We start from the raw sequence: 90,683 nt of genomic DNA, 5'->3' as shown, positions 1-90,683 counted from the left end.
AGGGATAGTTTGATCTATATGCTTCTTGTGCCATGAGCGCAGGGTTTCAGGCGTGCAGCCAATCTTAGGGGCAATGGCTTGAATGGCTGCCCATGTGGAGGGATAGTCGTTTGCTGCTTCGATCAGCATACGGACGGCGCGTTCTTTAATCTCAGGAGTGTAGGTTTGTCTTTTCATTGTCGTATTCTCTCAGAATGTTAAGTCTCCGACAATACCGGGGCGGTTCAAACCTTACTCCCAATTTTTTATTTACGAGGAACCTTGACAATTTGGAACAACCAAACTTAATAGGTAAGAATATTGCCCTACTAGGATGCGGAGCGATTGGTGGTTATTTAGGATTATCTTTAGCACGCCTGGGCGCTGGTGCGAGTGGTGGAAAACTCACGTTGATAGACAGCGACATCTTCCAAGAGGAGAATATTGGTAGACATGCACTTGGTAAAGCGTATCTTCATAGAATGAAAGCTAGCGCGTTAAAGCAAGAAATAGCTCAGCAGATACCTGACCTAAATATCGAGGTACATAATATCAACGCTTGTAATAGGAGTATTTTAAAAAATATTTCAAACTATGATCTTATTATCGATGCTACTGCCAAAATAGAAGCATCTGAAACAATCAATAAGTTTTTCTTTGATTCAGACGGCAAGACACCCCCATTGATTCATAGTTGGATTAGAGGCAATGGAGAGTGTGTTCAAGCTTTGTATAATGATAAAGATACAAATTATGCCTGTCGGTCCTGTATAAATAAAAGTGGTAATTCGATACGTGAAGAATATGACGCCCTAAAAGGTATGACTGCTGCAAGGTCTTTCATGGCATGTGCCGATTTTACACCTTTTGCTGTATCAGCAAGTATGTCAGCTGCTGCTTTAACAATTGATATGATTTTGGACTGGCTACAAGGAGATGTTAGTCCAAGATATCGAACTCGTTATACTGAGAAATGGATGGGGGAGAAAATAGAAAGTAAAGATTACGCTCCTTCTCTTGAATGCCATATATGTAAAATTAACTGATTTGGTTCCATATGTTTAATAATTCTTGGGAATTTTCTAGTACTTCTCCCGTAAATGCTGTTTTGATGCAGCCTTCGGTACTTGAAAAAATAGATCAATGGAGACAAAAGGGTTTTCTGAGTCAGGCGGAAGCTTGTGGTATCTTACTTGGTGAGCGAAAAGGTTTTAAGGGAAAAGAACAATATCTGAATATCACAGATATAACGTTACCTTATAACACTGATATTAGAAAACCAACAGCGTACATAAGGAATACTGAAGGTCATCAAGCTTATCTAGATGAGTTACATAAACAAAGTAAAGGTAGAATACAGTATTTAGGCGAGTGGCATAGTCACCCTCAAAACGTAGCAACTCCCTCTTCGATTGACTATAGAGAATGGCATAAAACCTGCTTAAATTTTCCCAATCTACCTTTAGTGTTCTATATAGCAGGAGTAACAGAAGACTGGATGGGTATCCAAGCTGATCAATCAATATATCTGCCTAAAACTTTGTAGTAATAATTTCTGATGTTGTTACCATCACTAAGACCTATTTGCTATTTTTAATTTATTAGGGTGTGTTGACATATATAGAATAATTGATAATCATAGTGTTATGACTAGATTAACACTAAGTGATGCCCAGTGGGCAAAGATAGCACCGTATTGTGCAGGTAAAGAGACCGATGTTGGTAGAACAGCGGTAAATAATCGACTATTTATCGAAGCTGTTCTATGGATTGTCCGAACAGGTAGTCCGTGGCGAGACTTACCCCCTGAATTTGGTAACTGGAACAGTGTTTATAAGCGCTACCGTCGATGGGTAAAAAGCGATAGATTCAGCAAGCTATTTAATGCTCTGAATGACTCAGATTTAGAGTATGCCATGATTGATGGCACTATTGTTAAGGTACATCGTCATGGACAAGGCGCAAAAGGGGGGCTTGTCATCAGGCAATTGGCAAATCAAGAGGCGGTATGACCACTAAAATCATGGCAATGGTTGATGCATTAGGCAACCTTGTTGATTTTACTTTATTGAAAGGACAACAGCATGACATGGCTGGCGTTAAACCTTTAATTAAAGACAAAGAGTTTGGTGCATTGCTTGCTGATAGAGCCTTTGACACGGATTGGCTACTGCTAGACTTAGAAGAGCGTGGTAGCAAAGCGGTCATACCCCCTAAACGCTCTCGTTTAAAGCAACGAGATTTCGATAAAGAAATGTACAAGTGGCGTCACTTAATCGAGAACTTCTTCTGACGGTAATTGTCAACACACCCTAGTTTGCATCAATATTTATTTTACTCTCTTATACTTCATAAATTTATTTCTATTATTTGTAATTAACTCTGTATCATTGTTTTGGAGTATTTATAGTGAATCGCACAGGGATAGTCGCTCGCTGCTTCAATTAGCATGTGAACGGTGCGTTCTTTAATCTCAGGAGTGTAGGTTTGTCTTTTAATTGTCGTAATCTCTCAGAAGTTGAGTCTCCGACAATCCCGGTGAGGTTCATTCTACCTTAAATAATAATATCAGAGCTCTTATCACGCGCACCTACGAAAGTTTATCAAAGCTATTGAACTGGCAAAATATCACTCTATCTTTTGGGTGATCATCGAAAAATTCTTGATAAGTAGACTCAAGTCTTCGAATACTTATCTACTTTCATATACACTCTATAATAAATGAGAATTGTGGTACACAGTCTAAGTCAGATATTAAGGTTCATGAACCATTTATTTTCCTCCTCACTATAGAGCATTGTTTTTACTAGCTAATCATCTCTGTTAACTCGTGAACCTGACTTTAGGTACGCATAAGTTAAATAAGACATCTCGAGTAATTTATTTATGGAACCCATGATACTATCACAGCATAAATAAACTCTTATTTGATTAAGTTGTTAGCTATTAGAATTTAAAGATATTCTATCTAGCACTGCTCAATAGAATACTTTCTTGCTCCACATAAACAATCACCGTATAGAAAGACAGACACTATCCTTAATATCTGTCTTTCTATACGATGATACGAATCACAAAATAAAGCCAATCATAGTTATAATCGTTATCAGTTTTCTAACGACAGCATATTCATAATTAGCTTGATCAAAGTTTCTTTTTGACTGGGGTCAGACTCAGCAACCAATAAGGTTAACGCGGCAAGTCCAGTATCATTAATCACTGTATCGCCTTTACTGTCAAGTAGGCGCTGATTGCGATGCAAAAAGTCGATAAATAAAAATGCGCCGCTACGCTTATTACCATCAGTAAAGACGTGATTTTTGACCATAAAATAGAGTAAATGCGCCGCCTTGCTCTCAATTGTCGGATAAGCTGGCTCACCAAACACCGTTTGCTCTAATGTCGCCAAGATACTGTCCAAGCCATCGCCGCGCGGTTTGGCAAACAATACTGTCGCCTCACCTCGTGCTATCAGCTGCGCCTTTAGATGCGTGAGCGCTGCCATGGCCTCAACTGTACTGGGCAGAATACCGCCTGCCTGTCCTACTGGCGCATTGAGCAAGCCTTCGTCATAACGCTGTAACCACAAAAACGTCTGTGTGTAGCGGCTGATAATCTCAATGAGTCCGCGCCCTTCATCGGTGTGTAGCTCGGGGCTTTGGGCAGTTTTTTTGATGAGGGCTAGGGCTTGCTGTAGCTCGGCGGCGTTTTTGTCAAAGCGTTGTTCATTGATGGCATAGCCTTGTAGTAAGTACTCACGCAAACGCTGAGTCGCCCATATCCGAAACTGCGTGCCTTTTTTGGAATTGACCCGATAACCCACCGAGATAATGGCATCTAGATTATAAAAACGAATCTTACGGCGTACTTGGCGCGACCCTTCTTGGCGAACTACCGAGGATTCCTCGGTAGTTGCTGTTTGATCTAATTCGCCTTCTTTGTAAATGTTTTTTAGATGTAGTCCTATGGTATCTGAATCTTTGTCAAACAAGGTTGCCATTTGCGCTTGCGACAGCCACAGCGTCTCCTGCTCTAGGCGAATCTCAATCTGCGTTTGCCCATCATCGGTGGTGTATATTTCAAACTGATTGTCAGTGTTGGTGATGTCCAATTATGCCTCCTTTACCATGGCGACAGCATCTGTTCTAATACCGATACTACCAGCCAATACCTAAGACAAGCTATTTTATTAATTCTATAAAAAGCTCATTATTCAGTGGCAGTGGTTTTTTGATCGGTTTGCGCTGTCACAATAAGGCCTTCACCCCATACAAATAAAGTATCGGCTTTCTGCTGAGGGTGATGAGCGCCTACTCGCTCAAACTGAGCAAATAACCATTGTCTAACCTCCCTTTTGTGTTGATTGGCGATTTGATGCGGCATAGACTCAGCAGCTTAATATTCGGCGCACGCATTGATAAACATACATCCGTGAAAACCCTCTGATGAGCTCCAGTCGGTCAAAAATCCCAAACAGCTCCTAGCAACGTCTTCTGCTGGTTTGACATCCCATTTCTCACAATAACCTTTTAATTGCATCATAAACATCTGGTGATGATAGTGGCTTGGTGGCACACTTGCTACTGCATCCTTGCAGTGGTACGCAATAGTTTAGCACTGATGATGTTTCTAGGATCATTCGGTGCCAGCTATTTACTTATCTTTGCCTATTCTGCCAGCCCCTTTGCATGGCCAAGAAATGTCATCGGTGGACATGTTATCGCAACCTTTACAGGGCTTGTATTTATGACACTATTTGGTATTCAATGGTGGAGTATGGCAATGGCGGTCGGTACGGCCATTGCCATAACAACCTAGGTAAGAATAGCCAGTATCCAACCTATTGGTGGTAAATATTCACTGTAAGTAAAGACATCGTAGGCTGAACAGACATAGCAGGCAGGCTGGTATTGTCAATGATTCAAATAATCGCCCAGCCAAGCCAAAAATGCATCACTGCTCGTCGATACGTTCAGGCGCAGATAGGTTGAGGCACTGGCATCTGGATGAAATAAATGCCCCGGTGCCACTAGCCAGCCATCGCTATAGGCATCTAGTGCCAGCTGGCTGGTGTCTTGATGCGTATCCACCCACACAAAGAGGCCTGCCTGCGTATGCTCAGGATAGACAAGTCCGATCTTAGGCAATGCTATGCGCATCCGCTCATGCGCACGATATAACTGCTGCTGGCCTTTTTTGATTTGCCTGCGGTATTCACCATGCGTCCATAAGTGGTGAATCACGCGCTCACCAAACTCTGGCGTACTCATATTACTCAAGGTTTTGATACGCAGCACATCATCAATGAAATGATCGGGACAGACCAGTAAGCCAACGCGCCAGCCTGATGACATCGACTTTGAAAATCCTGTCGCATAAAACACGCGCTCGAACTGGTCAAGACTAGCATAACGCAGGACTTGACCACTCGGCAAAAACGCGGCGTATAAGTCATCCTCAAAAATATACGCGTCGTATTGATGAATAAGATTAAGCACTTGATGCGCCCGCGCAGGATGCAGATTATAAGAGGTGGGATTGTGTAGCACGCTGTTGGTCAAATACAGCTTTGGATGATACGTTTCAAACAGCTGTTGCATCTGCTCAATATCGGGGCCTTGGTGATCGCGCTCGACCGCGACAACATTGAGTCCCTGCTGTTGTAGACAGCTCGATAACCAAAACCAGCCCGGCCCATCGACCATCACCGTATCACCGACCTCAGTCAATAGTTGGGCAATCATAGTAATGGCGTGTGATATGCCTGCGGTGGTCATGACATTGTCTGTATAGGTCTGCATACCTAGCACATTCAGCTGCTGCACCAGTTGCTGACGCAGCGGCAAATAGCCTTGCACCGCGCTATAGTCATAGATGAAGCCGTCTGCTTGCTGGGTGACCTGCCGTATCGCCCACTCCATCTTGTCATTACGTATCCAGTCTCTAGGTAGCGTGCCCACGCCTGGGGATCGGTGATGCGGAATATCGCTCGACACTTGCTGTACCAGCCAGCGAGTATCTATGACTGGCTGCTTGGGGGCAACTTTTTTGTCACGGTTGGGCGGTACTAGTCTTGTCTGCTCATTCACATAATAGCCTGAGCTTGGCTTGGCGACCAAGACATTGGTTGCCACCAGTTGCTCATAAGCTTGCACAACGGTGAAGCTCGATATACCCATGAGTTTGGATAGTTTTCGCACCGATGGCACACGCTGGTTGGGCAAGTAAATTTGCCAATCAATGCGCTGCTTTAGCCATTCAGCGACGGCAGCAGTCTTTGTTAAGTTAGGATTGAGCTTGTAGTTTTCGACCATGATAAAAGTACTTATCGTTGATAATAAAAATCTAAAAAATTGTCACGCTAAGAGCGACTATACACTTTGTTCATCATAAGTGAAACTGTATCGGGTTTGTTGTGGTCATATAAACTATAGTTGAGACATTCCATATGGATCGTCATTATTTAGGATGACACTATGAACCCGATATACACTGCACTGGCTGTACTGGTTACCTTTATTTGGGGTGTGAACTTCACCTTTATTGCATGGGGATTAGAGAGCTTCCCGCCACTAATGCTCACTGCCCTACGCTTTTTCTTTACCGCAGTGCCCTTGGTGTTTTTTCTTAAACCGCCTACCTTTAACCGTACCTTACTCATCTATGCTATCGGTACCTTTGTCATGCAATATGCCTTTGTATTTACGGCCATGCATCTAGGTGCGTCACCGGGTTTGACGGCGTTGTTGCTACAAATGCAAATTTTTATCACTGTGTTGTTGGCGTACTTTATCTTGGGTGAAGCAGTCAGTCGCATGCAAGTCATCGGTATGATGGTTGGGGTATTGGGCCTTGGTGTGATTGCGCTCAATCTCGGCGGAGATATGCCTGTGGCTGGATTTGTCTGCATTTTGATTGCCGCAGTGGGCTGGAGCTTTGGCAACATTGCATCCAAGCAAGCCTCAGCACAAGCGACCTTAAAAGCGGCACAACAAAAAACAGCAACAGCACCTACCACCGTTAAAAACAAAACCTCTGCTTTGTCTGCTCTTGCACTGGTCGCATGGGGCGCTCTGATCGCTTGCGTGTTTTTGACGTTATCTTCGCTTATATTTGAGACCGATGCATGGCAGCTGGCAACCTTTACCGAAGCGTCGATGAAGTCGTGGCTGTCGCTTGGGTTTATCGTGTATATCTCAACCCTAGTCGGCTTCGGACTCTGGGCACATCTACTCAGTCAAAATACTGCCTCCAAGGTTATGCCATTTGCTCTATTAGTGCCGGTATTCGGTATGACAACGTCCGTAGTGCTTACGGGCGAAGTTGTAACGTGGTGGAAAATGCTGGCAATGATATTGATATTGTCGGGGTTATTACTAGCAAATGTGAAATTTGGGATAAGGAAAAAACCTGCTCATAAGTACGGAGTCTAATAGTTCACTCTTAGATAAATGGATAAACGATAGTTAGTGATCTTTAAACTAAACGGACTCAGCGGAAAGCTCAGCTTATTGCCAGATTTACTGGATAACTCCAAAACATGCTTAAAACCGTATTTTTTACGAATGACTTGATGCATATCATTGGTAGATTTTTTCTTTTGTCTGGTCGCAAATCCCACATGGCGTTCAAATCTGACCATGTCTGTTTTTACTAGATTGTCGCTGTTGACTCTCGGCATAAAGACAGGCTTATGCTCTACCCCATTTTGTCTGTGTGCCATAGGGTGATTTTTTTTGCTCCATAATAGGCTGCCTTATATCCATCGTCTTTTATAAATTTTCAGTTATCTTTTCGGTCATCGCTACTTGGTTTATAGATGCTAAATCCAAACGCCGCGCGCACAACGAGAACGAGGCAGTTTATCTTATTATGCATCATTTATCTGCCCTATTTTAAATTTACCAATAGACTTGCTGAGTTTTGTTTTTATGAATACTTAGAAAATTGGCTTTTAGTCGTTTTACGTGCCTGCACTGATATTAGACCTTAAAACAGTACCTTCCAGATTTGCACAGAATAGTACTATGACCCTGATTTTTATATTCTGTGCGTGTACGCGACCGTGTTTTTTTTAATAAATCCGCGCTATCGTTTACCAAATGGACGATTCGCCTTATAAATCCCTCCAAGTATGTGCCGAAATGATGAGCAAAAAAACGGTGCTCAACCCAATAAGCGCGCGGTCTACTCCTTATTTCCTCAATATGCTACAATTATCCCCAAGTGAGCCTTGGGGATAAATTAACATTGTATGCCTTTAGAATAAGGACTTATTTTGTGTATTAATAAATATCAGTGTCCATCGCGGTGTCCAAGTATTATGTAGATAATTGCCCCACTAAACAAAGCAGTTATCACTGATTATATTTTTATCGTATCTCTCTCATTTTTTATTATAGTAATTACGGATAAGAACATGGCTGTCGACAACATAAATGATATCAATAAACTTGAATGTCGAGATAAGGATTACTCGGTCAGTGTTTCAGGTATCGCGGGTCTAAGTCTACGTGTCTATCCAAACGGTAAAAAAGAATACTATCTGCGCTACTCTCATCCACATATCGATGGCAAGCGGCCCAGAATGATGCTCGGCAAGGTTGAGGACATCAGTCTATATGAGGTCAAGTACAAAGCAGAGACCATACTTAATACAGTCGCAAACGGCTCTGACCCTAAAGCCATACAGCAAAAAGAGCAAGTGAATAAGTATGCTCACCTAAAGAACGCCACGTTCGCTGACATTGCGCAAGCATGGCGAGATCACAAAACATCCAGTCGTCAGCAAAGCAAATCAAAAAAACCTGCGTTTAGTGAGTCGACACTCAAATTTTGGGATTTGTGCTTGGGATACATGTGCCGTGATATTGGCGATTTAAGGATGAATGATATCACCAGTGAGATGATATTAAGTGTGTGTGAAGCAATCCAACATAACGACAATCAAGCGACCTTCGTTGGCGCCAGTACTCGGCTGTATACGGAAAAAGTATTTTCATTCGCTGTCGCACGAGGATTATGCGATAAAAATGTAGCGATTGACACCCGTGGCGAGTTGGCACCTGCCAATTCAGGCAATCACTTGCCAGCTATTACCAAGCCCGATCAGTTTGCGACGCTGTTACATGATATGTCCAATTTTAAAGGGGCAAACAAGCTTACATTAGAAGCCATGAATTTATTGCCTTATGTGTTTGTCCGTAGTATTGATTTGCGCTCTATGCGCTGGCAGGATATCGACTGGGATAATGATACATGGGCATTCTCCCCGACCAAAGGCGAAGGTCGCGACGACATGGTATCGCACTTAGTCGTGCCATTAGCGACGCAAGTGATTGCGCGATTACGAAACATTCAATCTATCACAGGACATAAAGAGTATGTCTTTGCCTCAATGCGCGGTTCAAGCAATGCTTATATCAGCAAAGCCACAATGGTACAGATATTTCACCGGCTTGGATACAAAGACGTGCAATGCGCGCATGGCTTTCGGGCCTCGGCCAAAACCTTGCTTATGGAACAGCCAGAGTTACGCTACTCAGACATCGTTACAGAATTACAGCTGGGTCACAGGATAAAAGACACGCACGGCGGGGCTTACAACAGACTTGATGAAATCGATACCAGGGTACAGATGATGCAAGATTGGGCGGATTATATAGATAAGCTGCGAGATTACGCTAAGACGTAAGCCAAGTGAACTTGCGCTAAGAATCGTTTGAAAAATAGACGGAGCGTTAAATACACTATAATATGACGAACATCAATTGATAAAAAATTGCTTTGAGCGTCAGACATAACTACCCATTCATGTTAAATTGTAAAAAACGGTAAGGATGTCTGTAGAGATAAAAAATCTATGATAGCCCTAATATTATACTCGTTAACACTGTACTCACTCATTTAATAAGAAGGTTGTTAAGGATGACTTTAGATAATAACGTACTACGTAAACGCACCAGCTTATTGGGTTCATTGCTAGGCGATGCCATTTCTCGCCAATCTGGAGAGCAGACAATAGAGACCATTGAGACCCTGCGTAAAGGTTTCATTCAACAGCGCCGTGAGCCAAATGAGGCACATAAACAGCAGCTTATCGACTTTATTGCGTCTTTGGACAATCAAACTTTAAAAAACGTCATACGTGGATTTTCTATCTATTTTTTCCTAGCCAATCTAAGCGAAGAAAACTACTTGCGTGAGCAGCGTCATGAGCTGCGTATGCAATCGGAGCAAAGCTGGGAGGGGTCATTTCGCCGTACTTTACTTGAATGTCGTGAACGCAATATCGAGCCGGCTCAAATGCAAGAGCTTATTGATCAGCTCAAATTTATACCTGTATTTACGGCGCATCCTACCGAAGCGCGTCGCCGTACCACAATGAATATCTTACAAAGTCTATTCACGCACAGCGAAGCTTTAAACAATGTGTCTGAAAACAGTTTCGCCTACGAACAAGCCAAAGAGCAAACCGCACAGACGATTGATCTACTATGGTCATCAGATGAGGTGCGCACCCGCAAGCCGCTGGTCTATGACGAGATTAACAACGGCCTGCATTACTTTAACGCCAGCTTATTTAATGCCATTCCCAAAGTATATCGCAATATCAAAAAAGCCATTGTCGATATCTATCCAGAGCTCACCGACTATCCACTGCCTGCCTTTATGAGCTTTGGTTCATGGATTGGCGGTGATAGAGATGGCAATCCTTTTGTGACGTTTGAGACCACAGAGCTTGCCGTCTTAATGCATGCGGATACCGTACTGCGTCACTATCAAGTACTACTCAAAAAACTGCGCCGCCAGCTCATTCATAGTGACACTATTGTCACCGTGTCTCCCGACGTATATGCCAAGATCAAAAGTTATGATGAGCTCGATCAGCGTGTATTTGATTACAACCTCGATGATTACGGCAACGAGCCATACCGCCGTCTGCTTTCTTTAATACTCACTAAGGTCAATGCCACCAATCGCCGCATTCAAAGCAAAGGGACTGACATCGAGGCTGAAAAAGACGCATACGCCAATCCAGAAGAGCTGCTAGAGGACTTACGTATTATCCGCCAAAGTGTCGCTACTCACGACAAGGCGCATGCAGATGGGTTGTTGCTCGATGTGATTCGCCTGGTAAAAACTTGCGGCTTTCATTTGGCGGCGCTCGATATCCGTCAAGAGTCGTCTTATCATGGTGAAGTGATTGCAGATATCTTTGCGAGTGCTTCCAACCTGCCTGATTATCAAACGCTAAGCGAAACCGAACGTCAAGAGTGGCTCACACGCTTGTTAGAAAAACCGGGTACGCCGCTCATCTATACTGATAACCTAACAGACAAAACGCGTGAGCAATTGTCATTGATGAATTCGGTCGCCACCTTACGCAAATTGGTGGGACAGGCGACTTTTGGCAGCTATGTTATCTCAATGACGAACAATGCCAGCCAGCTACTAGAAGTGTTGCTGTTAATGCGATTTGCAGGCTTATGTACGATTGATGCTGACGGTCAATTGTCTGCTGATCTACCTGTCGCACCGTTGTTCGAAACCATCGAAGATCTTAAAAACATCGATAAAATCTTGCCTGCTGTGTTAGACAATCCACTATATCGCGGATTGCTACAGAATACAGATAATACGCAAGAGATCATGCTAGGTTATTCGGACTCATCAAAAGATGGCGGTATCATCACCTCGGCTTGGCAGCTGTATAGTGCGCAGCAAACCATTAATAGTATTGCTGAGCAATATGGTATAAAAACACGGTTATTCCATGGTCGCGGCGGTTCGGTGAGTCGCGGCGGCGGATCAACGCACAAAGCCATTGCGGCACAGCCGGCTGGCACGTTACATGGTCAGATTAAAGTGACCGAACAAGGCGAAGTGCTTTATGCCAAATATGCCAATACGGATACTGCCGTGTTTGAGCTGACCATGGCAATCACGGGTACACTCAAAGCCTGCTCGACAAGATTTGTCGTGCAACCGACTGAGTTACCAGAGTATGAAGCCTTGTTTGCACGGTTAGCAGAAGCAGGCGAACAACGTTATCGAGAGCTGACCGATCATACGGAAGGGTTTTATAAATTCTACTCACAAGTGACCCCAGTACAAGAAATCTCCTTACTGAACATTGGCTCACGTCCTGCCCATCGCAAAAAAGGCTTGCCAAGTAAAACCACATTGCGAGCGATTCCTTGGGTATTTGGCTGGTCGTTAGCACGCTTTACCCTACCTGCTTGGTATGGCGTTGGTAGTGCTCTGCATAGTGTCAGAGACAACGAGATTTTGATGAAAGAGATGAATGCGCGCTGGCCATTTTTTAGTGTCTTTATCAGTAATATCGAGATGGCTTTTACCAAATCTGAGATGAATATTGCACAAGCATATAGCCAGTTGTGTGATGACGAGGCGCTACGCGAACAGATCATGAGTGAGGTGCTCGATGAGCATGAGCTGACTTCTTCCGGTCTGAATTCTTTGCTAGATCAAGAAACGCTTTTATCTGGTCAGCGAAACCTTGCGGCATCTCTGCAGTGGCGAGATGCTTATTTGGATCCTATCAACTATATCCAAATCGAGCTGTTGAAGCGTGCTAGACAACAAAATGAAGATACGACAGATAACCACAAAGATGGCGATCTCAATGTAGAAGACCCATTAATCCGTAGTATTAACGCACTGGCAGCGGGTTTACGTAATACGGGGTAAGAGACGATACGACTGACCAACGAGAATATTCTGATAGATTGCTACTGTCATAGTTATTTTCAGTGTGCTTGCCAGCACGATGGTGATAAAAAAATGTACCGTCGCCCATTATTTTTCCGTGGCACGGTACAAGGTACTATATGCCTCTGCTGTAATTAAAATGCGCCTAAACCTAACTATTCTAATCGTTAGTCTCACGATATAACGTGGTTTGTGACTCTTGCCTAAAGTCTTCATAGGTAATGGCAGCATCACTCTCTGGAGCTGGAGAGGGTTCTATAGGCTCAACTTCAGCTGCGGGCACGTTTTGTTCGCTATTGTCTGCATTAATCGATTGTGCTGACACTAACGGCTCCTCGACCGTATTGGCGTCATTAGGTAATGGATCGTCATCGCTATTTACTACAGGTTCGGCGCCGACCACTGGCGTGCTAGTGGTAGCCGCAGGCGCTGTCCCATTTAAGCCACTATCATTGCTAACAGTAGTATCAGAAATAGAAGTCGATAAAAATCCTGTAAAAATAAGGATAAGTACGACAATAGCAATAAGTAGTGAACCAAAAATCATACCAATAATGAGAGGTTTTTTACTACTGACCACTTTCTTTTGTGGTTTTATAGCATCCCTATGATCTGGTTCCAATGGGTTGGATTTAGTATCTAAAGGATCATCGATCGTTGTGTTAGATAAAGGCATCGCTTGATCGAGAACGACAGAAGATGGCTTTTTTTCTTCATTATTCTTACTTAAATCACTATTTAAGTTATGGTCAACACCAGCATAATTATCCATTCGTGTATCTGACACCTTGTTTTGTGTCGATGCATTTTGACCTAAAAAATCAAAAGTAGCGTTTGTTGTGCCGATGTCGACAAACTCTAATCTTGGCTCTTTATCGTTATTTTCATCTTCGAATAGTTGCAACTCTTCTACGCTTAGAGGCTCAAAAGCAGGTAACTTACTTGCCGTTTTTAAGGATGTTGAATCATCACTGTCATTATGGGTGTCATTTTGGGTATCATTTTCAGCGCTTTGGACTCGACTGATAAAACGTTCGTAAATATTGTTTTTGACACGCTTACGCGATTTTTTATGAACGAGTTGAGACAACTCTTCGTCAAAATCAGTACCGATGTCTTTTTTTTCGTCGTTCATAAAATAAAACCAAGCCAGTTTATGCTACTGACAGTAAATGACTGATAAAATGAAGTTGTGATTTTTATTGCTAAAATGTAACAGCATCACTAGTCCCCAATATAGTTGCTCACACCCCTATCTTCAAGCACAATTTATTTTAGGTCTTAGATTAACACATGAAGTGCAATACCAAATGCAAGGTGAAAAAAAGACCTAGATGCGCTAGCATCAAAGTTTTTATCCACCGACCAAAGTGAGATTGCAACCATGAGCTATACACATCTAAGCCTAGGTGAACGATACCAGATTTATGCCCTTAAAGGGGCAAAACATAGTATTAATTTTATAGCGAGGGTGTTAAACAGAAGTCCCAGTACCATATCAAGAGAGCTTAGGCGTAATAAAAGCCTACGAGGTTACCGAGCAAAGCATGCTAATAACAAGGCTTGTGACAGACGGGCTAACAACGCCACAACTATTGTGACTGACCTCTGGGCATGGGTGACAGACAAGCTTAAAGAGAACTGGAGTCCTGAGCAAATATCTGGCGTTCATGCTGGTATCAGTCATATGAGCATTTATCGCTATATTTGGCGTGATAAGAGGCAGGGCGGTACATTGTGGCAGTGTCTCAGACGTAAAGGAAAACCATACCGGCAGCGTCTAACCGCTGAGACTCGAGGCCGTATCAATGACAGAGTCTCGATTCATGAGCGCCCTTGTATTGTTGAAGAACGCTCACGTATTGGAGATTGGGAAGCGGATACCGTTATCGGTCAGCATCACAAGCAAGCGATTGTCACGCTCGTTGAACGTAAAACGGGGCTGCTGAAGATGAAGCGTGTGGGTCATAAAACAGCACAGCAAGTATCAGAGGCAATGATAGAACTCTTAGCGCCAGTGAGGTTGCAGGTTAAGACCATTACCTCTGACAATGGTAAAGAGTTTGCTCAGCATAAGAAGGTGAAACAAAAGCTCTTTAGCCCTTTCTTCTTTGCCGATGCTTATGCGTCATGGCAGCGAGGAACCAACGAGAATACCAATGGCCTTATCAGAGAGTACTTGCCTAAGGGTTGTGACTTTAGACAAGTCTCTGATAATGAAATACAGGACATTGAGAACAAACTAAACAACAGACCAAGAAAACGATTAGGGTTTAAAACGCCTATGCAGGCGTTCTATAATATTAATTAGCGTTGCACTTGGTGTGTTAATCTAAGGGTCGCTAATATTTGCACAGCTCGTCTTAAGTAATGAGGTAGAAGCTTATTAAAAAAGGTTTGTATAGAGACAACATATACCATAACAGGCTTAATAACATGGATTTAAAACAGCTCAATGCATTTATTGCTGTCGCGAATTTGCGCAGCTTTAGTGCAGCCGCAGAAAAGACAGGACTGTCACAGCCAAGTTTGAGCCGCCTGCTGAAACAGCTTGAGACCGATATGGATGTCGTGCTTATCGATCGTTACCACAGGCCATTACATCTGACTGAAGCGGGCGAATTTTTTTACGATAAGATAAGCACCATACTGACAGAAATCGAGACCGTCACGAGTATGACCCAGCGTTTATCAGCGCCAAGTAGTGCGCTAAACATCGGCTTTGTGCCGTCAGTATTATATGGGTTACTCCCTGAAATCATCGCCATGCTCAAGCAGTCCAATTCTGATATAGAGGTCAACCTCAAAGATATCAGCTCTTATCAGCAAATGGAGGCACTCAAATCTGGTGAGATTGATATCGGTTTTGGGCGTTTTGCCCATCAAGATCCATGGATTCAACAAATATTACTGCGTCATGAGCGCTACGTGGTGGCCTTACCAAAGTCGCATCCTCTTGCCCATGTAAAGGAGCAGCGTTTGATAGATTTGGCAAATAATCGCTTGATTTTATACCATCAAACGCATTTGCCGATTGCCACCACACTACCAACATCAGAGTCCATCAAAGCAAAGCAGGAAGCCAATACAAAAACCAGACGTGTCATCAATGAAAAATCTGCACTTAGCGAGCCGATTACGGAGCCGTTGTTACATTTGTTTGCACAATACGGTATCTCACCCTTTGTGACCACCACGGTGAGTGACTTGCAAGTAGCTCTAGGCTTAGTCGCTGCGGGCGAAGGTATCACGCTTGTACCTGCCAGCTTAACCACCGTACGTACAGAACAAATCAGCTATCAGCGTTTGGTACACGAAAACGTCACCTCTCCTATTTATTTGCATACTCTCAAAGACTTTGTGCATCCAAGTATCTCTGAGTTATTGAATGCTATCTATCAGGTCTATGAAGAACGAGGCATCACCTACCGGCGACAAAAATTTGTGTAACGTCCTTAAATGACCAGATATTGCGTGGATATTGTGTTATAAAGAAACGCCAAAAATAATCTGCCCTAATACTTGATATTATCAGATTAATATGCCAACCAAAAAGAATGGCAATGCAAACAAATAGTAATAACTATCACTGTTAATAAATAGAATAATCATTCTCCTGAATCGTATTGGTGTGCTAAAGTCGATACAAGATTAATCGTTTTATAAAAAAGCACGTATAAACATGTCTAAAGCGGTTGTCTAGTGATCACTGGCAAACTGACACAGGTAAGTGATGTTTTGCCGTTTTAACCATTTCGAGGTATTCATGTCCACACAACCACTCAACAACCCAAGTACCACTGACGATATCGTTACTGAGCAACAAGAAGGCTTTAGTTGGCGTATCTTTGGCCCCGGTATTTTGATGGCGACCGCTGCAATCGGTGGCTCGCATCTGATTTCATCGACGCAGGCTGGTGCTATATATGGCTGGCAGTTGGCGATTATGATTGTTTTAGCCAACGTATTTAAATATCCGTTTTTTCGCTTTGCAACCGATTATGTTTACGATACGGGCGAGAGCTTGATTGCAGGCTACGCCAAGCGCTCAAAAGTGTATCTTTGGGTATATTTTATCCTCTCTATCTTATCAGCGGTCATCAGTACGGGTGCGGTCTCGCTAATTGCAGCGGTGATTTTAGGCTTTATGCTACCCGCCTCTCTTGAGTTATCGACGATGGTGCTGTCTATGATCATCGTAGCCGTCTCTTGGTTCTTTTTGATAGCCGGTCATTATAAATTGCTCGATGGCGTGACTAAATGGATTATGATTGCTTTGACGGCAGCTACCGTTGCCGCAGTCATGATTGCCGCTGGCAAGCCCACGGTTATGGCAGCAGATTTTATTGCTGTGTCTCCTTGGAACCTAGCGACACTCGGTTTCATCGTCGCACTCATGGGCTGGATGCCAGCACCGCTTGAGTTTGCCGCGATTACTTCTATGTGGACCTCTGCCAAAGTCAAAACCGATCACACCACGCACAAGCAAGGCTTGCTCGACTTTAATGTCGGTTATGCCGTTTCAGCGATTCTAGCCTTGTTTTTCTTATCGCTTGGTGTGTTTGTCCAGTATGGTTCAGGACAAGAGATTGAGTTGGTCGGCGGCGCTTATATCAACCAGTTAATCAATATGTATACGGCAACTATCGGTGAATGGTCACGATTGCTGGTAGCGTTCGTCGCCTTCATGTGTATGTTTGGCACCACGATTACTTGTGCCGACGGCTACGGCCGTGCCAATGCTGAGTGCTGGCGTTTGCTAAAAGGCGAAAGCGAAATCAATAAAAAGCAAATCGCTTTTTGGACGACATACGCTATCGGTGGCGGGCTTGTGATTATTACGTTCTTCACGGGACAATTGGGTGCAATGCTTAAGTTTGCCATGATATCGGCGTTTGTCTCTGCGCCTATCTTTGGCTGGCTCAACTACTCATTGGTTAAGAAACATAAAAAACTGTCCGCCGGTATGAACGCTCTGTCTATCGCAGGCTTGATATTCTTGGCAGGATTTGCCTTATTGTTCTTAGCCAATTTGGCAGGTTTATTTGCTTAAACTTAGTCTTTTTTTAAGCTCATGATAAATAAAGCCCTAATAGCTCAGCTGTTAGGGCTTTTTGGTAGGAACAGGACAATTTGTAGAGCAATATGCCCGTTATAATTGTAACTAAATGTAAATTATAAAGCCTCTTAATATTTGAATATTTGGCTAATATGAATACTTATGATAGCGAAGTATTGAAAAATACATAATGCTATTTGTTTTATGAATAATATTAAATTAACTACAATTAATCATTAAATATAATAAACAATAATCTACAAGCTAACCTTTGCAGACGTGGATAATTGGGTATAATCAGTGACAACAACGAGATTATTTTATATCCATACAAGCTCATGAAAGGATACTCACATGACCTCACTCTCAGCAGGTGCACGCTTTCGCAGTGCGCTTAAACAAAAAAATGATAATAACCAGCCACTACAAATTGCAGGCGCGATCAATGCCTACACCGCGATGATGGCGACCCAAGTCGGTCACCAAGCGCTGTATCTCTCTGGTGGCGGTGTGGCAAACGCGTCATTTGGTTTACCTGACTTGGGTATGACCAGCCTTGATAACGTGCTAGAAGACGCTCGCCGTATTACGGATGCAGTCGATACCCCGCTACTTGTCGATATTGATACCGGCTTTGGCGGTGCGTTCAACATTGCTCAAACCATCAAAAAAATGGAAAAGGCAGGCGTGGCAGCCGTCCATATCGAAGACCAAGTCGCGCAAAAGCGCTGTGGTCACCGTCCTAACAAAGAAATCGTCAGTATCTCAGAAATGGTTGATCGCCTAAAGGCGGCATTGGATGCGAAAACGGATTCTGATTTTGTGGTGATGGCTCGTACTGATGCGTTATCAGTCGAGGGCTTAGACGCTGCTGTTGAACGTGCCGTTGCCTTTGCCGAAGCAGGTGCAGACATGATCTTTGCAGAAGCGCTGACCGATATCGAGATGTATCGTAAATTTACCGATGTACTCGACATTCCCGTCCTCGCCAATATGACCGAGTTTGGTCAAACCGATCTGTATACCACTGACCAGCTGTACGGTGTGGGCGTCGATATGGTGCTGTACCCACTATCCGCTTTCCGCGCCATGAATAAAGCGGCATTGAATGTCTATCAGCACTTGCTCGATGACGGTACGCAAGAAAAAGTCGTCGATACCATGCAGACGCGCATGGAGCTTTATGATTTCTTAAACTATCACGAGTTTGAGCAAACCTTAGACAAGCTGTTTGCGGACAATAAATAATCATAATAAGCAGTATTTTCACTTAACAATATAAAAAGCTACCCACAAAAGGAATGTAGACATGGCAGCACAGAAAGAACTTTCAGGTGCAGGACTTCGCGGACAAGTCGCTGGCAAGACAGCATTATCGACCGTTGGCAAATCGGGCTCTGGTCTGACCTATCGCGGCTATGACGTATCAGAGCTGGCGGATAAATGTATTTTTGAAGAAGTCGCGTATTTACTGCTATACGGTAATTTACCTACGCAAAGCGAGCTTGAGAATTATCAAGCTAAGCTCAAAAGCCTGCGCGGCCTACCACAAGCATTAAAAGACGTGCTTGAACGTATTCCAAGCGATGCGCATCCAATGGATGTGCTACGTACTGGTTGCTCAATGCTGGGCAACCTTGAGAGCGAAACGGATTTCGCTCAGCAAAACGATAAAACTGATCGTATGCTTGCCGCATTCCCCTCAATCATCAACTACTGGTACCGCTTTAGCCATGATAACGTGCGTATCGAGACTGAGACGGATGATGCGACCATCGGCGGTCATTTTTTGCATCTGCTCAAAGGTGAAAAACCAAACGAGCTGCACGAAAAGGTCATGAACGTGTCGCTTATCTTGTATGCAGAGCACGAGTTCAACGCCTCGACCTTTACTGCGCGTGTCTGTGCGTCTACTTTATCTGATATCCATTCTTGTATCACTGGCGCAATCGGTTCACTACGTGGTCCATTGCATGGCGGCGCGAATGAAGCGGCGATGGATATGATTGAGGGCTTTAGCTCAGCTGATGAAGCCGAGACAGAGATGATGGCCATGCTAGCACGTAAAGACAAAATCATGGGCTTTGGTCATGCCATCTATAGCGAATCAGATCCACGTAACGTCGTCATCAAACAATGGTCTGAAAAACTGGCCGCTGATGTTGGTGACGAGGTGCTCTACCCTGTGTCTGTGCGTGTTGAAGACGTGATGTGGCGCGAGAAAAAATTGTTTGCCAATGCTGACTTTTTCCATGCATCAGCCTATCACTTTATGGGTATCCCAACCAAACTCTTCACGCCAATATTTGTCTGTTCACGCTTGACTGGCTGGGCCGCTCACGTATTTGAGCAACGTGCCAACAACCGTATCATTCGCCCAAGTGCCGAATATACGGGTGAAGAGCTGCGTCCTGTACCAGATATGAGTGCGCGTTAAGTTGATTTCTTTTAAGTAGCTATTGTTACGTACTTATTATCAGCTAGCGGCAGTGCTAGCTGATACAGGTATGTCGATTGAGCCTAGCTATGATATTTTTAGGTTTGATCGTCATACGCTATTTTTTTATAGATCATGCCATCTTAACTTTCAATATCGATTCTTTAGCAAAGCCTGCAATAACGAACGATGATTTTGCTAAAGGAATGAATTTTTATCTAATATCGACGTTTAACTACTTATCAAAATTAGCCAACAGCCAAAGGTGACTTATGGACAACGCCCTCGTACAACCCATGAACGATGAGTTCAAAAAACCACTTCCTGATACTGACCTTTACTACTTTGACACTCGCGAAGCGGTCGAGCGCATCGAAGCAGGTGCTTATGACAAGCTACCGTTCTGCTCAAAAGTATTGTGTGAGAACCTAGTGCGCCGTTGCCCACCAGAGGATTTAACGGCAGCGTTAAAGCAGCATATCGAGGGTAAGCAAGATTTAGATTTTCCTTGGTACCCTGCCCGCGTCGTTTGTCATGATATCTTGGGTCAGACGGCCTTTGTTGATTTAGCAGGCTTGCGTGATGCCATCGCTGAGCAAGGCGGTGATCCGTCTAAGGTAAACCCTATCGTGCCCACTCAGCTGATCGTTGACCATTCATTGGCCGTTGAGCACGCAGGCTTTGAAGAAGACGCCTTTGAGAAAAACCGTGCGATTGAAGAGCGCCGTAACGATGACCGTTTTCACTTCATCAACTGGTGCCAGTATGCCTTTGACAATGTCAACGTCGTACCACCGGGTAACGGCATCATGCACCAGATCAACCTAGAGAAAATGTCACCTGTTGTACAAATCGTACACAATAAAGCGGGTGAAAAAGTCGCATTCGCTGATACGTTGGTCGGTACGGATAGCCACACGCCGATGGTCGATGCCCTAGGTGTGATCTCAATCGGTGTGGGCGGTCTAGAAGCCGAAAGCGTCATGCTAGGTAACCCCTCTTATATGCGCCTGCCTGATTATGTGGGTGTTAAATTAACAGGCAAGCTGCAAAAAGGCATTACTGGTACGGATCTCGTACTGGCGATGACGGAGTTCTTGCGTGATGCAGGTGTGGTCTCTACCTATATTGAGTTCTTTGGTGACGGTGCACGCCAGCTAAGTGTCGGTGACCGCGCCTCTATCTCCAACATGACGCCTGAATATGGCGCCACTGCTGCGATGTTCTATATCGATGAGCAAACCATTGACTATCTACGTCTGACGGGTCGTTCTGAGGAACAGATTAAACTGGTTGAGCAGTATGCTAAGCAAACGGGTCTATGGGCTGATGGCATGGAAAAAGCCGAATACGCACGCGTCCTTGAGTTTGATTTGTCATCAGTCGGTCGTAACATGGCAGGCCCGTCGCGTCCCCATGCCCGTGTATCTACTGATGATTTGGTAGCCAAAGGCATCGCCCACGCGCCTGATCAAAAACTCCCTGAACCAAAAGATGGTCTCATGCCAGATGGCGCAGTGATTATCGCGGCGATTACCAGCTGTACCAATACCTCAAATCCACGAAACATGGTGGCCGCAGGTCTTGTCGCTCGTAACGCGAATGCCAAAGGACTATTGCGTAAACCGTGGGTTAAGTCCTCACTCGCACCCGGCTCAAAAACGGTCAAAATGTATTTAGAAGAAGCAGGTCTAATGCCAGAGCTACAAGAAATCGGTTTTGATGTAGTAGGCTTTGCCTGTACGACGTGTAACGGTATGAGCGGTGCACTTGACCCTGACATCGAGCAAGAAATCATCGACAATGATTTGTTCACCACGGCAGTGCTATCTGGTAACCGTAACTTTGACGGTCGTATCCATCCGTATGCCAAGCAAGCATTTTTAGCATCGCCGCCACTGGTTATCGCTTATGCCATCGCTGGTAACATCCGTTTTGATATTGAAAAAGACTCGTTGGGTAAAGACCAAGACGGCAATGATGTCTATCTAAAAGACATCTGGTTTGATGACGAAGAAGTGGATGCCATTGTTGCTTCTGCTGTTAAGCCTGTGCAGTTTAATGCCGTATATATCCCCATGTTTGATGAGGCCAAAAAAGATACGGGCAAAGCGTTAAGCCCATTGTACGACTGGCGTGAAATGACCACGTATATTCGCCGTCCGCCGTATTGGGAAGGTCAAATGGCAGCGATGAACAAACTAAAAGGTATGCGTCCGCTTGCCGTATTAGGTGATAACATCACAACCGATCATATGTCGCCATCAAATGCTATTCTTGGTACGTCCGCAGCTGGCGAGTATTTGGACACTATGGGCTTGCCTGCCGAAGACTATAACTCATACGCGACCCATCGCGGCGACCATTTAACCGCGCAACGTGCCACCTTTGCCAACCCTAAACTATTGAACGAAATGGTACGCGATGAAGATGGTGAAGTTATCCAAGGCTCACTGGCGCGTGTTGAGCCAGAAGGTCAAGTCATGCGCATGTGGGAGGCGATTGAAACCTACATGAACCGTGAGCAGCCGCTGATCATCATCGCAGGTGATGGCTATGGTCAAGGCTCAAGCCGTGACTGGGCGGCCAAAGGCGTCCGTCTCGCTGGTGTGGAAGCGGTTGTCGCTGAAGACTTTGAGCGTATTCATCGTCAAAACCTCGTTGGTATGGGCGCACTACCCGTGCAGTTTGCGCCTGGTATCAACCGTGAGACGCTCAACATCGATGGTACAGAAATCTTCGATATCGAAGGAGATGTCTCTGCTGGCGGCGATATGACACTGGTCATTCATCGCAAAGACGGCAGTGTTGATAAAGCGCCTGTTATCTGCCGATTAGATACGGCTGATGAAGTAAAAATGTACAACGCTGGCGGTATGCTACAACGCTTTGCTAAAGAGTTCTTAGCGGGTGAAGTGGCCTAAGCGTTTTGAGCGTTTAAGATTTAGCTTGTAAGTAATACAGAGCCGATGTTGTATAGAGTGTCTATATGGCATCGGTTTTTTTAAGCTTATACTCTCTAACTATTTGAGTTTGGCGTAGGCTGGGTTTTTAACCCAGCATCACAATTTTGCAGAGTTACTATAGATTGTATTTTATTAAAATTTTATATTAAGAAAAATATTATGAAAGTTATCAGCTTTACAGACGCTAATAAAGACTTTAAAGCCGTTTTAGATACGGTGAATGATGGTACCGATGCAGTAGTCATAAATCGTCAAAACGATAATGATGCGGTTGTTATGTCGAGTGCTCATTACAATGGTTTGATGGAGACACTGTATTTATTAAAGTCATCTGCTAATGCTGCCCATTTGGCTAAATCTATTGAGCAATATCGGTCTAAAAGTCGCATCACTGACTAATGTAATAATAAAAATTCGTCAACGGAAAGTACTTTAGTTTTAGAGCCAACGAAAGCGTAACAGGCTTTCGTTTTTTGCCTAAATTTGTAATCCTCTGAAATTATATAGTCAAAGTGCCAAGCAGTTCCAGCATGAGCTGCATCACGCATAGAGGCAGCGTGGAAACCTTTTTTATTAGTATCGTTTTGGAACTTATCAGAATAATAACCGATCCAATTAAGGAAGTTAAAAAAGAATTCAATCTTAGTTTCTATATTATTTGCATCAAATTGAAATATATTTATGAAGTGAGGGTCATAATCACACAAAGCTTTAATGATAACGAACATAGCTTGTTCAGGTTCTATTGACTTAATTTCAGTATCTATTTTGATACATTCTCTAAAATTAACTGGATCAAAATCTGGCAGCTCATTGCTCATGCTAGAAAAATAATTGATTGTAAATTCGACTGCTTTTTTTGAAAAATATTTATTTGCTTTCCTCAGAATGGGTATTTTATTATCTAAGTATGAGAAAGGTATACTGACAGCTTCGCCAAGCATACTATTAAAACTATCTTTGGTAGTTATTCCAATATCTATACCATTGATTCTTTTAATAAATTTTTCCTTACTAGTGTGAAGACTTCTAGAAAACTTACCTTCATGCACTTTGACAAAATTTTTATATATAACATTCACATTGTGTTCATTGGGTGTGAACAGCCTGTCCCAATAAATTGCGTTTAGTAGCTTGAGAGCTTTTAGGTGTTCATCTATATAAATATCGTTATCTATATTATAGATTTCCATTAAAGTTACACGTGAGTAAACTACGGTGTATTTATTAGAAGTCAATAGTTTTAATATTTGGATATACTTCAAATCATTTGTATAAAGCTTATCAACTCTTAACTCTGTTAAAACATTTTGATCTAAATAGATTGTTTTCTTAGTTTCAACCATAGTTAAATCACTTCAATATAATTAAATAATTAATATCACTATTGTAACATCATTAAAAGGACTCTCAAAAATGACCAAATCAAAATTTGCCCCGCAAATCCCCGTCCCTGCCACCTATATGCGCGGCGGTACCTCAAAGGGTACGTTTTTTAAATTATCTGATTTACCTGAGCGATGCCAAGTTGCTGGCGAGTCACGTGATAAGTTTTTGCTGCGCGTCGTCGGTAGCCCAGATCCTTACGGTAAGCAGATCGATGGCTTAGGCAATGGCAGCTCTAGTACCTCAAAGACCGTTATCTTATCGGCCTCAGACAGACCAGATCATGACGTGAATTATCTGTTTGGACAAGTTAATATCGCAAAGCCCATGATTGATTGGGCGGGTAACTGTGGTAACTTAACTGCAGCCGTCGGTGCCTGTGCCATTAATATGGGTCTAGTTGATGCCGACAAAATTGCTAATAGTATCGATGACAATGCTGAAAGTGGAATTTGTGAAGTGCGTATCTGGCAAGAAAATATTGGTAAAACCATTATTGCCCATGTGCCAGTCTATAAAGATGCAAATGACAAAGTACAGGTTCAAGAGACGGGCGATTTTGAATTAGACGGTGTCACCTTCCCAGCAGCTGAAGTCAAAATTGAGTTTATCGATCCGGTTGATGCCACCAGCGACATGTTCCCGACGGGCAATTTGGTCGATGATTTCGATGTATCAGGCTGCGGTCTAAATGCTGATAGCATCAAAGCGACCTTCATTAGTGCAGGTATCCCAACCATCTTTATAAACGCAGAAGATTTGGGCTTTACGGGTACTGAGCTACAAGGCGACATTAATAGTGATAGTGAGCTACTTACCAAGCTTGAAAAAATCCGTGCCACAGGCGGCGTGGCGATGGGATTATTTAAAGATGTGAGCGAGGCGCAAACCAGCCAACACATTCCTAAAATCGCATGGGTTGGTAACGCACAGAGCTATAGCGCCTCTAGTGGTAAATCGGTCGATGCAGACGAGATTGATCTAGTCGTCCGTGCCATGAGTATGGGTCAACTGCATCACGCCATGATGGGGACAGCAGCAGTCGCTATTGCTGCAGCAGCAACCACGCAAGGCACGCTTGTTAACAAAGCTGCTGGTGGTGGCGACTTGTCAGAGGTACGTTTTGGTCATCCATCAGGGACATTGCTCGTTGGCGGAAAAACCGAACTGGTCGATGGGCGCTGGCAAGCCAAAAAAGTGTCGATGAGTCGTTCAGCAAGGCGTATCATGGTTGGTGAAGTTTTTGTGCCTGCGGATGCATTTTAAGCGTCGTCATGGCTTATTTCAATTTGTGATAGAGTTTTATGCCGACATCTCCCCAACCTCGCCGCGCACAGTTAGACAAAAAACCGCCAGTCGAGAAAAAAGAACGGCGGGCGCTGCTGTGGGATATCCTCAAAAAACTGGCGGTATTTGCTAAGCCTTATCGCTTACTTATTATCGCCACCTTAGCGCTGACTGCTCTAGGCTCCTTTACCGCGCAGGTCAATGCTTTTGTGTTGCGTTATGCTGTCGATACTTTGACTGAGATTGCCACGCTTGCCGAGCCATGGCAGGCAGGTCTGCGTATGCTGACCATTATCAGTGCGGTACTCTTAACCAAAGAGATATTATCGATATTCATCTCGTTTGGGCAAAGCTTCTTCGGCGAAAAGATTCGTATCAATCTATCACGTGATTTATCGCAAAAAATCATTGAGCGCATCTTGACCTATCGGATGGCATTTTATACCAGTAGCGAAAACGACAGCGGCAAGTTGCAAACCCGTATTGATTATGGCGTCAGCAGCTTAACCAGTTTAGTGCAAAACTTCTTTATCGATATGCTACCGCTGTTTGCCAATGCAATCGTGGCGCTTATCATCATGTTTTCGACCAATTTTTGGATAGGCTTGGTCGGTCTTATTATCATTCCCATTTACTTTTTCATCAGCCAAAAACAAGCCAAGCGCCTACAAGGGTTTCGTCGGCAAATGCGCGGGTTTCGCGAAGCCAAAAGCGGACTGGTTATCTCGCTTATCAACTCAATTAGTGTGGTGAAATCCTTTGTCCGTGAGTCGATAGAAGCAGAAAAGCACTTAGCCATTCAAAAGGAAATGACCGATAATCAGCTGCGTATTCGCAGTATTGGTTTTGTTTATGATGCCATCAAAACCTTTATCGAGCAGATTGGTGTGGTGGTTATTATCTTGCTCACCGCGTATTTTGTCCTACAAGGTGAGATGACCATTGGTATGATTTTGTTTCATGTCATGCTGTTTCAAAATGTCGCCGCCCCTATCCGTCAATTACACCGCATCTACGACCAGATAAATAATGCATTGACCTATGCCGAAGGTTTTTTTGATATTTTAGAAGATGACAGCCAAGTCGAGAGCATCGCTGGTATCAGTAGCGACAACCTAAAAGGTCATATCGAGCTTAAACATGTCGACTTTACTTATCCGAATGGGACGCAAGCGCTCAAAGACGTCAGCTTCACTATTAGGCCCAACCGTATCACGGCGCTGGTTGGCCTCTCTGGCGCTGGCAAGAGCACGATTATCAATCTATTGGTCAAATTCTACGCCCCAGACGCTGGCACGATCTGCCTAGACGGGCATGATTTGGCTGACTGTGATACTCATGAGCTGCGTCAAAACATTGGTCTGGTGCTACAAAGCAATCATATATTTTCGGGCACGATCAGTGAAAATATCCGCTATGGCGATATGAACGCTAGCATTGATGACATCATTGCAGCGGCAAAAAAAGCTTCGATACACGATCAAATTATGGGGTTAGCTGATGGCTACGAGAGTACTGCCAAGTCGTTATCAGGTGGGCAGCAGCAGCGTATCGCGCTGGCAAGGATGTTTTTAAAAGATCCACCGATTGTGTTTTTGGACGAGCCGACCGCCAGTCTCGATGCTATCGCCAGTCAGCAAGTCAAAAAAAGCCTTGATCTGATCAAAAAAGATCGTACCGTTATTATGGTTTCGCACAATATTGCTCAGATTATCGACGCCGATGATCTGGTAGTCATAGAGAATGGCGAAGTGGTTGAGACAGGTACCCATGAGGTACTTTATGCCCAACGCGGCAAATACTTTGAGATATTTAGTGCCATGTCTGATAGCTTAAATTTAGACAAAATCAGTCAGACCCTACAGGGTTAGGAATGGTTAATGACTGCCTAAATCGTTATAATGCCCCTATTTTACCGCCTATTGCCAGAAGCTTGCCCATTATGAATTGTGAATTTTCTATCAAAACCTTTGATGAGCTGACCTCAGTTGACCTTTACCATATCCTAAAAGCACGCTCGCAAGTGTTCGTCGTCGAACAAAACTGTGCTTATCAAGATATGGATGAGGTCGATTTTGATTGCTTGCATTTGATTGCTCATCAAAACGCTGCATTGGTCGGATATTGCCGTATCATTCCACCTGAATTCAATAAACTAAAATCCAATCTATCGGTCGCCGACCCAGCCGCGAAGACCAACCACACTGCCATGCCTGCCATCGGTAGAGTGCTTGTGTTATCAGAGCACAGAGGTGATGGCCTAGCGCGGCAAATAATGACGCAAGCTATTGCTCATTGCCGCAAAAAATACGGTAAAAAGCGTCCGATTATTATCTCGGCACAGGCCTACCTGCTCAGTTTTTATGAGTCTTTGGGTTTTGTACCTGAAGGTGAGCATTATCTTGAAGATAATATTGAGCACGTGAAGATGGTGCTATACGTTGCTAAGAAAAACAAAGTAAGAAAAGAAAGTGTGGATACTGCGTCAACCACAACCAAAGTTTTAAGCTTCCTGCTGTTTATTATAGCAGCGCTGTTTATTTTAGGTCTGCTCTATTTGATGATTTAAACGGCCTACAAAGTTTTACTTCTTAACACGATTCAGTCTGGTTGTTCCATATTGAGTATGCTACTTTTGAATGATAACCGCTTTAAAAGGATGACTGCGAGCATGGGTCAACAAAGCGAAAAGTTAGCACACTCAAGGAAGAGGAAACAACCATGTCAAATACCCATTCAGATACAGCCCATTCAAATACAAATGAGGCAACGGTAGAGAGCAATATCCGTCCAGAATATGACGATGAAATCCAAAAAATCGCCGATTATGTGCTCAATTATTCCATAGATAACGAGTCACCAAGCCCCACTGATGCATGGCGTACTGCTCGCCACTGTCTCATGGATACCATCGGCTGCGGACTACTGGCACTGCGCTTCCCTGAGTGTACCAAGCACTTGGGGCCTGATTGCCCTGATCAAATAACGCCGCATGGCGCTCGCGTCCCTGGCACATCCTATAGACTAGACCCCATCAAAGCCGCTTTTGACATCGGCTGTATGGTACGCTGGCTTGACTATAATGATACGTGGCTCGCTGCTGAGTGGGGTCATCCGTCTGATAACTTGGGCGGCATCTTGGCGGTCACCGACTATATCAGTCAAAAAAACATCAGCCAAGGGCAAGCACCTCTGACCATGAAAGCCGTGCTCGAGGCGATGATCATGGCGCATGAAATTCAAGGCGTCATGGCACTCGAAAACTCATTCAACCGCGTGGGTCTTGATCATGTGTTTTTGGTAAAATTAGCCTCAACTGCGGTCGTCGCCAAACTATATCAGCTGCCACGCGAGCGCATCATGGCCGCCATCTCACAAGCCATTGTCGATGGTCAGGCACTGCGCACCTATCGTCATGCACCCAACGCGGGCAGCCGAAAATCATGGGCGGCAGGTGATGCAACCAGCCGCGCGGTTCGGCTGGTAGATATCACTGCACGTGGTGAAATGGGTATCCCTGGCGCACTAACCGCACCGCAATGGGGGTTTTATGATGTGCTGTTTAGCCATACCAATAAGGATCTTGCGACCAAACCCGAAGACGAGCGTCGATTTACCTTTCAACGTGACTTTGGCAGTTATGTGATGGAGAATATCTTATTTAAAATCAGCTTTCCCGCTGAATTTCATGCGCAGACTGCTTGTGAAGCGGCGGTTATTTTGCACCCACATGTGAGAGGTCGAATTGATGAGATCGAAAAAATTGTTCTAACCACGCATGATTCAGCAATTCGCATCATCTCAAAAGAGGGCGCGCTTGCTAACCCAGCTGATCGGGATCACTGCTTACAATATATGGTGGCTGTTCCCTTATTGACAGGCGATCTGATGGCGGAGAACTATGAAGATGACTATCATGAAGAGCATTTATCAATCGATGAGCTACGCGAAAAAATGGTGGTAGAAGAAGACGCACAGTATTCAAAAGATTACCATGACCCCAGTAAGCGCTCTATTGCCAATGCCATTCAAATATTCTTCAAAGATGGTAGTAGCACAGAAAAAGTCGCCATCGAGTATCCTATCGGTCATAAACGCCGCCGTGCCGAGGGCATTCCTATACTTGAGGCAAAGTTCCGAGCCAGTCTGGCCACCCGCTTTATCGACAGTCGTTGTCAGCAAATCATTGAGCTGTGTAACGATCAAGAAAAATTGGAGCAAACGCCAGTGAATGAGTTTATGGACTTATTTATGGCTTACTAATGACTCAGTGACTAATATCTCATTCTGTTGACGTATTGACTACCAAGGTATCGACTCTCCTGCCCAATCGACAAAACTGCCTGATTGGGCAGCCTTCATCCCTGATAGCACTTCCAATAAACACTCGGCGCTATACGCTGGCGAGAATAGATGTCCTTCAGCGACATTGCCTTGAAACGGCGCGGACAGTTGAGTATTCACGGTTCCCGGTTGCATAACGACTACGCACACCTCTTTGAGTGATCGGCCCCATTCGATACTCAAGTTTTTCATCCCCATATTGAGCGCCGCCTTGCTCATTCTATAACTATACCAGCCGCCTAGCTGATTGTCCGTGATACTACCGACACGAGCTGATATGGTCGCAAAAATAGCTGGATGCTCAGCGCTGCGTTCAGCTTTGGCGAGCAACGGTTTGATATGCTTGGCTATCAGCAAGCTTGCTAGTGCATTGATTTGCATGTTCTGTAAAAAGAACTCCGTTTCAATCTGCCTCAAGGCCTTTTCTGGCTGCGCCGTCTTGGTATGGAGTAATCCCACGCAGTTGATTACCCAATCGACATGACCCATTGTCTGCTTGATGGTGTCGGCCGCTTTTTGGATGCTGTCTTCGTCACTGATATTCATGGGTATCCAGTGTAGATTTTCTGCTTCAAAGTTCGGCTCACTGCGATGATAAGTGGCGAATACTTGTGTACTATGTCTTTTAGCAGATGCGCCGTCAGTTTGATCGGCAGCTGACTCTTGTACCAGCTGCTTGACCATGGCCTGACCAATACCGCCCGTTCCGCCGATGATAAGATAGGTTTTATTATTCATATGCTACCCTCACTCTTTTTATACAGCTCTTAGCACGTGTTGGTTTGTTTATTCATTTTGGCTGATTTTACGAGTGTTTACTATGATAAAAATCATAGACATTATTCTCATTCTATATACGCTACAATACTTTTTAGCGATTAAACCCGCATTTTTTGCTTTCCATTATTTATATTGACGTTCTTATACGGATATCAGCGCCTTATGCTATCACCCCAAGACCAACTGACCGAGCTAGTACGTGCCTTAGAGACTGATCAGCACGTCTTTGCCACTGACCCGTTACTGATCACGGAAAAGCTACAGAGTGAGGATGGCACACCTATCCAAAAGCTGCATCGACGGGCCTCACGCATCGATAGCAATGGCGCGCTTGCGCGGGTACTGGGCAAAATAGATGGCCGCATAAAAGGCATCATGATCGTCATGAGTGTGGTGTGGTGCATCTCGGGATTTTTGGGACTGTTCACGCTATTGCAGTCCAATGTGGTGAACTTCTTTTATGTCTTGGTTTGCTTGCTTGGTTTTCATACTATTATGCTTGGTGGCTGGCTGGTGATGACACTCATCAATCGAGACCAGCGAGACCAGCAAGCGCCCAGTTGGTTTGCCAGCTTTGTCAGTCCCAGCTATCTCATACGCGGCAAAGACGATGTGACCAAAGCGGCCGTCGATCTGTATGAGCGCCAATTACAGCATAGCGGTATGCGCTGGTATTTGGGCCGGTTTAGCCATCAGTTATGGCTTGCGACGTTGACTGGCATGCTGCTTGCGATTATATTTTTATTGATTGTGCGTCAGTATAGCTTTAGCTGGGAGTCGACCCTACTCTCTGATCAGGCGCTGGTGAGCTTAACGCAAATACTCGGCTGGCTACCAGGCATGGTTGGTTTTGATGTGCCAGATAGTACAGCGATTGCGCAAAGCAGGTTGGTCACAGAAGCGATGCCATTGTCTGTGGCGCGGCAGTGGGCAGGATTGCTAGTCGGTAGCTTGCTGATGTACGGTATTGTCCCGCGTGCGATAGCGTGGGTATTTTGTGCTTTGATGTTCCGCCGCAAAAAAATGCGCTTGGATATCAAGCAACCGTATTATCAAAAGATCATAAATTTTTGGCAGCGTCAGGTGGTTGATGCAGATGACTTTACGGAAGCACCCGCACCTGTCGCGCCCAAAGCGGCGGTAAGTGCAGGCAAGAAACTGGTCGCCTTGCTTGAATATCCTTCAAATCAGGATAAATGGTGGCAGTCAGGGTTGACTAATGACCGTCATGATTTTTCAGAATCAAGTGAGATTGAGAATTTTGGTATCGTTGATGATCGTGAGGATATGGCACGGCTAAAAAACTACTTAGACGAGCACCCTGTGCAAGTCCTATTAGGTATCCATAGCAAAGCGCTGCCTGACCGCGGTACGCTACGCAAACTTGATCAAATCGCCGCTCATGCAAAAGATGGTCTTATTGTACAGCTGCTTAGTGATGCTGATTTGACACATGAGGATGAACCAGTGGATAAGCAAGCTGTACGCTATCAGCAGTGGCAAACAGCGCTCTCTGCGCGAAAAATTGGCTTGGTAGATATTGATTCTTAAAGTTTTTGAATGCGATACTTAATAAAAATTATTTTTATAAAAAGGACAAAATAAATCAGTAATATAGAAAATAGTTATCTCTTGGGTAACAAGGATGTTTTATAGTGGCTAGGAGCCAAATATGTCAACAGACAACACCCTCTTAACATCAGGTGAGTATGGTCAGATATTGGATAATTACAAAGAGGCGTTAAACCAAAGTATCTTAACCGCTGCACCAGAGTCATGGCAGCCAATGCTGGCAAGTATCTTACCTGCTCACTGGCAAGAATGGCTGTTACCGCTAGCTGGTGGCCCATTTTTCTTATTGTTTTTGGCAGAGTGGTTTTATCAGTCTAAGCGTGGGAAAAATGAAAGCTTTAGCTGGCGCCGTGCGATGACCAATTTTAGCTTGGGCGGCTCTTATCTCGGATTTGAATTGATTGTCCAAGCACTTATTGTGCTGCCTATTTGCCTGTGGCTATATCAATACCGACTGTTCACTATTGAGGTGAAATGGCTGACAGCCATACCCATATTTGTCGCGGTTGAGTTCAGCTATTACTGGTTTCACCGTGCCTCACACCGCATGAATTGGTTTTGGTCAGCGCATGTCGTGCACCATTCAGATGATAAGATGAACCTATCCACTGCCATGCGTCAAAGCTTGCTGTACTCGGTGACAGGCTGGTGGTTATTTTTCGTCCCGCTGATGTTGTTGGGTGTGCATCCTATCTGGGTATTTTTCTTTTATGCGTTAGATTTGATTTATCAGTTCTTTATCCATACCGAGACGGTGGGAAAATTTCCAAAATGGGTTGAGTATATTTTTGACACCCCATCCAACCACCGCGCCCATCATGGTACTAATGACGAATATATTGACCAAAATTATGGCGGCGTTCTTATTATTTTTGATCGCTGGTTTGGCACTTATGTAGAAGAAGACGCCGTCAATAATCCCGTCAAATATGGGGCTGTTGGTGAGACCAGTCACGATAATATTATTGGTCTGATATTTGGGGTGTTTTACCGAATGTGGCAGCGGTTTTTTCGTGCCAAGGGCATTAAGAAAAAAATTAAGGTACTGCTGCGCCCACCTACAGCAATCTCATAGCGTATCATGGATACATAAAATACAGTTTACGATATGGACACTACGCATCCAGAACCAACATACCACCAAATTTGTATTACAATAAATGGCTAAATTTCGATCTTCAATAACAATAAGACGCGACTATGAATAATGACAATAAAAAAGAAAATTACGAGCATCACACGCCTACAGGTCTTTTTGCAGACAAGGCGTTGCCCAGCGACTCAAATAATAACGCCAAGACCTCGCATTCGACAGTGTCAAAAACGGCCGCCCAGTCTAGGGTAACTCATGATAATCAATCCATATCAACTGAATCAGTACCGCCAGCTACAACCACAAAAAACCAAAATGTGACAAAAAAAACCATCGCCAGTGGTGAGGCGCTAAAATTGGCGGTCGTGGGACACACCAATACCGGTAAGACCTCCATATTGCGCACGTTACTGCGTGATGTCTATTTTGGTGAAGTCAAAAATGAAGCGGCGACCACGCGTCACGTCGAGCAAGCCAAACTCACAGATAGCCAAACCGGTGAAGACTTGGTCATACTATATGATACCCCTGGCCTAGAGGACGCTTCAGGGCTGATGGATTGGCTAGAATACAATACGGCCAGTCGCCGTGATGGTATTGAGCGTTTGAAGCAGTTTTTGGCATCAGATATCGCTCAAGGTGCAGATAGCAGTGTTCTAGACAGCTATGATTATAGCCAAGAAGCAAAAGTGATTCGTCAGCTGCTGGCAAGTGATATGGCCATCTATGTGGTAGATGCTCGTGAGCCAGTATTGGGCAAGTATAAAGATGAGCTGGCGATTTTATCGTGGGCAGCCATTCCGGTGATGCCTGTCTTTAACTTTACCGACAGTCAGAATGCCAATATTGATGATTGGCAAACCATGCTGGCTAGACGCAATCTACATATCTCCACACGTTTTGATTCCGTTGCTTTTGAATTTGAAGATGAGATGCATCTTTGGCAAAACCTCGCCACCATGCTCACTCATTCTGAGATGCTCGAGCAATTGATGCAGCGCCGGACTGAAGATTGGGCGCAGTTGTATGATGAGGCCAATATTATTATTGCTGACTTTTTATTGAATGTCGCTTCTTTTGTACGCGAGATCAATGAAGATGACGATCCGATGCCTGTCTTAGCGCAAATGCAAGAAGCGGTGAGGCAAAGTGAGCGTGCGATGCAGCACAATTTACTTAACCTCTATAAGTTTTATGACAATGCCGTTGCAGCAACCCCGCTTGAATTGCAAGCCTATCAGCAAGACCCATTCGACCCTGAGTTACTCAAGAGCTATGGTATCCGTACCACTTCTGGCGCAGCAGCGGGTGCGCTGTTAGGGTTGGGTATTGATGCAGCAGCGCTAGGTACGACATTGGGCTTGGGTGCAGCGATAGGTGGTATCGCAGGCGGGTTACTATCTAACACCAGTAGTATTGCCGATAGGATCACTGGGGTAAAACGCTTATATATCGATCCTGCGACGTTGACATTGCTAGCAACGCGAGCGATCGACTTGCTCACTGCCCTACGCCATCGCGGCCATGCTGCGACTGATGCCACCCAGCTATTATATAAAGGCGAGAAAAGCAGCCTTGAGACATCGTCAGATGATGGTAGTTACCACAATGATAGCAACAGCAATACTGATGAAGATAGCAACCCGATTACCGTATGGCCTGCGAATAAATTACCTAGTGAGCTAAAAAAGGCTCGCGGCAAACCGCAATGGTCATCGCTTAGCAGTGGTAAGTCTGAACAGGCGCAGCTGCTGCGCGCAGATATGGCATGGTCGCTATCGGGTAAGCTGCAATCGTACAAGCGTGAGTCGTAGTTATTTACCGTTCTATCGTTTGCTGCATCTAGCCTAGCAATGTACTCAATGCCTCTGTGCCACGTACGTCTGTTTGCTGCAGATAAATTGGATACAGCGGATATTTAGAAAAATTGTTTTCAATATCCTGCAGCAAATCCTGCTGACGCTCAGCACGGCGGCGCCAAAACTCATCCGACTGCGTTGTTGATATCAACTGATTGACTACTATTGCTGCGGGCGTGAGCTTGCTGTCCTCTAGCTGTTCGATAGCCCGTTTGGTCTCAGCCAACGGCAACACGTCAGCCGTCATAACCAACATAATTGCTGTTTGTGTACGATCATGCAGCAGCAGTCCTGCTTGACGAAACAACTGCTTGCGCTTTTCTAGCACGGATACCGCTTGCTCCCAGCGATCAGGCTTTTTTGCGGCAAACGGATTGGCCACATGGTTCTTTTGAGCGCTATCCGTTTGACTGCTTTTTTGATTGTGACTGTCCAAATGCGTCGCTACTGAGCGCAGCTTGGCTTGCCGTCGTTGCTGAGCAAGCAGTCCATCTGTCCATGCACCCATCATCTCTGGTAGTACTAGCAACCGTAGCGTATGCCCTGTCGGTGCAGTATCAAAGATAATATGCTCATAGCCTGCATCTGCCGCTTCGACTAAATGCTGGCACATGGATTCGAGCATCGCTGCTTCTTGGGCACCGGGTGCTGATTTTGATAGTCTCAGATGCTCACGAATTTTGGGCATCATATCTGGATTGGCATAGGAATTAATCGTACGCTCAACTTGAGAAAAGTGCTCGTCAACGATTACATCAGGATTTAACTCAATGGCATCTAAATAAGGTGATATTGCTGTTTTTGCGTTATTAAGCTGTGTATCCAACACGTCGCCCAAGCTGTGTGCTGGATCGGTTGAGACAATCAGCGTCTTTTGCTGCTGGCTTGCGTAATAACTGGCAAGTGCGGCGGCAGTCGTGGTTTTTCCCACACCGCCCTTACCGCCAATAAATATAATCGGTTGTGCTTTTAGTTGTTCTACTAATGTATGTAGAGGATGTAATGCCATATTTTTATCTCATTTCTTATATTATTTTTATTTTTCAATCATAAATAAACGATTAGCAGCAGCCAACATGGTCAAATGGGCATCTATCCATACCCATGCGCGTGTGCCACTCGTGAAAGTTTTCTAAAAATAACGGCTGTAACTCTAAGGTATAAAAGCTGGCAGGATTATCAATGCCTAAGCTTTCAGCAAACATCAGCAGCATAAAGAAATCTTCTTCATCACGGGCAGCACGTGCCATCGTTTGGCGATAAGGTGCATGATAAAACTCATTGAGTCCTGCCACAAATCGTTGCCACCATGGTTGAGTACTCTCTGGTGGTTGGGCGTTTTCTATATCATTTGATGTGTTTTTATTTTCCATAATTCGCTTATACCCTACTTATTTCTTATTACCTATCATGCCTATGTGATACAAAAAACGCCAGCAATTGCTGCTAGCGTTTTTAAGTTGATAAATATTTAGTATGGTTTAGCGTTTAAATGTCACCGCTTTTGCCTTTGTGTATCGACCATTCTTTGCGTAATACAGACAGACTCTCAAACGTTACTAAGATGGTTGCTATCAAGATAATGATATCCATAATGATAAGCAGCCAATTGCCATCAGTGAAGAAAGTTTTGAGCTGAATAAGTAGTGCAAATACCGTCATGACTAGCAAGAACGACAATGGCGCTAAAGTGTACCAAACTGTTCTGCCTTTACGTAACAAGATAACCGTTACGATCATTAGTGTTAACGCCGCCATTAGCTGATTAGTCGTACCAAATAGTGGCCAGATAATCATACCACCAGCACCATCAATACCGCCCGCGCCGAATGCTAATAGCAAGCAGCTGCCGACAGCAAGCAATGTTGCGACCACGCTTTTATTGAGGACTGGCAGGTTATAAAACTCACCGAACTCTTGGAAAATATAGCGTTGCAGGCGTACACCAGTATCCATAGTGGTACCTGCAAACAAGGCAGCCATGACCGTAAGCATCGTCTGTGATAGTACCATGTCAATGCCAACACCCGCATTTAATATGGTCGCACCACCATCAATGAAGGCACCGATAGAACCGTCGCCAAATTTTTGATAGACCGCTTGCCAATCACCAAGGGTAGCAAAACCTGCGGTTGCTGCTAGAATTGCGCCGAGTGCCAGCATACCTTCACCTAGCGCACCAAAATAACCAACGAAACGCGTGTCTTCTTCTTTATCAATCTGCTTAGACGTCGTCCCTGTCGCAACCAATCCGTGGAATCCTGATATCGCCCCACAAGCAATCGTCACAAACAACAGCGGCATTATTGATGGCGTGCCAACTGGCAGTGCTGTGTTTATTGCTGGCGCGACAATATTTGGCGTGCCGATAAAGATAGCTGCATACAATAAAATCAAACCAACGAACAGCTGCAAACCATTAATATAATCACGAGGTTGCAGCAGCATCCATACGGGCAACAACGAAGCAATCGCCGCATAGGCGAATAAAATAAGAATCCATACAGCGTTATCAGGTAAGCCCATTACGGTCTCAGGTAACACAATCGGGAACATAGGGCCAAGATAGATCAGCCCATATAAAGCGCTTACCCCGAGAATAGATACCCAAACCAAATTCATCTTGTAGCGATAAATACACTGACCGATGATAAAGGCAACCACTAAGGCGCCCCAAACAGGCAGTACAGCAGATGGCGTTTTGATCATCATATTAGCGATAGCAACACCAAACACCGCGTTGACCATCAATAGTAATAAGAAAATCACAACCATCATCAAACTGCGGACACGTGTGCCCATGACTGTACCCGCAATAGAGCCAATTGACTGTCCCCTATTGCGCATACTTGCCCAAATGGCCGACATATCATGTACACCAGCCATAAAAATCGTACCGAGCACCACCCAAATGATGGCAGGTACCCAGCCCCAAATAACCGCAATTGCGGGACCGATAATCGGTGCAGCGCCTGCCACCGAGGTAAAATGGTGCCCCCATAGTACATATTTATTGGTAGGAACATAATCGACCCCATCTTTCATCGTATGCGCTGGCGTGGGGCGACTGTTATCCAATGCTAAAACTTTAGTAGCAATGAATTTTGAGTAAAACACGTAGCCACAAAGCATAGCAGCAACGCCGAATATCAGTACAATAGCACTATTCATCTTATCTCTCCCTAGACAAGTAGTAGGTAGTCTTATAAGTTCAAGCTTTTTAAATCAAAATATAAAAAATATGCTAAATTAGTGTGCAGCGAGTCATTCATATAAACCGACCCGTCACCGAATAAATTGTAAAAATCATGTGTGATAAATATTAGCCAACAAATTTTCACATTGTACAATTAAGGTGCGTCACTAAGTAGCATATAGCGTGGTGAGTCTTTGTTTCAAATTCCGGTTAAATGGTAACCGATTTCACGGCAAATGTAACGCAAGTAAGACATGAAAAACAACAAATAAAGGAAGCATAATGGCACATTATTTTGGTTTCGTACCTTCAGATAAATTAAAAGTATTAATCAGCGAGGCCGAACAAGTCGTTGCTTCAAATGAGCAAGTAGAATATTACCCTTACCGAGACGCGCTCACTCATCAGACTGCACGAGATCTAACGGACAATTTGTTAGTCGGTTTGGTTGAGATTATTCCAAATCCTGAGCGTCAAGCGGCCATGCGCAAGATTGTTGCCACCATTGAACGTGCCACAGATACCCTACTCAATATCTTGTTAGGTAAAGAAAATAACGAAGATGTGCTGCCAAGCTTTCACTTTCTAAAAGATCAGGCAACTTTTATTGATAATGAAGGCGTAAAACGTATTGGCTTTAAGTTGTCAGAAGCAGATGCTAGAACTATCGTTGAAGGCTTTGCTGCTATCACACCAGAGCACGTAGATAGAGCCAAGTTTAAAACAGCGCTCGAAACCATGAATGACGCGACATTAACCCACTTCGTCAGCCGCTACGCTGAAACGTTAAAATTAGGTATGATCAAACGCAAATCAGTGCCAGTTGCCAAATCTGCGATTGATAAAGGAATGAATATGGCGCTTAACAAGCTACTACCTGATCTACCAAATGACTCTCTCAATCGTTTGGCGAATTATTACCGTCCATTTATCATTGAAAAACCAGAGTAATTGCTAAATTTTGATCAAATGGTCATATAACATTGGGAAAATTTACCAAAACTTGTTAAAATACTTGGCATTTTTCACCAAAGGTGCGCCCGATGACCCAAATCAGCAATCAAGAAATCGAAAAAACATTACGTAACTCAGAGTGCCTGATCAGCAGCATTGAAGTTGCTGCCGCTTATGAGCGCTTGGCCGCTCAGCTTAACCTACACTACGCTGGTTTGAACCCAATTGTGATGGTTGTTATGAACGGTGGATTAATTCCCGCTGGTCAATTATTGACGCATCTGACATTCTATCATCGTATGCATTATATCCATGCGACACGCTATCGTGACAACGAAGGTACTGACGATCTTGATTGGAAATTCAAGCCTGATGTGAGTATCGAAGGCGAGCATGTCTTGTTGATTGATGATATTTTTGATGAAGGCATTACTCTAAAGGCTGTTGTCGAAGAGCTAAATAAAGAAAAACCATTATCTCTCGAGTCTTGTGTGCTGCTAAACAAGCAGCATGACCGCAAAGTTGCCGATTTTGATGTTGATTTCGTTGGTATTAATGTCGCAGATCGTTATGTCTATGGCTGTGGTATGGACTTCCATGGTTACTTGCGTCACCTGCCAGGTATCTATGCTATCAAAGAAGATAAGGTTTAAGTCTTACCTCTAAGTGACTAACAATATCTAAGTTCAAAAAAAGCATCCAATTTGGATGCTTTTTTTGAACTTAGAATGATAATCATAAGTACTCAAACTGTAGGGACAAACCGGTATGTCTTTCGGTCGGTGTTTGGACAGCTTTCTCAAAAGCGTGTTTCGTACTGTATATCGTCACTTGTTTTTTGGCACGAGTCACCGCTGTATAAATAAGCTCCTTGCTTAATAATCTTGCATGACTATCATCAAACGTAATTGCGACATGATCAAATTCAGATCCCTGCGACTTATGAATCGTCATAGCGTATGCAGTAGCAACTACCTCCTCGTTGAGTAGATTGACCGCAATCCCTTGGGTCTTATTTTCAAAAAATACTTCCAATTGATTTCGTTCATCTGATGTCTGTAAGCAAAAACCAATATCACCATTAAATAACCCTAATTCATAGTTATTCTGCAAAATCATAATAGGGCGACCGTGGAACCATGCGTTTTGACCCAGTGGGAGCTTTAGTTCAGTGAGATGCCATTGGGTGAGATAATTATTGATGTAATGATCGCCCCACTCACCATTGTGACCAGCAGTTAATATTCTGAACTCACTAAATATTTCCATCAATGATGCAATAGTGTTTTTTATTGATTCTGGCATAGATTTTTCTATTGGATTTCTTAGTAAATTTTTAACTATTTCTATATATGGTTGATAAATTTGGGAGATCTTTAAGATATTTTTTTCATTGCTTAGGCTATTTTTTATTTGATTGCTTGGTACAGAGTCTACTTGCAACGTATTCACGTATTGGAAACTCAAGGCATCGTCTTGCCTTAATAATTGCCAAATAGTTTGAAGATTTGTCTCTGCTCTATTGATTTGGATAGCCAGCTTGCCAATACCTGAGTCCGCGCCAAATCGGCGACTCTCAGTCAGCTCTGCATGAATGGATTGTAGCAATGGTATGCAGCATAAATCCGCCAATACCGCCCCTGCATCGACTGCTGCCAACTGGTTAGCATCACCTAACAGTATGAGCCTTGCGCCTGGTTTCACTGCACTCACCAAGTAATTAGCCAACTCAACCCCTAGCATCGACGCTTCATCAACAATGATAATATCTTCGCCAAGTGGATTATCGGCATTGTAACGAGGTCTGCCCGTCCGCCCAATACCTAGCAAACGGTGAATGGTTTTGGCTTCTTGCAGCTGCAAATTAATGCCCGCTGTATCCAAAGCAGCTTGTAAAGACTCTTGCATACGCTGTGCAGCCTTACCAGTAGGCGCTGCTAGTGCGAGACTCGCACTATCCGTACTAAATCTAATATTTTCAGAACCCTCTCCTCCACTCTCTGTCGCTTGTTGCAGTGCAATAACTAACTGAGCAACGGTGTATGTTTTACCTGTCCCTGGACCACCGGTAATGATACTAAACGCGTTGTTATTAGCGACATTAATTGCTTTTATTTGATTTTCGTGAAGGCTTTCAGGTATTGTTATTGGTAAAGGCTTTACTTTTTGATTCAAGATATTGTTAATATTTTTTGCCAAATTAAATTCGGCCTGCCATGCGCGATGTAGCCAAAAAGTAATAGATTCTTTTGAATTTTGGCTGTTAGTTATGTCGTAAATGATAGGTTGGTTATTATTGCTTAGGCTATTTTCTTCATTGTTACTATTAGTGTTAGCCTTAACCTCAGCAAACAAAGCATGCTTATTAACTAGATTTATGAAAAAATTAAAGTCGGTATTTTTTAGTAGCTGAAATACCTTGGCAATTGTATCAAAACGCTTGGTTAGCATGTCCTTTTCATGATTACTCAGCGCCAACTGTATCCATAGCTGATTCCGCTTATCAAATAATGTGCTTAGCAATGTAAATATCGACGTTTCGGCGGTAGATTGATCTTCTGGTTGAGTATTTGATTTGGTATCTATGAGCGCAAAGATTGGCATTGCTAGCACCTCTAATAACTGTTGCTGCCAAGTGTATAATGTGACTGACTCATTATTGATTTCACCTTGCAATACCTCTTCATGCTCAGAGGACTTAATGGTCAGTACGGTATGGCCCTCTTCTAAATGCGTCGCTAACATCATGAACAATGCGTTAAATAAATAATCGTCTTCTTTCTTATCAGCTTGTTTGCTCTCATTATTCGCTTTTGCATACGTTGCGTCGTACGCTATACGCGTTTGCTCACGGCGTAGCAAAATATAATCACTGATATTACTGGCCCAGCTTTCTTGTAAGCCCATTGCTGCACTGCTTTTATTATTATTGCTCATGATATATTTGTCTCTATTTTGACCTGTTTGATCTTTTTAGAATCTTTGATTAATGATAGTCGTTAGGTATGATCTACTAATCAGGTACACCAAATAGCGCATCTAAACCTTTGATAAAATCGATTGGTATATCCCACGTCACAAGTCCATAACGGCCGTTATGTGGTGATTCGCTCGTCTTAATAGCCTCTTGTGATACGGTAGCAGTTGCTTGAGCGTCGGGGCTATATACCCCTCTTAGAAAGACATATTCTACCGCCCCTAAATACCTAGACTCATTGCCTACATAATCAGCAATTCTCATCGAAAGGAATCGATGCAAAGCTACTTGATAAATTGCTGCTTGTAGCCAGTAGCCTGCTTTTGTCATAGCCTTTCTGAGTGTATTTTCATTGTAATCGCTTAGGCTATTTCCTAAAAAATTACTCTTATAATCGACCACATAGTACTTGCCAGCATACTCATAAACCAAATCAATCTCACCACGCAAGTAACGATACAAGTGCGTTCTATTTTGCGGTACAAGATTGACATGCTTGTCTGTCTCATCAGGTAGATACTGTTGAAATAACTGACTGATATCCTCTGCTTTAAAGCGCTCTGACAGCCCCATATTGAACTCTAATTCAGCAAAGCGTTGCTCTTCGTTGAGAGAATAAAGTGGCTGATTGGACGCTAGCAGCGGAGTACGCAGCACTTCTTCAATCCAAGCAATCAAGGCCTCATGCTTTGTCGTATCTATTGCATCAGCGTTAAATGAGACAGAACTCTCTTCTCGGTTACCTTGTGCTCTACGGCTTTGGTGTTCAGCACTGCTATACATCAGCGGTAATTGATAACTACTGACCGCTCTATCGATCACCCCAGACCACTGGGATTTATTAGTGAAATCGATTTTTTCAAATATCTCATGTAAAAACGTACCTGCATTAGCACCTTTTACAAAGGTAAAGCGAATATCCTCTTCTGACTTGAGACTTAGCTCATCAATTTTTTCGAGAGACGTATTACTATCAAGGCTACTATTAGGATAAGGCTCTAACGACATTGCAGCGTCTGCCATATCAATGTCTATCGCATCATCAATACGCTCATCAACAACAGCCATTGCTTGTGTTGATTCGTCTAGCTGACGAGCCAAAGCTGTAAAGCTGGTCTTAGCCCAACCATAAAAATAACTCGTTTTCATGACCTCAGCAAAAGGAACATACTCAATCGCTTGTGTCGTGGGTTCGATGGTAAGTTTGGTATCTGTTGACGTTACTGTCTTAGTATAGTGACTATTATAGAACTCATTAATATTATGACCTCTAAGCATACCTATCGTGCCTTTTAGCCTATCAGGTAATTCAAACTTTGCGTCTGGAGAATCAAACCAATAAAATACCGGTTTTAGCTCAAATCCTGTTTTGTTGCTTGGATCTCGCAGCACGATATAAAGCTGCTCGCTAGCCCGCGTAAATGCCACATAACCAAGTCGGCGCAGCTCATCAAAGCCTTCTTTTGTTTCGATATCAGTATAATAGTCCTCTACCGTAGCAGAGCCTTGCAATGGTGAGAAGCGGCGCTGATTACCTATAAATTGATCCTTTGCTGATTGCTGCACTAACGCTGAAGGTGCTTGCTGAGCATTATATAGATACAGACCATACTTCTCATTATTACCTGATTTCCTACTGGCATCTCCCATACCCAGTACATAGACTATCGGAAACTCAAGCCCTTTTGATTTATGAATGGTCATGAGCTGCACGCCAGACTCTGTGGGTAGCGGATACTGCTTCGCCCAATCGCTGTTGGGTGCAGCCTCTATGTGCTGCCTAAACCAAGCTAATAGCTCATGCTCACCCATGCCTAGGCCATACTGCGCCAACACATCCATGATATGACGCAAATCCATGATATGTCGATCGCCATCTGGATGAGCGGCTAGTGCTTGCCAAACGCCTTGTGTCTGTATGGGGCTTTTATCTAGTAAGTAATGTAGCGCCGACAAAACACCAAAATGCTGCCAGCGCTGTGCCCCTTCCTTTAGATACGTAATAAAATCTTGATAGCTCTTTTTATGTTCTGTATTTTGAACATCGCTACTATTTAGATTGATACTATTAAGTCTATCGTCACTCTCAGCCACGCCTGACTCATGATCCGTCATCATGGCTTTGATATCGTTGATACTTAGGCCATATAGATGACTGGTTAAGACCCGATTAATCATGTCATGACGATACGGATAGAGCATGGCGCTCAGTAGCGCTGCGACATCTTCTGCCATAATCGTCTCGAAGATACTGACGTCACTGGTGGTCAGGGTTGGGACGCCTAGTTTGACCAACTCGTCTTCAACCTGCTTTAAATCTTTTTTGGTACGTGCCAACACTCCAATATCACTAGGCTGAATCGGCCTATCTTTTAATGTCTGACCACTACTGAGCAAGCTAGCAATATGACGAGCGGTGATTTCATACTCATCATAATCAAGCTCACCATCTTTACCATTAGGCAGGTGCAAGATGCTCACCGGCTGAGCAGAAAGCACTTCCGTCACCAAGCTACTATCTTTTGCGTCTGAATCCCTAAACCAAGATAGTTTACTCTTGGCTTCCTCACCTTCTTTTTCTTTCCTAGCTTTCGTATGCTGGTAATAAATATCACTGCCCAACTGTGCCAGCTTGTTGTCAGCAGTCGTTGCTGTCGGCATACCAAACCAGCAGTTTAGTGCATGAATCACCCCTGCATTTGAGCGACGGTTGGTGTTGAGCGTCCAAATGGTACTTTTGTCAAACTGCCCTTTCATATAATTATAGTTGGTCACGTCACCGCCACGGAACCCATAGATCGCCTGCTTTGGGTCACCAACCAGTAGCAAAAACTCATGGCTGGATTTTTTGGTAGTGGATTGCTTGTCATTATCCGACTGTTTACGTTTACGCTTTGGCAAATAGATACTTTCGATCATAATGGCTTGCTCGCCATTGATATCTTGCGACTCATCAATTAATGCAATGGGGTAATGGTGACGTATATAACGTGCTAGCTTATCGCCTTGCCGACCTGTTAGTGCTTGGTTTAAGCGCACCATCTGCAGACTAAAGGTGGTCTCCCCTCGCTCCTCTAAAATCACTGGCAGTCTATTGCGTACCGCAAGCACGATATGACGGTTGAGGTTGGCTAAAATCAATAAAATATACTGATTTAACCTTTCGATCATATCCAAGAGCGCCATTAATGTACTAATGGTCTCTAACTCAAAAAGGGTCTGGTGCTCTTTCTCCCTATTCTTATTAAAGTTTTTAATTTTGCCATCTTCATTTGGATATCTGGCATCCTGCAAAGACGTCAATATCTTGTTTTCACGCTCATTCAAGTAGCTGCTAAATGTCAGCTGATATTGGACTACTTTTTGATGAACATCGACAAGAGCATCAAAATGATTGGTTAAATTAGAGTTTCCACGAAACCCTTGAGATTTTCTATAATCGGGGTTTAGATAGGGCTGAATATCTGCCAAATCTAACTGGGCAAACTCATCAATCAATTTCTCATACGCATCAAAATCAAATCCTTGCTCTAGTTTTATCTCATCAATCGGCGCAGAAATAAAATTCAGCGAGCGAGAAACAAAATTTTTATGATCACCTACTGCTGTCAGCTTACCTTGCTGATCCATAAGCGCATACAGTTTGGGCTGCTCATGATACAAACGGCTTTGAAACTGACGCAGCTCATCATGGATAATACTATCGGTAACCTGCTCGATACTACTGTCTTCTATAATCGCCATGCCTTGCTGATGACCGGTTTCACTACTGTACTCGGTCAGCCACTTTTGCGCCAAGCTATCGAGCGTCCCGACAAACAGCTTATCCAACGTGGTTAACACTAATGCAGTACGCCGGATCGCCTCCGCCATCGGATAGCTATACACATGATCTAATAGATAACCGACTAAATGTAGGTTAATGGGATCGTCCATAATAGCGTTTAAGCGTGCATGTTTGGCTTGCTCTTTTAACCAATCTTCACGCGCTTTTTTGACTTGCGCGCGCTTTTCTCGAGCCACCTGCTGAGCATGTTTATGGTCATGGTCAATATCTTGATTAAACTCATCAGCCTCTGTTTTAGCATTTGATTCGATACTTGAGTCGTTGCTTGTTGGCTTATCCTTGTTATTCTTGTTATCGCCCCTATCAGGCAGTACCTGCAATATATTGGGATATAAGTTATCTTTGTTCTTGGTATCTGCACTCAGGTTATTGACCCATTGTAATAGCTGATAAAACTCTACCAAACGATCATGGATACGCTGACGCATCTCGGCAGCGGCGGCTCGAGTAAAGGTGGTGGCAATGATTTGCTCTGGCGCACGCCTCGCTTCAATCAGGAGACGCAGCACAATGCCTGTCAGCGTCCACGTTTTGCCTGTACCTGCTGAGGCTTCGATAAGATGCCTTCCCGTTAATGCAACAGCAACCGCCGGTGTTACTTCTTCTTTTTCCTCAACTATAGCCCCTGAGTCACCCGAAACATCTGGATGATCGTCAGATAAATTTGGTTGTACAGTAGGTTCGATAATGTCGGTTGTGTCAGTAAAATCTGTCATATAAGCGCATACTTTTAATTATTATCTATAAAATCTAGAGGATAAAAAGAAAACTAAAAACAACTGCTATATAGTCAATCAATATTAAAAGTGGTACAAGGCAGACGAGTACAAGCACTACAGTAGTAGGCTAAACGAGTCTAACGCTGTAACACTTTAATAGTGGTTCGACTATAGCTAATTGTCTAACCCATCTAATGCGGTAAACATCGGCCTATACAGTGGTTGCGCCAAGGTGGTCAACGCTGCTGATAAGGCTCTAAAGGCATCTTGGTCACGCAGTACATATTGCCAAATAGCATGCTGAGAGCAAGTATCGTATACCGTGTCTGAGTTATAATTAGGTCTTAGCCAATCTGAGAAGTCTGCCCGTTTTGGCCAATAATTGCTATTTTCATTATCATCTGCTTGCGATTTTGAGCACTTAGCCAGATAATTGAGCGCATACTCAGGCAGTAATGTGATGGGGGTTTGACCCGATAGATTGCCAAAAATCGCCCATTTCATCAGTTCTATCACTGCATCTTCATAGACGATTGGGCTTAGCTTAAATGCGATGACATTTTTGTAGGCATCTACTTTTGAGCTGGATTTATTAAAGCGCCAAATACTCACGCCATCATTTGCTGCCACTTGCTCAGCCGTGGTGCATCTGGCTACTTGCCAGTATAGATGGGACAACCAAAACTTAAGGAGATGTTTTGGACTGGCAGAATTAGGCAGTATATTTAACCATTGCTTAGGTGATTGCTCGGCATAGGTCATGCCTGCCTGAATATGAGCGTTTTTATCATCGTTATCTGATGATACTGATATTGGTGATAGCCTTGGCGTTAACAGCGGCACTAGGCCTTTTATTTTGATAGATTTGGGTAGGATTTTTAGCCATGCGTCTGTGTCTATTTGACTGTTTGCGTCGCTATTTACACGATTAAGTATAGCTGCCAGCTCTATCTGAACGGGGTGCTCTGCGGTGGGTGTCAGTAAATGCAAAGCTGGCATGTCCTCTGTTCTACCTGCATTAGGTACGACACATTCACCAAAACCATTAGTGATCAACTGCTCTTCAAACTCTAGGCACTGCTGCTGTAATTGTTGTTGCTGATTGGGCAACGTGGTTTGGCGTGCTACCCCTGCTGGTATGATTTTTTGATACATCAACGTTGAGCTATCTTGCTGGACCGTATTGTCAGTACGCTTATCGGCGGCCAGCCCTTTAATCAAATGATCTTTAATCTGATAAGTTGTCAGGTGATCCAAAAACAATGGCTCTTGATGCGTCATCGCTTCCTCACCTTGTACCACATGCACTTTTTGAGACCGTAAAAACGCTTTGGCAGGATGGCGCACTTGATACACCAGCATACCCTCAATATCTATCTCGCCAATATTAAATACGGTATCACGCACCATTCGGGTGAGCGCCTGAGTCCTATCGTTCATATCATTAGCAGCAGTAGTATCGAGTCCCAGCATATTGGCTAATGTAGACACGATTTGATGATTTATGTTCCCCAGTCCACCCAAGCGATGACCCAGCATTTGAGCAATGGCTTCGTACTGTGTTTTTGTGGGTAAGTCAATCAGTTGTGGAAGCTCGCTAGCTCTTCTTTTCTGTAGTGTCTCAAAAACAGCCTGCCATAGCGGCGCCGGAGGAAATTGTTTTTTCTGAGCCAGCTTGGTTTTGCGCATGGCTTTATTTAGCAACCTATCTAGCTCATCGGCTACAGCAGTATCAGGGTTACTATCGCTAACATCATCAGACGTATTGCTAGGATCAACATTGATATTGGACGTATCAGCCTTTTGCTCAGAAGCTCCTTCAATATCTGCTTCAAACAAGCTCTTGTGAAAAGGTAGTGCTGGATGCTCAGTGACCAGCCATTGCTTTATGAGCTTTGGTAAATAACGCTTAAGGCTTTCTGCCGTTGAATCAATACTTTCAGGCAAAGTATCAAGCGAGTTGACCTGCCACTGCACCTCACCTTGCAAAAACTGTAATAATTCACTCACAGGATTCGCTGGCAGATGCTCGTGAGTGTCAGTCAAGCTTTGACCATTGTAGAATATCCAGCATGCACTACGCGCACATAGTAGCGCATCCAAAAATGCCCCATTATCATCGTCCTCGCTGACTCTATCACCGCGCCGTGAATTGGTCGCTTTCATCAAATCATATCGGTTGTCTCGGTCGCGTCCAGGAAACTCAGAGAGATCCATATTGAGCATGACCACCAGCTCAAAAGGGACGTTCCGTAGTGCACCAAATCGACCAAAAGTAATCACGCCTGTCGGCTCAGCACTGACTTGCTGGCTTTCAAGCTCAGCTTCGATACTGTCTAGCATAAAGCTCAGCTTGAGCGGTAATTGCTCGACCCCTGCCAGCCTTTGCTCCACCTCTACCCTACTGCTATCACCACTAGAATATTGTCTATAATGACGATTGGCACGTAAGCTTGATTTAAAGCCATTCATCGCATTATAAATAGCGCGCATCGTACGCGTTTGATCGACATCGCCAAAGTATCGATGAATCACTTGGGTCTCAATCTGATCTAGCCAATCTTCCGCTTTCATTTTTTGTGTATGGTCATCACGTCGTGCCACCAGACCAGTATAAATACGGCAAAGCGCTTCTACAATCATGGCGTCATTTAGACTCACTTGCGCGAGTGGTAAGCTCATCTCAGGTACAGCTGTACTTGGCCATTCATCTTCATGCAAAGGGTATAAACAATCACTCAGACCCGCCTCTGGCATAATTAATCCCAAAGTCAGTCTGTCTAACGCTTGTGCGAAGCTAAAGCGATAATCATAGTCGTTGACGTCTAGGGTCTGCTTTAGATGCAGCTCATCAAACCCGCGGATAAATCCAGCTTCCACCAACAAATCACAACCACGGCTCATTTGCTCATGGGTCAACCCAAAACTCTCAAATAAGGGTGGCAGCATCAGCCAGTCCAACACCTCAGCCGCTTCAAAACGAGCGCTATGACTGCCAAGCAGCTTATAAAACCCAATAATCGCTTCCCATAACTGGCGAATATCAGCATCGACAACACCAGTCACCTTCGCAGGCAAGGTCAGGCCATCTTGTCCCCTACCATTGACGAAAATAGAGCTAATTAGCGCATGATGACGCTCAACATCAGGTAGCAACACCACAATGTCTGATATATGGCGTTTTTTCTCACCAGATTTGATGGGCTCATTGAGCCAGCGTCCAATCATAATGCGCAGTACTTCAAGTTGGCGCTGTAAATTATGACAAGAATGAATGCTTAGGCTATTATCTTGAGAAGAGATAGCCCAAAAACGGTCTTTTTCAAAGCGCTTATTCTCTAGTACCTCATCGTCGTACCATGACGTTTCTTGCTCAAAGTCCAATGCTATCTGATTGCTAACAGCTTCTGAAACTTTTGCGGCTGTTGCTTGTTGGGTTGATTGCTCGTCAAGCATCAACACATCGTTTTGCAAACGGTGCAATAAACTTGGGCCGTTTTCTACTGCTTGCAACCTATCATCATCACTGTTACTGGCACTGCCATCGATGACGCTACCAGTTTCATCATCAAACCTATCACTAAAGTTATCTTGCCACTCCACCAGCGCCTCTTGGTATTGCTCATTACCTGACAAATTGGCCAACATGGCAAAAGTATCACGAGACTGCTTGCCTAAACGCGACAGCAAACTGTGCCCGTAATCACGTAAAAACACGCTTTGGGGATTAATAATCTGCTGACGCTGTAGCCACGCTTTATCAACAATATCTGCCCAAAATAACTTTGAGGGATTGTAGTGTAGTAACGTGATGTCCATATATTTTGACAAGCGCTGCAAAAAATCAAGCTCAGTCTGTGGCAATTGCTGAATGGTAAAAATACGCAATACTTTGGGCAACTGCTCACGTTCATTTGCTTTGTTATCTTTTAAGGCTGACCAAAAAGTATTCTCAATGGCCACGCGGTGCTGATGTACATCCGCAAATAGATGCGACCACAAAAAGCGCTGCGCAATCTCAAGCTCTACATAGTGCGCCACTAACCATTCAGGCGTACCGCGTGCATACTGATCAAACCGTAGGGACAACGCATCTTTATCTGCGATCAGCTTGTCTACATCAAGTGGCTTGTTATCCGACCATAGCGCCAGCCAGTCCTCACGATGAGTCAAGTAACGGTTAAACACCCTTGCCAAGTCACTTGCCAGCTGCCAAATGCGCGCGTCTTGTTGCGCCTTATCTTGCTCGACCCCTTCTTGCGGCTCGTCAATCAAAGATGCCAACAATGGGTTCACAGGATGCGTGTCATCATTGACAATCAACGCTTGATAGTAAGTTAGGTAGCCGAACAGGCGCCACTGCATCACCGTTGGCGACAGCACGGCAACTTCAGGTACATTCAAGGTTGCTGCTTCAGGATTAACCTCTAACAAATAGGCATTATGGCGAGTTAGCACATCCTGCATGAGTGTCCACTGATACTGACCCCAAAATTTGGTACGTACCAATGTACTGATACCAGCACGGCTAGCAATGGTTTTATCCAACCAGTCGCCCAATACCATTGACGGTACAATAACAATAAAAGGTTCAAAAATGTTCTGACTCTTTGACTGATATTGCACCAGTAGCTGGTCAACGAGATTTTCGGTACGATGTGACTGAATGATAGTAAACATAGACAATAATCTGATTAGAATAAGCGTAAGCGTAAGCGCTGAGGGCTACTGTTGGTTACAGCTAACCTGTCAATCACTACGCTTGTAATAAAAGTGCCACAGAAAGTAGCAATGAAGCCTGAATTGATACTCATCAATACATCTTTGGCAGTCGTCACTGTAATGCATTTCTGCTAGCATTATATGATGTACAATACGCTTTTATAAGCCACGTATATGCTCTGTCAGTGTGCCACTGATATTCGATGTTTACCAGTATAGATATCAGCATTATACTATCTTGCGACATCTAATGTCGTTTTGTGGCACTGCTTATAATTATGATAATAAAATATACATTGCCGCTCTTTTAAGTTATTTTCTATACCTTATCTAGACCTAATATCCATTATCACGAGATGATTTAACATTATGCCTTTGCGTCCTATTGATGCCGTCTTTGTTCATCCGAAACAACGTTTATACGTTGTTTACTATCGTGGTGAGCTATGGCAATTACCGCGTATGAAAATCGATGATAAATCATGGCAAAACAGACGTCCTTATACTGACGATAGTAGCTCCCTTTATCTGAGCATTCACCAAGCCATCAGCGATCCTGTATTGGCACAAAAATTACGTACATTAGATTTGCCTATTGCAGTGCGTGGTAGCACCTTATCGCGTTTTGAAGCGTGGTGGGAGGCGCATGGGTTTAAATGGCTAAAAGACAAGCTTATGATCGGTCAGTCGCCATTGGCTGCACATCAAGCGACAGCTTATACAAAAGCGATTGATAGCCAGCCTGCATCGCCCGGTCATAACCGTACTGAGAATAAAACCCCAGCGTCTATGTCTTCTTTTGTGAATACAGATGTGTTTGCAGAGATGCTGACTGAGTTAACCAATGAAGTACTCGATCAAAAGCTTTGACGCAAGCCATATATCACCTATAGTGTCTTATGTAAATTTTGAACTGAATCCATTAATAAAAGAGCGGTAATATATGAAAGACTACAAGCTGCTACTGGCTGGGCTAATTTTATTGCTGCTAGCAATTTTTATCGCTCTGATTGCATGGTTGTGGACCCACAATCGTAAAAGTATAGATCCGCTACCTATCATGGCAAGTGAGAATGAATCTGCCGCTGCCAAAGGCGATGAGACTGCCAAAACTGTGCCTGATAGCATCCTGTATGTCCGTGCAGCAAAAAGCCTGCAAGTGCCATTGGACGATATCATTGTCAGTTTTGAATCTCGTTATCCTCATATTCAAGTGTTAGCAAGCTATGTGGCACCAAACACACTTTTAACCTTATTAGATAATGATATCAATGCTAACAATGACAGCGACGCCGCTTTTAATACAGACATCATTATCGCAAATGATAGGCTATCGGCAGAACGTCTCGCGCAACTACAAGCAAAGCTGACAGCGTCTCAACACCAAGATAACCAGAGTAAGGCAAACGCCAATACAGTTATTACAGAGGATGAAACCGATAGCGAAAATACTGATAGTGAAAATGCTAATAGTGAACAGGCAGCTACCGAGAACGATAATAAAGAGGCACGTACACTAACCTCCTTTAATTATGCCTTGAAAGATAAGCAAGAACTCGAAGGCGTTATTTTGACAGACCGTACGGTTGCCGTTAGTTTTCGCAACTTCTTACTCTCAAGTACGGGCCAAGGTATTTTAGAGAAATACGATTATTATAATATTAATGGTTATGAGAATAGCGTAAACGACTTGTTTCAACCAACATCACGGGCAAAAAAAGCATCAGGCGATAATCCAGTAGATGTCGCTGATGCTCTTAGCAATGGAGATAAATGACAAATTGCCTCTATTTGTCTTTTGTTGATTGCTTTTATGACTGCTTTTTCCTACAATGTCACCCCATAATGCGCCTATAGCTCAACAGGATAGAGCAGTTGCCTCCTAAGCGATCGATCGGGGTTCGAGTCCCTGTGGGCGCACCACATGAATATACTAAAATACCCCTTAACGCCCCTCCAACAAGGCTTTTAGGGGTTTTTTATTGTCCAAACCTTGCTTTATATACCCATAATTACCCCCTGCTTACTGTAAAAATGGTAAAAAACTGTCAAGCCCCTTACCAATACTCAAGTCGATAAGGCTAAGCCTTTGGATAAACCCTATACCTTAAACGATGGCGGTGGTCTTTATTTACATATCAGTAAGGCCGGCACAAAAGCATGGCGCATTGACTATACGACACCTATCACAAGAAAGCGTGTCACAGTAACACTAGGTCAATACCCAGAGATCACTTTAGCAACTGCAAGACAGATGCGGACTGATATTAAGTATCATCTTGCTAACGGTGATGATCCACGCGATATCAAAAGAGATGAAGAGCGCAAGCAATTGCTTGAGTCTAAAAATACATTCGCTATGGTTGCTGAAGAGTACATGAGCCGCAAGACTCATATCGCCCCCCTCTACTATCAAAAATAACTATAGGCAGATGAAACGGCTAAATGCATACCTTGGCACCATGCCTATAACTGATATCAAGCCAATGGATGTATTAGAAGTTTGCAGATCAGCTGAGGCGTAAGGATATATTGAGACAGCGGTAAAGATGCGCTTAAAAGTTTATTATGAGCTATGCTGAAGAAACCGTAGAGATAAACCTGGTAAACTAAGCGTATTAACCGGAGTTTATCATGACCAAGAAAGTAAGAACCTACAGTGACGAATTTAAAGCCGAAGCTGTTAAAAAGATAGCAGACAACAACGGCAATATCTCAGCCACTGCAAAGCAGCTCGGCATCGCCATGCAGACCTTAACTAATTGGCATAATAAAGCTAATAAAGGCAAGCTAATCGGTACTAAAGAATATGATCCTGAGCTTATGGCTATACTAGAAGAGAATAAACGTCTTAAACGTGATCTCAAAGTTGCTCAAGAAGAGCGAGACATTCTAAATGAGAAGGGATAAAGCGAAGCACCGCTTCGCCCTGACGCAAGATGAGAGCTATGCTCGAATGAGGCGACGGCGTACTTCGCCAATGAGGAACGTTAAGAAACAGTCTGGGAGACTGTTTTAGTGACGCAAGGCGAAGGGCTATGTCCGCAGTGACAGCTAGTCAAGTACGCCTTTATCAAAGACAACCAACAAGTCTTTAGCATTAGTAGCATGTGCCGCGTACTACAGGTTAAACCCTCAAGCTACTATGACTGGCTGGGTCGTCATATCAGCTGTCAGCAGGTACATCGCAATCAGTGCGAGTTACTGGTTAAAGCCGCTCAATGTGTAAAGGTTCAAACAGCGATATCAATACCCTTTATTCCAGCTCATCAATCAACTGCTTCATTTCATCAATTTCACGCTTTTGTGCTTTTATAATATCGTCAGCAAGCTGCTGCACACGCGGATCTTCAATATCAGCACGACTACTGGTGAGAATAGCAATCGAGTGATGCGGTATCATGGCCTGCATCCAATCGACTTGATTAACCGTTGCTTGCGATCTCACGCCCCAAATGCCGACAGCAAACATCAATACGCTCAGACCGTAAATCATCAAGTTAATCTTGGTCTTCTTATACATATTAGTCATAAATGCCAACATGACGACTGCCATACCGGCACCCATGTAGAGCGCCATATAAGCCCTGGTTTCACTAAAGTAAATGTGATCCCACTGGTAGGTATTGAAGTACATCATGATATACATCACAATCGTAGACGTCACAATCATCAGAGTGAACTTTACATAAGGGTTCATGCCCTGTTGATGATTCATGTTGTTTTGATCTGAAGCATTCATAGTATATCTCCTATTATTTTAATAATATTAAAACCAGAATTTAACCCCCGTTGTCAAACTACTGCTATCAACCGGTTCATTATGTTGACGTCGTTGACCACGAGCCTTGCCAAGCGCTGTCTCATAACTCATACCGATGTAAGGCGCGAGTTGGCGACTGAATGTCTCATAAGTAAGCCTGACCTCAGTTTCCATCTCATTAAAGCCCTTGGTAATGTCATTATCATGGTCATCTTTACTAAAGGCAGTCAACCCCACCTCCGGTATAACTACCCAATGCTGATCCAAACGCTACTCGTATTCTGCGCCCAAATCAAGACGAATCTGACCATCGGTATATAAGTACGCCCTAGCGTCCGTTTCGATAAAATATGGCGCGGTACCGACAATACCTGCCATCACTGCAGATTTGTCGTTTTCAGTATCGTAAGCGACACCGGCCTCACCGTTCCAAAAGATACTCAGTGGTTTCCAATAAGCGAGCGAGCTCAAGCTATCGATTTCTTTATCATCTTTGGTCTGAGCACTACCTTCGGTACGTAGCCTTATACGATTACTATCCGTACCGTACCAACCCGTCGCTTCGAAGTTGATTTGATCGTCATCAAACTGATAGCCCAAGTCGTCTACTGACACTCCCCATAACGGCATGCTGCCCATCATCATTGGCTTACCATACTGCCCGTAGGGAACCCCATTTGAATAGTCTGGACTACGAGCATCGGCTGGTGGTTCACCACCCTGCATGCCAGACATGTTCATACTGCTATGATCCATGCCAGACATATCCATACTGCTGTGATCCATGCCAGACATGTCCATACCGCTGTGATCCATACCAGACATATCCATACCGCTGTGATCCATATCAGACATGTCCATACCGCTGTGATCCATATCAGACATGTCCATACCGCTGTGATCCATGCTCGGCATCTCAGCAGCATTTGCTAACGGTGACATTAATAACATCAAAGACGACATGCCAATAAACGGTAGACCTACTTTATATATTCTCATAATAAGGCTCATATTCGAAGGTTTATTAAACAACGGCAACTTCTCTGAACATGCCGGCTTCCATGTGATAAAGCAGATGGCAATGCCAAGCCCATCGTCCAACTTCACCCGTCACATCAAAGCTAATCTTTTGCGCTGGTTGAACCACAATCGTGTGTTTACGTACCTGAAAGTCTCCGGATGGCGTTCGTAAGTCACTCCACATTCCATGCAAATGCATAGGATGATTCATCATCGTATCATTCACTAAAGTAATGCGTACACGCTCATTAGGCTTAATATTTACAGGCGTTGCATCTTTAAACATAACCCCATCTAATGCCCAGATATAACGCTCCATGTTACCCGTTAAATGTAGCTCGATCTCTCGGGTAGGCTTGCGCTGCTCCGCAAATATTGCCTCATCGACAGAGCGCAGCTGACTGTAATTCAAAACCTCTCTGTCAATATTACGCAGGTTGATACCTGGGTCATCAAGGTTCATACGTGGACTGTCGACACGCATATCAGATTTAAAGTCATATTCGGTCTTGGCATGCTTTGCTTTGTAGCCTTTGTCACCCATCGCACCCATCATATCAGCCATGGTCAGCCATTCAACCTTGTCCATCGCAGGTATCGCAGGACGAGCGCCTTTCTTGGTCGCAAGCGTGGTCGCGACATAGCCTGAACGATCGATATTTTGGGCAAATATCGTATGTGCATCTTGAGTAGGCGTGACGATGACATCATAGGTCTCAGCCACGCCAATGCGGAAATCATCAATTGCAACGGGTGCGACATCAATACCATCGGTTGCCACTACAGTCATTTTGAGACCTGGTATGCGCACATCAAAGATGGTTTGTGCTGAGGCATTGATAAAGCGCAGTTTAACAGGCTGTCCTGCTTTCACTAACTGCGTCCAATTGGCGGCTGTCGTCTTACCATTCATCAGGTACGTAAAGGTCTTTTCACCAGATAGATCGGTAAAATCTGTGGGCATCATGCGCATCTGATTCCACATTTTGCGCTTATCATAAGCCGCTTCTAGGTCTGTAGCTGCAATATCAGACAATAGCTTCTTAAAATCTGGTAAATGATAATTGTCAAAATCTGCACGTTGTTTTAATAGCTTGAGTAAATTATGTGGGTCACGGTGTGTCCAATCACTTAATAAGATAACATGGTCTTCTGCGACTGGGTGACGCTCACGGCCTTTTGGCTCAATGACAATAGCACCACGCATACCAGTTTGTTCTTGAAAGCCACTGTGTGAGTGATACCAATAGGTGCCTGATTGTTTAAGTTTGAATTTATAAGTAAAGGTACTGTTCGCGGGAATACCATCGAAGCTGATGCCTGGTACGCCATCCATCTCAAAAGGTACGAGCAGACCATGCCAGTGAATAGAGGTCGACTCATTCATCTGATTATGGACACGGATGGTGACAGTCTCGCCCTCTTGCATCTTTAGCGTTGGCGCTGGTAGCGAGTCATTAATCAGTGTCGCTATACTCGACTTGCCATTGACGGTAATCGGCTTTTTACTGACATAAAGGTCAAACTCATTACCGGTTAAGATGGGTACGATATGGTCGGCTTTGTCACTATTGACGGCGACGTTTTGTTGACCTTTACCGAGCGCACTATTGGCAATAGACGGCAGTGTGGACAACATGGATGCCCCTAACAAGGTAGAAGATCCTGTCAAAAAACGCCTGCGGTTAAGCATAGTTTTATTCATAATTATTCACCTGATTTATATCCATAAAGTGAGAGTTGAGTCTATATTTATCAGCGAAGTCTATGCCTTTGGCCGCTTATTAATAGAGCTTTATAAGCTATTTAAACGATAACCAAGCTAGATTTGCTGCTGCGGTGTGTCAATAGTTGCATAAATAGCTGTTGAGCCATCTTTGTTAAGCTGCATCACTTTATAGGGCATAAATTTATCTTGGTATTCCATACCTGGGCTACCGACTGGCATGCTCGGTACAGCAAGTCCGATCGCATCACTTGGCGGGTTTTTTAGGAACTGCGCCATATACTTAGCAGGCACATGACCTTCGAAAACGTAGCCATCAGTAGTGACGGTGGTATGGCATGAGCGCATTTGCTGGGGTACGCTATAACGGTCTTTAAATAACGATACATCTTCAACATTTTGAGCAGTTGCATTTAAGCCATAGCCTTCAGCATGACTAACCCACTCTTTGCAACAACCACAATTGGCATCTTTATAAACAGTGGCTGAAACATTGTGCAAAACCGCTGATTGAGTGTTTGAATGAACGTTAGCGGGTGCTGTTTTGCTTTCTAGCTTCACCTCTGATGTACTTTGCGTAGCACTGGCTGATTCATTTGCAGGCTTTGATTCAGCTGCAATATTAGGCTGACTGCAAGCAGCTATCGTTAATGATAATGGTAAAACAGCCATTTTTGTAAGTATATGACTTGATATAAGACTATTTGTATTTATATATCTATTGATATAGCCTCTCATAAAATCACTCCTAAGCGCCTATCTAGCGATCAATCTATAAGCATTGAAGCCGTAATATTGACCAAGTTATACCGATAAATTTTAAAACTTAAATCATAAGAACAGCACTATGCAGCACTGTATACTCACGAATACTCAATGCTGCATATCAGACTCATTACCTGACATGCCCATATCACTATCAAACGACATATTTAGCGTTTCATCATCTAGCCGAGTCGTTAACATCGTGTACTGGTTTTTGTTCAAATCCGGTAGCGATCTGATAAAAGCCATCATTGCCCACATCCTATCATCATCATGAGAAGCACCCCATGCGGGCATACCTGATGCCATAATGCCGTGTTTTATTGCCCAAAAACCTTTTTTGGCACCGTCTTCACTTTGGTATCGTTTAACGACATCTGCGTCAGTAAAATTTGGTGGTTGTGGATACAGTCCTTTACTCAGGTCTGTACCCGCGACTCCCGGCGACAAGTGACAACCAGCACACATCTCTTTGTAATCTGCGCCACCTGAACTGATCATTTCTGCCTTTTGTAAGTCTGGCACCAAAATATCTTTACTGGCATGTTCAATTGAACGACTACGTGCTGTCTCTAAAAAGTTATAGACTAAGGGGCTATGGGCTTGATCAGCACCGATATTTATCACGCCGCTAGTTATTACAATAAAAATACCTATCATGATGATACAGACGGTAAAAAGTATTCCTAGTAAAAACTTCATAGGTCTGTCCTAAAAATCCATTTTTATTCATATCCGCTTATTGCTCGACCACCTTGTCCAACAACATCAACACGCTATAAACATCTTTAAGAATCATTTTTGCTAGGGATACAATGTTTTTGGTACATCTGCTTCATTTTGCTCATATTGGTCATCATAGCTTTCATGGCCGGATCGTTCATATCCATTTTGCTATGATCCATTTCCTTCATCATTTGCATGTGCTTTGCTATTTTTTCGCAATTCATTTGGTCTTTTTCGGCATGCATTTTTGGATCGTGTGCCAGTGCAGAGGTTGAAACGACCAAGGCTACAGCAGCTGCTACGATTGATTGAGACAGTGGCATTGATTTAAAAAGTGACATAACTCATCCTTGATTGGCTATGAAGTCAGTAGGACTTCAGAATATTAAGTTGCCTTAGAGCATACTGTAGCGATTCTGACAGAGACATGACGACAACATTACAATTCTGTCATCTTGGAAATTTAGATATCTAAAAAGCATTATGCTTTACTATGTTAAATAAGCTGGACAGGAGTAAGAGAAGCTACTATGAAAATATTGCTAATAGAAGATGAGCTAAAACTTGGTGAGTATATAAAAAAAGGCTTAACCGAAGCTGGGTTTATTGTAGATCATCAGCTCACAGGCTTAGATGGCTATCACGCATTGATGACAGAAGAGTTTAGCGTGATATTGATGGATGTCATGCTACCAGACGTTATGAACCGCCCCGACTATATCGGAGAGTGATTTACTTGAGTCAGGCAGCGATGCCTGACAGGGTTAAATTATCGTAATACCGCTTTTCAAACTCAAAAGGTGACACATAACCAATCGTGCTATGCAGAGGATAGTCGTTTGCTGCTTCGATCAGCATACGGACGGCGCGTTCTTTAATCTCAGGAGTGTAGGTTTGTCTTTTCATTGTCGTATTCTCTCAGAATGTTAAGTCTCCGACAATACCGGGGCGGTTCATTAGCGGCTTTGAGCTGGTACGTAACTACCGAGCAGCAGGTAAGCATACACCCGTATTGTTCTTAACCGCAAAAGATGACTTGAGCGATAAGGTAAAAGGAATTGAAATTGGCGGCGATGATTATCTGACCAAACCTTTTGCTTTTGCAGAACTAATAGTGAGAATAAAAAGTCTATTAAGACGTGCCAATCAAATCGACTACCAAAGTACAACTATGCAAATAGCAGACCTCAAGATGGATATTGCCAAGCGTACGGTATATAGAGGAAATAAGGCAATTAGACTAACAGCGAAAGAGTTCGCTTTATTACAGTTTCTATTAGAACGCCAAGGTGAAGTCCTACCACGCTCAGTTATTGCTTCTCAAGTATGGGATATGAACTTTGATAATGATACGAACGTCATTGATGTGGCGATAAGACGCCTTCGCATAAAAATAGATGACGACCATGATATAAAACTTATTCATACTGTACGCGGTATGGGCTACCGGCTAGAGGCTATCGATACAGCGCTTGATAGCAATCAATCTGACGACACTGGCACTATTTAATATGAAACATCGATTAGATAATCGACGATTGCCTCTACTGTGGCGCACCGTTTTTCTACTCACTGTATTCGTGATTATCTCTCAAGTGATTATTTATGCGTGGGTGCAACGTTCTGTTAGTGGGCACTTTGAACAAATGGACTCTGAGATTCTCACGCATGCAGCTTTTAACCTGCGCAGAAGCATCAATAATGTTGATGCTCAGACAAAGTCAGCAGCAGCTTCAAAATCTCAGTCATTAACTGGCACCAATCATCTACATTCTTCTCAGCGTGATTATGACTTAAAGACTGTCATCGCAAATAAAAACGGTGCGCTATTATCTAGCGATCCAACCAGCTTTGCCAACGACCTACCTTCAGATTTCAGCTTGCCACAATTGTGGCAAGTCTATCGTGATCAACAATTCACGGTTGAGATAAAAAATAGAAATTACAGAGCCATCATCATCGAACACCAAGAGTTGTTGGCACTTATTGCCCTCCCCATCGATGTCCATCACCACTATCTCATGCACTTTAATCGTCAGCTTAGTATGATTTTATTCGCGATCACCTTACTACTGGTGTCAGTAGCTGCATTCAGTGTGTACTGGGGGTTTGCACCTTTAGCCACTATCGTACAAAAAATGAAAAGAATTAACCCTGAAAGACTGGATGAAAGAATAACCGTCAGTGATATGCCTTTAGAGCTACGATCACTAGCACAGTCTTATAACTCAATGATGGTCAAACTTGAGAGTAACTTTGAATCTTTATCTCGGTTTTCAGACAACATTGCTCACGAACTCCGTACTCCCATTGCAACGCTCAGTATGCAAACACAAGTCATGTTGAATAAACCAAGAGATGGTGATGAATATATTGAGCAACTACATCATCAACATGACACATTAGAGCAGCTATCAGCAATGATTAACAATATGTTGCTTTTAGCAAAAACTCAAAAAGGATTAAGCGACACGCAAATTAGTAATGTGGATACCGAGAGTCTCATCACAAAGTTGATAGACTATTATGAAATGATTGCCGAGGATCGTAATATAGTTTTTAAGAAATCAGGCGATTTTAAAACAGTACTAGGGGATGAGGGTTTATTACAGCGCCTCTTCGCTAATCTGATGTCAAATGCCATCTATTACGCTGCGAGTGCCAGTACTATCACAGTATCAGCTACCATCATTACCTCAGGCATCGGCCTTGATGGTTCAAAAAAAGAGGCTCTAGCCGCAAAACAACGATTGTTAAAAATCGTCCTAACTAATCGCTTAGACAAACCACTAGAGCAGAGTGAAGCTGAAAAGCTGTTTGAACGATTCTATCGTCATGATAAGACAAGCAGTCAACATTCAGGGACAGGACTAGGATTGTCTATTGTTCGGGCTATCGCTCATGCCCATAAAGGCAAAGTAAATATTGCTATCAAAGATGAGTATTATTTTGAGGTCACTGTAGAGTTATTGCTGGCCTAGTATTGACTATCTTCTATGACGCTTGGATTTTATGAACTTTAAAGATCGATAAATTAATAGAATGTTAAGATAGTAATAACAGTACCCTAGTGAGGACTTGAATATTGAACCGCCCCGGGATTGTCGGAGACTCAACGCTCCAAGAAAATACGACAATGAAAACATGAAACTATACCCCTGAAATGAAAGAGCGCGCCGTCTGTATACTAATTGAAACTAAAGACGACTACCCATCCACTTGGTCAGCCATCAAAGCCATAGCGCCAAAGATAGGTTGCACGCCTGAGACCCTACGATGAGGCAAGTGGGCACAGCAAGCTTTTGCGGTTTGTCTCGCTTAATACGGCGTTTAGGCTTTATTCTAAGGTTTAATTCAAGCTCACGGTAGATGCGATAAACACGTTTATGGTTATAAGGCAGTCCGAGTACATTTCTTAGATATAAGAAGCACAGCTTAACGTCAACAATTTATTCAACCAAAAATATCTTGCTGGCGAAAATTTTTTTGGATTAACGTATGGCGAGCCTTTAAATGTAGTCGGTAGAGTGACGTATCGCTTTTAGTCTAAATATTAGAGTGTGTTGAGTTTGAAAGTTAACATCTAACAAATTGACATTCAGGGTCGGCTTATAATACCATTGATAATTACTTTCATTCATCTCAACGATGGTCCTATAATAACTTTTTGGAGCAATCCCATGCAGTGGACTAAACCCGCTTTTCAAGACATCCGTATCGGTTTCGAAATCACTATGTATTTTGAATCACGCTAAAAACTCATAGACCTGAATACATTAAAAGCCCTAGATGATTAGGGCTTTTACTTTTTTTGACATTTGGAAATATTGCGCTATGTATATTCACGTTTTAGGCTCAGCAGCGGGCGGCGGTTTTCCGCAGTGGAACTGTAACTGCGAAAACTGCCACGGCGTACGTCAAGGCACCATCGAAGCAAAGACCCGTACCCAGTCCTCGATCGCCATATCAGAAAATGGTGTTGACTGGATTTTGTTTAACGCTTCACCAGACATTCGCCAGCAGCTATATGACTTTAAAGCGGCTCAGCCAGCGCGTCAATTACGAGACACAGGCATCACCGATGTGGTATTGATGGACAGTCAGCTTGACCACACCACGGGATTGTTGACCCTACGTGAAGGCTGCCCCATCTCTGTTTGGTGTACGGACATGGTGCATGACGATCTCAGCACAGGATTTCCGCTGTTCAACATGCTAAAGCACTGGAATGGCGGCCTACAGTACAATCAAATCGACCCAAAGCAAAGCTTTCAAATTGACGGCTATAGCAATTTAGAACTGACACCTTTGGTGATTAGAAGCTCAGCGCCGCCGTATTCGCCGCATCGCAATGACCCTCATGATGGCGATAATATCGCGCTGATTGTGAAAGATTTAAAAACACAAAAGCAGCTGTTCTACGCGCCAGGCTTGGGCAAAATTGATGACGACGTGATGCAAATCATGAAAGCGTCTGATTGCGTGATGATTGACGGTACACTATGGACAGACAACGAGATGCAAGAACGCGGCGTTGGCATCAAAACAGGCCAAGACATGGGGCATTTGCACATCAGTGGTGACGATGGCTCACTGCATTATCTCGATCAGCTCGACAATGCTCGCAAAGTGCTCATTCATATTAATAACACCAACCCGATATTAAACGAGCAATCAGAACAAGCCGCGACATTAAAACAGCACGGCGTTGAAGTGGCGTTCGATGGCATGCAGATAGAACTGTAAGACACACGGTAAGGCAATCCTATGACAACAATAACAGAAGACAATATCGCCTTAAGTCCAGAAGCGTTTGAACAAGCGATTATGGCAAAAGGTCAGTATTATCATATCCACCATCCTTTTCATATCATGATGCACGAAGGGCGCGCCACGCAGCAGCAAATCCAAGCGTGGGTCGCCAATCGGTTTTATTACCAAATCAATATCCCGCTAAAAGATGCGGCGATTATGGCGAACTGTCCCGATCAGCGCGTGCGGCAAGAGTGGATTCAGCGCATGATTGACCAAGACGGCGTGTATCCTGATGGTGGAGGACGTGAGGCGTGGCTCGGTCTGGCAGAAGCGGTCGGTCTGACGCGTGAGCAGGTGATTTCGGAAGAATTGGTATTACCCGGTGTGCGTTTTGCTGTTGATGCTTATGTGAACTTTGCACGCCGTACCTCATGGCGTGAGGCCGCTAGTAGCTCATTGACCGAGCTGTTTGCCCCGCAGATTCACCAATCACGCTTAGAGTCTTGGCCCAAGCACTATCCTTGGATCAAAGAAGAAGGCTATACCTATTTTCGCTCGCGCCTCAGCCAAGCGCGCCGTGATGTTGAGCATGGCCTGACCATTACCCTCGACTCATTCAAAACGGCAGAGCAGCAAGAACGCATGCTTGAGATATTACAATTTAAACTCGATATTTTGTGGACGATATTGGATGCCTTGAGCCTCGCTTATGTCCATGACCAAGCGCCTTATCAAAGCGTCACCACAGATAATGTCTGGCATAAAGGATTGTTCAAATGAGTATCCCTACTAGTTTACCTAAGCTGGATCAATCTCTGGTTCCCACATGGCGTCATGGCTATCGCTTTCAGTTTGAGCCAGCGCAAGACGCGTATGTCCTGCTCTACCCCGAGGGGATGATAAAACTCAATGACAGCGCCAGTATCATTGGACAACATATCGATGGCACCGCATCGGTTGCTGATATTATCCAAAAGGTGCAAGCCATGTTTGGCGACGTGCCTGAAATCGAGCAAGACATTATCGAATATATGCTGGTCGCCCAGCGTGAACATTGGATTGATTTAGTATGACTGCACCCGTCGGACTGCCGCTATGGTTACTCGCTGAGTTGACCTATCGCTGCCCCTTACAATGCCCGTATTGCTCAAACCCCATTGATTATGCTCAGTATAAAGACGAGCTGACGACACAGGAGTGGTTTGATGTGTTTGATCAAGCGCGGCAAATGGGCGCGGTGCAGCTGGGGTTTTCTGGCGGTGAACCACTGGTGCGTCAAGACCTAGAAGAGCTGGTCGCTTATGCGCATAAGCAAGGTTTTTATACCAATCTCATTACTTCAGGTATGGGACTGACTGAAGCACGCATTGCCAGTCTAAAAGAAGCAGGCCTACAGCACATTCAGATCAGCTTCCAAGCCAGTGATCCATCGGTGAACAATGCCTTGGCAGGTTCAAAACATGCTTTTGAGCAAAAGTATGAGATGTCACGTCTGGTCAAACAATACGACTATCCGATGGTACTTAACTTTGTGATTCATCGGCAAAATATCGATCAGATTGACCAGATTATTGATCTGTGTTTAGAGCTGGAAGCGGATACGGTTGAATTGGCTATCTGCCAGTTTTATGGTTGGGCGTTTGAAAACATCGAAGGCCTACTACCGACCAAAGAACAAGTCGTGCGCGCCGAGCGTATCACCAACGAGTACCGCAAAAAAATCGCCGAGCTGGGCATTAAGTGCAAATTGATTTTTGTCGTCCCTGATTATTACGAAGAGCGCCCAAAAGCGTGTATGGATGGTTGGGGCAAGATTTTCTTGACCGTCGCGCCCGATGGCACCGCGCTTCCCTGTCATGCGGCAAGACAGCTGCCGATAGCATTTCCGAACGTCAAGCAAACACCGCTAAAAGACATCTGGTATGACTCGGCGAGCTTTAATCAGTATCGCGGTGATGAATGGATGCCTGACATGTGCCAAAGCTGCCCCGATAAAGAACGCGATTATGGCGGCTGCCGTTGCCAAGCGTTTATGCTGACGGGCGATGCCAAAAACGCCGATCCTGTGTGCGGCAAATCACCTTATCATTATTTAATTGAAGAGGCGCGCATCAATAGTGAAACGCCCGTCGCCTTTGAAGACTTACGCTTTAGGAACCCCAAAAACTCTAAGCTACTCAGCAAAGAGGCGCGCATCCCAACGCAGACGGTGACAGAATGAATAAAGCGACCATGACCCAGCCTATAGTCTTTGATGGACACAATGATTTATTAACCCGCCTTTGGCTCAGCTCAGCGGCTGACCCTGTGCATGATTTTATTTATGGCACACTACCGGGACATTTAGATTTAAAGCGTTGCCGACGAGCAAGATGGATGGGCGGCTTGTTTTCTATTTTCTTACCGCCCTACGCTTATGTAAAAAACAACCATCCTGATAAGTTATCCAACCCGTCAAACTCAGACTTCACCGCGCAAGAAATCGTTGATATTTGCTGTGCGCAACTAGAACTTGCCCAGCAATTGCAGGCGCGATCAGACGGTCAGATTCAGATCTGTACGTCTGTTGCACAAATAAAAGCCTGTCAGCAGAACCAGCAACTGGCCATCGTTTTGCATCTTGAAGGCGCTGAGTTTTTAGCTATTGAGCCTGACTTGCTGGATGTGTTTTATGAGGCAGGACTCAGAAGCATTGGCCCACTGTGGAATAGAAAAAGCCTGTTCGGTGATGGCTTAAATGCGTCTTTTCCGCATTCGCCAGACACAGGCTCTGGACTCACCGAGGCAGGTAAAGACCTTATTTTAGCGTGCCGTGATAAGCATATGCTGATTGATGTGTCGCATATGAATGAGCGGGCGTTTTGGGATACGTTAGAGATTGCCGATCAGCCGATTGTCGCAACGCATTCCAATGCGCACGCCTTATGCGCGCAAGCAAGAAACCTGACTGATCGACAACTGGCTGCCATTAAACAAAATGGTGGTCTGGTTGGGGTGAACTTCGACGTGGCGTTTCTACGTGCGGATGGGCAGCGAGATACGCATACCTCACTTGATGTGATCGTCGATCATCTTGCTTATCTGATTGACCATTTGGGCGAAGATCACGTTGGCTTTGGCTCTGATTTCGATGGTTGTCTATTACCTGATGAATTGTCTGATATCAGTCAAATCTCTAAGCTGATTGAGCGGATGCAACAACGTCACTTCTCTGATGCGCTTATTGAAAAGATCACGTCAAAGAATTGGTTTAGGGTGTTGGATGAGATATGGGAGTGATGGTTTATATCTTTGGATACCACGAAATAAAATATCTATATCGATGCGTATTGCTCTAAGAGTTGGATATAGTCGAACCACTATTAAAGTGTTACAGCGTTAGACTCGTTTAGCCTACTACTGTAGTACTTGCACTCGTCTGCCTTGTACCACTTTTAATATTGGTTGACTATAACGGGTATGAATTTTTCCTGACTCCCAAGGTGCTTTTTCATACTATTTACTATTAAAAATATAAAGCCTAACTGATTACCTTAGGCTCTATGATAAAAATCATCGAGCGTTAAGCCTCATTTTCATCGGTCAAGTACCACTCCATAAACTCATAGAAGCTATCCCAATGCGGTAATGTACCGTCCGCTAGTTGCTGTAGCTGTCCCATCTGAAAATCCCATACACTGTCATCTTCTATATTGTACAGATATCCCCCTTCACCTTCGCCTGTACTAAATAAAATGTAAGGGGCTGTCCTAGATAACTAGTTCAAACCCTGTTTAATCCATTGTTTTAATTGTAGTAATTGCGACTTTGGGTCACTGTGATTAAAACGCCACTCACATTCCTTTAAATAGAGGTGAAAATGCTCTTTTGGAACCCCGTTAAACTTGCGTAGATGCCGTTTAGCTTGGTTCCAGAAGTTCTCTATACCATTAATATGATTCTTGTCATTAACAAAGGTTTTGGAGTGGTTGATGAGATAATGAGTAAACTCACTGACATCTAATGCGTTATAGCTTTTAAATGAGTCAGTATAAACAATGCTATCAGGCTTCACTTACGCTTTAATAGGCCAAACACGGGCACTTTGCTACCAGCACCTCGCCCTCGCTTGCCTTTACGAGTGCCACCAAAGTATGATTCATCTACTTCGATTTCGCCTTCAAATAGACCAGGGTCTTGACTATTCTCGTAAATAAGCACTCGTAGCCTATGAAAGTAATAACTGGCTGTGGTTTTATTAACACCAATTAGGCTTGCTGCTGTTCTCGCGGTAGAACCGGCAACAAATAGCTCGATGAGTCTGTTTTGTTTATACCAACTTAGTTTACTCTTTCTCATAGTACTATCCTAAATAATTTTACTTATCTAGGACAGCCCCTATTTTTAATATAACGACTGTAACACCTGCTGTGTTTGGCTTTCTAGCTCTGCAATGGCTTCTTTGTCTAACGCATCGGCATGCGGTTGACCAAATTCGCCCCTAGCATCGCCATGTGTACCATCTTTGATATCGTTGTCAAAGTATTTACCCGTGTCGTCCGCGAACTCGTCCGAGACCGCCAATGCCGTTAAGATATTTGCGCCTTTATCTGCTGATGACCAGTGATGACCGTAGGCTTCATCAACCATCTTGGTGTTCAGCAGTGAGCCTGGGTTAACAGCGATCACATTGATACCATCGCTAGCGACTCTGTCTGCCAAATCCATACTCCACATCGTGAGCGCCAGCTTACTTTGCGCATAGGCAGCTTTGTCATCGAGACGCTCTTGTCCTACAAATGCCTTATATGATATTGGTGCTTGAGCAGCCGAGCTCAGATTCACAATACGCGCTTTACTAGATTGCTTGAGTAAAGGTAATAAAGCATTGGTCAGCTCATAAGGCGCTAGGTAATTGACCACAAAGCGTACGTCCAAACCATCTTTAGTCATCGCTGATGCCGTGGTATAAATCCCTGCGTTGTTTATCAATACATCCAGCTTTGGTAGCTTTTTATTGACGTCTGTGGCCATCTTGAGTACAGCCGTTAAGTCAGAGAAATCAGCGACAAATCCATCAATATGATCTACCGCGTCGCCTGTTGCCACTGCTTGAACTTCTGCAATGACGCTGGCAAGTTTGTCAGCATCGCGGCCATGCAGGTACACTTGATGCCCAGCCTCTGCTAGCTTTAAAGCAGCCAACTTACCAATGCCATCTGTGCTACCGGTAATTAAAATTGTTTTAGTTTTACTCATGATTGCAACCATCCTGATTATTTAACTTATGGTTATATTATTAGGTACACGCTACATTTTATCCGCCGTCATGGTATCCATTGTTATGAAAGTGTTGTACTTCATACAGCCACTATTGATCATTTTTCAGTATTATTTTAAAAGTGGCGAACGCTTTATATAATTGTTTACTATAGGAAAATCATAACTATACACATAAATATCTGATAAATAAAAAACGCTAGTAAGTGAGTACTTACTAGCGTTTGAACAACGACTGTCTATCTAAATCTTCAGTTAGCGTCAATTAACGTAAATCGTCAACGACGGCTAGCATAGCGATAAGCGATGCTTCCCCTAACTGAATAGAACGCTCTGGTGACCAGCCCATCTCTGTATCAGGTAGATTATCGTTGTCTTTAAATGGCATCTCTAACGTATTGGCAAGACAATCAAAACGCTCAGCGACCCAATGGGTTGCAAGCGTCATGTTCGCCTCACCTGGCGCATCAATCTCATAGCCGACCTCGGTCTGAAAATCGGCATTGGCTAATTTCAATGCGTCTGAAAACCGATCACGTAGATGTGCGAGGCGCTCATTATAACTCGGCGTGCCTTGAGAGCCCGCAAGGAATGCATACGGCAATGCTTCATCGCCATGCACATCATAAAACAGATCAACGCCCGTCTCTTCCATCTTCTTAATCACATAAAACACTTCAGGGCTTTTGTCCAAGCTTGGACTTGCCCACTCACGGTTTAGATTCGTACCTGCGGCGTTCGTACGTAGATGCCCGCGTACACTGCCATCAGGATTCATATTGGGCACAATATAGAAATTGGCTTTATCTAATAACAGCCTGCTATTGGCATTGTCGCTGTCTAACAAGCTATAGAGCAAACCTTCGACCAGCCATTCCGCCATCGTTTCACCCGGATGCTGACGCGCAGTGATCCAAATATTGCGTTTATTAGTATCGCCATCACCAATTTTGACCAAAGTCAAATCACGCTTATCCAGCGTGTCACCCAAATGCTCTAGCGTCACTAGCGGATGTGTCTGTACAGCGGCTAATAAATCTTGATGACGCTCATAGCTATAAGGGGCAAAATAAGCAATTTGAATGGTCTCGCACGCCAGCTCTGCCACGATGGTTAATTTGCCATCTTGGTAAGAAGTAGGCAAACGAAACCAATGCTGACGATCGTAGGAAGCGACTGCTTGATAATTCTCCCACCCTTCGAGATAGGAAGCCTCACCTGCATTCATAATATTGAGAACGTACTTCCCTCCAACCTCGCCAGAGAGACGGAAGTTAAACCATTGAAAAAATTCTTCGCCAACGTCTGGACGAATGGCGAGCTGAATATTATTTTTATCTTCTATATTAAGTACGTCAATATTACCTGCGTCAAAATTGGCAGTGATACGCATGATCGCTCCTTGATGGGTTGTGATGAGTGGATTTGATAAGCTCAATTGAGGCATAAAGACATATGATAGTCTGTTTTATGCTAGATATGGGCCAATCTAATACAGTAGAACCTCAATAAAATTGATACAGCATAGGAAACGCGCTCGATTAAACGCTACTTTTCTTGCTTGCTGTGACTGCGTCTCCAGAGGCTGCGAAAAATAGCGTTTAATCTTGCTATACCATTTTTATAATGGTTTCACTATACAGTAGCGTATTATTTTATTGGTCATCACGCCCTCTTTTTCAAGTGATCAGCTGAATGGCGCTCTCTACTTGGACTTTATCCAAACTGAAAAGCAGATAGCTGCGTTTTTAGCACTTGCTCAGAGTAAATTTTATCCCCTTTATCATTGCCTGCTGCACCTGCTGCCACCATCAGCGGTAGCAAATGCTCCTCTGCGCCTAATGGATGTGAGGCTGTTGCATAAGGGGCTTTTGACCAGTTAGCCAGTGCTGACCATCGCGTCTCCCAATCCGCTGCGACAGTATCGGTCAGCCAGTCGTCAAAAACTTCAGACGGTGCGGTGAAGTTTGCATCACCATAGCCGCGCATATTATGAAAACTCATACCGCTACCGATGATCAACACCCCTTCTTGGCGTAATGATTGCAGGGCTTGACCTGCTGCCAGATGCGCTTCTGGGTCGAGATCATTACGTAGTGACATCTGTACCACGGGAATATCTGCCTCAGGGAACATTACCTTTAACGGTATAAAGACGCCGTGATCAAATCCACGCGCCGCATCTTGCTCATTTGGAATGCCTGCCGCTGTCAGCAGATTACTGACTCGCTCAGACAACGCGGGCGCACCTGATGCCGGGTAAGCCAAATCATAAGTATGCTCAGGAAAGCCATAATAATCGTAAATCAGATCAGGTTTTGCGCCAGAGGTGATACGAAATTCAGGCGTCTGCCAATGGCCGCTAATGATCAAGATAGCTTTTGGTCGCTCAGGTAATCGAGTGGTAATGCTCGCTAAAAAACTTGCCATACCGTCCCATGTATCCGCAGGTTGCCAATCCATAAAAAAACAAGGTCCTGCGCCATGCGGTATAAAGAATACAGGCAGGCTTACTGCCTCGTTAGATGTGTATATGCTCATCACTTTCTCCTTGTCACTTTTATAAGATGGTTTTATTGGTTGATATAAAGCGGTTAACGTGAGTCATGACGATCTTGAAGGTGACACTTTTTTAGTGTTACTGATAGCCATTAAAGGTAACTATTACACAATCCGCTTAAGCTCGCCCTAGATTTTTTGATAATACCTTATCCATACTTATCGCACCGCCACCTTGTACCACCAGTGCCAGCAGCGCCACCATCAAGGTCAATGCATATTCGTAGCCGCCATTGGCAATGAATAAGCCACTACCGATATGGACAGAAAAAATAGCAACTAACATCGTAAAAGCGGCGATCAATGCTGCAGGTCTCGTTAATAATCCTAATACTAACGCAAGACCACCAAAAAACTCAGCACCGCCTGCTAAGATAGCCATCAGGTAGCCGGGCTCCATACCCATACTGCTCAACCAGCCTGCCGTACCTGCCAGCCCATTGCCGCCAAACCAGCCAAATAGCTTTTGCGCGCCATGTGCCATCAAAATTAGGCCCACAGGTACACGAAGGATTAAGGCAGCTGTGCCAGCTTTCGATGTTAAAACTCTATTGAATAATGAGGATTGCATTGATGAGTACTCCATAACGTAATAGTAAGATAAAGTGTTTAGATATTGGTATAAACATACTTTACTATCATCGTTATGGAAGAGTAAGCCAAGTTATATTGAATAATTATCAACGTAGTGTTGTTAATTGGTTGGACACCAAGACTATCAAACATAGTAAGGGTCTGAAGAAAAGAGTCTGGTCAGTCATCTCATCAATGGGGTTTTTCTGCATTGACACACCGTAAACAAAAGCAGACAGCAATCATCAATAGGTCTGCTACAGTAGCAGCCGCTTCTGATTTAGTATCTGGTATTTGATATTCGGCATTTATTATTTGGCGCGTTGCCAAGCCACCTCCATCTGTCCCATTTTTATGACGCACGACACAAAGGCTTCTCTGTTCATGATCGCATTTATACAAGAAAACCAGCAGTTATTCAGTTTGGCGATGGCGCTATTGTGCATCGTTGTTTTCTTGTGGGTGCTACAATATGTATTGATTCATTATGGCAAGCCCGCGCTCAGTCTGATCTCACGCGGTGAGCTGTGGCTGCGTGGACATATCGCCCGCCTACCCTTGATCACACGTTTACAGGACAAATACCCTGTATTGTTTGGCTTTATCACCAAGCGCTTTGCCCGCGGTCATTTTTCTGGTCTGATACTCACGGTTTTAACGCTGCTCAATGTATATATTTTGGCAGTGTTTGCAGGCTTGGTTGAGGATGTGGTGGAAGCCGACTCTATCGTGACCACTGATTTGTTTGTATCGCAGCATATGAGCGTACTGCGCGAGTCTGGGATCATAGATATCTTTGTGTTGATCACCAGTTTGGGCTCTACGCCCGTCACTTGTCTGATTATCGTACTGACTGCCATTTTGTGTATGGTGGCGCGCCAGCCTTATATCATTATAGGGCTACTGGTCTCGACCATCGGCAGCACAGCCTTTACCTTTGTGAACAAAATGGTGTTTCAACGCGCACGCCCTGTCGATATTTTGTTGCATGAACATACCTACTCATTCCCAAGTGGTCATGCGACAGTCAGCATCGCGCTCTATGGGTTTTTGGGTTATATGGCGATTCGTTTTAGCAGTCGCTTTGTTCGTCAAGTCCGGCTGCTCTCACTGGCTGTTTTGCTGTGTGTGCTGATTGGACTGAGTAGAATTGTGTTAAACGAGCACTATCTGAGTGATGTGCTGGGCGGGTTTTTGGTAGGGTCACTGTGGCTGATCATTGCGATCAGTGTGACGGAGTGGCTGACCGCAAAGGGCAAGATTAATTGGCGCATGTCATGGTCAAAAGGACAAATCTCACTGGTATGGCTGGGCGTCATCATGGTGTTTGTCGCCACACTGATTTATGCCGATATGTATCAGTTTCCACTGCTTGGGTAGTGGTGGAAACTAAATTGGCTTGGAAGGTATAAAACGCTCAGCGCTTATAACTGGCTAAATGTACTCTTTGATGTCATCATGAAATAAGTTAGGCAATGATCAGAGTTATACCCACGGATCATTAAGAAAATCAAATAGCTCCTGAAATAAAAAGTTAAAAAAACAGCCATTTTTTGTATATTTTAATGGCTTATTATAACGATTAGTTGAAGCCTTGATGAACACTCCCAGTAACTTCAAATTGATTTTGCTGAAACTCTACCGATGGAATATCAATATGGTCTTTTAACCAAGGCCACACTTCATTAGTTTTACCATTAGCCTGATGAGCTACGTAGAAAAATGATATTACGGGCTCTATAGTCAATCAATATTAAAAGTGGTACAAGGCAGACGAGTGCAGGTACTACAGTAGTAGGCTAAACGAGTCTAACGCTGTAACACTTTAATAGTGGTTCGACTATATGCAGTTGATAATATTAAAAATAGAGTCTTTGAAATATGCTTTATAAAACTCAGTTGCATCGATAGATTTCTGGTGGATTATCTCATTTCTGTACTCTTCAAGAGTAACAAAATGTCCCCACCATTTTTGCTTTTCTACAGCCTTAGTTTCGTACAACTCAGGAAGAATGTATTTAATCTTAGTTTTTAAACTAAGCCACCGCTTAATGGCTACTTTATCGTATGACTCTATAATACCTTTTGAGTTTTTCTTAGCTTGGTAAATGTGCCCATGAGGAATACTAAGATTAGCAAGTGCTTCTAAAGCAGTATAAGCAAAGACGATTGCAGATTGAATTTCTTCAAGGATTAAATATCACACCATTTTCTCAAGGTTTTCAGCTGATTAGATGGTGAACCATAGTTGAATCTAAACTCACACTCTTTTAAAAATAAATGGAAGTGCTTCTTATCGATTCCATTATACTTTCTGAGTGTTCATTTAGACTGATTCCAAAAGTTCTCAATGCCATTGATGTGATTGTTTTTACCGCAAATAAACTCTATAGAGTGATTGACTCTGAAATGTTTAAACTCGCTCACATCCAGTGCATTGTAACTTCGATAGCTATCCGTATAAACAAAGCTGTCAGGCTTGATGTTACGCTTAATGGCAGGCATTAGCGTGGTCTGCTTGGTGTCTGCTACGACCCCGCGACCTCTTTTACCTTTGTGTACACCGCCAAAGTAACTTTCATCTAATTCGACCTCACCATCAAAAAGCTCATCAGCTTCTAATGAGAGATGGTCATCTATCACAAGTCTTATTTTATGATAAAAAAGTGAAGCAGTATTAGGCTGAATATCAAGCAAATCTGCGGCTGTTCTAGCAGTCACTTCAGCTGTGAAAAACCCTAACAGCCTTCGCTGTACTTTTTTACTTAGTTTACAACGGGTTATCTTCATAAAAGTAGTCTAGCATAGTGCTTATCTACTACAGCCCCATTATCATTTATATTAAATAGAAACATTTTAGATGAAAAATCAACGCTGCTATCCAAGGTCAATAGAACGCACGACTTTACTATCGGTGAAGCAACAGCGTAAGATGACTGACGAGAGAATATTGATAACCGCTGGAAGGAAAACCTGAATAATGGATAGAATTGATGCGATGCGGGCGTTTGTATCAGTGGTGATTGAGGGCAGTTTTAGCAATGCCGCTACAGCCATGCAACTGTCGCCGCAGTTGGTGAGCAAATATGTGTCAAAGCTAGAAGAGCGACTGGATATACGCTTACTGAACCGCACGACCCGTAAAGTCAGTCTGACGGAGGCAGGTACTCACTATTTCGAGCATGCACAGCAAGTGTTACTCAGTATCGATGATATGGAGTCCAAATTAGGTGGGTTTCAGCAGAACCCAAAAGGCACATTGAGAATAAGCGCGCCTGTGTCCTTTGCCCTCAAACATATGGCAAAATTGGTGACGGATTTTCAGACACGTTATCCTTCGGTCAATGTCGATTTGCAGCTCAACGACCGCAAAGTAGATATCGTTGAAGAAGGATTTGATGTGGCGCTGCGCATCGGTCAGCTCAAAAGCTCGTCACTGATTGCTAAGCAAGTTGCGCCTGTCCGCGTCATCTTGTGTGCTTCCCCTGCCTATCTAGAGAAATATGGCGTGCCCAGCAAACCTGAAGACCTAGAAAACCATCGGTATTTGCATTACAGTTATATGGAAAAATACGGCAAAGAAGATATTTATCAGTGGCTAGATGCGACCAATCAGCTAAGCCCAGAGCTGAGCAGTAATAACGGAGATTTGCTTGTCAATGCGGCAGTGGCTGGCGCTGGAATAGCATTACAGCCCACGTTTATTGCAAGCGAAGCACTGAGTAAAGGGAAGCTTATGATGGTGTTACCTGATTATGAACCCGAGACATTGGGGTTGTATGCGGTGTACGCCCATCGAAAGCTGTTGCCGCACAAAATCAGATGTTTTATCGATTTTATCGAAGGGTATTACGGTTCACCGCCCTATTGGGATGAATCGATACAACACTTGTAGATAACTATTAGCGACCCTCACCAAAACACCCCATGCATTGATAAATGTCTAGGGTGTTGTTTAATGCGCTTGGTAGCATGACAAGTCTATCGTGAGCTATATTATAAATATCATTAAAAATAGCACCCCTCTCAATTCATCACTCTCAAAACTCGTATTTGGCCATTATTTCAATTTGCTGACCTGCTGGCATCCATGGAAAGGTCGTCGCACTTTGCTCTCGCCACTCAATCCCCAAGTCTAAATCTGGCAGATACTCATAGATAAGGTTGGCGCTTTTGACATTGGCAGAGGTATTTGCCGCGTCATCGACATTGACCTCACCATAACGCAAGTTGCCACGCAGTTTTTGAGAGAACTGATGCTTATAACCAACACTATAACCTGTCTGAGAGATCAGTTTGCCATCTTCAGCGTCACAATCGGCACCGCCATTCATAATAAGCGGCCCGCCCACACATATGGCAGAATAAGCACCCATGCCTTTACCATTGAACACACTACCATGGAGCGAATGCTCTCCCAAAGCCAGCTTGCCTGCTAAAGACACGCCGACGCCCACATCCGAGTCCTCTCCGTTCTCAGCCTCACGCGCCGTGACAGCGACATTATAGTCGAGATTGGCTATCTTATCTTTGTAGCTGACCACCATGTCAGGCAGGCTGGCATCGTCATACACGGGGTCTTGAGCGGTAAAACGCAGCCCCTTGTAAGTGTAATGCACCGTCAAATCTGGACGAATGTATGAGCCGCCACCGGAGGCTGTGCCGATACCTGTTCCCCAAAAATCAAGCTGCTCGGTGGAGAGGGGTGCAACGGCCAAAAATTGACCGTTCCACGTTTTACCCACTGTCAGATCATCCACTTGCACATAAGCATGGCGCAAGCGCAGGTTGGATCCGCCCTTGGCATAATCCCCATAAAAATCGCCTTCAATAAAACCTGTGAGCTTTTTATCCTCCACAGACTTGGTCGTCTTCATATTAATACGTGACTGGCGTAAGTTTCCTTTAAATTCTGAATCTCCCTCATCAGGCGAATTAAATGCCCCTTCTGCTTTGATATAACCCCCGATACTCAATGTTGTATCGCCCGTTGTCACAATATCGATCGCTTGCGCAGATGCGCAGGTTGCTACCATAGCCAATCCTATAGATAGCCTTTTTGTATAAAGCATCATTCCTCTCTTCCCTGTTATATGTTGATATCCTTATCAATGCCAATGGCGATTACGCGCTCTTTACTTCATAACCATGAATGCGTTTTTTATAAATTGCCTCCTACCTATTACCTGCTGTCTCATCAAAGAGTCAGTAACGAATTGATGTTCTATTGGGTGTTATGCTTCTTGGTCGATACTCTCTAATGCTGCAATGGCTTCTTTTTGCGTCTCATCGATTGGCTTTTTTTGTCCGCTCAATTTATCGAGATAGACCAAAACCGACTCACCGATTGCAACGACTTTTTTTAGTGCGGTACTATAATAGGTGTATTCGTGCACCAGACTTGAGTTGCCGATTTTTTTGACCTTGACGCCGATCCACAACGTATCAGGATAAGCAACTGGAGTAAGGTATCGACATGACGAGGCCGCCATCACCGAAAACGTTTTTTCATTAAATAAACCAAGCCGCCTGTTGTAGTAAATACGAGCATTTTGAGAGTATTCGTAATAGACCACATTGTTGACATGACCAAAGGTATCCATATCACCCCATTCCACTTGTTGAGGGTAGATCACCGTAAAGTCGTGTAATGGATGACTGTCATCACTGGTGACAGCTTCTTGTATTTCTGGAAATGTAGGAACCGCTTCCATAGCTTGTCTCTTTTTATTAGGTAGGTTTTGTTATATAGATGATGCGTGTGACTCAGGGTACTCATGACACACACCTCCTCCATCCCTAGCATTTATGCAGATACTAGGGTTTATATACGTCTTTTCTGTTAGTAAACTCGCTGTGATGGTGACAGGTCTATTTGGCTAGATGAGGTTTTCTGAATACATCGAGCGCATGCGTTTTTTATCGAGTTTACCGACGCTGGTTTTTGGCATCTCGGATAAGAACCTCACTTCACTTGGGACGCCATATTTTGGCAAATGACCTCTCTCAACCGCTTGATGACCCAGTGCCAAAATATCTGTCGACGTTGTATCGGCATAGTCTGGTTTTAGCACGACCAATGCAAGAGGGCGCTCGCCCCAGCGCGTATCTGGGACACCAATTACCGCGATATCAGCAACGCTTGGGTGAAAGGATAGAATCGTCTCAACCTCAAGCGAGGACACCCATTCGCCACCAGACTTGATAACGTCTTTTAGTCTATCGGTGATGCTCAGCGTACCATCGGCGCTTATGCAGGCAATGTCTTGCGTATGCATCCAGCCGCCTTTCCATAACGCATTGCCTGCATCGGGATTTTTAAAGTAGCTTTGCGTTAGCCACGGCGCTCGTATCACAAGCTCGCCTGTCGACTCACCATCCATCGGTTGGGGTTGACCATTTTCGTCCCAAATTTCCATCGATACCAGCATGATGGGCGAGCCTGACAGACAGCGATAATTGAGATTGTCCTCTAGGGTCATTGACTCGGTTTTGTCATCGAATACCGCTCGAGACAGCACAGGGCAGGACTCTGACATCCCAAACCCTGACATAAACTCAATACCGCACTCGATAGCGGCTTTAGCTAAGCCCTCATTGAGCTTTGAGCCCCCTAGCAGTAGTTTGAGATTCTCAAACTTACGACCGCGCGCGGCCATTTCTTTGAGGAGCATCTGCAATATGGCGGGGACGCCATGCGATAGCGTGACTTTATGCTGCTCAATCAAATCGACAAGCTTTGGAGCTAGATAGCGCCCCGGATATACTTGGTTTAGCCCTATCATTGTTGCGCCATATGGCCAGCACCACGCATGAACATGGAATAAAGGCGTCATTGGCATATAGACATCGTCGTAGCGCGCGCCTTGACCTTCGGCATTGAGCGCTGATGCCAAAGTGCTTGCCATCGTCTGTAGTACGATCTGGCGATGGGTAAAGAAAACTCCTTTTGGATCGCCTGTCGTCCCACTGGTATAAAAGGTGGTCGCGATGGTGTTTTCATCAAAATCTGGGAAGTCAAACTCGTCACTAGCAGCTGCTAATAGCGCCTCATATTCACCGTCAACATAGTCAGGCAGCTCAGCTTTCTCACTACTTGCATTGTCATCCTCTGCATCGTCTGCCCAGATGACATGCTCAATAGACGGTGCATCGTCACGATAATCTTTGATCATCGGCGCAAATTCAGCATTTAACAGCAGTGCTTTGGGTGCAGCATGGTTGACGGTGTACAGCACTTTATCTTCAGATAAGCGCACATTGACCGTTTGTAAAATCATGCCCGACATCGGCACGGCAAAGTATGCCTCAAGGTAACGATGACTGTCCCAATCCATGACCGCGACCACATCACCTGCCTGCAAACCCATGTTTTTTAAGACATTGGCCAAGCGATTGATACGCTTAAAAAACTCAGCATAAGTATAAGTCACTTTGTCCGCATAGCTAATGGTTTGGTTGGTGGAAGCGATTTTGGCACGGTTGAGTAGCTGCTTAATAATTAACGGAAACCCATACGCTTCTTCGGCCTGATGGTAGTTGTCGTGTTCGTTGAGTATGGTGGTCATAGTGTCATCCTTGATAATAAACTGTTCTTGATAATCAGTAATGTGGCGCGTGCTTTTAATATCAGACGCGCTCTATCACCATGGCAAGCCCTTGCCCGATGCCAATGCATAGGCTAACCACTGCATATTTACCGCCCGTACGCTGTAATTCTCGAGCGGTACTCAAAGCGATTCGTGCACCAGATGCGCCCAGCGGATGCCCGACCGCGATGGCGCCGCCATTAGGATTGACGCGCTTATCATCAAAATCAATATCCAACCCTTTTAGACAACCCAGTACCTGTGAGGCAAAGGCTTCATTAATCTCAATGACAGACATGTCATCTAGCGTTAAATCCGCACGCTTTAATGCCAGCTTAATCGCCTCAACAGGACCCACGCCCATGATATTGGGTTCAACACCCATCGCACCCGATGACAAAATTTTGGCAATGGGCTTAAAACCTAGCTTCTCTTCTGCTTGTTTTGAGCCGATGATAAGCGCAGCTGCGCCGTCATTGATACCGGAGGCATTACCTGCCGTAACTATGCCATTTTCATTTAAAGGTTTAAGCTTTTGTAGCGCTGCAATATCGGAGCTGGCACGAGGATGCTCATCATCGGTAACGACTTTTTCGGGCAACTTTTTACCTTGTGGGACGGTGATAGGCGTTATCTCATCGTCAAAGAATCCTGCTTGCTTGGCAGCTTGATATTTGGATTGCGATGCGGCGGCAAACTTATCGGCTTCCTCGCGCGTGATGCCATATTTATGAGCAACATTGTCACCCGTCTGCGGCATGGTATCGCTACCGAACTGCTCAATAATCTTTGGGTTAGGAAAACGGCTACCGATGGTCGTATCAAATACTTTAAAGTCACGGCTAAACGGCTTTTCTGTCTTGGCAAAGACAAAAGGCGCACGCGTCATCGACTCGACCCCACCCGCCAAAATAATATCCCCTTCATGACACGTAATACTGTGCGCAGCATCGACCACGGTAGACAGACCTGACGCACATAAGCGGTTGACGGTCTGACCCGGCGTGGTGACATCCAATCCTGCTAACAGAGCGGCATTGCGCGCGATATTGCGAGAATCCTCACCCGCTTGGTTGGCACTGCCTAGCAGCACTTCATCAAACACATCGCTCGGCAATTGATGTTTTTCGACCAGCGCTTTTATCACGGTGGCAACCAGATCATCAGGACGCACCGTTGCCAATGCACCGACATAGCGACCAAAAGGGCTTCTTAATCCATCATAAATATAGGCATCTAACATAACGTGTCCTTGTTGTATTTTTTCACTTTGAATAAATAGTTTTATAACGATATTTTGTTGTTTGTGCTAATAAATGGCCTGCTGAGTGAACAATGACACAGCCAGCTTGGCGCGGCGCTGTAACCAAGGGCTTGGGCGATAGCGTGGGTCGCCTGTGAGCGCGTAAATACGCTCTAAAATGAGCAGCACACGCGAGGCACCAAGATGATCGCCCCAAGAGATCGGACCATACGGATACCCCAGCCCAAGCTTGACGGCATTATCGATATCCTCTGGCGTGGCAATTTTTTGCATGGCGATATCACAGCCGAGATTGATTACCATGGCGACCACCCGCTGTGCCACAAAACCTGTACTTTCGGCAATCAGCGTGGCACTACCCGCCTCCTGCGCATCTGCTTCACGACTATCTGAGCCTTTATTACCCGTGCTACTGCCAAATAATGCATAAGCTTGCGCCACGAATCGTTCTTGCGTGACGATGCTTGGCATCAACGTACGATGCTTTGTAAGTTCGGTGAGCATATCAATGGCAACGGCTTGCTTGGGATCAACCTGATAACGAATCGCGGCATTGGTCGTATCTTCGCCATAGATGGCGAGTAGCACCAAACTATCAGGGTGTGGTGTGTCGTTGTCATCGATAGTGACGTCATGAGCATTTAGGTAATCGACCAGCTGCGTCTTATCTTCTGCCAAATCAGCGCCAATCCAAACTGAGCTAATAGTGGCATCAGCTATAAGCGCCGCCGCCTTAGACGATTGATTCTGAGCGCTATCTACAGAAATCTTTTGACCTTTTTCGTATTGATAAAAACCGCCGCCAACTTTACGGCCGAGCTTTTTGCCTACCAGCATTTGACGAGTTAATGGATGCGGGCGATAGCGCGCTTCATGATAAAACTGGTCGTAAATTGACTCCATCACGGGGTGTGACACATCAATGCCCGTCAGATCTAACAGCTCAAACGGCCCCATGCGAAAGCCGGCGCCCTCTCGTAAAATGCGGTCTATTTGCTCAAAACTTGCGACGCCTTCACCCAGTATTTTTAACGCTTCGGTGCCATAGGCTCTGCCACCATGGTTGACGATGAAACCCGGTGTGTCTTTTGCGACCACGCCCAGATGTCCCATCCGCTTGGCCAAATCAGTGAGCGCGTCAATAACTGATTGCTGAGTAGAAAGGCCCGGAATAATTTCTACAATTTTCATCAGTGCTACGGGGTTAAAGAAATGAAACCCTGCCACGCGCTCTGGATATTCACAGTCAGCAGCAATTGCCGTGACTGATAATGAGGAGGTGTTGGTCGCCAAAATAGTATCGGCGGTAACCACACTTTCTAACTGGGCAAAAAGCTGTTTTTTGATGTCTAGATTTTCGATAATGGCTTCAACCACTATCTCAGCGGTCGCGATTTGGCTTAACTCTTGAACGATGGTTAAACGGCTTAGCATAGCCTGTAGCTCGTCATCGCTGAATTTGCCTTTAGCGGTGAGCTTTTCGAGCATGGCTTGCAAGGAGTGTCGTCCTTGCTCAGCTGCGCCTGCTTTGGCGTCATATAAAAGGACTTGGATACCAGCTTGGGCAGCAATTTGGGCAATACCCATACCCATAATACCAGTGCCAACAATGGCAAGTGTATTCACGGTCATAATGTTTCTCTACATAGTTTGCGATAAGAGTTGGTCGGCGTGGACAAAAGAGATAAGCGGCATCTGCCCCTTAATAGCCTTGATAGTCGGCTGAGCGCTTTTCCAAAAAAGCTTTGGCGCCTTCTTTTTGGTCATGCGTATCAAACAGAATTTGAAAGGCTTTACGCTCCAGTGCTAACGCGCCTTCTAAAGGCATATCAGCACCCAGCGTTGCCACCTCCTTGATTTGCGCTAAGGCAATAGGAGAGTACTTTGATAGCTGCTCGGCAATCTCGATGGCACGCATAATGGCAGCCTCATCGTCGACGACTTCAGAGACCAGCCCCATTGTGTCCGCCTCATCAGCACTGATCATATCGCCCGTCAGTACCATCTTCATGGCTTTGTGTTTGCCAATGGCACGAAACAAACGCTGCGTGCCTCCTGCTCCTGGCATGAGTCCTATTTTGATCTCGGGCTGCCCAAATTTGGCAGATTTGCCAGCGATGATGATGTCAGCATGCATGGCCAGCTCACAGCCACCGCCAAGTGCGTAACCATTGACAGCCGCGATGATGGGCTTGCGGCAATGAGTGATGGCATCCCAATAGCGCTCGCTACGACGCAAATACATATCTGCTGTGCCAGTCGTCAAAAAATCATTGATGTCGGCACCAGCGGCAAACACCTTATCACCACCCGTCAGCACGATCGCCTTGGTGTGTGGATCATCATTTAACTGAATGAACAAATCTGCCATTTGTTGGCGTAGCTCACTGTTTAGTGCATTGCGCACTTTGGGTCGATTGAGCGTGATGACACTCACGCCCTCTTTTGGTTTTTCACAAATAATGAGTTGCTCTTCCATGATCCACTCCTTAAACCTCATTCCGATATAAAGTACAAATACATAATAAAGTACAAAAACATATTAAAACGATTATTTTGAAATAAAAATATCGCTATGCGGTATTTAATATCAATATATACTGTTTATTTTGGTTTGTGAAGGGCAAAAATTGGTTAAATGAGAAAAATTATAGAGAATAATTATCATATTTATAATAAAAATACCGCAATGCGGTTTTTTAAACCAAAACTATTGTAATTTACTTATTCATCGATTATGCTAATCATCCAAGGACGTCACATGACTAACATCGTCAAAAAGCCGTTATGACTATCAGGTTAAAAACCATTATGACTATCAGTCATCAATCAAACAGGCATTTATCCAACAAGGAAGACTCATATGATTAGAGATAAAGAAACCCTCGACCATATCACTCATACCATCCGCAACTTCGTTAATGACCAACTCGTTCCTCTGGAGCACTGGGTGGCAGAAAACGATCGCCTACCAGAAGAGATCATCGAGCAGATGCGCGAGCTTGGGCTGTTTGGGCTAACTATTCCTGAAGAGTACGGCGGACTGGGTGTCACGATGGAAGAAGAAGTGACCTTGGCATTTGAGCTGGGACGCACCTCCCCCGCGTTTCGCTCATTAATAGGGACAAATAATGGTATTGGCTCATCTGGTCTTGTGATTGATGGCACGGAAGCGCAAAAGCAGAAATATCTGCCTCGCCTTGCCAGCGGTGAGATCATTGGTTCATTTTGCTTGACCGAGCCTGACTCAGGCTCAGATGCGGCCTCATTAAAGACAACTGCTGTTAGAGATGGTGATACTTATATCATCAACGGTACCAAGCGCTATATCACCAACGCCCCGCAAGCGGGCATCTTCACTGTCATGGCACGTACTGACCCACAAAACAAACGCGCTGGCGGCATTTCGGCATTTATTGTGGAGAGTGACACGCCGGGTATTACCTTGGGCAAAATTGATAAAAAAATGGGTCAAAAAGGCGCGCATACCTGCGATGTCATCTTTGACAACTGTGTCGTGCCAGCCGATGCGCTCATCGGCGGTGTCGAGGGTGTTGGGTTCAAAACCGCGATGAAAGTCTTAGATAAAGGACGATTGCACATTGCAGCAGCCAGTACTGGAGCTGCGACTCGCATGCTAAATGATGCATTACATTATGCCGTCGAGCGTAAGCAATTTGGGCAGCCTATTGCCAGTTTTCAGCTCATTCAAGGCATGCTCGCTGACTCAAAAGCAGAGATTTATGCTGCCAAATCCATGGTACTAGATGCGGCGCGCCTGCGTGATGAAGGCAAAGATGTCGTAACCGAATCCTCATGTGCCAAAATGTTTGCCACCGAGATGTGTGGCCGCGTGGCTGATCGAGCGGTACAGATCCACGGCGGCGCAGGCTATATCGCAGATTATGGTATTGAGCGTTTTTATCGTGATGTGCGTCTCTATCGTCTGTATGAAGGTACGACCCAAATTCAGCAAGTCATCATTGCCCGCAATATGATCAAAGAAGCCAGCGAGTAATCTATCTCGCAGGCGTGCTCACCAAAACACAAGGCGGTATTTGCTAGGATGCTGATGCCGTTCCCTTCTCTTTATAACTCAGACTTTGATTCTCACAACGATAAGGATATACATTGTGAAAAGTGTCGCTATAACGTCAGACCCAAGCGCAAGCGCGGTCCAAAAACAGCCTTGGAAGCTGGCCTTTGTTTTTTGTTTTTTGGTATTGCTATGTGATGGCGCTGACATCGGTATTCTTGCTTTTACCCTCTCTAGTCTCAAGCAAGAATTTGGATTGACCAATGTACAAGCTGGCGCGCTGGGCAGCTGGTCATTGTTTGGCATGGCTATTGGCGGAGTTTTTGGCGGCTGGGCCTGTGACCGCTTCGGACGGGTACGCGTGATCGTTCTGGCGACGGGGATGTTTTCTATCCTATCTGGTTTTAGTGGGCTTGTGCAGAGCTATGAGCAGTTTGTGGCACTACGATTTATTGCTTGCTTAGGGCTTGGCAGCTTATATATCGCCACCAACACGTTGATGTCTGAGATGGTGCCGACGAAGCATCGAACCACGGTACTTGCCGCGCTCATGACAGGGTTTACGCTCGGGTCTTTGGTCATTACCAGCATTTCAGCATGGATCATCCCTAGCTATGGCTGGCGTACCCTATACCTTTTAACATTTTTACCCATTCTCCTTTCAGTCTCAATGTATTTTTTAGTACCGGAACCACAATCTTGGAAAGAGGCTCGTGCGCGCAAGTTAAGTGGCGAGAAAAACACACTACAAAAAGCGGAAAATCCCTACAAAGCCATATTCGAAAACCCCAAACATCGCATCATGTTTATATTGTGGTCGATGAGTTCAGGGCTTTTACTGTTTGGTTATTTTGGTGTGAGTAACTGGCTGCCGTCTTATCTAGAGACAGAGCTCGGTATCAAGTTTAAAGAAATGGCGCTATATATGGCGGGCACTTACCTAACGATGATGTTTGCTAAAGTAATAGCAGGTTTTATGGCGGATAAAATCGGTCGAAAAATAGTCTTTGCTTTTGGCACCATGGGCACCGCGCTATTCATTCCTTTCTTAGTCTATATGCATACTCCAGAAAACATTGGCTGGTTAATGATTACCTTTGGTTTTTTATACGGTATTCCTTATGCCATCAATGCTACCTATCTGACCGAGAGCTTCCCGACAGCTATTCGAGGGACAGCTATTGGCGGTGCCTTTAATATCGGGCGACTTGGCTCTGTGATTGCCCCTGTCGCTATTGGCTATATGGCCATGCATAACTCCATCGGTGCAGGTCTGCTGCTGATGGCAGGTGCTTACTTCTTATGTGGTCTGATCCCAACCTTGTTTATCAAAGAAAAGCAGTATGATCCACAAGAGGCCTCATAAAATCTTTTATAATGGCGTTGACTCCCTATATTACGACCGTTCATACCGCATAGCGAAACAATCTACCCACATCATGCTATGCTGAGAATATAAATGTACGGTAATATAGTATAATGAACAAGATAAACTGCCCTTGGCATGTGACTGTGAGTCAGTGATAAAGCCTATAATAAGTATTTGCTAAACACTTGTTCTATAGAGCAATACTGGCTCACGGTGACGCTAGGTAGTTATAATTTTACTATGCTTGTATGGACTGAATTGGGATAATAGACCGCCTATGACGAACGACACCTTTGCCAATGACGACCCTAATAATGAGATGCATATGGAGTTGTTAGAACCCATTGCAGAGATGCAGGGCAAAAACGACAGACAATTTGTCACCGCGTTGGCTCGTGGTCTTGAGCTACTGCGCTGTTTTACCCCGAAGCGACCTTATCTGGGCAATCAAGAGCTGAGTCAACTGACAGGGATTCCTAAGGGTACCATCACTCGCCTCACCTATACCCTGGTCAAATTAGGCTATCTCAAACAGTCTACTACGAGCAGTAAGTATCAGCTCTCAACCGGCGTACTTGGGTTTGGCTATACCATGATGACCAACATCTCCATCAATAACCTCGCGACCCCTTATATGGAAGAGCTGGCAGATTATGCCAATAGTGCGGTGGCCATGGCGACTCGCGATCGGTTGATGATGGTCTATCTCAATGTGGTACAGGGCGCTGGTAGCACGACCATGCAGCGCAATATCGGCTCATATCTCCCCATTCATTTAAGCTCAATGGGACGCGCTTGCCTCGCCAGCATGCCGCCTGCTGAGCAAGAATTTATCCTAAATGCGATTCGCAATAAGTACAAGGATGATTGGCTAAAGATCAGACGAGGGCTGGACAAAGCCTTTCAAGATTATGAAGATTACGGCTATTGTTTTTCTATCAGTGAATGGCAAAAGGATGTCAATGCGGTTGCCATTGCGCTGATGCACCCGACGGAAGGTTTGCTCACGTTTAACTGCGGCGCGCCAAGTTTTATCCTGAGTCGCACCAAATTAGAAGAAGACATCGCCCCTCGCCTGCTGCATATGAAAAACATGATTGAGAGTAATCTATATATCAGCTAGCCTCACTTAAATGTACCCTATAAAAAAAACCATTCATCCCCATCATGTATTCAAGCGCTAATTATATAAACCATTTATATCGATTTTTCCTGTTATTTTCCATGCCTTTAAGCAAAGCGCGTTTTTTTAAGGATTTATTATGAGCCAGCTTTTTTCGCCTTTACAACTTGGGCAACTTACATTAGATAACCGTATTATCATCGCCCCCATGTGCCAGTACTCTGCCAATGACGGCGCGGCAAGCGATTGGCATACGATTCATATCGGTCAGATGAGTTTGAGCGGTGCAGGGCTACTTATTTTAGAAGCGACGGCGGTCAACCCGCAAGGACGCATCAGCTATGCTGATTTGGGATTATGGGATGACAGGACGCAAGCGGCACTGGATAAAACGCTCACTGCTGTCAGACAGTACAGCCCAATGCCGATAGGCATCCAGTTAGCCCATGCTGGGCGTAAAGCGTCAACCAAAAAACCATGGGACGGCGACGGCTCGATTGCCCCTGATGAGGTAAATGGCTGGCAAACGGTGGCACCATCAGCGCTTGCGTATGACGAAAACTCTACTGTACCCACAGCAATGGATCAAAATGACATTGATACATTCATCAGTGATTTTGTGAATGCAGCAAAACGCGCAGATACGCTGGGGCTTGACTTAATTGAGCTGCATGGTGCGCACGGCTATCTATTGCATCAGTTTTTATCGCCGCTTTCTAACAAGCGTGATGATCAATACGGCGGCAGTCTTGAAAACAGAATGCGCTTGTTACTTGACGTGTTTACAGCGGTTCGGGCTGAGTTTTCAAGTGACAAGCCAGTGGGCGTGCGGGTTTCTGCAACCGATTGGGTCGAAGGCGGCTGGGACCTTACCCAAACGATTGAGCTGGCTAAAGCCTTAGAAGCATTAGGCTGTGATTATATCCATGTGAGCACCGCAGGACTGAGCCCAGAGCAGCAAATCCCTGTAAAGGCGAGCTATCAAGTACCTTTTGCCGCAGCCGTAAAAGAAGCGGTCAATATACCCGTCATTGCCGTGGGCCTAATCACCGAGGCCGAGCAGGCAGAAAGCATCATCACCGAGCAGCAAGCGGACGCGGTTGCCTTGGCACGCGGTATCCTCTATGACCCGCACTGGCCGTGGCACGCGGCGGCCGAGCTTGGCGCAACCGTCAAAGCGCCCAAACAGTACCTACGCTCAAGCCCGCACGGTAAGCCGTCTCCTATAGAATAAGTGTAATCGAACTACGAACATAGACTGAAGACAACATTACTTGCTTCAGTCTATGCATTCACTCACTTTAATTCAAACTAAAGTAATTATGGCTTACAAGTTAGATAGTCATCAGTGTATTCAACTTGGCAAGTGGTAGTGATATCAACGCTGCCATAATTTACCGGCTGAAGTGTAGCGCAGGGAGGTCAACTTACGGTCTTGTTAGGCCTGCTAAATGTTCCATAAGCGGAATTACCTCATTGTAAATACCCCATTCTTAACACAACATCATCGTAGAATAATTAAGCCACCTGCCTGTACTCAGCAGGTGTCATTGTAGTGGCATAATGAAATAGGACAGTAGATAAGAGGTTATACTATCACCAAAACTGGAGAGAAGATATGACCACCAAACGCGGACGCTACAGCCAAGAATTTAAGCTAGAAGCCATTAAACTGGTTGAAGATCAAGGCAGGAAGATACCAGAAGTAGCCAACTCATTAGGTATCGGCAAAACCACCTTAGAGAATTGGGTATATAAATACCGTAAAGAACAGCAAGGTGTCATGCCATCAGAAGGCAAAGCCCTAACGCCTGAATTACGGCGTATACAAGAGCTTGAAAAACATGTGAGGTTCTTTAGAAGCTTTAAGACAGAGTGGATGCCAAAAAACGGCTATGACAATATTGATGAGGCTTGGCAGGCAGTAAATGATTATATTTGGGGCTATTATCAAAGTGTAAGACCACACAGCTTTAATGAGTATTTAACACCGAGCAAGAAAGAGAGACTTTATTTCAACAAAAACCTCTTAAGTACTGTCTAAAAATATTTGACCACTACAAGTATACAATGTGTATTCTCCTACGTTCTTTCAAATCTATACTTTACCTACCACTCACCACTCATGTGATCATATAAATAACTTCAAATATAGTCGGTTCAATATAAAATCGATACAATAAGATTAAACGCTATTTTTCGCAGCCTCTGGAGACGTAGTCACAGCAAGCAAGAAAAATAGCG

At 44.2% G+C, this 90,683-nt stretch carries 68 protein-coding genes, 1 tRNA gene and 11 pseudogenes; 46 read left to right on the top strand and 34 right to left on the bottom strand.

Annotation, left to right across the window (positions count from 1 at the left end; all coding sequences use genetic code 11):
* Positions 1 to 177: transposase (locus tag HL061_RS01425; protein WP_252962434.1), on the bottom strand; the 177-nt coding region annotated here is incomplete at its 3' end.
* 92 nt (positions 178 to 269) lie between these two features.
* On the opposite strand from HL061_RS01425, the gene HL061_RS01420 reads away from it, so the two are divergent.
* The 3 genes and pseudogenes from HL061_RS01420 to HL061_RS01410 all read left to right on the top strand — a co-directional run.
* Entirely contained in the window at positions 270 to 1,025 is a 756-nt protein-coding gene (locus HL061_RS01420; protein ID WP_252962426.1) for a ThiF family adenylyltransferase, read from the top strand.
* Positions 1,026 to 1,036: 11 nt separating this feature from the next.
* The gene (locus HL061_RS01415) at positions 1,037 to 1,525 is read left to right on the top strand and encodes a Mov34/MPN/PAD-1 family protein (protein WP_093071335.1); all 489 of its coding nucleotides are present in this window, start codon (positions 1,037 to 1,039) and stop codon (positions 1,523 to 1,525) included.
* 100 nt (positions 1,526 to 1,625) lie between these two features.
* Positions 1,626 to 2,269, top strand: a pseudogene (locus HL061_RS01410) (IS5 family transposase); the annotation flags it as partial.
* 816 nt (positions 2,270 to 3,085) lie between these two features.
* Here HL061_RS01410 and rhuM read toward each other — a convergent pair.
* Both rhuM and HL061_RS01400 read right to left on the bottom strand, forming a co-directional pair.
* A complete protein-coding gene (gene rhuM / locus HL061_RS01405; RefSeq protein ID WP_071001565.1) occupies positions 3,086 to 4,090 on the bottom strand; it encodes a RhuM family protein in 1,005 nt (334 codons plus the stop codon).
* Positions 4,091 to 4,188: 98 nt separating this feature from the next.
* Positions 4,189 to 4,362: a hypothetical protein gene (locus tag HL061_RS01400; RefSeq protein WP_156770951.1), complete on the bottom strand. Its 174-nt coding sequence runs from the start codon at positions 4,360 to 4,362 to the stop codon at positions 4,189 to 4,191.
* Positions 4,363 to 4,599: 237 nt separating this feature from the next.
* Between HL061_RS01400 and HL061_RS01395 the strand changes: the two genes are divergently transcribed.
* Positions 4,600 to 4,797 carry an HPP family protein gene (locus tag HL061_RS01395; protein WP_227517172.1) on the top strand — a complete coding sequence of 66 codons (198 nt, stop codon included), beginning with the start codon at positions 4,600 to 4,602 and terminating at the stop codon, positions 4,795 to 4,797.
* A gap of 95 nt (positions 4,798 to 4,892) precedes the next feature.
* Here the strand turns inward: HL061_RS01395 and HL061_RS01390 are convergent, their stop codons facing one another.
* Positions 4,893 to 6,293 (bottom strand): PLP-dependent aminotransferase family protein, encoded by a 1,401-nt coding sequence (locus HL061_RS01390; RefSeq protein ID WP_093070924.1) that lies wholly within the window; start codon positions 6,291 to 6,293, stop codon positions 4,893 to 4,895.
* A gap of 162 nt (positions 6,294 to 6,455) precedes the next feature.
* On the opposite strand from HL061_RS01390, the gene HL061_RS01385 reads away from it, so the two are divergent.
* A complete protein-coding gene (locus HL061_RS01385) occupies positions 6,456 to 7,412 on the top strand; it encodes an EamA family transporter (RefSeq protein ID WP_071001563.1) in 957 nt (318 codons plus the stop codon).
* Here HL061_RS01385 and HL061_RS01380 read toward each other — a convergent pair.
* On the bottom strand, positions 7,409 to 7,702 hold the full coding sequence (locus HL061_RS01380) for a hypothetical protein (RefSeq protein WP_227517171.1): 294 nt from the start codon (positions 7,700 to 7,702) through the stop codon (positions 7,409 to 7,411). The two genes, HL061_RS01385 and HL061_RS01380, sit on opposite strands and share 4 nt — an antisense overlap.
* 696 nt (positions 7,703 to 8,398) lie before the next feature.
* Between HL061_RS01380 and HL061_RS01375 the strand changes: the two genes are divergently transcribed.
* Together HL061_RS01375 and ppc are read left to right on the top strand one after the other, a co-directional pair.
* On the top strand, positions 8,399 to 9,673 hold the full coding sequence (locus tag HL061_RS01375) for an integrase arm-type DNA-binding domain-containing protein (RefSeq protein WP_071001562.1): 1,275 nt from the start codon (positions 8,399 to 8,401) through the stop codon (positions 9,671 to 9,673).
* Positions 9,674 to 9,906: 233 nt separating this feature from the next.
* A complete protein-coding gene (gene ppc / locus HL061_RS01370; protein WP_252962425.1) occupies positions 9,907 to 12,693 on the top strand; it encodes a phosphoenolpyruvate carboxylase in 2,787 nt (928 codons plus the stop codon).
* 181 nt (positions 12,694 to 12,874) lie between these two features.
* Here the strand turns inward: ppc and HL061_RS01365 are convergent, their stop codons facing one another.
* Positions 12,875 to 13,849: a hypothetical protein gene (locus HL061_RS01365; RefSeq protein ID WP_071001560.1), complete on the bottom strand. Its 975-nt coding sequence runs from the start codon at positions 13,847 to 13,849 to the stop codon at positions 12,875 to 12,877.
* Positions 13,850 to 14,098: 249 nt separating this feature from the next.
* On the opposite strand from HL061_RS01365, the gene HL061_RS01360 reads away from it, so the two are divergent.
* The 7 genes from HL061_RS01360 (at position 14,099) to HL061_RS01330 (ending at position 23,575) form a co-directional block, all read left to right on the top strand.
* Positions 14,099 to 15,025 (top strand): IS30 family transposase, encoded by a 927-nt coding sequence (locus HL061_RS01360; protein WP_025643743.1) that lies wholly within the window; start codon positions 14,099 to 14,101, stop codon positions 15,023 to 15,025.
* A 125-nt stretch (positions 15,026 to 15,150) separates the two neighbouring features.
* Complete coding sequence (locus HL061_RS01355; protein WP_071001559.1) at positions 15,151 to 16,164, top strand: LysR family transcriptional regulator; 1,014 nt, start codon at positions 15,151 to 15,153, stop codon at positions 16,162 to 16,164.
* 415 nt (positions 16,165 to 16,579) lie between these two features.
* Entirely contained in the window at positions 16,580 to 17,767 is a 1,188-nt protein-coding gene (locus tag HL061_RS01350; RefSeq protein ID WP_223332975.1) for a divalent metal cation transporter, read from the top strand.
* A gap of 360 nt (positions 17,768 to 18,127) precedes the next feature.
* Positions 18,128 to 19,021, top strand: a complete 894-nt coding sequence (gene prpB, locus HL061_RS01345) for a methylisocitrate lyase (RefSeq protein ID WP_071001557.1) — start codon at positions 18,128 to 18,130, stop codon at positions 19,019 to 19,021.
* Between the two features lie 61 nt (positions 19,022 to 19,082).
* Complete coding sequence (prpC, locus tag HL061_RS01340) at positions 19,083 to 20,210, top strand: 2-methylcitrate synthase (protein WP_071001556.1); 1,128 nt, start codon at positions 19,083 to 19,085, stop codon at positions 20,208 to 20,210.
* Between the two features lie 296 nt (positions 20,211 to 20,506).
* A complete protein-coding gene (gene acnD / locus HL061_RS01335; RefSeq protein WP_252962433.1) occupies positions 20,507 to 23,134 on the top strand; it encodes a Fe/S-dependent 2-methylisocitrate dehydratase AcnD in 2,628 nt (875 codons plus the stop codon).
* A gap of 201 nt (positions 23,135 to 23,335) precedes the next feature.
* The gene (locus tag HL061_RS01330; RefSeq protein ID WP_093070906.1) at positions 23,336 to 23,575 is read left to right on the top strand and encodes a type II toxin-antitoxin system prevent-host-death family antitoxin; all 240 of its coding nucleotides are present in this window, start codon (positions 23,336 to 23,338) and stop codon (positions 23,573 to 23,575) included.
* Here HL061_RS01330 and HL061_RS01325 read toward each other — a convergent pair.
* Positions 23,572 to 24,522: a hypothetical protein gene (locus HL061_RS01325; RefSeq protein WP_093070904.1), complete on the bottom strand. Its 951-nt coding sequence runs from the start codon at positions 24,520 to 24,522 to the stop codon at positions 23,572 to 23,574. The two genes, HL061_RS01330 and HL061_RS01325, sit on opposite strands and share 4 nt — an antisense overlap.
* A gap of 70 nt (positions 24,523 to 24,592) precedes the next feature.
* Between HL061_RS01325 and prpF the strand changes: the two genes are divergently transcribed.
* The 4 genes from prpF (at position 24,593) to HL061_RS01305 (ending at position 30,112) form a co-directional block, all read left to right on the top strand.
* Positions 24,593 to 25,828, top strand: coding sequence for a 2-methylaconitate cis-trans isomerase PrpF (gene prpF / locus HL061_RS01320; protein ID WP_093070901.1), 1,236 nt, complete (start codon positions 24,593 to 24,595; stop codon positions 25,826 to 25,828).
* A gap of 38 nt (positions 25,829 to 25,866) precedes the next feature.
* Positions 25,867 to 27,720, top strand: a complete 1,854-nt coding sequence (locus HL061_RS01315) for an ABC transporter ATP-binding protein (protein ID WP_093070899.1) — start codon at positions 25,867 to 25,869, stop codon at positions 27,718 to 27,720.
* Between the two features lie 2 nt (positions 27,721 to 27,722).
* Positions 27,723 to 28,418 (top strand): GNAT family N-acetyltransferase, encoded by a 696-nt coding sequence (locus HL061_RS01310; RefSeq protein WP_240364929.1) that lies wholly within the window; start codon positions 27,723 to 27,725, stop codon positions 28,416 to 28,418.
* 152 nt (positions 28,419 to 28,570) lie between these two features.
* Positions 28,571 to 30,112, top strand: a complete 1,542-nt coding sequence (locus tag HL061_RS01305) for a bifunctional 2-methylcitrate dehydratase/aconitate hydratase (RefSeq protein ID WP_093070897.1) — start codon at positions 28,571 to 28,573, stop codon at positions 30,110 to 30,112.
* Between the two features lie 39 nt (positions 30,113 to 30,151).
* Here HL061_RS01305 and HL061_RS01300 read toward each other — a convergent pair whose 3' ends face one another.
* Positions 30,152 to 30,931 carry an SDR family oxidoreductase gene (locus HL061_RS01300; protein WP_071001548.1) on the bottom strand — a complete coding sequence of 260 codons (780 nt, stop codon included), beginning with the start codon at positions 30,929 to 30,931 and terminating at the stop codon, positions 30,152 to 30,154.
* 204 nt (positions 30,932 to 31,135) lie between these two features.
* Here HL061_RS01300 and HL061_RS01295 point away from each other — a divergent pair, with 204 nt between their 5' ends.
* The 3 genes from HL061_RS01295 (at position 31,136) to HL061_RS01285 (ending at position 35,452) form a co-directional block, all read left to right on the top strand.
* On the top strand, positions 31,136 to 32,524 hold the full coding sequence (locus tag HL061_RS01295) for a DUF2868 domain-containing protein (RefSeq protein WP_071001547.1): 1,389 nt from the start codon (positions 31,136 to 31,138) through the stop codon (positions 32,522 to 32,524).
* Between the two features lie 121 nt (positions 32,525 to 32,645).
* Entirely contained in the window at positions 32,646 to 33,620 is a 975-nt protein-coding gene (locus tag HL061_RS01290) for a sterol desaturase family protein (protein WP_083328810.1), read from the top strand.
* A 125-nt stretch (positions 33,621 to 33,745) separates the two neighbouring features.
* Positions 33,746 to 35,452, top strand: coding sequence for a DUF3482 domain-containing protein (locus HL061_RS01285; protein ID WP_071001546.1), 1,707 nt, complete (start codon positions 33,746 to 33,748; stop codon positions 35,450 to 35,452).
* A 28-nt stretch (positions 35,453 to 35,480) separates the two neighbouring features.
* On the opposite strand, the gene HL061_RS01280 is transcribed toward HL061_RS01285, so the two are convergent.
* From HL061_RS01280 to HL061_RS01270, 3 genes are all read right to left on the bottom strand, one after another.
* Positions 35,481 to 36,506, bottom strand: a complete 1,026-nt coding sequence (locus tag HL061_RS01280; RefSeq protein WP_071001545.1) for an ArsA family ATPase — start codon at positions 36,504 to 36,506, stop codon at positions 35,481 to 35,483.
* Positions 36,507 to 36,558: 52 nt separating this feature from the next.
* On the bottom strand, positions 36,559 to 36,870 hold the full coding sequence (locus HL061_RS01275; protein ID WP_093070887.1) for a cory-CC-star protein: 312 nt from the start codon (positions 36,868 to 36,870) through the stop codon (positions 36,559 to 36,561).
* Between the two features lie 115 nt (positions 36,871 to 36,985).
* Positions 36,986 to 38,668 (bottom strand): carbon starvation protein A, encoded by a 1,683-nt coding sequence (locus tag HL061_RS01270; protein WP_071001544.1) that lies wholly within the window; start codon positions 38,666 to 38,668, stop codon positions 36,986 to 36,988.
* Between the two features lie 307 nt (positions 38,669 to 38,975).
* Between HL061_RS01270 and HL061_RS01265 the strand changes: the two genes are divergently transcribed.
* Together HL061_RS01265 and HL061_RS01260 are read left to right on the top strand one after the other, a co-directional pair.
* Positions 38,976 to 39,644 carry a hypothetical protein gene (locus HL061_RS01265; protein ID WP_071001543.1) on the top strand — a complete coding sequence of 223 codons (669 nt, stop codon included), beginning with the start codon at positions 38,976 to 38,978 and terminating at the stop codon, positions 39,642 to 39,644.
* Positions 39,645 to 39,736: 92 nt separating this feature from the next.
* Entirely contained in the window at positions 39,737 to 40,300 is a 564-nt protein-coding gene (locus HL061_RS01260; protein ID WP_071001542.1) for a hypoxanthine-guanine phosphoribosyltransferase, read from the top strand.
* Between the two features lie 82 nt (positions 40,301 to 40,382).
* Here HL061_RS01260 and recD read toward each other — a convergent pair whose 3' ends face one another.
* The 3 genes from recD to HL061_RS01245 form a co-directional block, all read right to left on the bottom strand.
* The gene (recD, locus tag HL061_RS01255; protein WP_071001541.1) at positions 40,383 to 42,587 is read right to left on the bottom strand and encodes an exodeoxyribonuclease V subunit alpha; all 2,205 of its coding nucleotides are present in this window, start codon (positions 42,585 to 42,587) and stop codon (positions 40,383 to 40,385) included.
* A gap of 73 nt (positions 42,588 to 42,660) precedes the next feature.
* On the bottom strand, positions 42,661 to 47,187 hold the full coding sequence (locus tag HL061_RS01250; protein WP_252962424.1) for a UvrD-helicase domain-containing protein: 4,527 nt from the start codon (positions 47,185 to 47,187) through the stop codon (positions 42,661 to 42,663).
* Between the two features lie 177 nt (positions 47,188 to 47,364).
* Positions 47,365 to 51,870: an exodeoxyribonuclease V subunit gamma gene (locus HL061_RS01245; protein ID WP_071001539.1), complete on the bottom strand. Its 4,506-nt coding sequence runs from the start codon at positions 51,868 to 51,870 to the stop codon at positions 47,365 to 47,367.
* Between the two features lie 411 nt (positions 51,871 to 52,281).
* Between HL061_RS01245 and HL061_RS01240 the strand changes: the two genes are divergently transcribed.
* The 6 genes and pseudogenes from HL061_RS01240 to HL061_RS01215 all read left to right on the top strand — a co-directional run.
* Positions 52,282 to 52,782 (top strand): hypothetical protein, encoded by a 501-nt coding sequence (locus HL061_RS01240; protein WP_071001538.1) that lies wholly within the window; start codon positions 52,282 to 52,284, stop codon positions 52,780 to 52,782.
* Positions 52,783 to 52,855: 73 nt separating this feature from the next.
* Complete coding sequence (locus tag HL061_RS01235) at positions 52,856 to 53,689, top strand: hypothetical protein (protein ID WP_071001537.1); 834 nt, start codon at positions 52,856 to 52,858, stop codon at positions 53,687 to 53,689.
* Between the two features lie 70 nt (positions 53,690 to 53,759).
* Positions 53,760 to 53,835: transfer RNA gene (locus HL061_RS01230), tRNA-Arg, on the top strand.
* Positions 53,836 to 54,001: 166 nt separating this feature from the next.
* On the top strand, positions 54,002 to 54,334 hold the full coding sequence (locus HL061_RS01225) for an integrase arm-type DNA-binding domain-containing protein (RefSeq protein ID WP_071001536.1): 333 nt from the start codon (positions 54,002 to 54,004) through the stop codon (positions 54,332 to 54,334).
* A 212-nt stretch (positions 54,335 to 54,546) separates the two neighbouring features.
* Positions 54,547 to 54,819: pseudogene (locus HL061_RS01220) on the top strand (transposase); the annotation flags it as partial.
* 108 nt (positions 54,820 to 54,927) lie between these two features.
* A pseudogene (locus HL061_RS01215) lies at positions 54,928 to 55,131 on the top strand (IS3 family transposase); the annotation flags it as partial.
* A 37-nt stretch (positions 55,132 to 55,168) separates the two neighbouring features.
* Here HL061_RS01215 and HL061_RS01210 read toward each other — a convergent pair.
* The 6 genes and pseudogenes from HL061_RS01210 to HL061_RS01180 form a co-directional block, all read right to left on the bottom strand.
* On the bottom strand, positions 55,169 to 55,654 hold the full coding sequence (locus HL061_RS01210; RefSeq protein WP_058025818.1) for a DUF305 domain-containing protein: 486 nt from the start codon (positions 55,652 to 55,654) through the stop codon (positions 55,169 to 55,171).
* 27 nt (positions 55,655 to 55,681) lie between these two features.
* Positions 55,682 to 56,401 (bottom strand): annotated as a pseudogene (locus HL061_RS01205) (copper resistance protein B).
* Between the two features lie 298 nt (positions 56,402 to 56,699).
* Positions 56,700 to 58,400: a copper resistance system multicopper oxidase gene (locus HL061_RS01195; RefSeq protein WP_071001534.1), complete on the bottom strand. Its 1,701-nt coding sequence runs from the start codon at positions 58,398 to 58,400 to the stop codon at positions 56,700 to 56,702.
* Between the two features lie 117 nt (positions 58,401 to 58,517).
* Positions 58,518 to 59,159, bottom strand: coding sequence for a DUF411 domain-containing protein (locus HL061_RS01190; protein WP_071001533.1), 642 nt, complete (start codon positions 59,157 to 59,159; stop codon positions 58,518 to 58,520).
* A 135-nt stretch (positions 59,160 to 59,294) separates the two neighbouring features.
* Complete coding sequence (locus HL061_RS01185) at positions 59,295 to 59,888, bottom strand: c-type cytochrome (RefSeq protein ID WP_071001532.1); 594 nt, start codon at positions 59,886 to 59,888, stop codon at positions 59,295 to 59,297.
* Positions 59,889 to 59,974: 86 nt separating this feature from the next.
* On the bottom strand, positions 59,975 to 60,253 hold the full coding sequence (locus tag HL061_RS01180) for a hypothetical protein (protein WP_071001531.1): 279 nt from the start codon (positions 60,251 to 60,253) through the stop codon (positions 59,975 to 59,977).
* Positions 60,254 to 60,442: 189 nt separating this feature from the next.
* Between HL061_RS01180 and HL061_RS01175 the strand changes: the two are divergent.
* Positions 60,443 to 60,613, top strand: a pseudogene (locus HL061_RS01175) (DNA-binding response regulator); the annotation flags it as partial.
* Positions 60,614 to 60,653: 40 nt separating this feature from the next.
* On the opposite strand, the gene HL061_RS01170 reads toward HL061_RS01175, so the two are convergent.
* Positions 60,654 to 60,818: a hypothetical protein gene (locus HL061_RS01170; RefSeq protein ID WP_252962423.1), complete on the bottom strand. Its 165-nt coding sequence runs from the start codon at positions 60,816 to 60,818 to the stop codon at positions 60,654 to 60,656.
* Between the two features lie 49 nt (positions 60,819 to 60,867).
* Here HL061_RS01170 and HL061_RS01165 point away from each other — a divergent pair.
* Both HL061_RS01165 and HL061_RS01160 read left to right on the top strand, forming a co-directional pair.
* Positions 60,868 to 61,422 (top strand): annotated as a pseudogene (locus HL061_RS01165) (winged helix-turn-helix domain-containing protein); the annotation flags it as partial.
* 1 nt (position 61,423) lies between these two features.
* Positions 61,424 to 62,893, top strand: coding sequence for an ATP-binding protein (locus HL061_RS01160; protein WP_252962422.1), 1,470 nt, complete (start codon positions 61,424 to 61,426; stop codon positions 62,891 to 62,893).
* A gap of 306 nt (positions 62,894 to 63,199) precedes the next feature.
* Here the strand turns inward: HL061_RS01160 and HL061_RS01155 are convergent.
* Positions 63,200 to 63,346, bottom strand: a pseudogene (locus HL061_RS01155) (IS3 family transposase); the annotation flags it as partial.
* Between the two features lie 246 nt (positions 63,347 to 63,592).
* Between HL061_RS01155 and pqqA the strand changes: the two are divergent.
* The 6 genes from pqqA to HL061_RS01130 all read left to right on the top strand — a co-directional run bounded on the left by pqqA (position 63,593) and on the right by HL061_RS01130 (position 67,946).
* Complete coding sequence (gene pqqA, locus HL061_RS14005) at positions 63,593 to 63,667, top strand: pyrroloquinoline quinone precursor peptide PqqA (protein WP_143007430.1); 75 nt, start codon at positions 63,593 to 63,595, stop codon at positions 63,665 to 63,667.
* A 79-nt stretch (positions 63,668 to 63,746) separates the two neighbouring features.
* Positions 63,747 to 64,658 carry a pyrroloquinoline quinone biosynthesis protein PqqB gene (gene pqqB, locus HL061_RS01150; protein ID WP_071001528.1) on the top strand — a complete coding sequence of 304 codons (912 nt, stop codon included), beginning with the start codon at positions 63,747 to 63,749 and terminating at the stop codon, positions 64,656 to 64,658.
* A 30-nt stretch (positions 64,659 to 64,688) separates the two neighbouring features.
* Positions 64,689 to 65,447, top strand: coding sequence for a pyrroloquinoline-quinone synthase PqqC (gene pqqC / locus HL061_RS01145; RefSeq protein WP_071003603.1), 759 nt, complete (start codon positions 64,689 to 64,691; stop codon positions 65,445 to 65,447).
* On the top strand, positions 65,444 to 65,740 hold the full coding sequence (gene pqqD / locus HL061_RS01140; protein WP_071001527.1) for a pyrroloquinoline quinone biosynthesis peptide chaperone PqqD: 297 nt from the start codon (positions 65,444 to 65,446) through the stop codon (positions 65,738 to 65,740). Before pqqC ends, pqqD begins: the two co-directional genes overlap by 4 nt.
* Positions 65,737 to 66,888, top strand: coding sequence for a pyrroloquinoline quinone biosynthesis protein PqqE (gene pqqE / locus HL061_RS01135; RefSeq protein ID WP_071001526.1), 1,152 nt, complete (start codon positions 65,737 to 65,739; stop codon positions 66,886 to 66,888). The genes pqqD and pqqE overlap by 4 nt, the downstream gene beginning before the upstream one ends.
* On the top strand, positions 66,885 to 67,946 hold the full coding sequence (locus tag HL061_RS01130; protein ID WP_252962421.1) for a dipeptidase: 1,062 nt from the start codon (positions 66,885 to 66,887) through the stop codon (positions 67,944 to 67,946). Before pqqE ends, HL061_RS01130 begins: the two co-directional genes overlap by 4 nt.
* 478 nt (positions 67,947 to 68,424) lie before the next feature.
* Here HL061_RS01130 and HL061_RS01125 read toward each other — a convergent pair.
* The 5 genes and pseudogenes from HL061_RS01125 to HL061_RS01105 all read right to left on the bottom strand — a co-directional run bounded on the left by HL061_RS01125 (position 68,425) and on the right by HL061_RS01105 (position 73,056).
* Positions 68,425 to 69,005 (bottom strand): annotated as a pseudogene (locus HL061_RS01125) (IS1595 family transposase).
* A gap of 45 nt (positions 69,006 to 69,050) precedes the next feature.
* The gene (locus HL061_RS01120; RefSeq protein ID WP_156770949.1) at positions 69,051 to 69,905 is read right to left on the bottom strand and encodes an SDR family NAD(P)-dependent oxidoreductase; all 855 of its coding nucleotides are present in this window, start codon (positions 69,903 to 69,905) and stop codon (positions 69,051 to 69,053) included.
* A gap of 286 nt (positions 69,906 to 70,191) precedes the next feature.
* Positions 70,192 to 71,319 (bottom strand): M14-type cytosolic carboxypeptidase, encoded by a 1,128-nt coding sequence (locus tag HL061_RS01115; RefSeq protein ID WP_071001524.1) that lies wholly within the window; start codon positions 71,317 to 71,319, stop codon positions 70,192 to 70,194.
* Between the two features lie 323 nt (positions 71,320 to 71,642).
* Positions 71,643 to 72,467, bottom strand: coding sequence for a class III extradiol ring-cleavage dioxygenase (locus HL061_RS01110; RefSeq protein WP_071001523.1), 825 nt, complete (start codon positions 72,465 to 72,467; stop codon positions 71,643 to 71,645).
* 136 nt (positions 72,468 to 72,603) lie between these two features.
* Entirely contained in the window at positions 72,604 to 73,056 is a 453-nt protein-coding gene (locus HL061_RS01105; RefSeq protein ID WP_071001522.1) for a DoxX family protein, read from the bottom strand.
* A 386-nt stretch (positions 73,057 to 73,442) separates the two neighbouring features.
* Between HL061_RS01105 and HL061_RS01100 the strand changes: the two genes are divergently transcribed.
* Positions 73,443 to 74,438, top strand: coding sequence for a phosphatase PAP2 family protein (locus HL061_RS01100; RefSeq protein ID WP_252962420.1), 996 nt, complete (start codon positions 73,443 to 73,445; stop codon positions 74,436 to 74,438).
* 813 nt (positions 74,439 to 75,251) lie between these two features.
* Here the strand turns inward: HL061_RS01100 and HL061_RS01095 are convergent.
* A pseudogene (locus HL061_RS01095) lies at positions 75,252 to 75,848 on the bottom strand (IS1595 family transposase).
* A gap of 190 nt (positions 75,849 to 76,038) precedes the next feature.
* Between HL061_RS01095 and HL061_RS01090 the strand changes: the two are divergent.
* Positions 76,039 to 76,953 carry a LysR family transcriptional regulator gene (locus HL061_RS01090; protein WP_212563563.1) on the top strand — a complete coding sequence of 305 codons (915 nt, stop codon included), beginning with the start codon at positions 76,039 to 76,041 and terminating at the stop codon, positions 76,951 to 76,953.
* Between the two features lie 145 nt (positions 76,954 to 77,098).
* Here the strand turns inward: HL061_RS01090 and HL061_RS01085 are convergent, their stop codons facing one another.
* From HL061_RS01085 to HL061_RS01060, 6 genes are all read right to left on the bottom strand, one after another.
* Positions 77,099 to 78,094: a hypothetical protein gene (locus tag HL061_RS01085; protein ID WP_227517170.1), complete on the bottom strand. Its 996-nt coding sequence runs from the start codon at positions 78,092 to 78,094 to the stop codon at positions 77,099 to 77,101.
* Positions 78,095 to 78,292: 198 nt separating this feature from the next.
* Positions 78,293 to 78,772: a thioesterase family protein gene (locus HL061_RS01080; protein WP_071001519.1), complete on the bottom strand. Its 480-nt coding sequence runs from the start codon at positions 78,770 to 78,772 to the stop codon at positions 78,293 to 78,295.
* Positions 78,773 to 78,937: 165 nt separating this feature from the next.
* A complete protein-coding gene (locus HL061_RS01075; protein ID WP_071001518.1) occupies positions 78,938 to 80,626 on the bottom strand; it encodes a fatty acid--CoA ligase in 1,689 nt (562 codons plus the stop codon).
* 61 nt (positions 80,627 to 80,687) lie between these two features.
* Positions 80,688 to 81,890 carry a 3-oxoadipyl-CoA thiolase gene (locus tag HL061_RS01070; protein WP_240364953.1) on the bottom strand — a complete coding sequence of 401 codons (1,203 nt, stop codon included), beginning with the start codon at positions 81,888 to 81,890 and terminating at the stop codon, positions 80,688 to 80,690.
* A 66-nt stretch (positions 81,891 to 81,956) separates the two neighbouring features.
* Positions 81,957 to 83,543, bottom strand: a complete 1,587-nt coding sequence (locus tag HL061_RS01065) for a 3-hydroxyacyl-CoA dehydrogenase (protein WP_240364954.1) — start codon at positions 83,541 to 83,543, stop codon at positions 81,957 to 81,959.
* A 70-nt stretch (positions 83,544 to 83,613) separates the two neighbouring features.
* On the bottom strand, positions 83,614 to 84,390 hold the full coding sequence (locus HL061_RS01060; protein ID WP_093069220.1) for an enoyl-CoA hydratase: 777 nt from the start codon (positions 84,388 to 84,390) through the stop codon (positions 83,614 to 83,616).
* Between the two features lie 384 nt (positions 84,391 to 84,774).
* Between HL061_RS01060 and HL061_RS01055 the strand changes: the two genes are divergently transcribed.
* The 6 genes and pseudogenes from HL061_RS01055 to HL061_RS01030 all read left to right on the top strand — a co-directional run.
* Complete coding sequence (locus HL061_RS01055; protein WP_058025401.1) at positions 84,775 to 85,929, top strand: acyl-CoA dehydrogenase family protein; 1,155 nt, start codon at positions 84,775 to 84,777, stop codon at positions 85,927 to 85,929.
* A gap of 130 nt (positions 85,930 to 86,059) precedes the next feature.
* Entirely contained in the window at positions 86,060 to 87,313 is a 1,254-nt protein-coding gene (locus tag HL061_RS01050; protein ID WP_227673263.1) for an MFS transporter, read from the top strand.
* 280 nt (positions 87,314 to 87,593) lie between these two features.
* A complete protein-coding gene (locus HL061_RS01045; protein WP_093069219.1) occupies positions 87,594 to 88,439 on the top strand; it encodes an IclR family transcriptional regulator in 846 nt (281 codons plus the stop codon).
* A gap of 139 nt (positions 88,440 to 88,578) precedes the next feature.
* Positions 88,579 to 89,673, top strand: a complete 1,095-nt coding sequence (locus HL061_RS01040; protein WP_093069215.1) for an NADH:flavin oxidoreductase/NADH oxidase — start codon at positions 88,579 to 88,581, stop codon at positions 89,671 to 89,673.
* A gap of 384 nt (positions 89,674 to 90,057) precedes the next feature.
* Positions 90,058 to 90,276: pseudogene (locus tag HL061_RS01035) on the top strand (transposase); the annotation flags it as partial.
* A gap of 12 nt (positions 90,277 to 90,288) precedes the next feature.
* Positions 90,289 to 90,483: pseudogene (locus HL061_RS01030) on the top strand (integrase core domain-containing protein); the annotation flags it as partial.
* Positions 90,484 to 90,683 lie beyond the last annotated feature (200 nt).

The sequence above is a fragment of the Psychrobacter sp. PSP genome (assembly GCF_024085615.1).
GTDB classification, from domain to species: Bacteria; Pseudomonadota; Gammaproteobacteria; order Pseudomonadales; family Moraxellaceae; genus Psychrobacter; species Psychrobacter pacificensis.
This window is presented reverse-complemented; position numbering and strand designations above follow the sequence as displayed.

Bases quoted from the DNA above. Each gene is read 5' to 3' on its own strand.
- HL061_RS01415 (WP_093071335.1), top strand. From the start codon at position 1,037: ATGTTTAATAATTCTTGGGAATTTTCTAGTACTTCTCCCGTAAATGCT.
- HL061_RS01400 (WP_156770951.1), bottom strand. From the start codon at position 4,362: ATGCCGCATCAAATCGCCAATCAACACAAAAGGGAGGTTAGACAATGG.
- HL061_RS01395 (WP_227517172.1), top strand. From the start codon at position 4,600: ATGATGTTTCTAGGATCATTCGGTGCCAGCTATTTACTTATCTTTGCC.
- HL061_RS01390 (WP_093070924.1), bottom strand. From the start codon at position 6,293: ATGGTCGAAAACTACAAGCTCAATCCTAACTTAACAAAGACTGCTGCC.
- HL061_RS01385 (WP_071001563.1), top strand. From the start codon at position 6,456: ATGAACCCGATATACACTGCACTGGCTGTACTGGTTACCTTTATTTGG.
- HL061_RS01380 (WP_227517171.1), bottom strand. From the start codon at position 7,702: ATGGCACACAGACAAAATGGGGTAGAGCATAAGCCTGTCTTTATGCCG.
- HL061_RS01375 (WP_071001562.1), top strand. From the start codon at position 8,399: ATGGCTGTCGACAACATAAATGATATCAATAAACTTGAATGTCGAGAT.
- ppc (WP_252962425.1), top strand. From the start codon at position 9,907: ATGACTTTAGATAATAACGTACTACGTAAACGCACCAGCTTATTGGGT.
- HL061_RS01365 (WP_071001560.1), bottom strand. From the start codon at position 13,849: ATGAACGACGAAAAAAAAGACATCGGTACTGATTTTGACGAAGAGTTG.
- HL061_RS01360 (WP_025643743.1), top strand. From the start codon at position 14,099: ATGAGCTATACACATCTAAGCCTAGGTGAACGATACCAGATTTATGCC.
- HL061_RS01355 (WP_071001559.1), top strand. From the start codon at position 15,151: ATGGATTTAAAACAGCTCAATGCATTTATTGCTGTCGCGAATTTGCGC.
- HL061_RS01350 (WP_223332975.1), top strand. From the start codon at position 16,580: ATGGCGACCGCTGCAATCGGTGGCTCGCATCTGATTTCATCGACGCAG.
- prpB (WP_071001557.1), top strand. From the start codon at position 18,128: ATGACCTCACTCTCAGCAGGTGCACGCTTTCGCAGTGCGCTTAAACAA.
- prpC (WP_071001556.1), top strand. From the start codon at position 19,083: ATGGCAGCACAGAAAGAACTTTCAGGTGCAGGACTTCGCGGACAAGTC.
- acnD (WP_252962433.1), top strand. From the start codon at position 20,507: ATGAACGATGAGTTCAAAAAACCACTTCCTGATACTGACCTTTACTAC.
- HL061_RS01330 (WP_093070906.1), top strand. From the start codon at position 23,336: ATGAAAGTTATCAGCTTTACAGACGCTAATAAAGACTTTAAAGCCGTT.
- HL061_RS01325 (WP_093070904.1), bottom strand. From the start codon at position 24,522: ATGGTTGAAACTAAGAAAACAATCTATTTAGATCAAAATGTTTTAACA.
- prpF (WP_093070901.1), top strand. From the start codon at position 24,593: ATGACCAAATCAAAATTTGCCCCGCAAATCCCCGTCCCTGCCACCTAT.
- HL061_RS01315 (WP_093070899.1), top strand. From the start codon at position 25,867: ATGCCGACATCTCCCCAACCTCGCCGCGCACAGTTAGACAAAAAACCG.
- HL061_RS01310 (WP_240364929.1), top strand. From the start codon at position 27,723: ATGGTTAATGACTGCCTAAATCGTTATAATGCCCCTATTTTACCGCCT.
- HL061_RS01305 (WP_093070897.1), top strand. From the start codon at position 28,571: ATGTCAAATACCCATTCAGATACAGCCCATTCAAATACAAATGAGGCA.
- HL061_RS01300 (WP_071001548.1), bottom strand. From the start codon at position 30,931: ATGAATAATAAAACCTATCTTATCATCGGCGGAACGGGCGGTATTGGT.
- HL061_RS01295 (WP_071001547.1), top strand. From the start codon at position 31,136: ATGCTATCACCCCAAGACCAACTGACCGAGCTAGTACGTGCCTTAGAG.
- HL061_RS01290 (WP_083328810.1), top strand. From the start codon at position 32,646: ATGTCAACAGACAACACCCTCTTAACATCAGGTGAGTATGGTCAGATA.
- HL061_RS01285 (WP_071001546.1), top strand. From the start codon at position 33,746: ATGAATAATGACAATAAAAAAGAAAATTACGAGCATCACACGCCTACA.
- HL061_RS01280 (WP_071001545.1), bottom strand. From the start codon at position 36,506: ATGGCATTACATCCTCTACATACATTAGTAGAACAACTAAAAGCACAA.
- HL061_RS01275 (WP_093070887.1), bottom strand. From the start codon at position 36,870: ATGGAAAATAAAAACACATCAAATGATATAGAAAACGCCCAACCACCA.
- HL061_RS01270 (WP_071001544.1), bottom strand. From the start codon at position 38,668: ATGAATAGTGCTATTGTACTGATATTCGGCGTTGCTGCTATGCTTTGT.
- HL061_RS01265 (WP_071001543.1), top strand. From the start codon at position 38,976: ATGGCACATTATTTTGGTTTCGTACCTTCAGATAAATTAAAAGTATTA.
- HL061_RS01260 (WP_071001542.1), top strand. From the start codon at position 39,737: ATGACCCAAATCAGCAATCAAGAAATCGAAAAAACATTACGTAACTCA.
- HL061_RS01250 (WP_252962424.1), bottom strand. From the start codon at position 47,187: ATGACAGATTTTACTGACACAACCGACATTATCGAACCTACTGTACAA.
- HL061_RS01245 (WP_071001539.1), bottom strand. From the start codon at position 51,870: ATGTTTACTATCATTCAGTCACATCGTACCGAAAATCTCGTTGACCAG.
- HL061_RS01240 (WP_071001538.1), top strand. From the start codon at position 52,282: ATGCCTTTGCGTCCTATTGATGCCGTCTTTGTTCATCCGAAACAACGT.
- HL061_RS01235 (WP_071001537.1), top strand. From the start codon at position 52,856: ATGAAAGACTACAAGCTGCTACTGGCTGGGCTAATTTTATTGCTGCTA.
- HL061_RS01210 (WP_058025818.1), bottom strand. From the start codon at position 55,654: ATGAATGCTTCAGATCAAAACAACATGAATCATCAACAGGGCATGAAC.
- HL061_RS01195 (WP_071001534.1), bottom strand. From the start codon at position 58,400: ATGAATAAAACTATGCTTAACCGCAGGCGTTTTTTGACAGGATCTTCT.
- HL061_RS01190 (WP_071001533.1), bottom strand. From the start codon at position 59,159: ATGAGAGGCTATATCAATAGATATATAAATACAAATAGTCTTATATCA.
- HL061_RS01185 (WP_071001532.1), bottom strand. From the start codon at position 59,888: ATGAAGTTTTTACTAGGAATACTTTTTACCGTCTGTATCATCATGATA.
- HL061_RS01180 (WP_071001531.1), bottom strand. From the start codon at position 60,253: ATGTCACTTTTTAAATCAATGCCACTGTCTCAATCAATCGTAGCAGCT.
- HL061_RS01170 (WP_252962423.1), bottom strand. From the start codon at position 60,818: ATGAAAAGACAAACCTACACTCCTGAGATTAAAGAACGCGCCGTCCGT.
- HL061_RS01160 (WP_252962422.1), top strand. From the start codon at position 61,424: ATGAAACATCGATTAGATAATCGACGATTGCCTCTACTGTGGCGCACC.
- pqqB (WP_071001528.1), top strand. From the start codon at position 63,747: ATGTATATTCACGTTTTAGGCTCAGCAGCGGGCGGCGGTTTTCCGCAG.
- pqqD (WP_071001527.1), top strand. From the start codon at position 65,444: ATGAGTATCCCTACTAGTTTACCTAAGCTGGATCAATCTCTGGTTCCC.
- pqqE (WP_071001526.1), top strand. From the start codon at position 65,737: ATGACTGCACCCGTCGGACTGCCGCTATGGTTACTCGCTGAGTTGACC.
- HL061_RS01130 (WP_252962421.1), top strand. From the start codon at position 66,885: ATGAATAAAGCGACCATGACCCAGCCTATAGTCTTTGATGGACACAAT.
- HL061_RS01120 (WP_156770949.1), bottom strand. From the start codon at position 69,905: ATGAGTAAAACTAAAACAATTTTAATTACCGGTAGCACAGATGGCATT.
- HL061_RS01115 (WP_071001524.1), bottom strand. From the start codon at position 71,319: ATGCGTATCACTGCCAATTTTGACGCAGGTAATATTGACGTACTTAAT.
- HL061_RS01110 (WP_071001523.1), bottom strand. From the start codon at position 72,467: ATGAGCATATACACATCTAACGAGGCAGTAAGCCTGCCTGTATTCTTT.
- HL061_RS01105 (WP_071001522.1), bottom strand. From the start codon at position 73,056: ATGCAATCCTCATTATTCAATAGAGTTTTAACATCGAAAGCTGGCACA.
- HL061_RS01100 (WP_252962420.1), top strand. From the start codon at position 73,443: ATGATCGCATTTATACAAGAAAACCAGCAGTTATTCAGTTTGGCGATG.
- HL061_RS01090 (WP_212563563.1), top strand. From the start codon at position 76,039: ATGGATAGAATTGATGCGATGCGGGCGTTTGTATCAGTGGTGATTGAG.
- HL061_RS01085 (WP_227517170.1), bottom strand. From the start codon at position 78,094: ATGGTAGCAACCTGCGCATCTGCGCAAGCGATCGATATTGTGACAACG.
- HL061_RS01080 (WP_071001519.1), bottom strand. From the start codon at position 78,772: ATGGAAGCGGTTCCTACATTTCCAGAAATACAAGAAGCTGTCACCAGT.
- HL061_RS01075 (WP_071001518.1), bottom strand. From the start codon at position 80,626: ATGACCACCATACTCAACGAACACGACAACTACCATCAGGCCGAAGAA.
- HL061_RS01070 (WP_240364953.1), bottom strand. From the start codon at position 81,890: ATGTTAGATGCCTATATTTATGATGGATTAAGAAGCCCTTTTGGTCGC.
- HL061_RS01065 (WP_240364954.1), bottom strand. From the start codon at position 83,543: ATGACCGTGAATACACTTGCCATTGTTGGCACTGGTATTATGGGTATG.
- HL061_RS01060 (WP_093069220.1), bottom strand. From the start codon at position 84,390: ATGGAAGAGCAACTCATTATTTGTGAAAAACCAAAAGAGGGCGTGAGT.
- HL061_RS01055 (WP_058025401.1), top strand. From the start codon at position 84,775: ATGATTAGAGATAAAGAAACCCTCGACCATATCACTCATACCATCCGC.
- HL061_RS01045 (WP_093069219.1), top strand. From the start codon at position 87,594: ATGACGAACGACACCTTTGCCAATGACGACCCTAATAATGAGATGCAT.
- HL061_RS01040 (WP_093069215.1), top strand. From the start codon at position 88,579: ATGAGCCAGCTTTTTTCGCCTTTACAACTTGGGCAACTTACATTAGAT.